Raw genomic sequence first — 115,343 nt, forward strand, 5'->3', positions numbered from 1 at the left:
CCGGAACCGTTGCTGGAATCTGAGTTGTTCGGTCATGCCAAAGGCGCTTTTACCGGTGCGGTGAGCAGCCGTGAGGGGCTTTTTCAGGCGGCGGAAGGCGGTACGCTGTTTTTAGATGAAATCGGCGATATGCCGCTGTCTCTGCAGGTTAAACTGTTACGTGTTCTGCAAGAGCGAAAAGTCCGCCCGCTGGGGAGCAACCGCGATCTGGATATCGACGTGCGGATTATTTCCGCCACGCACCGTGACTTACCAAAGGCGATGGCGAAAAACGAATTCCGCGAGGATCTGTATTATCGGCTCAACGTGGTGAATATGAAGCTGCCTGCGCTACATGAGCGTGCCGAAGATATTCCTCTGCTGGCAAATCATCTGCTGCGTGAATCCGCCAACCGCCACAAGCCTTTTGTGCGAACCTTTTCAACCGATGCGATGAAGCGCTTGATGACGGCAAGCTGGCCGGGTAACGTGCGTCAACTGGTGAATGTCATTGAACAGTGTGTGGCGCTGACCAGCGCGCCAGTCATAAGTGACGCGCTGGTTGAACAGGCGCTGGAAGGTGAAAATACGGCGCTGCCAACCTTTGTTGAAGCGCGCCACCAGTTTGAACTTAACTATCTGCGAAAGTTGTTACAGATCGCAAAAGGTAACGTGACGCAGGCTGCGCGAATGGCCGGGCGTAACCGAACGGAATTTTATAAACTGTTGGGCCGCCATGAATTGGATGCCAACGATTTTAAAGACTAGCGTTGATAGAATTGGCAGCACGCCTGCAGCGTGATGCGGGGTGGGTATGGATTGTCTGCCTGAGTTCTGACATGCTGCTCATTTGCTGATGCTCGGCTTTGGCCGCAACATAGATAACACAAAGGTTCCTCCATGAAGAAAATTGATGCGATTATTAAGCCGTTCAAACTGGACGATGTGCGTGAAGCGTTAGCTGAAGTGGGCATCACAGGGATGACGGTAACGGAAGTTAAAGGCTTTGGTCGTCAGAAAGGTCACACCGAGCTGTATCGCGGCGCAGAATACATGGTCGACTTTCTGCCAAAAGTAAAAATCGAAATTGTCGTGGCGGATGATATCGTCGATACCTGTGTAGAAACTATCACGCAGACCGCGCAGACGGGGAAAATCGGCGACGGTAAAATCTTTGTCTTTGATGTCGCGCGCGTAGTCCGTATTCGTACCGGTGAAGAGGACGAGGAAGCGATTTAATCGTCTCGCCTTACGTTGTTCCTTTTTAGAAGCCAGCCTCATCAGGCTGGCTTCTTCACATTTACTTCTACTCTACTTCTACTTCCCTTTCGGCGCGGTAGGCACCCAGCCTGCCAGCACTTTGTCTGCGGTGTATTCTGCTGCTTCCGCGTCGCTTAACTGGCGGCGCTGATCGTTTTTCTCTGCGCCTTTTCCGCTGGATTTATACTCGAAAAAGCGTGAGTCCTGAGGATGGAACCAGATTTTCTCGCCTTGTTTATCTTTGCCGGACATTTTGTCCCAGCCATAGATGTGGTCGTCCATGCTGGTGTTCAGGAAGACGGTCTGGCCGATAGCGTTAGGGTCGGCATAACGGCCATCTTCAAAGGTGGTCGTTGGATGCCATGGGCGACCCAAACCATAGCTTTTCGCTGGGACGTCTTTCTCTTTAATCACCCGGCTATTGGTAATGACCAGGCCATATTTTTGCTTAATGTCGGTGCTGGGGGCGGTGAGATAGCCGAGAGGCTGATCTTTCACGTCGGTACGGTTACGCGCGACGATGTCGCAATCGTCAAAGAGTGCGGTACCGTTGCCAAAGATGAAATCAACGGTGCCGCTGATACGGCATTGCGAGAAGAAGCTGCGCCCACCTTTCACATATAACGTGTCCTGATAGCCCGTCAGGCTGACATCATGAAACCATGCGCGATCGCTATTTTCAGCAACCAGCAGCGCAACGGCCTGCGAGTCTTTTAGCTTGGTGGGGTCGTCATTGGCTTTGGCCTGATTGGCCGGGTAATCGAAATCATTGCTGATGGTCAGAGAACGGGCGCTGAAATCGGGAGCATCGACCTTCACCGTGTTGCTGCCATAGGTTCCCCATTTGCTGCCATCGGGTTTGAGCGTGCCGGCTGCGGTTGTCGCGGTGATCACGGTGCCGTCACGGCTTTCGCCCTGTAGATGAATGTTAGGGCGTGTAATGGTCAGACGCTCGTGGTAGACGCCATTTTTCACATAGATAACAAACGGTGAGCTGTCTGCCGGTGCGCTGGCGATGGCTTCTGTAATGGTTTTGTAGGCGTTGGCGTCCCCTGCATTGGTGGAAACGAGAGCATTGTAGTCGGCTGCCTGCGCTAACGACCACGGTGAGGAAATTAGCATAGCTAAGGTCAGCGTTTTGCAGAGGTTTGAGGCTTTTATCATGTCCAGAGTCCTGTAATCGGTAAGGGAGGGTTTGTAACGCGCGGCAATGTGGCACCGCGCGGTTCTGTCTTATCGTTTTTCCTGACTGATAACTACTTGTGTTTGCTGACCGTTTTTTCTGCCAGCGACGCTAACGCAGGTTCTTGTCGGATGGCGTCAGCGACAATCTCAGCTACGGCGATAGCGCCTTTTTTCTGAAAATGGGTGGTATCTGGTTTGCTCAGGCTACCCGCCTGATCGCGATAGTAAGGATATTTTTTGGGATCGATCACCAGCCAATACTGTTTCCAATGATCGCTGTTACCTTGGTTCGCTAGAGCGATAGTGGCTGGTTCAATGTCCAGCAACACGACCTTATTATCTGCTGCCGTATCTTTGATGGTCTGGCTGTAATCGCCGACAAAGGCATAACCGTTTTCCGCGTTTTGTTTGGTGAAGTGGCTGTGTACCGCTGGCGTGCCGTTTTTGCCTTCAGCCGTTTTTACTCGGGTGGTTGGGGTAAGCAGAACCGGTGTGAGTTTATGCTGGCGGGCAAAGGTGATGTAACGCTCCAAGGATGTCTGGAATGACATATCGGCTTTTCCCTGTGGCGCCTGTTTTTTCCCTGTCGCATCGTTTGGATAAGTACAGAGGTTAGCGACGTCAGCTGGGCCACGTACCGCTTTTGCACTGTTGCAGTTTTGATCATTATGTCCCATTTGGATAAACAGGAAATCGCCTTCCTTCATCAGTGGCTGCATCTGGCGGAACCAGCCTTCGTAAAAATAGTCGCGTGAACTACGTCCGGCACGTGTGCCATTCACCACTTTGACGCCGCTGTTTTTACTGAACTGCTGTTCAAAAACCTGCCCCCATCCCATACGTGGGAAGCGCATTTTTTCATAGGTTGCCGCAGTTGAGTCGCCGACGATGAAAATGCGGGTTTGTGCTTTCTGGATTGCGTCCAGACTCTGGCGAGCAGAACGATAATCTAACGGTTCATAATCGCCTTTATTATTCAGGCCGACAATCGGATGGAATGCGCTGTCAGTCAAAACGGTATGGCCGGAGTAGCCCGTGTCGTTGTGATAATTTCGGTTATGGTTAATGACGCTGACGATTTTGGTAACGGCTTCCTGTTGGGCGGCAGAGTAGGTCAGGGGATCGAAACGTGTGGGGGCACTGATGCCAACCTGTTTTAGCGCGTCATTAAAACCGGCATGAAAATCGGCGTAGGCTTTTTTCCATTCTGCGGCGTCCATTTTTGGCGATGCCGTATCGTCCGTGAGCTGCTGTGGACCAATGTAGCCTGCGGCTACCGCGATGTCAGAGGTGATGCGGTCAGTCAGCGGGTTGATATTGGCGATATTTTCTTTACCGTCATGCATTGAAGGAGCGACGGCGGACAGGCAGATTGCACGGGAGATATTATTCAACAGGCAATTATTGCCGCCGGACTCAATGGCTAAAAGACGTAACGGCGGTGTCAGACCCGAGATATCAAGATGATATTTTCCTTGCTCATCGGTCTGTGTCTGCCGCTTCTGGCCCTGCTGGTCTCTGATAATGATGGTGGCAGGCAGGTGGATATCCCGTGCGGTGACATTACCCGATAAACCGGTTTTTTCACCCAGCGTTGAACCCGACAGCCATTTCGCGCTCTCTGGCGCGGCGGTCTGGTGTGCAGCGGCGGGGGTTTTAGCATTTACCAGTGTGAAAGGGGCGGAAAGTATCAGAGCTAAAGCCACACTTTCTGAAAAACGTTTTGCCATGGTTAGACATATCCCTTGTTGATTAATCGAAAACAGTTAATGAACCCAAGCGTTGTCAAAGGAAGGTCGCTGTTTTTTATCGTTCTTGTCACGGCCTTTAGAGAAAACGTCGGGGGCTTTATTGTGCACCCAAGCCGATTCAAGGGCGATGCCTAAACGCAGGTCCTTTTTGATGAAATAGCTATTCATTAAAAATGAAATGTTATTTTAATAAGGCGTGTTTTTTTGTGACCCACCTCTTTTTTAGCGGAGCGCTCGTGTGTCAGCACATAAAATTGTGATCGGTAAGGTATTTTTGGGAAGGGGGACGGTCTGAAAAATGAAAAAAGGCCGCAAAAGCGACCTTTGGGTTTGATCCGTTATCAATGAGGGTTAGACAACTTTATGCGGACCAAAACATTCGTAATGTAGCTGCTCAGCCGGGATCCCGATCGCCAGCAACTGCTGTGCGACAAACTGCATGAACACCACAGGGCCACACAGGTAATAGTGCATATCTGGCGTGGTCAATTCATCTTTTAGCGAGGCTAACTGCATCAATCCGCTGTGATGATAATCTTCGCCAGGGCGATCGGCCTGCTGTGGTTCGCGATACCAGATGTGATGCTGGAACTGCGGCAACGATTCTCCCGTTTGCTTGATTTCATCCGCAAACGCATGCGCCGAGCCGTTCTCTGCTGCGTGTAGCCATAACACTTTCGCCTGATGATCCTGTTGTTTTAGCGTATGCAGCATACCCAGCATAGGGGTTTGCCCTACGCCGCCGGAAATCAGGGCTACGGGTGTAGAGGCGGGGATATCAAGGAAGAAATCGCCGTGCGGAGCCGCCAGATGAATGATGTCGCCTTCGCGCGCGGTATCATGCAGATAGCCGGAAACGGTGCCTTGCGCTTCACGTTTAACCGCAATTCGGTAGGATTTCCCATTTGGCGCGTGGGTCAGAGAGTATTGGCGAATCTCCTGATTGGCAAAACTGTCATGTTTGACGTAAACCGCCAGATATTGACCTGCTTGAAAATCAGCAATAGGTTGGCCGTCGGTGGGTTCCAGCGTGAAGCTGGTAATGATGGAACTTTGCGGCTGCTTGTTCACAATGCGGAAAGGTCGCACGCCGCTCCAGCCGCCGTTTTTCGCTTCAGTGCTGCGGTAGATATCGCCTTCGCGCTGGATGAAGACATTCGCCAGCACGCCATAGGCTTTACCCCAGGCGTCCAGCACCTCCTGTCCTGGGCTAAACATTTCATCCAGCGTTGCCAATAAATGATTACCCACGATCTGATACTGATCGGCCTGAATGTTAAAGCTGGCGTGCTTCTGGGCGATACGCTCAACCGCAGGCAGCAGCGCGGCCAGGTTTTCGATATTCGTCGCATAAGCACAAATGGCATTGAACAACGCTTCCCGCTGATCGCCATTGCGCTGGTTGCTCATATTAAAAATATCTTTGAGCTCAGGATTGTGCGTAAACATGCGATCGTAAAAATGTGCGGTCAGTTTCGGGCCGGTTTCCGCCAGCAGAGGAATGGTCGATTTAACAATGGCGATAGTTTGGTTATCCAGCATGGTGACTCCCTATTTATTGGTATGACTTATAAGTTGTATTTTATATGCATCTTATTGGGTTTGTTCGCCGCTGTAAATTACCTTTTTGGTGGTAGGGGTTTTTAGGGAGGGCTAAAGGGAATAACATGAAGAAATAGCAGGTTGAGAATGAAGAAAAATCCGTTTAACACCGTACAGCTCATATTTGCTGAAGCCTTGTGCTGCCTGTAGCTAATCGTTTGCGTAAAAACCTCTGTCAAGACCTATCTTCATTAGGGAAAAACGGTTTACACTATACGCCATTCCCCAAGAGGGTAGCCCAATTCCCAAATGGGCCATCAATTCCCAGTATATTTATGTTAGCTGAGTCAGGAGATCCGGATGTTAAAGCGTGAAATGAACATTGCCGATTATGATGCCGACCTGTGGCAAGCAATGGAGCAAGAAGTGGTGCGTCAGGAAGAGCACATTGAACTGATTGCGTCAGAAAACTACACCAGCCCACGCGTTATGCAGGCTCAAGGGTCTCAGCTGACGAACAAGTATGCTGAAGGTTATCCGGGCAAACGTTACTACGGCGGCTGTGAGTATGTGGACATCGTTGAGCAACTGGCTATCGACCGTGCGAAGGCGTTGTTCGGTGCCGATTATGCCAACGTACAGCCGCACTCTGGCTCTCAGGCTAACTTTGCCGTTTACACCGCGCTGCTGCAGCCGGGCGACACCATTCTGGGGATGAATCTGGCGCACGGTGGTCACCTGACGCACGGTTCTCCGGTTAACCTGTCGGGCAAACTGTATAACGTTATTCCTTACGGTATCGATGAAAGCGGCAAAATTGACTACGACGAAATGGCTGAACTGGCGCGTACGCACAAGCCAAAAATGATCGTCGGCGGTTTCTCTGCTTACTCTGGCGTGGTTGACTGGGCGAAGATGCGTGAAATCGCTGACAGCATCGGCGCTTACCTGTTTGTCGATATGGCGCACGTTGCTGGCCTGATTGCCGCTGATGTTTACCCTAACCCGGTTCCTCATGCTCACATCGTGACCACGACGACGCACAAAACGCTGGCTGGCCCACGCGGTGGCCTGATTCTGGCGAAAGGCGGTGACGAAGAGCTGTACAAAAAGCTGAACTCTGCTGTTTTCCCTGGTGGTCAGGGTGGTCCGTTGATGCACGTTATCGCGGGTAAAGCGGTTGCGCTGAAAGAAGCCATGGAGCCTGAATTTAAGGTTTATCAGCAGCAGGTTGCGAAAAACGCCAAAGCGATGGTTGAAGTCTTCCTGTCACGTGGTTTCAACGTTGTTTCTGGTGGAACCAGCAACCACCTGTTCCTGCTGGATCTGGTTAGCAAAAACCTGACCGGTAAAGAAGCTGATGCTGCGCTGGGTCGTGCGAATATCACCGTAAACAAAAACAGCGTGCCTAACGATCCGAAGAGCCCGTTCGTGACTTCCGGTATCCGTATCGGTACGCCAGCGGCAACCCGTCGCGGCTTTAAAGAAGCGGAAGTGCGTGAACTGGCTGGCTGGATCTGTGATGTGTTGGATAACATCAACGACGAAGCGACCATTGAACGTGTGAAACAGAAAGTTCTGGATATCTGCGCCCGCTTCCCGGTTTACGCATAATTCGGCATTTTCTCTGACATCACTGTCGGAACACTTCCTAAACGCCAGCCTGTGTGCTGGCGTTTTTTATGGCCGCCACCCTTCGGGCTGTTGCTGACGCAACGTTAAACATTTCTCCCGGAAATTTTTTATGGCTGCCGATCGGGTCGATACCGTCATTCACGTTTCATCGCGAATAACGCGTTGCGCCGCCGCATGCTCTCTGACACAGTAATCGGCAAAAAAGAGTAACCAGAAAAAAAGAATCGCCAGCAAAACGCGTGGATGCATTTTCAGTGGAAAATGCTAAACATCGCGTTTGCGACGATTCGTCGGATGGTGAACGGGTGTGTTCGTCATCGAAAGGGAGACATCATGGTTTTGCAATCGACGCGCTGGCTGGCGCTGAGCTATTTCACTTACTTTTTTTGTTATGGCGTTTTCCTGCCGTTTTGGGGCGGGTGGCTGAAAGGCGAGGGGCTGTCCGCCGAGTCGATCGGGATGCTGTTGGGGGCGGGTCTGGTGGCGCGCTTCGTCGGTAGTTTGGTCATCACGCCCAGTGTGAAAGATCCGTCCAAACTGATTACGGTATTACGTGGACTGGCGTTACTGTCACTGGCGCTGGTCGTTGGTTTTTGGCTGGGTAATGCCTGGCTGTGGCTGATGATAGTGATGATTGGGTTTAACCTGTTTTTCGCGCCGCTGGTGCCGCTGACCGATGCATTAGCGGCAACCTGGCAGCGGCAGATCGTGATGGATTATGGCAAGGTGCGGGTTTGGGGGTCGATAGCCTTCGTTATCGCCTCTGCGGCGACGGGGGAACTGGTCGCTATCTGGGGACATCCCGCGATTCTGGCGATTCTCAGTGCGGGGCTGGCTGTCATGCTGTTAGGCATGCTGCTTCGCCCCAGCGTGATGCCGCAAGCCGCAGCGTCGACGACACAGTCTGTTAGCGTGACGCCGTGGAAAACCTTGCTGACTGAGCCTGCGGTATGGCGTTTCCTGCTTTGTGTATCCCTGCTACAGGGCGCGCACGCGGCTTACTATGGTTTCAGCGTTATTTATTGGCAAGATTCGGGCTATTCTGCCTCAATTATCGGCTATCTCTGGTCATTAGGTGTGGTCGCGGAAATTGTCATCTTTACCTTCAGCCAACGTCTGTTTCGGCGCTGGAGCGCCAGACAGCTTCTGCTGCTCTCAGCCGTGTGTGGCGTGGTGCGCTGGGGGCTAATGGGCTCGACGGTGGCTCTGCCGTGGCTGATTGTGATACAGATATTGCACTGTGGCACGTTCACCGTGTGCCACTTGGCCGCGATGCGTTTTATCGCGGCACGTTCTGGTGGTGACATTCTGCGGCTACAGGCGGTGTATTCCGCGCTGGCGATGGGGGGCAGCATCGCGGTGATGACGATGGTATCCGGTTTCCTGTTTGAGCATTTGCAGGGCGGCACGTTCTGGGTGATGGCGCTGCTGGCGGTGCCGGCACTGTTTATCCGGCCTTCTGTCAGCCACCGTGCTGCGGTCGAAAAGGTCTAATAAAGTGGTATCTACTGTCAAGATAACGTAGTGTGGTAAAAATAATGTTACATTATAACGCTTTGAAACGCGGGTGCGGACGGATAACGTTGCTGATGACAGGCTTGGCATTCGTCCAACCCGTTTTCGCTCACCCACACAGTTTTATTGATATGCAGACGACAGTTGAGAGCCAGAACGACCACATCACCGGTTTACGTATGCAGTGGACGATGGATCCTATCACATCGGCCGATTTGCTGTATGACGCAGGAAAGGCGAAAACCGATTCTGAAATCTGGAAAAAGCTGGCGGCGGAAGTCATGGCTAACGTGTGGGGGCAGCACTATTTCACCGATATTTATCGTGATAATCAGCCCGTGAAATATACGCTGTTGCCAACCGAGTATCATCTTTCCCGCAAAGGCAATCAGGCGGTCCTGGAATTTGTACTGCCGTTGGCACATCCACAGCCGCTGGCCGGAAAGCCTTTACTGATTTCGACTTACGATCCTACCTATTTTGTCGATATGTCTTATCAAAATGATAAGGCGGTGAAGCTCGCGCCTGAGCTAGCCTCGCGCTGTAAAACGACACTCGTCACACCAGAACCTAACGCTGAACTGCAATCCTATGCGCTATCGCTGGATAAGAATGATGCGCCGGATGAAGATATGGAACTGGGGAAACAGTTCGCACAGCGGGTGACATTGCAATGTCAGTGAATCTCGGCTCGCTACCGCGCCAGCGCCCGTTGTTGAATCGACTGCGCGATCTGTGGCCGCTGTGGCTCTTTTTGGCGCTGCTGGCCTCGGCGCTGCATTACATCGTGGGGTACTGGCCGCAAATCCTGTTGCAAAGCGCGATCTGGCAGAAATCGCTGCATCAGCAAATGTCGCACCTGTTGCAAATGGTGGAACAGCAGCCGCATCAGGCGGGGTTGAGTCTGATGATATTCAGTCTGGTCTATGGTGTGCTCCACGCCGTTGGGCCAGGGCACGGTAAAGTGGTCATCATGACCTATCTGGCGACGCACCCGTCGAAGCTGAAAAGCAGCCTGAAGTTGACGTTCGCCGCGTCGCTGGTTCAGGGACTGATAGCGGTAGCGCTAGTGACCGTGGTTTTAGGGATCTTACAGTTATCCAGCCGAACGTTGCACAACAGCAGTTTCTGGATGGAAAAAGGAAGCTTCGTGCTGGTCGCGGGGTTGGGGCTCTTGCTCTGTTTCCGCGCATTGAAACAGCTGTACACCGTCCTCGTACAGCAGCCTAAACCTGCGACTATTTTGCGTGTCACCCAGCTTAACGTACCAACGGATAGACGTATGAGGCTTCGTCCGGCGTCTGTGCTTTCCCATTCTTTGCATCAGCACGACGACAACTGCGGCTGTGGGCACCGCCACCTTCCCAGCAATGAGGAGCTTGAGCGTGATAGCAGTTGGCGTACGCGCTTGATGATTGTGCTGGCGATGGGAATGCGCCCCTGTTCAGGCGCTATTCTGGTGTTGCTTTTCTCTAAAGTGATCGGCGTCTATCTGTGGGGCGTCGCCTCTGCGCTGGTGATGGCTGCCGGAACGGCGATCACGATCTCGGCGCTGGCCGTGTTGGTTTTTTACTGCCGTCGCATCGTTGAGCGTTTAGGGGCAAATCGTGCATCGCCCGTATGGCAGCGAGCGACGTTTTCTCTTCTGGCTTTTGCTGGCGGGCTGATTTTGGTTGGCTCCGGTATCCTGCTTTACCTCAGCGCACAGCCCGCGATGATGGGCGGTATTCGGCCATTCTCCGGCTAATTTTACCTTTTATTAACGTCGCGCTAAAAACCCATTGCTTCCGATAATCACGGCAGGATATCATTTCAATAATGATAACTATTATCATTTATAACCATAATCTCAGAAGGGAATAATAATGAAGAAATGGCTGTTCTCAGTCGTTGTTCTGTTGGGGCTGAGTGCGAGCGCTATCGCTATCGCTAGCGCTAACCCGATTGTTATCGAAGACGTTAGTGGCAGGAAGGTAGAAATTAAATCCGAAGTGAAGCGGATTATTTTAGGGGAAGGTCGACAGATTTATCTGCTGGCTGCCTTTGATACTGAAGCACCGTTCCAACGTGTGGTTGGTTGGCGTGACGATCTGCCAAAAGCCGATTACGACGGCTATATGGCTTATGAAAAGAAATACCCGGAAATTAAAAAGCTGCCGACCTTCGGCGGAGCGAAGGATGGTACTTTCAACGTCGAGCAGGCGCTGACGCTGAAACCGGATTTGGTGTTGATGAATCTGGAATCAAAAGCGGCGACGGATGAAGGTAAATTGATTGAGAAACTCAATTCGCTGGGTATTCCGGTGGTGTTTATCGATTTCCGCGAGAAGCCGTTTGAGAACGCGGAGAAAAGCATTCACATCATGGGGCAACTGGTCGGAAAACCACAGCGTGCGGAAGAGATTATTAAATTCCGTCGTGAGCAGATTGAGCTGGTTACCGATCGGTTGAAGAACTATCAGGGCCCACGTCCAAAAGTGATGATCGACCGTGCAGGCGGCTATGATGAAGAGTGCTGCATGTCATTCGGTGATGAGAACTTTGGCCGTATGGTTGAAGCCGCTGGTGGTGACAACATTGCCAAGAACATCATCCCCGGCACGTTTGGTTCGTTGAACCCAGAGCAGATTATCAGTTCCCGCCCGGATGTGGTGGTGGTGACAGGGGCTAACTGGAAAAACTATAACACGGCGAATGGCTGGGTTGGCGTTGGACCAGGTGCCGATCAGAAAGAAGCGCTGCAACGTTTGCAAAAATTGATGGAACGATCAGCCTTCAAAACGTTGCCCGTTGCGACCAATGGTAATGCGCATGCAATCTGGCATCAGTTCTATGACAGCCCATATCAGTTTGTGGCGATTCAGGTACTAGCAAAATGGATGCACCCGGAACTGTTTAAGGATATCGATCCTGATGCGACGTTCCGTACCTTCCATGAGAAGTTCCTGCCGCTGCCGTACCAGCCAGGCTACTGGGTCACGCTGCCAGCGAAGAAATAACACCGTCAGGCCATAATCCCGATAATAAAAAAGCACTGAACCTCATCGTTCAGTGCTTTTTTTATGCCTTTCTCTCTCGTTCAGCTATCTATCGACAGTGGCGCTGAAGAGCAGATTTCACCGCATTTTTTGTTCTGTGAGAGATCAAAGCAAACGTTTCCCTTCCCACTTACCTGATTACAGGATCGTCAGATGTTTTTGACGATCGATTATCTTGTTTTGATAGTTGGTGGTTATTGGTTTGAGATTATTAAATGGTTTTGGCGATCAGTGCTATCAAGCTGTTCGCTTCTGTGACGATAATTGAGCGTGGTAAAGGAATGTCTGATTTTTGTTCAACACGCCATGTAGGCAGGACGATGTTGTTCATTCGACATACCGGAATCAGGAAAAAAAGTGCGGTATAAAAATTCAAAAATGGAGCGGTTATGAATATCACGCAACGCTTGCTGCTGACGTTTTCACTAATGTCGCTAGCACTTATCTCATTAGTTATAGTCACTTTATCATTGTTATCAGGGTTCCAGTCTCGTTTTGAATATGTTCAGGACAATGCGATTCCGAGCATCAAAGATTTAAATAGTCTGGTGGATAAAAGTAATTCGCTGGTGCTTTTTTTGTATCGTCATCAGACCACGGATGACGATCGTAAGCTGCCCGCGATCGAACAGGACATTAATAGAACCATCGAGGAAATAAAGAACCTCAATGAGTACTACCTGATCAATGATGTCTCCAGTGAGGAAGATCGACAACTGACCAACACGGCGATTGACCTGACCAAAAAATTACAGGCGTCACTACCTGTGTTTCTTAATGCGTCAAAGGCAAATCAAAACGAGATCGCGCTTGGCCTGTTGCAGGGAACGGGTGGACCCGGAGAAGCGGTACGTAACCTGCTCGCCAATTACCGTAAACAGTTCGATCTTAATGTTGAAATGGGCGATGCGTTGCGTCAGGTGAATAAGCGGGTCTATGAGCAAACGTGGTTTGGTCTGTTGTCCGGCACGTTACTGATCGTGTTACTGATCGGCTTTTTTGCGGTGAGAACCATTCTGGGTATTAGAAAAAGCTTGAACAATATGAGTCAAACGATGGAAAGCGTCAGCACGCATCTCGACCTGACGATTCAAGCTGACGATCGGCGTAAAGATGAAGTGGGGAATACCGCTCGTGCCTTTAATCGCCTGATGCACCGGGTATCTTCGGCGTTGGCATCAGTGAGTGCGTCATCGCAGTCGGTGAGTAGCGCGGCGACACAGATTGCCGCAGGTAATGAAGATTTGTCATCCCGTACCGAGGAACAGGCTGCTTCGCTAGAACAAACCGCCGCCAGTATGACGGAAATCAGTGAGACAGTGCGCCAGAATGCGGAGAACACGCAACAGGCCAGCCTGCTGGCGGGGAATGCCAGCCGAATTTCCATCAATAGCGCGGATTCCGTTAACACGATGCTGAATACGATGGAACATATTCGTACCAGCTCGGGCAAGATCACCGACATTATTGCGCTTATCGAAGGGATTGCATTTCAGACCAATATTCTTGCCCTGAATGCGGCGGTAGAAGCAGCGCGCGCCGGCGAGCAGGGACGCGGTTTTGCGGTGGTGGCGGGAGAAGTTCGCACGCTGGCACAGCGGTCATCCACGGCGGCGCGTGAAATCAAGGATTTGATTGATGCTTCAAACTCGCTGGTATCGGCAGGTGTTGATCAGGCCAGCGACGTAGGGAAAAATATGTCGGCGATGAAAGACGCGATCCAGCAGGTGACGGATTTGGTGAATGAAATCGCGGCGGCGACCGAGGAACAAAGCCGAGGTATCAGTCAGGTGCATCAGGCCGTTAACCAGATGGACGATGTGACTCAGCAAAACGCCTCATTGGTGGAGGAGGCTTCTGCGGCGTCGCAGTCGCTACAAGAGCAGGCGAGTACGCTGAGTCAGTTGGTGGGGCAGTTCATTGTAGGACAGGTACCCTCTCTGGCGCTGGCTTCCGCTTCTGCACCTGTGCTACCGGGAATATCAACGCCGCGTCTTTCTCCCGTGAGGAAAAAAGGCGTCGTCACTCAGGATGAAACGGACTGGCAGAGTTTCTGATCCCTCAAGCCGCATGCTGTACAGTGAGACGGTATGCGGCTATAAGATCTTGACCAGTGGTGAAAAATCCAGGGGGATGACGATATGGAATCGACTGAGCACAGTGCGGAAAATTTGGGGGATTATGCGTCGTTACTGACGGAGTTCGAACATATGACCGCGTTGCTTACTCAGCTAATGAAAAGTGATTACCGCACGCTCGATCTCTACCTCAATAATTGCCGTCACCTTATTTTGCGATTTACGGCAATTTATAAGCTGCTCGATAAACCAGAGTTCGAACATTATCTGAAGCATTATGACGCACCGTTATACTACAACGTAAACAGTGTTGGTTTGGCGCTGCGTTTGTTTGAAAACATGCTGACGAACATGCGCGATATGCTTGGCTCTGAACGCCTGTCCTGTGTTGAATAACGGCACCGTCAGAGTAAGCGCTGCGAGATCGCTTTGACGCGGTAAATCAAGCGTCGTAGTTCCAGATAAGCTAAGGAAGGAAGACGGTGAGGGAACTCACCGTCTGTTCATTCAACGACGGACTTAGATGGTCGGTTCGCTTACCAATCCGTCGATAATCACCTGCGGAACGCCCTGTGAACAGCGCTCGATACGGCCGCGTACGCCATAGACCGCTGATAAACTTTCTGGGCTAATCACCTCGGCCGGCGCGCCATCAGCAATCAGGTTACCGTTTTGCAGCATCAGTACATGGTCGCCGTGACGCAGCGCGATATTGATGTCATGCACCACCACGACGGTGATGATGTTGCGCTTACGCGTTTCCTTGCGCACCAAATCCATGACGTGGAACTGATAGTTCAAATCCAGCGCGCTAAGCGGTTCGTCCAGCAGGAGAAGCGAAGGTTGGCGGATCAGCGATTGCGCTAATCCGACCAGCTGTTTCTGCCCGCCTGAGAGCTGATCGAGATAGCTCAACGCCAGATGTTCAATGCCAAGCTGACGCAGCAGATTCATGACTTCATCCTGCTTTTCAGCACTGTGCATGCCGCCGGACGCACGCTGTGCGACGATGATCGATTCCAGCACGTGCAGGTGAACGCCTGCGGGAAGGGATTGTGGCAGATAAACGACTTTTTCCGCCCGCTGAGCGAATGGTAACGTCATCAGATTGGTATCATCCAACCACAGTTCGCCTTCGGACGCATTCAGGCCCGCCATGGCGCGCAGCAGCGTGGATTTACCGCTGCCGTTGGGGCCGAGTAGCACGGTAATTTTCCCGCGCGGCAACAGGGGGACGGACAGATCGCGAATCACCTGACGCTTAGGATAACCGGCGCGAAAGTGGGAAAGGCGTAATCCAGAAGCGGTTTGCTGGTTCATACGTTTCCTCTGTGGCGCAGGATAATACTCAGGAAGAAGGGCACGCCAACCAGTGATGTGACGATACCGACCGGGATAATGACGCCGGGGATGAGATTTTTCGAGGCAACGGACGCCATCGACAGCACCAATGCACCGGTTAAGGCACTGGCAGGTAGATAGAAGCGGTGATCTTCACCGAAAACCATACGTGCGATATGTGGAGCAACCAGACCGATAAAGCCGATGGGGCCAACAAATGCGACTGAAATGGCAGATAAAATACTGATGCGCAGTAGCGTCGCTAGACGCAGGCGGCGAACGTTAATGCCAAAACTCACGGCGCGATCTTCACCCAACCGCAGCGCCGTCAGTTTCCATGAACTCATCAGCGAAATGGGCATGATGATGGCCAGAACCAGCAGCAAGATGCCCAGTTTTTCCCACGACGCGCGCGCCAGACTGCCCATCGTCCAGAACACCAGACCTTGCAGCGTGTCTTCGTTGGCGATGAACTGGAGCATGGAAACCAGCGCATTGAAAGTGAATACCAGCGCGATACCGAATAGCACAACGCCGGACGTGGCGACCTGCGTCCAGCGCGTAATTCCATCAAGCAGCAAGGCTGCCAGCAGGGCAAAGATAAAAGCGTTTGCAGAGATAAACCACTGAGCCGGAATGCCGGGGATACCGATGCCGAGGACGATAGCCAGCGCGGCGCCGAATGCGGCGGCGGAAGAAACGCCGAGCGTAAACGGACTGGCCAACGGGTTATTCAGGATGGTTTGCATTTCTGCGCCAGCCAGGCCGAGCGCCAGCCCGACAATAATCGCCATTAGCGCGTAAGGCAGACGAATGTCCCAAACGATCACGCGTGTACCGGCATCGGCGCTGGCCGGATCGGTCAGCGTTTGCCACAGCACATCAAGCGTCAGGCCTGAAGGTCCCATCGTGAAATCCAGCAACAACGAGCCGATGATGATCAACAGCAGTATCGCCATCACACCCACGCGGCGTCGAATGATGCCGCGATAGTTGTCCATAACGGTGTTGGCATCCGCGGCAGTATTGCGGATACCCGGTTCAGTGGTCGTACTCATGAAAAATTACTCACCTTGTTTCCAGGCAAAGATAAAGTCACTGTCAGGCAGCGAGGTAAAATTTTGAATGATATGGTGATACGTGTCATCAGGGTTCAGGCTGGTAAACGCCTGAGGATAAATATCTTTTGCCAGATATTCCATACCGACAATGTTGTAGGGATGGTTGTAGAAATGGTGGTAAACGCCATAGACGTGTTTCGCCTGAACTGCCGGAATCTGGCTAATACCCGTGCGGCTTAGTAGCACATTAGCCTGATTGCGAACGTCTTCTACGCTGGCGCCATAGCCTAACGGCAGTACTTGGCTGTTACCACGCTTAGAGCCCGTCATGATGTAGGCATCAGGTTTCATGCTGATGATTTTTTCCAGAGAGACAAAACCCGTTGCGCCTGGCAGTAAATCTGAACCAATGTTTTTCGCGCCGACTGCTTCAACTAATCCGCCCCAGCCGCTTTTACTGTGCGTGAAGCAGCAGGAATCAGAGTTTCCGGCAATCGGTTCAACAAAGACGCTTGGTTTCGGGGTGATCGTGGCGGTTTTCTGCTGAATGGCATCAAAGTGTTGGCGATAGAAATCGGTATACGCTTTGGCATTGGCTTCGCGGTTCAGCACTTTCCCCAATAGATCGATGCTGGGGGCGGTATCTTTCGCCGGATTCACTTCGTAATCGACAAACAAGACGGGAATATTCAGCGCGCTGAGCTTGTCGATCACACCGCTTTCCTTCAACGCTGGCTTGGCGCGCAACTGGGCAATCATCAGGTCCGGCTGTTTTGACAGCACGCTTTCCAGGTCGACGTTGCCTTTGTCACTAAATCCCATATCCAGAATGCCGACGGACTCAGGCCATTTTCCTTTCAGCATGTCCCAGGTTGCTGTGTCCTGTTTTTTTGCCAGATTGTTCCAGGCAACCAGACGCTGGAAGGGATTATCGCGGTCGAGCAGTGCCATTGCCATAATATCGCGGCCATCCTGCAGAATGATGCGCTGCGGTTCTTGTTTAATGGTGACACTTTTCCCGTCAAGATCGGTGACGGTAAGGGGATATTGGGTGGCGTAGCTGAAAAGTGGGGTGGTGCAGAGGGCGGTCAGAAAGAGCGATCTTACTGATTTTCTTAACATGGTGGCGATCCTAATTCACAATTTATCAGAGCAATGAGTTTGATAATTATTATCGTATAAGGATAAACAATGCGTATACAGGATTCATATGTAAAGAAAAATAACAACTCCGGCTCTTTTTGTTTTTATGTGGGAGCCGGAGTCGGTCGAGATTAGCGCTTCAGCGCGTCGCTCAGTTCTTCACGGATAGTGCCCAGTATGGCTTTCACTACACGTGGATTACCTGCGACCAGATTGCCAGACGCAATATAGTTATGGCCGCCAACGAAGTCCGTTACGATCCCGCCTGCTTCACGAACCAGCAGCTCGCCGCCAGCAAAATCCCACGGCTTCAGACCGATTTCAAAGAAACCGTCAACGCGACCTGCGGCAACATACGCCAGATCCAGTGCGGCAGAACCTGTACGACGGAAATCCGCGCAGTGGGTGAACAGCGCGCCGATGGCATTGATATAGGTTTTGCTATGTTGCTTTAATTTGAAGGGGAAACCTGTTGCCAGTACGGTGCCTTCCAGATCGCGGGCAGTACTGCTGCGCAGACGGTAGCCGTTCAACTGTGCGCCTTGACCACGGGTCGCGGTAAACAGTTCATTACGCATAGGATCGTAAACGACGGCAACTTCGGTACGGCCTTTAATGCGGACCGCGATAGAAACAGCGAAGTGAGGTAAACGTTTGATGAAGTTGGTGGTGCCATCCAGAGGATCGATAACCCATTGTACTGCCGGATCTTCACCTGCCAGCTCGCCACACTCTTCACCAATAATGGTGTGCTGTGGGTAAGATTTGCGGATGACTTCAATGATCAGACGTTCTGCATCCCGATCGACGTTGGTTACAAAATCATTGCTGCCTTTCTGGCTAGCTTCGACGGCGTCTGGCGTTTCATAGTTTTTGGCAATCAAATTACCGGCTTTACGCGCAGCGCGTATAGCGATGTTGAGCATCGGATGCATGGTATCGGTCCACTGGAATGTTAAAGAACGGAAAGCGGCGCAGAGTATAGCAGTAGAAAAGTAAAATATCTATACACGTCATTCTTCAAGCCGCATGTGCGTTGGCTACACTCACTCACCCGAATCACTTACTGGAGTAAGCTCATCGGGGTTCCTTCATTTGCCGCCTTCCTGCAACTCGAATTATTTAGTGTATAAGTTTGTGTTAAGGTATGGCGAGTTCCTTTTCGCACCACTTCCTTCTATCTATCGCACAACAGAGTTCATATGTTAGACAATATTCGCATTGTTCTGGTCGAAACGTCGCACACTGGCAATATGGGGTCAGTGGCCAGAGCGATGAAAACCATGGGGTTAAGCAAACTCTATCTGGTCAACCCGTTGGTTAAGCCTGATTCACAGGCCATTGCGTTGGCGGCAGGCGCCAGCGATGTTATCGGTAATGCCACCATTGTTGATTCGTTCGATCAGGCGCTCGAAGGGTGTGGTCTGGTCGTTGGCACCAGCGCACGTTCCCGAACCTTACCCTGGCCGATGTTGGAACCGCGTGAGTGCGGCGTTCGCAGCGCGCAGGAAGCAGAGCACGCACCAGTGGCGCTGGTGTTCGGGCGTGAGCGCGTGGGGTTGACGAATGATGAACTTCAGAAATGCCATTACCACGTGGCGATTCCCGCAAACCCGGAATACAGTTCGCTCAATCTGGCGATGGCAGTGCAGATCATCGCTTATGAAGTGCGTATCGCGCATTTGGATCGGTTACAGGCCGGACAGCCGCAACATGAAGAATCGCCGTACCCGCTGGTCGACGATCTGGAGCGGTTTTATCAGCATCTTGAACAGACATTACTGCAAACCGGGTTTATCCGACCTGCGCATCAGGGGCAGGTCATGAACAAGCTGCGTCGTCTGTTTACCCGCGCCAGGCCTGAAGCTCAGGAACTTAACATCCTGCGCGGAATACTGAGTTCGGTACAAAAAACACACGACGAATAATACTTGAGTGTTTTGCTCGGTTAAATAGTTGACTAAAACACTCAGGAATGTCAGACTCGCGGTATGTTCTGCCAATACATGTTTTCATAATACATGTTTTACCTACAGGTACCACTATCATGAGACTGACATCCAAAGGCCGTTACGCCGTTACCGCCATGCTCGATGTGGCTCTGCATTCCCAGGAAGGGCCAGTTCCATTGGCGGATATTTCTGAACGCCAAGGTATTTCACTGTCTTATCTGGAGCAGCTGTTTTCACGCCTGCGTAAGAATGGACTGGTTGCCAGCGTTCGTGGCCCGGGCGGCGGTTACCTGCTGGGTAAAAGCGCGAATGAAATCGCCGTTGGTATGGTTATTTCTGCCGTCGATGAATCCGTGGATGCAACACGCTGCCAGGGTCGTGAAGGCTGTCAAGGTGGCGATCGCTGCCTGACACACACGCTGTGGCGCGATCTGAGTGACCGTATTACCGACTTCCTGAATAACATCACGCTGGATGAGCTGGTGAATAATAAGGAAGTGCTGGATGTTGCGGATCGTCAGGATGCGGACATTCGCCGCACCGCCAATGGACGTATTCAGGAAACGATCAACGTTAACCTGCGCGCCTGATACACCTTCAACGTGACGAGTACCTTTACTCGTCACGTTTTGCCTTTCTGATAGCTGCATAATCCTGTCCACATTGCCCAATGTGGGGCTGGTTTAATTCCGACTATCACGATGTTGTGCCAACGATAACATCGTCAGATTTTTGCATTGGCCCGAGAGGTTGCGGGTATAAACAGCCTGTCAATAAAACAAAACGCATTGTACGTTTTGAAGTGATGTACGGAGTTTATGAGCAATGAAGTTACCTATCTATCTCGACTACTCAGCCACCACGCCGGTTGACCCGCGCGTCGCTGAGAAAATGATGCAGTTTTTGACTTTGGACGGTACGTTCGGTAACCCGGCTTCCCGTTCCCACCGTTTTGGCTGGCAGGCGGAAGAGGCGGTAGATATCGCCCGTAATCAAATCGCTGAGCTGGTTGGCGCTGACCCACGTGAGATTGTCTTCACGTCAGGCGCGACCGAAGCCGATAACCTCGCGATTAAAGGCGTTGCCAACTTCTATCAGAAGAAGGGCAAGCACATCATCACCAGCAAGACCGAGCACAAAGCCGTGCTGGATACTTGTCGTCAGCTTGAGCGCGAAGGTTTCGAGGTCACCTATCTGGCTCCGCAGCGTAACGGCATTATCGATCTGGCTGAACTCGAAGCCGCAATGCGTGAGGACACCATTCTGGTTTCCATCATGCATGTTAACAATGAAATCGGTGTTGTGCAGGATATCGAAACGATCGGCGAGATGTGCCGCAGTCGCGGTATCGTGTTCCACGTCGACGCCACGCAGAGCGTAGGCAAGCTGCCTATCGATCTCAACCAGTTAAAAGTGGATCTGATGTCTTTCTCCGGCCATAAAATTTATGGACCGAAAGGGATCGGAGCACTGTATGTTCGTCGTAAACCCCGTATTCGTCTTGAAGCACAGATGCACGGCGGCGGCCATGAACGTGGTATGCGTTCTGGCACCTTGCCTGTGCACCAGATTGTCGGCATGGGTGAAGCCTACCGCATCGCGAAAGAAGAGATGACCGCAGAAATGGATCGCCTGCGCACGCTGCGCGATCGTCTGTGGAACGGTATTAATGATATTGAAGAAGTCTACCTGAATGGTGACATTGAGCAGGGCGCGCCTAACATCCTGAACGTCAGCTTTAACTACGTTGAAGGTGAATCACTGATTATGGCGCTCAAGGATCTGGCGGTATCGTCCGGTTCTGCCTGTACATCGGCCAGTCTGGAGCCCTCCTACGTGCTACGTGCGCTGGGCATGAATGATGAGCTGGCGCATAGCTCGATCCGTTTCTCGCTGGGGCGTTTTACCACCGAAGAAGAGATCGACTACACCATCGAGTTGGTGCGTAAATCCATCGGTCGTCTGCGCGATCTTTCTCCGCTGTGGGAAATGTTCAAGCAGGGCGTGGATATCAGCAGCATCGAATGGGCGCATCATTAATTCACCAGATCGGGGACGACTATCATGGCTTACAGCGAAAAAGTAATTGATCACTATGAAAACCCACGCAACGTGGGTTCATTTGACAACGCCGATCCTTCTATCGGCAGCGGCATGGTCGGCGCGCCAGCGTGCGGCGATGTGATGAAGTTGCAGATAAAAGTCAACAATGAGGGTATCATCGAAGATGCCCGCTTCAAGACGTACGGTTGTGGTTCTGCCATTGCCTCCAGCTCGCTGGTCACAGAGTGGGTAAAAGGCAAATCGCTGAATGAAGCTGAAGCGATTAAGAACACGCAGATTGCCGAAGAACTTGAGCTACCGCCAGTGAAGATTCACTGCTCCATTCTGGCGGAAGACGCTATCAAGGCAGCGATTGCGGATTACAAAAGTAAACGCGACGCGCAGTAATCTCTGCGGCTGAACTCGGCGGGGCACCGTGTCTCTCGGTGCCTGTTCCTGTCGAGATGGCGAACGATCGAGGTAACAGTATGTCGATTTCTCTGAGCGAAAGTGCGGCACAACGCGTGAGCGCTTTCATCGCCAACCGGGGCAAGGGCCTTGGGCTGCGTCTTGGCGTACGGACATCCGGTTGTTCCGGTATGGCGTATGTGCTGGAATTTGTTGATGATTTGAATGACGGTGATACGGTCTTTGAAGACAAAGGCGTCAAAGTCATCGTGGACGGCAAAAGCCTGGTCTATCTTGATGGAACCGAGTTGGATTTCGTCAAAGAAGGGCTGAACGAAGGTTTTAAGTTCAATAACCCGAACAGTTCCGGCGAATGCGGTTGCGGCGAAAGTTTCAACGTCTGACCCCTCTCGGGTAGTCGCGTGCTATCAGTGAATGGTCTGCGCTGCTACCCAGAACTCCCAGAGTACCACTATGGATTACTTTACGTTATTCGGGCTGCCGATTCGCTATGATGTGGATGGCGGCCTGCTTGCATCCCGTTTTCAGGCGTTGCAGCGGCAGTTCCATCCCGATCGTTATGCTGCCAGCCCAGAGCGCGAGCGCATGCTGGCAGTGCAGCAGGCGGCGACGATCAACAATGCCTATCAGGCGCTCAAGCATCCGTTGAAACGCGCGGAGTACATGTTGTCGCTGCACGGCTTTGATGTGAACAACGAACAGCATACGATGAAGGACACAGCATTCCTGATGGAACAGCTGGAACTGCGCGAAGAGTTGGACGCGATCTCACAGCGATCTGATGCGGATGTGGCGTTGAGCGCGTTTGCCGGACGGTTGCAGGCCATGATCGTCAAACGCCGTTCGCACATGCGTGATGAACTCGATAATGAGACGTGGACAGACGCCGCAGATACCGTGCGCAAGCTACGCTTTTTAGACAAGCTCCAGCAACAGGTTGAAGAACTCGAAGAACAATTGCTGGACAGATAACTGGTTAATTCGGCGGGAAACCCGATAGTTGTTGCTATACCGGCTTTTTCGCCAGCCAATTGATGGAAGCTCAATATGGCCTTATTACAAATTAGTGAGCCTGGTCTGAGTGCCGCACCGCACCAGCGCCGTTTGGCTGTCGGTATTGATTTAGGCACCACCCATTCTCTTGTTGCTACGGTGCGCAGCGGTGAAGCCCAAACGCTGGCGGATAGCGACGGACGTGACCTGTTGCCATCGGTTGTCCACTACCGTCGCGATGGCCACAGCGTTGGCTGGCAGGCGCGCGACAATGCTGCTCGCGATCCGGAAAATACCGTCAGTTCAGTCAAACGCCTGATGGGGCGCTCTCTGGATGATATTCAACAGCGCTACCCGCATTTACCGTATCGTTTTCATGCCAGCGATAACGGCCTGCCGCTGATTCAGACACCTGCTGGTAACCTCAATCCTGTACAAGTCTCGGCAGATATTCTGTCCGCACTGGCTGCGCGCGCGGAAGCGGCGTTAGGCGGTGTGCCTGATGGCGTGGTGATTACCGTTCCTGCGTATTTCGATGACGCACAGCGTCAGGGCACCAAAGACGCGGCACGTCTTGCCGGGCTGCACGTCTTGCGTCTGCTCAATGAACCGACCGCCGCCGCGATTGCCTACGGGTTGGATTCCGGTAAAGAGGGCGTGATCGCCATTTACGATCTGGGCGGCGGCACCTTTGATATTTCCATTCTGCGTCTGAGCCGCGGCGTTTTTGAAGTGCTGGCGACAGGCGGTGATTCTGCGCTGGGTGGTGATGATTTCGATCATCTGCTGGCGGAGTGGTTGCGTGAACAGGCGGGGATTCACGATCGTGACGATCGCCAGTTGGATCATGCGCTTCGCGCTGCGGCGGTGAAAGCCAAAATTGCGCTCAGCAGCACCGAGTCAGCGAGCGTGAGTGTTGCTGGCTGGCAGGGTGATATTACCCGTGAGCAGTTTGATTCGCTGATCGCTCCACTGGTGAAACGCACGCTGCTGTCCTGCCGTCGTACGCTGAAAGACGCAGGACTGACGCCGGAAGAGGTGCTGGAAGTGGTGATGGTAGGCGGATCGACACGTGTTCCGCTGGTGCGCGAACAGGTGGGAACGTTTTTTGGTCGCACGCCGCTGACGTCGATCGATCCAGATAAGGTCGTGGCGATGGGTGCGGCGATCCAGGCGGATATTCTGGTGGGCAACAAGCCAGACAGCGACATGCTACTGCTTGATGTCATCCCCTTGTCCTTGGGGCTGGAGACGATGGGCGGATTGGTGGAAAAAATCATTCCGCGCAATACCACGATCCCGGTTGCCCGCGCACAGGAATTCACCACCTTCAAAGACGGCCAGAGCGGCATGATGATCCACGTCTTGCAGGGCGAACGCGAAATGGTAGCGGACTGCCGTTCGCTTGCTCGCTTCTCGTTGCGCGGCTTGCCGCCGCTACCTGCTGGTGGGGCGCATATTCGCGTGACCTTTCAGGTCGATGCGGATGGCCTGCTGAGCGTGACGGCGATGGAGAAATCGACGGGCGTTGAGGCGTCTATTCAGGTGAAGCCATCATACGGTTTGAGCGATACGGAAATTGCCACGATGATCACCGACTCGATGCTGAATGCGAAGGAAGATGTCGGCGCGCGTCGTCTGGCAGAGCAAAAAGTGGAGGCGGCACGCGTGCTGGAAAGTTTGCAAAGCGCGTTGGTGGCTGACGCCGAGTTATTGAGCAATGACGAAAAAGGCGTCATTGTCGCGGCATCCGAACACCTGCATACGATGATGCAGGGCAGCGATCCCGTGGCGATTGAAGCCGCGATTAAAACAGTCGATCAACAAACCCAGGAATTCGCCGCTCGCCGTATGGATGTTTCTATCCGTCGCGCGCTGGCAGGCCATTCTGTGGATGAGGTGTAACATGCCTAAGATAGTTTTTTTACCGCATCAGGATCTGTGTCCTGAAGGGGCGGTTTTGGAAGCGGAACGCGGTGAAAGCATTCTGGAAGTCGCTCTGCGTAACGGTATTGACGTTGAGCATGCCTGCGAGAAATCCTGCGCCTGCACCACCTGCCACTGTATCGTGCGTGAAGGGTTTGACTCGTTGGCGGAAAGCACTGAAGAAGAAGACGACATGCTGGATAAGGCCTGGGGACTGGAACCGGAAAGTCGTCTGGGCTGTCAGGCGCGTATTGCTGGGGACGATCTGGTCGTCGAGATCCCGCGCTATACGATCAACCACGCGCGCGAACATTGATTCGAATAGGGAGAAACCGTTATGGGGTTAAAATGGACAGACAGCCAGGCTATCGGTGAAGCGCTTTACGACCAGTTTCCCGATCTCGATCCGAAAACGGTGCGTTTCACGGATATGCACCAGTGGATCTGCGAACTGGATGAATTTGACGATCGACCGGACGCCTCCAATGAAAAAATTCTGGAAGCGATCCTGTTGGTCTGGTTAGATGAAGCCGACTAACATTATGACGGGCTGCCTTGGGTGGCCCATTTTATTTCGTGCCAAAATTCGTAACATTTTCATGTCATGATGCACGGTTTATGTATCTGCAAATATGAAAAGTACCTGCAAACATGAAAAGTGGCAGGAATATCCATTATCGGAGAAGCACTATGACGAACAATACCATGCTGATTTCACTCTCCACGCAACCTGCTGATGCGCGCTGGGGAGAAAAAGCGACGCTGAGTGTGAATGAGCAGGGTTTTACCATTCATGTTGGAACGACGTCACTGAATGGCAAAGCTGCGCTGGCAACGATCCAGCGTGCCGCCCGTAAAATCGACGGGCAGGGGATTAAACACGTTAAATTAGCCGGTGAAGGCTGGGATCTGGCAAACAGCTGGGCATTTTGGCAAGGGTATCGCGGGCCGAAAGGGCAAAGAACGGTTGAATGGGCGGATCTGAACGACGCCGATAAGAAAGAACTGAACGATCGTCTGAAGATTGTTGACTGGGTGCGTGACACTATCAACCTGCCTGCTGAAGATTTGGGGCCAGAACAACTGGCAACCCGCGCAGTCGATTTATTGTGTGATGTTGCCTGTGATGCCATCAGCTACCGTATCACCAAAGGTGAAGATCTGCGTGAGCAGAATTACGCCGGTCTGCACACGGTCGGTCGCGGTTCTGAACGTCAGCCGGTGCTACTGGCACTGGACTATAACCCAACGGGTAACGCGGATGCGCCAGTGTTCGCCTGTCTGGTGGGCAAAGGTATTACGTTTGATACCGGTGGCTACAGTCTGAAGCCTAGCAGCTCTATGGATTCCATGAAATCGGATATGGGCGGTGCAGCCACTCTGACTGGCGCACTGGCGCTGGCGGCGTCACGCGGTTTGCAACAGCGTGTGAAGTTGTATCTGTGCTGTGCGGACAACATGGTCAGCGGCAATGCGTTCCGACTGGGTGATATCATTCGTTACCGCAACGGCAAGACGGTTGAAGTCATGAACACGGATGCGGAAGGGCGTCTGGTGCTGGCGGATGGCCTGATCGATGCCTCCGAGCAGAATCCGCAGTGGATTATCGACTGCGCAACGCTGACGGGCGCAGCGAAAATGGCGCTGGGTAATGATTATCACGCACTGTTCAGCTTTGATGATGAGTTGGTTGCGGCATTGCAGGAAAGTGCGAAAGAAGAAAACGAGCCGTTCTGGCGCCTGCCACTGGAAGAATTTCACCGTAGCCATCTGCCGTCCAGCTTTGCGGATCTGAACAATATTGCCAGTGGTGCAAACACCGCCGGTGCCAGCACGGCGGCGGCTTTCCTGTCGCACTTTGTGAAAAATTACCAGCAGGGCTGGTTGCACATCGATTGCTCCGCAACATACCGCAAAAGTGCGGTAGAGCAGTGGGCTACAGGCGCGACGGGGCTCGGTGTTCGCACGCTGGCGAATCTCTTGCTGAGCAACGCCAAGTAGTCTGTTCAGGTCTTAAGCGTCGGTTTTTAACGTAATCATGTTGAGGAAAGTATGGAGTTTTCGCCACGTAATAAACTGGAAGAAGTGTTGATTCTGGCCGCAACGGAACCCGCACATCGTCCTGAATTTTTCAGTGAACTGATGGAAGCCACGGTGTTTGTGCTGGGTACTACTGATGACGGAGATGAATCCGGCGAAGTAGTGTTGCATGCGGGCAGTAATGTGAACATCCAACACTGGGAAAAAGACGACGGCTCATCCGCGATTCCTTTCTTCTCTTCTCTGGAAGCATTACAGAGCGTGATTACGGAAGAGGCCTCTTTTCTGGCACTGCCGACGCGTTCGCTGTTTGAAATGACACAGGGCGTCACGCTGTTCCTCAATCCTAAGCTGCCGTACGGCAAAGAGTTTTTGCCGCAGGAAATTGAACATATTCTGTCTGGCGAAGGTAGCGGTTTTGTTCAGCAGCGCGTTGTTGAAGAAGATATGCAGGTGATGCTGAGTCAGCCAGCCGAGATGCCAGCACAGATGATTGATTCCCTGACGCAGCTGTTTACCAAGCATCGTCATGTAAAACGGGCGTTTCTGGCGCAGATTCAGGAACCGGGTGAAGAGCAGCCGCATCTGCTGATCGGCATTGATGCCGATCAGGATGAGGAAACCATCATTCGTGAAGCGGGCAGCGTCGCCAGTGATACCTTACCGGACGAGCGCCCTGTCGATCTGTGTCTGGTGAAAGAGGGCGAACCGGGTATCAGCCACTACATGATTAAACACACTACGCCGTTCTACGAGCGCAAGTGGGGCAGTTTCCTGAGGGAGTTTAAGGCCACCGGCAACGCCTGATACCGGGTATAAGTTTGATACAGGCGACAGCGGATTACGATTTTTCCGCTGTTGCCTGCAACAGTAGTAAATCGATCAACATCACCAGATTCGATTCAAATGAGCTAATCTCGCCGGCTTCCGCCGCATAGTGAACCGCATCATCGTAGAGCCGGAAGTGCAAATCGGCCAACTCGCCTAATGAATTCAATGACGCTCGGGTAAACGCGATCACCTTCATGCCAATGTTTTTGGCGATACGCGCCTTATCCAACACCTGCTCGGTTTCCCCACTGCGGGAAATGGCGATAAACACCTGATATTTTGGCGCGTTATTAAGAAAAATGCCCCGGCTGTCTCCTAGCCCGGAAGAGAACGCATCTTTCCCCAGCACCTGTAGCTTCTTCGCCAAATATTCGGCAAACAGGTGAGAAAACCCCGCACCGTAGAGGAAAAAGTGGCTTTCCTGTCGCAGGATAGCGCTGAAAGTCGCTCTATCCTGATGGCTAATGTAGGCAAACGTGCGCTGGTAGTTGTCGACAAAATGCTGGAAAGCATCGGGAAGTGAAGCGTCATCGGGCGTGACGACGGGCGAGGGGGAAAGCCGCGAATTATCCGTGAGCAGCGTTTTACAGTGATAAATGAATTCACTGTAGCCGCTAAAGCCGATTTTCTGGCACAGCCGCATGATGGTTGCGGTGGAAACATAGGTCTTCTGTGCCAGCTCACGCACCGTGATTTTGCCGATCAGCGACGAATGTTCGGCGATAAAAGCCAGCACGCGGTATTCCGCGCGGGTCAGCACCTGACCGTGCTGCATTAAGGACGCCAGCCGATTATCCACCCACTACCCCTAATTGACGGCAATAAAATACCGAGCAGAGCTAATCACGCACAATCGGAACGTCATCGCGGCTACCCCAATCGCTCCATGAACCGTCGTACAGCGTCACATTCGGGACATTTAACTGCGTCAGCGCCAGCACCACGACAGATGCTGTTACGCCGGAACCACAGCTGGCGACGATGGGACGAGTGAAATCCACGCCGTGCTTATGCAGAATGGTTGCCAGTTCAGCGTTGGATTTCAGCGCACCGTTATGCACTAAATCGGTCCACGGCACGTTCAGGCTACCGGGAATATGACCGCGATGCAGGCCGGGACGCGGTTCGTCCACTTGGGCATGAAAGCGCGGAGCGGGGCGGGCATCGACAATCTGTTCTGATTTATCCCGGCTGATGGAGAGCACGTCGTCGCGTGAGCGAATCGCGCTTTCATCCAGCGTGGCGTGGAACGCGGTTGGCTTTGGCGTCACATCGCCCTGTTCCAATGGTAGGTTCTGTGCTGTCCAGCCCGCCAGCCCACCGCTCAGAATGGAAACGGATGTCGCGCCGAAGGTTTGCAACATCCACCACGCGCGCGGTGCGGAGAAGAGATTGCCTTCATCATAAATCACCAGATGTTGCTGATTATTGATCCCCAGTTCGCCCATCGCCCGCGCGAAGTCTTCGCGAGTTGGCATCATATGCGGCAGATCGGTGCTGTGATCGGATAAGGCTTCAATATCAAAAAAAACCGCGCCAGGCAGATGACCGGCACGGTATTCGGCATGAACATCACGGGTGGTGTTGCCCGGCGGCAGCATGCGGGCGTCAATGAGCGTGATACTGCTGTCATTCAAGTGGCTGGCAAGCCAGTCTGCGGAAACAAACCGCTCATGAGAAACGGGCAAATCAGAAGACGATGCTGACATAGATCCTCCACGTTGGGGCCGACGAATTCGACCCCGAATCTACCATTGATGTGCAATGATAGATGCATTGTCAGCGATTTTCCTCCATCCGACAAGTCGCAGATTATTGGGCGATACCGTCTCTATATGCTTGTTTTAATTGCGGCCAGTAATCCTGATTGGCCTCAATCATCTCATCCAGAATGGCTTTGGCATGCTGCATTGTCGGCACGGTACGGTTCAGGGTAAATGCCTGCAAGGCCTTCTCGTAACTGCCTTCCAGCGTCGCTTCCACAAGCAACTGCTCGGATGCCAACTGCTGTTCCAGCAAGGCACGATGGAACTGCGGGACATTCCCCATCCGCACCGGCTCCGGCCCTTGTGCGGTGATATAAGCAGGCACCTCTACCATCGCGTCATACGGCAGATTGGCGATGGCACCTTTATTCTCGACAATCACCAGATGACGCTGACGCAGGTCGAACGCCAGCGAACAGGCGACATCAACAATAAACGCCCCGTGCACGCCAACGTGGAACGCATCGGGCAGAATACCGGTTTCCTTATAGCTGGCGGCCGCCGCAAACAGCTTCTTCTCACGCCCGTCCATCACTTCATTGGCGCGCGTGTAGTCAGGATCCTGATGCTCCACGATCTGATTCGGCATCAGGTAGTACTGCAAATACGGATTCGGCACGAACTCCGGGAAATGATCCATGACCGGTTTGATGTTGCGCCAGGTTTTCACCCACGATGGATCGGCGTGCTGCGGATCCGTATCAGCGGCATCGGCGGTCAACAGGCCGTAGCGGGCGATGTGCTCGCGCAGTTCCGGCATACGATCGACGCCATCGACCAGCACGCGGGTAAACCAGCCGAAGTGGTTCAGCCCGAAATAGTCCACCGTGATGTCGTGACGATCGACCCCCAGCACGGCCGCAATGTTACGCATCGCGGCAACTGGCATGTCGCAGATATTCAGCACGCGGGCGTTAGGACGCAGGCGGCGCACGCCTTCAGCAACAATGGCGGCGGGGTTGGAGTAATTGACGATCCACGCCTCTTTATGCGCATAGCGTTCAACCAGATCGATCAGCTCAGCCATCGGCAGAATGGTGCGCAGGCCGTAGGCCAGCCCGCCGGGGCCGCAGGTTTCCTGCCCGACGACGCCATGACGTAGCGGGATTTTCTCGTCCTGCTCGCGCATTTTGTACTGCCCGACGCGCATCTGGGCAAAGACAAAATGTGCACCGTTAAATGCCGTTTCTGCGTCGGTTGTGACGGTAAATATGATGCTGTCACTGTGGTCGCGAATCACTTTTTCCACCACTGGCGCGATGATGTCCTGCCGCTGGCCGTCGATGTCATACAAACGAATCTCTGCCAGCGGGAAATCCGCGAGACGTACCATCAGACTCTTTACGATGCCTGGGGTATAGGTGCTGCCGCCACCGGCAATTGTCAGAATGAATGGGGGTTTCGTCATGATCAGTCTCCTGTTAAAGCGCGTTTTCAACTGCTTCGCGTATCGTTTTGACGTGAAGTCCGTAAACCACCTGTACGTTGTTACCCTGCCGGATAACGGCTTTCGCACCGGTGCTCTTAAGCTGTTGTTCATCGACCAGATTCGGGTCGATCAGCGTGACCCGCAGGCGGGTGTAGCAGTTATCCACCACCTCGATATTCGGTTTACCGCCCAGCCCGGCGATGATGGTGGCACCGACAGGTGGAGCATCACCTTTCACCGCGTCCGGTGTTTTTACCTGACCTTCGGTTTTGGCCTGATATTCGGTTCTAGAATAAAGCCGTGTTTCTTCTTCGTCGGTTTCACGCCCCGGTGTTGGCATGTCGAAATACAGAATCAGGAAGCGGAAGACGAAGAAGTAAATCACCGACATCGTCAGTCCGACCGCGATGTACATTGGCCAGTTGGATTTTTCAATGCCCAGCGGAAGGTTATAAAGCAGAAAGTCGATGACGCCGTTGGCGCCAATCGCATGCACGCCCATGATGGAGAACAGCATCATGCCTATGCCGGTCAGTACGGCGTGGACGGCAAATAGCATGGGCGCGACGAACAGGAAGGAGAACTCTAGCGGCTCGGTGACGCCCAGTAAGAAAGAGGTAAAAGCGGCCGGAATCAGGATGGCTTTGGCAGCCAGACGTTTCTCTGGCTTAGCCGTGACATACATCGCCAGCGCCGCGGCAGTCAGACCAAACATTTTACTGATACCGCGCGCATCCCAGACCACGGTTGAACTCAACTGCTTGACGTCCTGACAGGCCATTTCAGCAAAATAGATGTTGCGTGCGCCTTGGTACAGTTTGCCGCATACCTCTGCGGTTCCGCCCAGTTCGGTGTATAGGAACGGGGTATAGACCAGATGATGCAGCCCGGTGGGGATCAGCACGCGTTCCAGAAAACCATAAATGGCGATGCCAACAGGGCCTGCCCCCTTAATCGCGAAGGCCAGCCAGGTAATGCCGTGCTGAGCAAACGGCCACAGCGCGCTCATCGCAAAGCCCAGCGCAATCGCCAGCGGAATAACCAGGATGGCGACGAAGCAGTGGCCGGAATAGATCGCCATGACGCCGTTAAACTGTTTACTGGAATAGCGGTTATACAGGTAGCCTGCGAATCCGCCGATCAGAATGCCGGCGAAAACGCCCATTTCCAGCACCTGAACGCCCAGCACCATACCTTGTCCGGCGGCGCGCATCTCTGCGGCTGGTACGAGCTTGCCCTGTAATTGCAGCGTGATATTCATGGCGTTAATGAAGATGATGAACATCACCAGACCGATCAGCGCGGCGTAGCCCTTATCGCGTTTCGCCAGTCCGATCGGGATCCCAACGGCGAACACCAGCGCCAAATTGGCCAGAATCGCCACGGCAGATTTGGACACCAGTTGACCAAAATCCTGAATCAAAGGGTGATTAAGCAAAGGGACATAGCCCGCTAAATTGCCGTTACCAAATACGTTCCCAAATGCGATGAATAGCCCGACAATCGGGAGGATCAGCACCGGCCCATACAGGGACTTGCCGAAATTTTGCAATGCATTGACCGCTCTTTTCATTATCAGCCCTCTTACTGGCCATTATGGTGGGTACAGCAGCAAGGCTAGCAGCGAATGATAAAGAGATTCCAGTTATCTTGTTGTTTTAAAAACAAATAACCTATAACGTTACAAGTAACCTTCAGAACTGTGATCGCCGATGATTTGTTACATTCAGCGCAGTGGCCGTGGGGGACGAAAACGTGCGATGCCTGAACGTTAATGAAGGGAAAATGAGAGGTAATATTTTTTTAATAAAATGTTATTTCCTTGGTAGGCAACAAAGGTCTCTGCACCTATAATTTGCGCCACTTTCACTGGCCGGGTATACAATTCTTATAATCCGGCTGCAATCTGACAGTTTAGTTAATGAGGTCAATATGACGATAGAACGTACCTTCTCCATCGTAAAACCTAATGCGGTTGCCAAGAATGCGATTGGTTCAATTTACGCACGCTTTGAAAGCGCGGGTTTTACCCTTGTTGCGGCTAAAATGCTGCGTCTGAGCCGTGAGCAGGCGGAAGGTTTCTACGCTGAACATAAAGGCAAGCCGTTCTTTGATGGTCTGGTCGAATTCATGATGTCTGGCCCAATCATGGTGCAGGTGCTGGAAGGTGAAAACGCGGTTCAACGTAACCGTGACATTATGGGTGCCACAAACCCGGCAAATGCACTGGCGGGAACGCTGCGTGCTGATTACGCGGATAGCTTCACCGCGAACGCGGTACACGGTTCTGATTCCATTGAATCCGCTCAGCGTGAAATTGCTTATTTCTTCAGCGACGACGAAATCTGCCCACGCGCCTAATTCCGCCTACCCGGTAATAGCACGCACGATGCGTTTTTGTGCGTGCTAACAGGTGAGCGCCTGTGATGTTGCTTTGTTTCGTCGCGTGAGTGTGCGATGCCAACACAATGACACAGAAAAAAAGCGGTGATGGTAGCTTACCTGTTTTAAACTTTGTACAATGCTGCGCCCTGGATGAGCCTATACTTGTCTGGGGCGTTTCTTTGGTCATGACCATTGAACTCAACCCTCTTTTTTAGCGCCATAACGTGTAACAACGAGGCCAGGATCTACCAATGTCTAAGCAAATCGTGTCTGAAATCATCGTGCCTGAAACAGCCGCATCTACAACTATCGCGTCTACAACTACTACCGTATCCGAGCAAACCGTGTCCGAATTCTCTCCGGCGTCCGCTGATGCCTCCCAATCCGTTAAAACCAGTGCGGAAAAAATTAACCTGCTGGATCTTAACCGTCAGCAAATGCGTGACCTCTTCATATCGATGGGAGAGAAACCGTTCCGCGCCGATCAGGTCATGAAGTGGATTTATCACTACTGCTGTGATGACTTCAATCAGATGACGGATATCAACAAAGTCTTCCGTTCCAAATTGCAGGAAATCGCTGAAATTCGCGCACCCGAAGTGGTGGATGAACAGCGTTCTTCCGACGGCACGATTAAGTGGGCGATTCTGGTGGGCGGCCAGCGGGTCGAAACCGTTTATATTCCAGAAGAAGATCGCGCCACGCTGTGCGTATCGTCTCAGGTCGGTTGCGCGCTGGAGTGCAAATTCTGTTCAACGGCGCAGCAGGGCTTTAACCGTAACCTGCGCGTATCGGAAATTATCGGCCAGGTGTGGCGTGCGGCGAAAATCATCGGCGCTTTTAAAGTCACCGGTCAGCGCCCCATCACCAACGTGGTGATGATGGGTATGGGCGAACCGCTGTTGAACCTGACTAACGTGGTGCCAGCGATGGAAATCATGCTGGATGATTTCGGTTTCGGTCTGTCCAAACGTCGTGTGACGCTGTCCACGTCTGGCGTCGTGCCTGCGTTGGATAAACTGGGCGATATGATTGATGTCGCGCTGGCGATTTCCCTGCATGCGCCGACCGACGACATCCGCAATGAAATCATGCCGATCAACAAAAAGTACAATATCGAGATGTTCCTGAGTGCAGTACGTCGCTATCTGGAAAAATCCAATGCGAATCAGGGACGTGTTACCGTTGAGTATGTGATGTTGGATCATATCAATGATGGTACTGAGCATGCGCATCAACTGGCTGAATGCCTGAAAGATACGCCGTGCAAGATTAACCTGATTCCATGGAACCCGTTCCCGGGCGCGCCGTATGGCCGTAGCTCAAACAGCCGCGTTGACCGTTTCTCCAAGGTACTGATGGAGTATGGTTTCACGACGATCGTACGTAAAACCCGTGGGGATGACATTGATGCTGCCTGTGGCCAGCTGGCTGGTGAAGTCGTGGACAGAACCAAACGCACGCTGAAGAAGAAAATGGCGGGTGAACCTATCGCGGTGAAAGCGGTCTAAGATCGAATGGCGTGGGTTAACGTGGAAGCGTTAACCTAACGTCTGCCGCTGAGATGCTTTGCAGGGCTAACGTGAGCAAATTGCGAAGCGCGCCGCGTTGTTGTCAGGTCTGACTGCCGCTCTGTTCATATTCAGGTAACCTCTCTGGTCTGGCAAGGATGACAAGGTGAGGAAACAGGGATGGTGGCGTCTCTATCACGGAGAATAGTGGTATTACGGGGAGTGTACTGGCTGAGTGGTCTGCTCGCGGTGCTGTTGCTGACGGGGTGTGTATATTCGCCTCAGGGTGCGACAAATCCAGCGATCGCTCAAACCCGTTTGCAGTTGGGGCTGGCGTATCTGGCGCATAATAATCTGGATTCAGCTCGGCAGAATCTTGAAAAGGCGGTGGCGATTGCTCCGCTGGATTATCGAACACAATTGGGGATGGCGCTCTACGAGCAGCGGATAGGTGAAAACCGTCTTGCCGAACAGCGCTATCAGCATGTGTTGAACATGGCGCCGGAAAATGGCAGCGTCATGAATAATTACGGTGCGTTTCTGTGTAGTTTAGGGCAGTATGTAGCGGCGCAGCGACAGTTTAGTGCGGCTGCACAACTTCCTGATTACAGTCAGGTTGCTGATGCGTTGGAAAATGCGGGATACTGCTTTTTCAATGCCGGGCAGAGTGAAAATGCGCGCAATTTATTAAGCCGGGCGCTGAGATATGACCCGACGAAAGGCAGTGCCTTGCTGGCGGAAGCAAACAAACAGTTTGATGCCGGGAAAAATGAGCAAGCGCGGCTGCTGCTTGATGTTTATCAGCATAGTCTTCCGGCCAGTGCCGAAAGCTTATGGTTACAGATTCGTTTCGCCGCGTTGGCGGGCCATGATGGCGATAAAGAACGTTATGGCAACGTGCTGGCGCGAAGTTTTCCACAATCTAAACAGTACCAGCATTTCTTAGCTAATGAATACTGAAGCCACCCAAGATACAACAGAAGCAAAACTACCCGGTGAACGTCTGCGTGAGGCGCGTGAACGCCTTGGATTTACCCAGCAAACTATTGCCGAGCGTTTGTGCCTTAAAATCTCCACCGTTCGTGATATTGAAGACGGTACAACGCCTGCCGATTTAGCGCCGACCTTTTTGCGCGGCTATGTCCGTTCTTATGCCAAGCTGGTTCATTTACCCGAAGATGAGCTGCTTCCCGCTGTGGATAAACAGGCGATACCTAAAACGATCTCTGTCTCGCCAATGCAGAGTTTTTCGCTGAAAAAAAGCCGCAAAAAGCGTGATGGCTGGTTGATGACAATCACCTGGCTGGTCGTGCTGGTTGTTCTGGGGCTGACGGGCGCATGGTGGTGGCAAAACCATCAGGCTCAGCAGGCGGAAATCAACAGCATGGTCGATCACGCCAGTTCGATGCAGGCACAAACGGAAGGGCAGCCCGTTCCGCTGATCGACAACAGCGCACCGCAGGAAACGGTGACACCGAATTCTGCTGCGGCACCAGCTTCTACGCCAGTCGACCTGTCTGCGACTGTCACGGCGACACCTTCAACGCCTTCTTCTGCTTCCTCAACGACGCCGTCAACGGCACCTTCCAGCCAATCGCCTTCACAGGCAAATACTGCACAGCATCAGGCTGCGGGTAATGGGCTGTTAGGCGCTGGGGCAGTCGCCCCCGCTGCGGGTACGGTAGCGGAGAGCAATCCGGTCCCTGCAGCCCATGCATTGGTTATGACTTTCACGGCCGATTGCTGGCTGGAAGTGACGGATGCCAGTGGCAAGAAACTGTTCAGCGGCATGCAACGTAACGGCGGCACGCTGAATCTGGATGGTCAGTCGCCCTATAAACTTAAAATTGGCGCACCTGCTGCGGTACAGATTCAATTTCAAGGCAAGCCGGTTGATTTAAGCCGCTTTGTGCGCAGTAATCAGGTTGCACGCCTGACGCTGACCGCAGAATAACGTGTTGTTCAGGTAAGACTGCAATGTTGGAGATGAAGTAATGCATAACGCTGCACCCATAACCCGTCGAAAATCAAAACGGATTTACGTCGGCAAGGTGCCTGTAGGTGATGGTGCGCCGATTGCGGTGCAATCCATGACCAACACCCGAACCACCGACGTTGAAGCTACCGTCAATCAAATCAGATCGCTGGAACGTGTTGGCGTCGATATTGTTCGCGTCTCCGTGCCAACGATGGACGCGGCGGAAGCCTTTAAGCTTATCAAACAGCAAGTGAATGTCCCGCTCGTCGCCGACATTCACTTTGACTACCGCATCGCGCTGAAAGTCGCGGAATACGGCGTCGACTGTCTGCGCATCAACCCCGGTAATATTGGTAACGAAGAGCGTATTCGCTCGGTTGTCGATTGTGCGCGTTACAACAATATCCCGATCCGTATTGGCGTGAACGGCGGTTCGTTGGAAAAAGATTTGCAGGAAAAATACGGCGAACCAACGCCGGAAGCGCTGTTGGAATCGGCGATGCGCCATGTCGATATCCTCGACCGCCTGAATTTCGATCAGTTTAAAGTCAGCGTTAAAGCCTCGGATGTTTTTCTGGCAGTGCAATCCTATCGCCTGCTGGCAGCGCGTATCGATCAGCCGCTGCACCTTGGTATTACCGAAGCTGGTGGCGCACGTAGCGGCGCGGTGAAATCGGCTATTGGCCTCGGTCTGCTACTGTCCGAAGGCATTGGCGACACGCTGCGTATTTCACTGGCGGCCGATCCGGTTGAGGAAGTGAAAGTCGGTTTCGATATCCTGAAGTCACTGCGCATTCGTTCACGTGGAATCAACTTTATTGCTTGCCCGACCTGTTCCCGTCAGGAATTTGACGTGATCGGGACGGTAAACGCGCTGGAACAACGGTTGGAAGACATTATCACGCCGATGGATGTGTCGATTATCGGTTGCGTGGTGAATGGTCCCGGTGAAGCGCTGGTGTCGACCATTGGCGTCACCGGTGGACATAACAAGAGCGGCTTCTATGAAGACGGCGTGCGGCAGAGAGAGCGCTTCGATAACGAACAGATGATCGATCAGTTAGAAGCCAAGATCCGCGCCAAAGCCTCCATGATGGACGAAAATCAGCGTATTACCGTCAATCTGGTGGATAAATAACCTTGACGGTGTGGCGGTATGCCGCCACCCGCATAATTCACGATTCCTGAACCCGATGGGGACGCCCCGCATTGAAGATGCGACGGCAATCCTTCTATAATCGGGTTTATTTTTTGAAAAACGCATAGAGAACTGACGTGGCAAAAAATATTCAAGCCATCCGTGGCATGAACGATTACCTGCCAGCCGAAACGGCATTGTGGCAGCGTATTGAAAACAGCCTGAAACAGGTGCTCAGCGGCTACGGCTATAATGAAATTCGTTTGCCGATTGTCGAGCAAACGCCGCTGTTTAAGCGCGCTATCGGTGAAGTGACCGATGTCGTCGAAAAAGAGATGTATACCTTTGACGATCGCAATGGCGATAGCCTGACCCTGCGTCCGGAAGGGACGGCAGGCTGCGTCCGCGCCGGTATTGAGCACGGTATTCTCTATAATCAGGAACAGCGCCTGTGGTATGTCGGTCCGATGTTCCGCTACGAGCGTCCGCAGAAAGGGCGCTATCGCCAGTTCCATCAGTTGGGTTGTGAAGTGTTTGGTCTGCAAGGGCCGGATATCGATGCCGAATTGATCCTGATGACGGCTCGCTGGTGGCGGGTGCTGGGCATTGCCGATCATGTGAAGCTGGAACTGAACTCGATCGGTTCATTAGACGCGCGTGCGCGCTATCGCGAAGCGCTGGTTGCGTTCCTCGAACAGCATAAAGATCAGTTGGATGAAGACTGCCTGCGTCGGATGTACACCAACCCGTTGCGCGTTCTGGATACGAAAAATCCGCAGATTCAGGTACTGCTGAACGACGCGCCAGTGCTGACGGACTATCTGGATGACGAATCGCGTGAGCACTTTGAAGCGTTGGGTGAACTTTTAACGCAGTCTGGTATCCCATATACCGTTAATCCGCGTCTGGTTCGTGGTTTGGATTACTATAACCGCACGGTATTTGAATGGGTCACCACCAGTCTGGGCGCGCAGGGCACGGTCTGTGCCGGTGGGCGTTATGATGGTATGGTGGAACAACTGGGCGGGCACGCAACGCCAGCGGTCGGTTTTGCGATGGGTCTGGAGCGTCTGGTTCTGCTGGTGCAATCTGTGAACCCAGATTTCAAAGCTCAACCAGGTGTGGATGTTTATCTGATTTCTTCCGGTGCGGGAACGCAGGTTGCTGCAATGCAGCTGGCGGAGAAATTACGTGATGCGCTACCGCAGTTGAAACTGATGACCAACTACGGCGGCGGCAACTTTAAGAAACAGTTCGCTCGCGCGGATAAATGGGGCGCCCGCGTCGCATTGGTATTAGGCGAAAATGAAGTGGCGGCCGGTCAGGTTGTGGTTAAAAACCTGAGCAATGGCGAGCAGGATACATTGGCACAGGCCGACGTTGCATCGCGGCTGGCAACGTTACTGGATTGAGGAGAGAGACACCGTGGAAGTCTATACCACAGAGAATGAACAGGTTGATGCACTACGTCGTTTCCTCGCGGAGAACGGAAAGGCGTTAGTGGTCGGTGTTGTGCTGGGTGTTGGCGCACTGGTTGGCTGGCGTTTCTGGCAAAACCACCAAAATGATAGCGTGATGGCGGCGTCCGCATCCTATCAGCAGGTGACGGAGCAACTGGCTGAAGGCAAAACCGACGCGATTGCGGCAACAGAGAAATTTACGGCTGAGAATAAAAACGCCTATGGCGCGCTGGCTTCTCTGGAATTGGCTCGTCATTACGTTGATCTGAAAGATTTTGCAAAAGCAGAACAGCAATTGGTACAGGCGCTGTCGCAGACGAAAGATGCCGACCTGCTGGCGGTGGTGAACCTGCGTCTGGCGCGAGTGCAGCTACAGGAAAACAAAGCGGATGACGCGCTGAAAACGCTGGATGCCATCAAGCTGGAAGGCTGGGCGTCACAGGCTGCGGAAGTTCGTGGCGATATTCTGGCGAGCAAAGGGGATAATCAGGCTGCGCGTGATGCCTACAACAAAGGGTTGTCTTCCAATCCATCGCAGGCACAGCAAGCGTTACTGCGCATGAAACTGAATAACCTGTCCAGCTAAGAGGAATTCCATGCAATTGCGTAAAACACTGTTGGTAGGACTGGTTTCTGTTGCCCTGCTGAGCGGATGCTCGCTGTTTAACAGCGAAGAAGATGTCGTCACTATGTCTCCACTGCCGCAGGTGGAAAACCAGTTCACGCCAACCAAGGTGTGGAACAGCTCGGTTGGGAGTGGTATTGGCGAGTTTTACTCCAATCTTCATCCCGCATGGCAGGATAACCGCGTTTTTGCCGCCGATCGTCGTGGTACCGTGAAAGCGATGGATCTGAGTGACGGCAAAGAGATTTGGCGCGCCGATCTGTCTGAGAAGACCAATTTCTTCTCCCGCAATAATCCGGCGCTGCTGTCTGGTGGCGTAACGGTTTCTGGCAACCACGTCTATGTTGGTAGTGAAAAGGCGCAGGTCTATGCGCTGAATGCAGAAGATGGTACGCCAGTATGGCAGACGAAAGTGGCAGGCGAAGCGCTGTCTCGCCCTGTCGTCAGCGATGGTGTGGTGCTGATTCACACCGGCAACGGCATGTTGCAGGCATTGAATGAAGCGGATGGCGCTATCAAATGGAGCGTTAACCTGGATATGCCAACGCTGTCTCTGCGTGGTGAATCTGCCCCGACAACCGCATTTGGTGCGGCGATTGTGGGTGGTGACAACGGTCGTGTAAACGCCGTGATGATCAATCAGGGTCAACTAATCTGGCAACAGCGTATTTCACAGCCGAGTGGCGCGACCGAAATCGATCGTCTGAACGATGTCGATACGACGCCGGTTGTCGCGGGCGAAGTGGTTTACGCGTTGGGTTACAATGGCAACATGACCGCGCTGGATCTGCGTTCCGGTCAGATTCTGTGGAAACGTGAACTGGGCTCAGTGCATGATTTCATCATCGACGGCGACCGCATCTATCTGGTCGATCAGGACGATCGCGTTGTTGCATTGAACACTAACGGTGGCGTGAGCCTGTGGCGTCAAAGCGATCTGCTGCACCGTAACTTAACGGCACCGGCGCTGTATAACGGCTATCTGGTAGTGGGCGATGCCGAAGGTTATCTGCACTGGCTGAATACCGCGGATGGTCGTTTCGTGGCGCAGCAAAAAGTGGATAGCTCTGGCTTCCTCGGCAAGCCTGTGGTTGCCAGCGACAAGCTGTTGATTCAGGCGAAAAACGGTGATGTCTACGCGTTCACCCGCTAGGTAACCCCTGTTTAATTTGGAGCGCAACGCTTTTAGGTGCGTTCCCACTTTTGAATGTGTTACCACAACGGCTCCTGACACTATCAGGGGCCGTTTCGTCTTTTTATCGTCAGCGAGTGTTTCGCTGTAACGTATTGAAATATAAGTAATGAGGTTGTAACAATGATACCTGTCGTCGCGCTGGTCGGGCGCCCGAATGTGGGGAAATCCACGCTATTTAACCGCTTAACGCGCACTCGTGATGCATTGGTGGCGGATTTCCCTGGGCTGACTCGTGACCGCAAGTATGGTCGTGCAGAAGTGGAAGGGCATGAATTTATTATCGTCGATACCGGTGGGATCGACGGTACAGAAGACGGTGTGGAAACGCGTATGGCCGGTCAATCGCTGGTGGCGATTGAAGAAGCGGATATCGTGCTGTTCATGGTCGATGCCCGCGCGGGATTGATGCCTGCGGATGAAGGCATTGCCAAGCATTTGCGCAGCCGCGAAAAAACGACGGTGCTGGTTGCGAACAAAACTGATGGTCTTGACCCGGATATGGTCACGGCAGATTTCTACTCGCTCGGAATGGGGGAAGTGTACCCGATTGCCGCGTCTCACGGTCGCGGCGTCACGTCGTTGCTGGAAACAGTTTTGCTGCCGTTTGTACAAGATGAAATAGAAGAGCCTGTTGAGTTAAGCGAAGAAGAAGAGAACGCAGCTTACTGGGCAGCGTTAGAAGCGGACGAGCAGGCTAGCGAAGAAGAAGCAGAAGACGATTTCAATCCTGAAGATTTGCCAATCAAACTGGCGATTGTCGGGCGTCCGAATGTGGGTAAGTCCACGCTCACTAACCGTATTCTGGGCGAAGAGCGCGTGGTGGTGTTCGACATGCCGGGCACGACGCGTGACAGTATCTACATCCCAATGGTGCGTGACGAACGCGAATACGTTCTGATTGATACCGCTGGGGTACGTAAGCGCGGCAAAGTGACGGAAACGGTAGAAAAATTCTCCGTTATCAAAACGTTGCAGGCGATTGAAGATGCCAACGTGGTGCTGCTGGTTATCGACGCGCGTGAAGGTATTTCCGATCAGGATCTCTCGCTGCTGGGCTTCATCCTCAATAGTGGGCGCTCACTGGTGATCGTGGTGAACAAATGGGATGGCCTGTCGCAGGAAGTGCGTGAGCAGGTGAAAGAGACGCTGGATCTGCGCCTTGGCTTTATCGACTTTGCCCGTATTCACTTCATTTCTGCGTTACATGGCAGCGGTGTGGGTAACCTGTTTGAGTCCGTAACCGAAGCCTATGCGTGCGCCACTCGTCGCGTGAGTACGGCGATGTTGACCCGTATCATGCAAATGGCATCAGACGATCACCAGCCGCCACTGGTGCGCGGTCGTCGCGTGAAGCTGAAATATGCGCACGCCGGTGGCTATAACCCACCGATTGTGGTGATCCACGGGAATCAGGTGAAAGACCTGCCGGATTCTTACAAGCGCTATCTGATGAACTACTATCGTCGTTCGCTGGACGTAATGGGCACGCCGATTCGTATCCAGTTTAAAGAAGGGGAAAACCCTTTTGCAGACAAGCGCAACACGCTGACGCCAAACCAGCTACGCAAGCGTAAGCGTTTGATGTCACACATTAAAAAAGGTAAGTAATTTATTAACGGGGCGAATAGCGATATTCGCCCCGTTTTGTCAGAGACGAAACGAATCGCCGTTAACAAAACCAATAATAATCAAGGAGAGTCATGTCCTGGGAAACCTGGAGTTTTGCATTCAACGTCACGATGCCTAATGTGATTATGTTATTGATTGGTATAGGGTTGCGTAAGATCAATCTGCTGAATGATGCGTTTTGTGATACCGCAATGCGGGTTGTATTCAATCTTTCTCTTCCCTGCTTGCTGTTTTTTAGTGTTGCAGGTAATCACCAGTCTTTTGCAAGCCAGTGGCCGCTGGTGGTGTATGGCACGATAGGGACATTGGCGACATTTTTGCTGCTGGAAATCGCGGCGGTGAAGCTCGTCAAGGATCCAAAGGAACGCGGCATCTTTGTGCAAGGCGGGTTCCGTTCGAATACTGGCGTAATGGGGCTGGCATTTGCGATGAGTGCTTACGGTGATGAAGGCATTGCTGTTGGCTCACTGTATCTGATGGTGACGGTGATTATGTTTAACGCACTGTCTGTCATTACGCTGACGCGCAGCTTGCAGCGACAATCGCCTGAACAGAAGATTCCGGTAAGCCAACTGCTACGGGGCATTGTGACCAATCCGCTGATTATTGGTCTGCTTCTTGGTGCGGCCTACGGGCAAAGCCAACTGCCAATGCCAGGCGTCATCAAGCAGACTGGTGGCTTTATTTCCTCAATGGCGTTGCCGCTGGCGTTATTGTGTGCCGGAGCTAGTCTGGAATGGCGCAGTATGTTTCGTTCGTCCAATGTGGCCGTGCTGTCTTCTGTGGCGAAGATATTCGTTGTGCCTGGGCTGCTCACGCTGGGCGGATGGCTTGTCGGATTTCGCGGTGTCGAGCTGGGGATTATTTTTCTGTTTTCCTCAACGCCAACCGCAGCAGGTAGCTATGCAATGACTCGTGCGATGGGGGGAAACGCCACGCTGGCAGCGAATATTATTGGCTTGACGACGGTTGGCGCGTTTTTCATGATTGCTATTGGGCTGTACGTGCTGCGTTCCCTCGGTGTGATTTAACCTCTGACCATCACGCGTTATTGGTAGCAAAATGGAGGAAAAAAGATGGATGCGCTTTGTCCTGATTGTCACCACGTGATGCTGTGGCAGCCTGATGGTTCATTTTTATGTGAGGTCTGCCGGCAGCATTATCTGCGTAAGGCGGCGTGCCCTGAATGTAACCACTTACTTCAGGAACTGAAAGCCTGTGGCGCGGTGGATTACTTCTGCCAGCAGCACGGGATGATTTCCAAACGGCAGGTCGTGTTCAGCTATACACTTGCCGATTAAGCCTATTGCTACTCCTGTGCGCCGTTACGCCACAGCTCGGTCAGTTCCGGCGGCGCACGGTCTTCAGGGATCAGCAAGATAACATCGGCATACTGATTCTGCTGCGGGTGACGGTAGCTGATGTGGATGCGGTAATAGAACTGGTCGCCGCGCCCCGGGCCGTCTGGTTCACCGGGGTCGCGGGCCTGAGGAAAGGCGTTACGGACCGCGTTACAAATGCGTTCCCGCTCGGATGACGTCACGCTGGCGAGCGCGAAGCGTCGCGACCCCGCCAGTTTGGGGATGAAGGCAAATCCCCCTTCACGCGCCAGCTCAATGATGGCGTCTTCGTTGAGCTCTGGCAGTGTCTTCATAAGAACTCCTGACGAACCTCCACGCCCACGGTTTCCCACGACTGCATGACGATGTCTGCAACGGTGTTGTTAAAACGTTTAGCGGCATGTTGGATCGTATGGCGCGCGAAAATTTCGAAATCCGCATTTTGCGGCAGTGACTTATCGCACAGCGTGTCGTACCAGATGCGGCCTGCTTTTTCCCAGGAATGCCCGCCCAGCGCGATGGCTGTCAGGTAGAATGCCCGGTTGGGAATGCCGGAATTCAAGTGTACGCCGCCGTTATCTTCGCGCGTGTTCACATATTCACTCATATGAGAAGGCTGGGGATCGATCCCTAGCAGTTCATCATCATATGCGGTGCCTGGGTGAGACATCGACCGAAGCCCCATCCCGTGAATACCGTCTGCCAGCAGATCGGCACCGATAAACCAGTCCGCCTGCTCAGCGGTTTGCCCTAAATGGTACTGCTTGACCATAGAACCAAAGACATCGGAAAGTGATTCGTTCAGCGCGCCGGACTGACGAAAATAAATCAGTCCTGCTTCGTGTTCGGTAATGCCGTGAGCGAGTTCATGCGCGACCACATCCAGCGCAATCGTGAAGCGATTAAAGATTTTGCCGTCGCCATCTCCGAATACCATCTGCTGCCCGTTCCAGAAGGCGTTCTGGTAATCCTGACCGTAATGCACGGTGCCCGTCAGCGGCAGTCCTTCGGCGTCCAGTGAATTACGTTGGAAAATCTTCCAGAAGAAATCATAGGTGACACCCAGATAGTTGTAGGCTTCATCGACGGCGATATCACCGTTGCTGGGCTGGCCTTCCGCACGCACCTGCTTGCCGGGCAACTGTTGTTGCTGTTCGGCATCGTGGATGTTGCGATTAGCCTGCCCGGCGGGTAATTTCTCATGGGGTTCCGGGCGTGGATTGTGGCTGACCATTAATGACTGAACGTGCATCAGCGTCTGTTGCGCGCAGTGGCGCTGCTCGTCTGTGCCGTTTGCAATAATGCGATGCAAAATATAAGGGGGAATCACGCTACAAATCGGTCTGGACTTCATACCTCATCTCCTTGAAAACGCTCATCAGGGGTAACACAGACGATCGATAAAGCTCACTGTATTTTTATCCCATCTGCTTCACCGCTAACATGCAGATTGAAGTATGACGGGCATAAATTTTAGTGAGCTAAAAATGAGTATAGTTCAGATGATAGGGGCAAGAATGGGGGATCGCCGTTGTTTTAGGATAAATCCCCATCCTGTGCGTTTTATGCCGATCGCGCGATTTTTATGACTGAGATGAGGGTTTTCGCCGCTTTTTCACAGAACTTGGGTTCGGCACCAGCGTCGTGACCTGACTTTCTACCCAACCGTCCTGCAAACGGGTTTTCAGCGTTTCACCGGGGGTAATTTGCGTGACGTTTTTCAGTACCTTACCGTCGGGGGCGGTGGTGACGTTATAGCCGCGCGCCAGCGTCGCCAGCGGGCTAACGCCTTCCAGCCGTGAACAGGCGATACCCAGCTTCTGCTTGTTCTGATTTAACTGGCGTTCCACTGCACTCTGCATCTGATAGCTCAACTGCTGTAAACGCTGTTGCGCACGATGGATGCGGGTCTGCGGCTGCTGTTGCATTAGGCGCTGTTGTAAGCGTTCACTTCGGCGTAAGGTTTGCCGAAGCTGCTGCTGCATGGCGTCATCCAGCCGTTGGCGCAGTTTAACCAGTTGGGCCTGCTGACGTGCCAGCCGCAGTTGCGGATGTTGTTGCTGCAAGCGGTGGTGTAGACGAGTAAATTCCCGATTGCGCTGGGCAAGGTAATAATCCATCGCCATTTCCAGCCGCTGGCGCTGGGACTGTATCTGGCGCAACAGTTCAAGTTGGTTACGACTCACTAACTCAGCAGCAGCGGACGGTGTGGGTGCTCGCAGGTCACCGACGAAATCAGCGATAGTGATATCGGTCTCATGGCCGACGGCGCTGACGATAGGAATGCGGCTGGCGAAGATAGCGCGGGCGACCCGTTCGTCATTAAAGCTCCACAGATCTTCCAGCGAACCGCCGCCGCGCCCGACGATTAACACGTCACACTCTTCTCTCTGGTTAGCCAGCTCAATAGCGCGAACAATCTGTAGCGGTGCGTCTGCGCCTTGCACCGACGTGGGATACACGATCACTGGCAGCGACGGGTCACGGCGCTGCAATACCTGCAAGATATCGTGCAGGGCGGCACCGCTGGCTGACGTAATCACACCGACCTGTTTGGCGGGAGAGGGGAGTACCTGCTTAAATTGCTGGTCAAACAGCCCTTCGGCGGCGAGTTTCTGCTTGAGCTGTTCAAACTGTTGCTGCAACAGACCGTCACCGGCAGGCTGCATACTTTCCGCCAACAGCTGATAGTCGCCGCGGGGTTCATACAGAGTAATGGTGGCCCGAATCAGCACCTGTTGGCCGTTTTGTGGACGGAATGTCACCCTGCGGTTGCTGGTACGGAACATCGCGCAGCGCACCTGCGCACGTTCATCTTTCAGCGTGAAATACCAATGGCCGGATGAGGGCTGAGAGAGGTTGGATATTTCACCGGAGAGCCAAATCTGGCCCATTTCCATTTCCAACAGTTGTCTAACCGTCTGATTCAGTCGGCTAACGGTAAAAATTGCAGAGGAGGGAAATTGAGACATTGTGAGCCAGATCAAATTTTAAAACAGTCACTTAATTGATCGATACTACCTACCTGAAACAGGTAATCAAGCATTTTAGTAAAATAATGCTGGAGGCAACCGATTACGCTCTGTATAATGCCACGGCAATATTTTATCTATTCTTACATCCACCTTGGTGAGATATTGCCCATGCTACGTATCGCTAAAGAAGCACTGACGTTTGACGACGTCCTCCTGGTTCCCGCTCATTCTACTGTTCTGCCTAATACTGCCGATCTGTCCACGCAGTTGACGAAAAACATTCGCCTGAATATTCCTATGCTGTCCGCAGCGATGGATACCGTTACCGAATCCGGCCTGGCTATTGCGCTGGCGCAGGAAGGCGGTCTGGGCTTTATTCACAAAAATATGTCAATTGAGCGTCAGGCGGAAGAAGTAAGCCGCGTGAAAAAACACGAAAGTGGCGTTGTGGTCGATCCACAGACGGTCACCCCAGAAACGACGCTGCGTGAAATGAAAGAGCTGACCGAGCGCAACGGCTTCGCGGGTTACCCTGTCGTGGCAAAAGACAACGAACTGGTCGGTATCATTACCGGTCGTGACGTGCGTTTTGTTACCGATCTGGAAAAACCGGTTAGTGCGTTCATGACGCCGAAAGAGCGTCTGGTCACCGTCAAAGAAGGCGAAGCGCGTGATGTCGTGCTGCAAAAGATGCACGAAAAACGCGTCGAGAAAGCGCTGGTCGTTGACGACAAATTCCACCTGATCGGCATGATCACGGTAAAAGATTTCCAGAAAGCAGAACGTAAACCAAACGCCTGTAAAGACGAACACGGTCGTCTGCGTGTAGGCGCGGCGGTGGGTGCCGGTGCGGGTAACGAAGAGCGTGTTGATGCGCTCGTTGCCGCAGGCGTTGACGTTCTGCTGATCGATTCCTCACACGGCCATTCCGAAGGCGTATTGCAGCGTATTCGTGAAACACGTGCTAAATACCCGAACCTCGAAATCATCGGCGGTAACGTCGCGACGGGTGCAGGCGCGAAAGCGCTGGTTGAAGCGGGCGTTAGCGCGGTCAAAGTGGGTATCGGCCCTGGCTCCATCTGTACTACCCGTATCGTGACGGGCGTGGGTGTACCGCAGATTACGGCGATCTCCGATGCGGTTGAAGCGCTGGAAGGCACGGGCATTCCGGTCATCGCCGACGGTGGTATCCGCTTCTCCGGCGATATCGCTAAAGCTATTGCAGCAGGCGCGGCCTGTGTCATGGTCGGCTCTATGCTGGCGGGTACGGAAGAATCTCCGGGTGAAATCGAACTGTATCAGGGGCGTTCATTCAAATCTTATCGCGGCATGGGCTCACTGGGCGCGATGTCCAAAGGTTCATCAGACCGTTACTTCCAGACTGATAATGCGGCCGACAAACTGGTGCCGGAAGGTATCGAAGGCCGCGTAGCCTACAAAGGCCGCCTGAAAGAGATCGTTCACCAGCAGATGGGCGGCTTGCGCTCCTGTATGGGGCTGACGGGTTGCGCGACTATCGACGCGCTGCGCACGCAGGCTGAGTTTGTACGCATCAGCGGCGCGGGCATTCAGGAAAGCCACGTTCACGACGTTACCATTACTAAAGAGTCACCAAACTACCGTATGGGTTCATAAGGTAATTTGCGGGCTGATTTAACCCGATAAACCCGGTACTATTGCCTGTCTTTTTAGGGCTATTCGCCGGGTTTACTTATTTTTTAGCTTTTTGGAACATGCTCCTCATGACGCAAAACATTCATCAACACCGCATTCTTATTCTGGATTTCGGCTCGCAGTACACGCAACTGGTTGCACGTCGCGTGCGTGAACTGGGCGTTTACTGTGAACTGTGGGCATGGGATGTCACGGAAGCGCAGATTCGTGGGTTTAATCCGAACGGGATCATCCTGTCCGGCGGCCCGGAAAGCACCACCGAATTTGGTAGCCCGCGCGCGCCAGAATACGTTTTCAACGCTGGCGTACCGGTATTAGGCGTGTGCTACGGCATGCAGACGATGGCGATGCAGTTAGGTGGCCACGTTGAAGGTTCCAACGAGCGTGAGTTTGGTTATGCGCAGGTAGAAGTGAAGACGGATAGCGCGCTGGTGCGTGATATTCAGGATGCGTTGAGCGCGACGGGCGCACCGCTGCTGGATGTCTGGATGAGCCACGGCGACAAAGTGACGGCAATCCCAGAAGGGTTTGAGACCGTTGCGAGTACCGATACTTGTCCGTTTGCCATCATGGCGAACGAAGAAAAACGTTTTTACGGCGTGCAGTTCCACCCGGAAGTGACGCACACCCGGCAGGGCCAGCGCATGTTAGAGCGTTTTGTCCGTGACATTTGCCAGTGTGAAGCACTGTGGACGCCAGCCAAAATTATCGACGATGCGGTAACCCGTATTCGTGAGCAAGTGGGCAACGACCAGGTGATTCTGGGCCTGTCCGGCGGCGTGGATTCTTCTGTGACCGCGATGCTGCTGCACCGTGCGATTGGTGACCGCCTGACCTGCGTGTTTGTCGATAACGGCCTGCTGCGTTTGAACGAAGCCGATCAGGTTCTGGAAATGTTCGGCGATCATTTCGGCCTGAACATTGTTCACGTGGCAGCGGAAGATCGCTTCCTGGGCGAGCTGGCTGGCGAAAACGATCCGGAAGCCAAGCGTAAAATCATCGGTCGTGTGTTTGTTGAAGTCTTCGATGAAGAAGCCAGCAAGCAAACTGACGTGAAATGGCTGGCGCAAGGTACCATCTACCCGGACGTCATCGAATCTGCAGCTTCTGCGACGGGCAAAGCGCACGTGATCAAGTCACACCACAACGTGGGTGGCCTGCCGAAAGAGATGAAGCTGGGTCTGGTTGAGCCGCTGAAAGAGCTGTTCAAAGACGAAGTGCGTAAGATCGGTCTGGAACTGGGTCTGCCGTACAACATGCTGTATCGCCATCCGTTCCCTGGTCCAGGTCTGGGCGTGCGCGTGCTGGGTGAAGTGAAGAAAGAATACTGTGACCTGCTGCGTCGTGCGGATGCGATCTTCATTGAAGAGCTGCACAAAGCCGACCTGTACAATAAAGTGAGTCAGGCATTCACCGTCTTCCTGCCGGTTCGTTCCGTGGGCGTGATGGGCGATGGCCGTAAATACGATTGGGTTGTCTCGCTGCGTGCGGTAGAAACCATCGACTTTATGACCGCGCACTGGGCACACCTGCCATACGATTTCTTGGGCCGCGTATCCAACCGCATCATCAACGAAGTCGACGGCATCTCCCGCGTTGTTTATGACGTATCGGGCAAGCCACCGGCAACGATTGAGTGGGAATAAACTCTAGCAGCGTTTAGTTGCTGAGCAATACTTAAAAACACCAGCCTTTTGAGAGGCTGGTGTTTTTATATAAATAATTTAAATTATGGATGAGAGAAATAAAATTTTTTAGTCGTATTTTTTATTCGATGGGGATTTCTATTTCTATAAAGTCCACGCATGTTTGAGGTCTACTATGATTTTGTCCTGTGTGCCATGGCCCTTCATGTATTGATATATCAGTTAATCCATCAATTTGAATGCAGCGCCAATTTGATGGTGAGTCAGGTGTTATTGGTCCTTGGCTGCTTTCCCCACCAAATTGATAGAATAGTGCTTGATTTCGTCCGTTTTTTGTTCCAAGTACATGAGGGCACATCTCGCGATAATACCCTTGATAAATAGCTTTGATTTGTTTTCTTTCTAATATTGCTTGATATATTAAATCATGATTACTTGGCATTTAATTTCCTCTATATTATATGATTTTGTATTATTTTCATGCTAATTATTTCTTATGTTTTTATTTTTTAGGATGCTAAACATCATGTGTATTAAAGTTGATGCGGTATCTTGAGTATATGATAGGTTTTAAATTTTTTGATGAGCGTCATATTAATTGAAATGATTTTCAAATTTAGAACAAAACTTTGTATTTCTTTAGCTCATTTCCTTCGTTGAAACTAGTGCTAAAAAAAAGATGTCAAGGTTATGCTGCGGGTGAGGGGGAGCGCGCCTTGTCGGGCGTGTGATGAAATCACAGAGAAATACGGTGGTTAGCACGCACGAAACTTTTGTAGCTATTCACATAAGCAGATAGCCAGAATCATAACGCTCGTCTAATGCCTTAAATATGTGACTCATCGTCCGTGGTCTTACTCATCACAAAACGCGATCCTATTCACACAGAAATCAAAATGGTTTTTGATAGGTGGAGGGAAATGGAATGAATCACACTGATTGGCACCCGGCGGATATCATCGCGGGATTGCGGAAGAAAGGGACAACGCTGGCGGCAGTTTCCAGAGCGGCGGGGCTGGCGTCATCCACGCTGGCGAATGCGCTCACCAGACACTGGCCGAAAGGTGAACGGCTGATTGCCGAAGCTATGGGGAAAAGGCCGGAAGAGATTTGGCCGTCGCGTTATTCAGGCGTGAAATAAAGACAGGGAGTAGGGGACATAAACAAGAAAGCGCCATAGCTTACTGGCGCTTTAACATCATTGTGGAATAAAAATAATATCGTAAAGAATATTGTTATTTACAGCCCGGCAAATTTAAATGGCGTAGCTGGCTTAAAGTGTGCTGAAGCCTGACCAGAATAAATAGTGCTCTGGTTTGGCCCTAAATCTAATTTGCTAGCGTTATCTCCACGCGGAGCAAAGTCGATTTTTTTCAAATCAACCCAAAAAATATTGGGGGAGACAGCAGATTCAAAAAAGTATTGTAGCGATTTATGATCTATAACCGTGCGCCAGCGCGTTGAGGAAATATTCGGCATATCTGGCAAGGAATAACCATAGGGAACAGATGCATTACGTATAATACTGAATGCGGTGGCTAAGTCCGCTTTATCTTTTTCTATTTTACTTTTCTCTGCTACTCCTGGAATGAGTTTATTGGGGGCAACATGTTTCACATAGAATGAGGCGCGGACAAAGCGATCGGCGGCGCGGTTCGTTCCCGGCAGCATCACATTGCCACCTATCTGATCCCAATAAGCATTCAGCGTCAACTGCTGATCGAAGGTTGGAGAATTGGTCATCACCTGATAGTCCTTATTATGGTGAATGACCTGCTTGCCATCGATATATTCAATAATTGCACTGTCACCGGATGAATCGGATAAGGAGAGGTGAAGCGTTGCCTTTCTATCCTGATGCGGTAAGTCTTTTGTGACCAGTGTAAATTTTTCCTCTTGCAGCGCCTTCACCGCTTCATCGACGGTAGCAAAATTATCCAGTACATATTGTGCCCATGCAGCGATGCTCAAGCCCGGTTTTTTTGCCGTCGGTGCGGCTTTAGGATATTCAGATTCCGCCAGCCAGAGTACGTTAGCCGCCAACCCTTTTTCATTCACGCCATCGGTTGTGGAGGCCATATTTGGGTTACTGTCGAAAGCAGAGGCAATGACACTGCCGTATTTTGATGTCCACTCCAGAGAATGCGGGCCTGCGGCACCAGAACGCTTTAATTCTCGTGGGAAAATCCAGAGGTTGGTCTCGGTATCCTCGGCCCAGTCCATTGAACGGGCGGTAATTGGGTAATCAGGATTATTGATATCTTTATAAACGAGCCGCGTACAGGCAAGCGAAACCGCTGAGCCTAGCGTTAATGCGACTAATGATAGTGCACATACCGTAGACTTAATATGCTTATTATTTTTTTTCATTTAATTACTCCATTCTCTATTTCCAGAGGTGTGTCGTTAATAGAACTCGCCAATTGATTATAGTCAGCGATTATTTAATGACGTTAAAAATCGTAAAATAGATGTAGGAATGTTGATCGATTATTTAATGAATATGTTTTTTGAATATATTATTTTCATAGTAAGTTCTTTTACACGCCATGATATTGCTTGCCGAGATGAAATTTTTCAGCGTTCGATAAAAATCATATGGATCCCCGAGCGCAATTGGTTTAATGCGGAACATCGGGGGATGTCAGACGCAGCCAGTCAGGCAGTTTCTTCTGTTTTTAATCCATCGAAGTTTTCAAAATGCCAGGTTTCGCTGATGCGGCCTCCCTCAATACGGTGCATATCCATACCAGAGAAACGTACCTGCTGACCGGAGGCTTTCCAGCGGTCGAAATCACCAACGTGTCGGCCGCTCATGGCAATCCGGCAGACCACCAGATCGTTCTCGGCAACCACGGCTTCGATATCGATATGGAAACCTTCAAAAGCCGCATGTGTATGTGCCACGGCGCGTTTGAATCCGGCTGGTGTATTCGGCTGACCGGGGTCAGCAGGGTGATTGACCCAATTGGTCGCTAACAGGCGGTCGAAAGCGGCATGGTCATTAGTGTTGAAGGCCTGATAGAAAGCGGCTGCCAGAGACGCGTTATCGTTCATGTCGTTGTTCCTCAGTGTGTTTAGCATCAAATATTCCGCGGTATGCGGTCTGAATAAAGGAAGAATCTCGCCTGTAGCCCCACACAACGTAAAAATAGGTCAACATTGTACCCATCGCTTTAATCTTACCGCCAACTGGCAGTAAACTGGCGGAATGATTTTTGACCGATTTTCACTGCGGATACTCTCTCCCGCAGGCGTATCGATTCCGTTCCATCTCTTTTCAGTGAGCTATCTGGCCTATGACGTACCTCAAATTCTTGGGGATTGGGTTTATTTGTGTGCTGTTGCTGTCTTTTTGGCAAAGTTGGGCGCAGTCGACGCGCAACGGCGAAACGTTTAGCGGGCAAACCTGGTGGTCTGCCAAACGGGATTCTTCTGGGTTAGCGCCGAACCCGGTGCAATTTCGCCAGACTGCGATCGTGCAGGTTTACGCCGCACCGACGTACGGCTGGCGCGGGCTAGTGGCGGTACATCCGTGGATCATTTTCAAGAAAGCGGGGGAAACCCAGTATCGCCGCTATGAGGTGGTGAGTTGGGGGAGTGATGACGTTGTCCGTCTTAACCGGTCGGTGGCGGATGCGTATTGGTACGGGGCGATGCCGAAGCTGCTGGTGGAGCACCGTGGCGACAAGGCAGAAGCCATGATCCCGCAGATTGAGGCTGCGATTAAAAGCTATCCGTGGCCGAATACCTACCACGCCTGGCCGGGACCAAATAGCAATACGTTTCTCGCACACATTGGCCGCGAAGTACCGGCGCTCAAGCTGGATATGCCGGCTAATGCCATTGGTAAGGATTATCGCCCGATCACGCGCCCTGTGGGGATGTCGCCATCGGGAAGCGGCGTGCAGATCTCGCTGCTGGGCGTGCTGGGTATCACGATGGGCATTGAAGAGGGGATTGAGGCCAACATTCTGGGGCTGAACATGGGGGTGGATATGAATCCGCCCGCGCTGCGTTTGCCCTTTGTTGGCCGTCTCGGCTATGAAAAAACGGGTAGCGAAGAAGGCTGAGGGTAAAGCCTTCTCCTTACGCGCCGCACTGCCGCAGGTGGGTCAGCAGATTAGCGACTTCGGGTTGCAGAATAGCACCGGATTTCACGCCCAGCCAGAGCTGGCGTGAAGCCCACTCGTCGGTGAGATTGATGGCGCGCAATCCGGTACCGAGCACTTCCGGGCGAATTGCGCCCTCCGGCAGGACGCTGATACCCAGTCCCGCTTCGATCATGCGGCAAATACCGTCAAAGCTGCTGACCTGTACGCGCAGGCGCAGCACTCTTCCCAGTTCATCCGAAGCGTCTTTCAGCTGTTTCAGCAAAGAACTACCGCTATTCAGGCCGACGTAATCGTAGCCCAATGTGTCGTTAAAACTCACGTCTGACAGGGCGGAAAGCGGGTGCTGGGGCGGAACGAGTACGACAAGCTTGTCCTTACGGTAAGGGATCTTCTCGACCCCTTGCGATCCGACATTGTCAGCGAAAATACCGATATCGGCATCTCCCATCGCCAGCGCCGTCACCACGGTTTTACTGAGCTTTTCCTCAAGGTTAATACGAATAAGCGGTCTGGCCAGAAGGAAGGACGCCAGATCCTGCGGAAGAAACTGAATAATCGCCGAGGTATTTGCCCACATGTGTACGTGGCCGCGCACGCCAACGGCATAGTCATTCATTTCGCTCGCCATGCGCTCCACGTTGCTCAACACATTGCCGGCGAGATTCACCAGTTCTTTACCGGCTGGCGTTAACGTCAGGCCGCGCGGCATGCGTATGAACAGCGCACAGTCCACGGTACGCTCCAGCTCAGCGATACGTTTACTCAGGGCAGAAAGCGTGATGTGGAATTTTTCTGCGGCTTTGGTCAGGCTGCCGGTCTGGGCAACCTGTAAAAAGATGCGGAGCGACTGGAGGTCAAAATGCGCAGGGTTAATCATAATCGTTCGAGCTTCCTCGGTGGTGTGAAAAACACCTCAGTGACCGGTGTATTGATGCAGAGCAGCGTGTTGCCACCTTTCTTATGGCACGCTGACTCTATCACAGCGTGAGGTTTTCCTGACAGGAAAGGGTCATTGACGATTCAGTGATTATCAAAAGACCCTGTTACTCCTAGGATGTGAAATGTCTGATGTAAGAGGGAGCTTGGAAATGTCATTTATTGATCATATCGATCACCTCGTATTGACCTGCGTTGATCTCGCGGCGACCCGGCATTTTTATGTCGAGGTGCTGCAAATGCGGGAGGAAACGTTTGCAAACGGGCGCGTCGCTTTTCATTTTGGCCACCAGAAAATCAATGTGCACCTGCGCGGAGCCGAGCATGAACCAAAGGCGCATCTGCCTGTGCCGGGGTCGCTCGATCTGTGCTTGATTGCGTCGGTGCCGCTAGAGCAGGTTATCGCGCATCTGGCGCGTTACCGCTGGCCAATTACTGAAGGACCGGTGATGCGTACCGGCGCCACACAGCCAATCCGTTCTATTTATCTGCGCGATCCCGATCTTAACCTCATTGAAATCGCGGAATATTTATCCTAAAGCCATCGTCTGTCTACCAGCCTGAAACGCGGTTCTCCAGATTGTCTTGTTATTTATAGGTCATGCACTTTTATGTTTAGCTTAATGATGTTCAGCGATATTGTGTTGTGTTTGCTTTTGGGCGTCGGGCTGGGATTTTGTGGGGGAATGTTGGGGATTGGCGGAGGGATTATCGCGATTCCGATTCTGGGCGTACTTTTCGGGATGGATCAGCATCTGGCGCAGGGAACGGCGCTGGTGATGATTACGCCTAACGTCCTGATTGGTTTTCTGCGCTATCGCCAGCGTAACCGTATTGATACGCGCATGGCATTGACGATGTGTGCATTCGCGACGGGGTCTGCCTACTTTGCCGCTCACCTTGCCTCCTCGATTGATGTGCACAACCTACAGCGTGCGTTCGCCACTTTCCTGCTGGTGCTGGCCGCGTACTATATGTGGCAGTGGTATAACAAAAAACGCAGTCAAACGCCGGAGAAAGTACTGTCGACCAAATATCTGCCGCTGCTTGGTGTAGCGAGCGGGTTTATGTCGGGTATTTTTACCGTTGGCGGCGGTTTGGTGGTGGTACCCGCGCTGGTCACGCTGTTTGCCTTTGCGCAAACGCAGGCGCAGGGTATGGCGCTGATTTTGGTGGTGCCGGGCGCGCTGGCGGCGCTGCTTTCCTACTCGCAGGCGGGGAACGTTGACTGGAGTATCGGCTTGCCATTGGCATTGGGAGGCATTGTCAGCGTGTCCTGGGGCGTCGCGGTTGCTCATAAACTGCCCGTCGTTTATTTGCGAGGTGCCTTTTGTCTGGTGCTGGTCGGCGTGGGTATCACCATGCTGGTGCTTAAATAACGGAGGGGGACGCCCTATCTATCGCTGCTAATTCCTATTTATTCCTTTAAATAGCGTGGCATTAAGCCTAAAGTTTTCAGCACTTTCTCCGTTGATAGGTAGGAAGTGATGCGGTTAGCGTAAATGATTTCTCCGCTTTCTACCGCTGCTGGAACGGCCCGAGCGAAGCAGGGTCGGCGTCCCCTCTTAAGCCCAATCTGAATAAGGCGTGATGTATGAGTCTCGTGAGCTATCTAGGAAAGCAAACTCTCGGTGTACTGGCGGGTTATAAGCAGGATGGCGTGGTCATCCATATTTGCGGCGTCTATCCCAATGCGGATAACAGCCTGCGCGTTTTTTTCCCACACGGGCATGAGTTTGCCGTTGGCGATCTGGCAACGATCCATCTTGATAACCGCTCCGGGGTTGATGAATTTGATGCCAATATTCAGGTTTATCGTGCCTCTTACAAAGGCCGCGTCGTCGTCAGCGACGGAGATTGGGTGGTGCTGGAGCCGAGAGAGTGTCAGCTTCTGCACGGTTTCACGCCTGTGTTGGATATCCGCGAGCCAGGTTACCAGTTTCCACAAGACAACCGTCCGTCAACGGCAGTACCGCTAACGCCGATGGTCGATTTTCCACCGACGGAAAAGCAGGATTTCACTAATAAGGTCGGCGTACTCATTACTATGGCTGCCGAACAGCCGCATACCACGGTGCTGGCGTTTCTGTCGTCCGTGGATAACGATATCTTCCTGATTACGTTCCCCGAAACCTTTAAATCTCAGCTGCTCAAACGTAATCCACACTGCTTTTTTGCGATGGATGAGCGCAGCCATTATACCTTCGAGCGGGCAATTGAATGGAACTACACCATTATTGAAGGGGAAGCGTTTATTATCGCGCGTGACAATCCGCTCTATGAAAAAGTGCGCCATGAATTCGTCACCAAGAACCCGTGGGAAATCGCCTTTTTCACGCGTCCTGATGTCGAGGTTTACCATATTAAAAGTAAACAACTGGTGTGCCCCGGTAATACGCAGACGCTTAGCTAAAATATAAAAAAACGGGATAGCGCAGTGCTATCCCGTTTATATATAAAGTGCCTCTTAGATTGACAGGTCGATTACCATACGGCCGGTAATTTTCCCGCCTTTCATTTCAGCGAAAATGGCGTTGATGTCTTTCAGCGGGCGAAGCGTCACTTTTGGTTTCACTTTCCCTTCGGCAGCAAACTGGAAGGCTTCTTTCAAATCTTCACGCGTGCCGACCAGCGATCCCAATACCTGAATGCCATCCAGCACCAGACGTGGAATATTCAGATCCATTGATTCCGGTGGCAGGCCGACGGCGACAATACGCCCGCCTGCGCGAACGGCATCGACCGCGGAGTTAAATGCGGCACGCGCAACGGCAGTGACCACTGCAGCGTGCGCGCCGCCCACGTTTTCCTGAATGATCTTGGCGGCATCGTCTTTGGCTGGGTTGATGACCAGATCCGCGCCCATCTCTTTAGCAAAGGCCAGCTGTGCATCGTTAACATCAATTGCGATGACCTTCGCATTAAAGACGTTCTTGGCGTATTGCAGCGCCAGATTGCCCAATCCGCCCAGACCATAGATGGCGATCCACTGTCCCGGCTTGATTTGTGAGACTTTCACCGCTTTATAGGTGGTCACGCCCGCGCAGGTAATGCTGCTGGCCGCGGCAGAATCCAGACCATCCGGCACTTTTACCGCGTAATCGGCAACGACGATGCACTCTTCCGCCATTCCTCCATCGACGGAGTAGCCCGCGTTTTTCACCGAGCGGCACAGGGTTTCGTTACCGCTATTACAATATTCACAGTGACCACAGCCCTGATAGAACCAGGCTACGCTGGCACGATCGCCGGGTTTCAGTGATGTCACACCCGGACCCACCTCTTTGACGATACCGATGCCCTCATGGCCGAGTGTGATGCCGGTAACATCACCAAAATCCCCGTCTTTGACGTGCAGGTCGGTGTGGCATACGCCACAGCATTCCATTTTTAGCAGGGCTTCCCCGTGTTGGAGAGGGCGCAATGTTTTGTCCTGAATCTCAACGGAATGATCCTTCGTTACAATGGCTGCTTTCATTCGTCTTCCTTTTACTGAATGTGTTGTGGGGGTAATGTGTTGTAGAGGTAATGTATTAGGTTCTACCTATGAAAGAGTACACGGTGGCTGGCGAGTGGGGTAAGCGGGAATGATTTAATTTTGTTACAAAATGATAGATGAGTGAGCGAGTCGTTAGCAGAGAAGAAAATGTGATTTTCAGTAATATTTCTGATGATTCAGGGAGAGCGGCGCGTCCGTGCGGCCGTATGATTGAGAGCGGTTATGCGGGGTCCTGAGGTTTTTCTTTCGGCTCCAAAGCCCATTCCACTTTGCCTTTACCGGTGTTTTTGGCCTGATAAAGTGCGATATCCACGCGTTTCATAAAGTGTTCGGTAGGTTCCTGCGGCTGTTTTTTACCGGCCCCAATGCTGACTGAAAGATGGTGCATATTTTTGATAATGATTTTGTTCGCATTTTTGAGTACTTCTCTTGCCAGTTTCTCTGCCCGATCCTGCGTTCCGGCATACAGAATAATCGCGAACTCTTCGCCACCGATTCGGGTTGCGACAACCTCACTGTTATCGAAACGGGAAAGTATGTGACCAAATTTGCTTAATACTTCGTCGCCTTTCGTATGCCCATATTTATCATTAATGACTTTGAAATTGTCGATGTCGATAATAAATAAATAGGGTGTCTTCGCTTCGAGCTTTTTTAATTCGTTAATAAAAAACCGACGATTAGGAAGTTGTGTGAGTTCATCGCTGAATGACTGTATTCTGGCTTCGACATACTTATTATTGATTTGCTGTATCAGGGTATAGACACCAAACCCGACGCCAAACATACCAATAATTCTCAGCATATCCTCAACATAATACCCAACCAGCTTGGGCTGATAGATAAACTCATCCATCAAGTCAAATGTGGCTGAGCATATCCAGACGTGTAGCCCGAGGCGAATGGATAAGGCTGAGGTATGGTTCAGTGAGATTTTACTGGTACAGGACAAGATAAAAAAAAGAAAAACCAGTGCAATCGAGTCGGTATAAGAACCCGGATTATTATGCAGTTGCTCCTGAAAGTCGCGGTGTTTGAAGAATACGAGGTTGAATATAATGACCAACGCAGACAACAACAGGGCGAGCCTTACAGACGAGGAGGCTTTCTTATTTCTATCAATAAAATCGTGGTCATATTCTTTAAAAGGCATTGCGGATCTCCTCTTGCATCACCTTTCAATCCTATCATGAAACCTATTGAATACATTGAGTCGCGTGGTGCCGAGCGGTATACCCCAGAGAATGACGTTGGTTGCGTTGATAGGCAAAAAACAGACGCCCGATTGCTCAGGCGCCTTTACCGATTAAAAATCTGCTTTCAGTACAACGCGATAGCGGGCTTTGCCGTCGCGTACGTGCTGGATAGCATCATTGATTTTCGACATCGGGAACAGTTCCGTCTGCGGCTTCACGTTGGCACGTGAAGCGAGCTTCATCAGAGAACGCAGTTCATGCGGTGAACCTGTAGACGAACCAGAAACGCTGCGGTCGCCCGCGATGAGCGTGAAGGCTGGCACGCTGAACGGCTTCATTACCGCGCCGACGGTATGGAATTTCCCGTTATAGGCGAGCGCGTTGAAGTAGGGTTGCCATTCGAGATCGACGCTCACGGTGTTGATGATGAGATCGAACTGGCCTGCCAGTGCGGTCAATGCCTGCGGATCGCGGCTGTTGACGACTTTATCGGCACCCATCGCCAGCACTTCCTGCTCTTTGGCTGGGTTCGAGCTGAACGCCGTGACTTCACAGCCCATCGCGTGCAGGAGCTTAATCGCGATGTGACCCAGGCCGCCGATACCGATCACGCCGACGCGGCTGGTTGCAGTGACATGGTGCATTAACAGCGGTTTGAAAACGGTGATGCCGCCGCACAGCAACGGACCCGCAGATTCGATATCAATGGAATCAGGAAGCGGGATCGCCCACTGCCAGTTCGCACGGATCTTATTGGCAAAACCGCCTTTATTCAGGATCGTCGGCACGCTGCCTTGCTGACAGTTGGTTTGGCTGCCGCTGATACAGGCATCGCAGTGCCCACAGCTGCGTGCCGTCCAGCCAATACCGACTCGCTGACCAACCTTCAATCCCTTGTTTTTCGCCGCATCACCCAGCGCGTGCACGCGACCAATCACTTCATGCCCGGCAACCAGCGGATAGCTTGACATGCCCCATTCGTTATCGATCATCGAAAGGTCTGAATGGCACACGCCGCAGTAATCAACCACGACTTCGACATCTTCCGCCTGCAGTTCACCCGCATCAAACTCATACAACTCCAGCTCAGCGCCTGCTTCCGGTGCGGCATAACTTTTTATCATCGTCATCACAATCTCCTCAGTATGGGTTTGATTAACCAGTCTAAAGGGTTATAGCGTTTTTCTCTATGTCACAACGTGCCTGTGGTTTTTCATTTTGTGTCGGGCGAGGAGGGGCGGGCGGCGCTTGATTTACGTTATGCACTTACTTATGCTGCAAAGCGTAGTACATGACTCGGGGTGCCCTTCTTTGTGAAGGCTGAGAAATACCCGTACCACCTGATCTGGATAATGCCAGCGTAGGGAAGTCACGGTATGCCCACCGGTTGCCGCCTTCTTCCACGCCGGTTGGGAGACTTATGAACACGCGACCCGCCGACTTTTCTGCCGCTCAGGCAGCAACCTCACTCACTCAATTCCGTTCTGCCGCGCCGCTGGTGCACTGTTTGACCAACGATGTGGTGCAATCTTTTACTGCTAATGTGCTGCTGGCGCTGAATGCGTCGCCTGCGATGGTGGTCGATCCCGAAGAAGCCGCGCAGTTCAGCGCGGTAGCCGATGCGCTGCTGATTAACGTCGGAACGCTGGAGCGCTCGCGTGCCGAGGCGATGCGAGCGGCTGTAAACAGCGCGCATCAGGCGGGGACGCCGTGGGTACTCGATCCGGTTGCCGTAGGCGGTTTGACCTTCCGTACGGCATTTTGTCGAGAACTGCTGGCGTGGAAACCTGCGGCGATTCGCGGCAATGCGTCTGAAATCATGGCGTTGGCGGGCTTAGCCGCACAGGGGCGGGGCGTGGATAGCGCCGATGATTCACTGGCGGCGCTCCCTGCTGCACGCGAGCTGGCGCGACAAGTGGGGACGATTGTTGCGGTGACCGGTGCGGTGGATTATGTCACGGACGGCGAGCGAGATATCGCGATAGCCGGTGGCGATAGCATGATGACACGCGTGGTTGGTACGGGTTGCGCGCTGTCGGCGGTCGTCGCGGGATTCTGTTCTCTGGAGGGGGACCGCGTGTCCCACGTGGCGGCAGCGTGCTATGTCATGGCGCTAGCTGGGCAGCAGGCCGCTTCGGTGTCGCAAGGTACAGGCAGTTTTATCCCCAACTTTCTCGATCGGCTTTATACCCTGCGCGCGGAGGATCTGGCATGAAACGTATCAATGCGTTGACGATTGCGGGCACCGATCCGAGCGGTGGCGCGGGGATTCAGGCGGATTTAAAAGCCTTTTCCGCATTGGGCGCTTACGGCACGTCGGTTATTACCGCGCTGGTGGCGCAAAATACGCGCGGCGTGCAGTCCGTCTACCGAATTGAGCCGGATTTTGTCGCGGCGCAACTGGATTCCGTGTTGAGCGATGTCCGTATCGACAGCGCCAAGATTGGGATGCTGGCACAGACCGATATTGTCGAAACCGTTGCCGAACGCCTGCGTCACTACGCGGTGCCTTTCATTGTGCTGGACACCGTAATGCTGGCGAAAAGCGGCGATCCGCTGCTCGCACCCGAGGCGGTGGAGTCAATCCGCCGTGAGCTGCTGCCGCTGGTTTCCCTGATTACGCCCAACTTGCCCGAGGCCGCGGCGCTGTTGAGGACATCACCCGCCGCCAACGAGCGGGAAATGCGAGAGCAAGGGGAAGCGCTGCTGGCGATGGGCTGTCAGGCGGTGCTGATGAAAGGTGGCCATCTTAGTGAAGCGGAAAGCCCTGACTGGCTGTTCAGTCGACAGGCTGAACCGCAGCGCTTTAGTTCCCCGCGTGTGAATACCCGTCATACGCACGGCACTGGCTGCACATTATCTGCCGCACTGGCGGCGCTGCGACCGCGCCACGATAGTTGGGGAGAGACGGTCAAGGCCGCGAAGGACTATTTACAGCAGGCGTTACAGCAGGCCGACACGCTGGAGGTCGGACATGGCATCGGCCCCGTTCATCACTTCCACCGCTGGTGGTAAAACCATAAGTAAATTGACTTGTACTTTGCGTGACATATTTGCCAGTAATTTCAAACTAAATTAAGCGCATTTCGGCGTGACAGGGCGGGGGCATCCGGTTACTTTGCTGTGAAATCTTGGCGTTAATATGAAATAGGGTGTGGGGATAACATATGGCAGGTTCTGCTCGCAGTGCGATGGCTGCCAAAGCACTTCAGACGATACTCAATATCGGCCTGCTGGTGCTGGCGACTATTCTGGTGATTTTTTTAGTCAAGGAAACGTTCCATCTGGCGAAGGTGCTGTTGATCTCCAACGAGAAAGATTCCTCCTATCAGCTGATAGAAGGCATTGTGATCTATTTCCTGTATTTTGAGTTTATTGCGCTGATCGTGAAGTATTTCCAGTCCGGCTATCACTTCCCGCTGCGCTATTTTATCTACATCGGCATTACGGCTATCATTCGCCTGATTATTGTCGATCACAAAAGCCCGTCGGATACGCTGATGTATTCCGCGGCGATCCTGCTGCTGGTCGTCACGCTGTATCTGGCAAACAGTAATCGCCTGAAACGGGAATAGCCGAAATATGCCGCTATTCCAGCAGCGGGCACTGGGGCGGCAGCCGGCAGCGGATGGCTGCAGGAAGCACTTCGATACGGAAGCGTTTGGCAGTGAGCGGTTCGCCGTCCAGATTAAATGTCATATCGTCCGGTGCGGTAATCTCCAGCCAGGGCAAGGTAGCGGAAATCATGTTCTGGTTTTCGCTGCCGGTAAACCAGGCCTGAAGCATATTGGGCAGCAGCTCTTTTGCCGACAGTACGCTCAGTTCCAGCAGCCCATCGTTAATCAGCGCTTCTGGGCAAAGTTCCTGCCCGCCGCCAGCCTGACGACCGTTCCCCACCGCGATGACCAGCGTATCACCCGCCCAGTGAAAATCTGGCCCGTGAATCTCACAGCGCTCGGCTTGCAGCATGTCCATGCGAAAGAGTGCGTGCAGCACGTAAGAAGCACTCCCCAACGCCGCCTTCATTTTGGCTGGTGTCTCGGTGGTAATACGCGTGGCGAAGCCACCCGTCGCCATGTTGATGAAATAGTGCTCGTCGTTCACTTTGGCGATATCAATGTCAGTGGCACGGCCTTTGATCGCCAACGTTAAGGCGTTGTGCATCTCCATCGGTATCTGACAGCTGGTGGCGAAATCGTTGGCCGTCCCCAGCGGTATAATTCCCAGACACGGGCGCACCGCTTCGGGCTGCACCGCTAAGGCTGCGGCGACTTCGTTGACGGTGCCGTCGCCGCCAGCGGCGATCACGTTATCCGCGCTGAGCTGGATTGCCTCTTCTACATAGCGCTTCGCATCGCCATATTCCCACGTCACGCGGACATGCAGGGTATAGCCATCCTTGCGTAACTCACCAATGGCTTCACGGAGTTCTTCATTGCCCGCGCTCTTTCCATTCAGAATCAGCAGTGTGATTGGATTTTTTTCCATGTCTTATTTCTCAGGCTGCGATGTTGTCGTTCATTCAGAGGCCGTTAATTCAGAAATAGCACAGTGAATACAAACGTGTTGCAGTTAATCATAGTCATTAAATCGGTAGGGAGACATCAGAAGAATCGGTGAATGTGTGAGCTGGGAAAATACGTGGGCGGGAGAAAAAGAAAAGCCAGCTCAAGGGAGATTGAGCTGGCCAAGGAGGTGGTTCCTAGTAGTATCACTACGCTTATTTTTCGTTCTATGTTTTCTCAGCGACGCAATACTAACCACAAGAACGGCGAATTGATGTGATCTATTTCTAATATTCGTTAAAAAACCCTGAGCTTTGTAACGATACTTTCAGGCTGTGAGTGCACTTATTTGTGACGGAGAAAGAACGGCGGTGGGGGGGCATACCGTAAGAAAGCGTTGCCCTGTGAAGGGCAACGCTGGATGGGAAGGCTTACTGACTTATTCGGCGTTAGGATTTCGCGTGGTGGTGCCCGGCAAATTGCGCAGCAGTAGCGCATAATCCAGCGAGACATCGTCCGGCACGGGCAGATAGACAATATGGCCGTTACCCGGTGCTACATCGGCTGGCTGACCTTTGGCATTCTGCATCGATTCGATGGTGAATTGAATATTGCCGTTTGGCGTCATCATCTCCACGCTGTCGCCGCAGGAAAATTTGTTCTTCACCTCGACTTCTGCCAGCCCATCGCGGCGTACGCCGGTGAATTCACCGACAAACTGCTGACGATCGGAAACGGAATAGCCGTAGTCGTAGTTCTGGTAATCCTCATGTACGTGGCGACGCAGGAAGCCTTCGGTGTAGCCACGGTGCGCTAAGCCTTCCAGCGTTTCCAGCAGCGTCGGGTCGAATGGTTTACCCGCGACAGCATCGTCAATAGCGCGGCGATAAACCTGTGCGGTACGGGCACAGTAATAGAATGACTTGGTGCGGCCTTCGATTTTCAGCGAATGCACCTGCATTTGCGTCAGGCGTTCAACGTGCTGGATCGCACGCAGATCGCGGGAGTTCATGATGTAGGTGCCATGCTCGTCTTCAAAGGCGCTCATGTACTCGCCGGGACGCATGTTTTCTTCCAGCATAAAGACTTTGTCGGTCGGCTCGCCGATGCCCAGCGCGGGCTCAACGTTTTTCACCGCGATAGGCTCGTGCTGATGGACGATATTCCCGACCTCGTCCTCTTTGCCTTCCTGAACCTTATATTCCCAGCGGCAGGCGTTAGTGCAGGTGCCCTGGTTCGGGTCGCGCTTGTTGATGTAACCGGACAGCAGGCAGCGGCCAGAGTAGGCCATGCACAGTGCGCCGTGAACGAAAATTTCCAGTTCCATGTCCGGGACGTTCTGGCGGATTTCTGCAATCTCTTCCAGCGACAGCTCGCGGGACAGAATGACGCGCGTCAGCCCCATCTGTTGCCAGAATTTCACCGTCGCCCAGTTGACCGCGTTAGCCTGAACGGAAAGGTGAATATCCATCTGCGGGAAGTTTTCCCGCACCAGCATAATCAAACCCGGATCGGACATGATCAGCGCATCCGGCCCCATTTCGATAACGGGTTGCAGGTCACGCAGGAAGGTTTTCAGTTTGGCATTGTGCGGCGCGATGTTAACGACGACGTAGAATTTCTTTCCCAGTTCATGCGCTTCGTTAATGGCTTGCGCCAGCGTCTGATGGTTGAATTCGTTATTGCGCACGCGCAGGCTGTAGCGGGGCTGACCGGCATAAATCGCGTCCGCGCCATAGGCAAAGGCGTAGCGCATATTTTTCAGCGTACCGGCCGGAGAAAGCAGTTCCGGTTTAAACATGGTATCTCTCGATTCTGATCACAAGTCAGGCTGCTCCACGGCGGGAGCAGTAAAGGCGGAGGATTCTAGCGCTAATAGGGGGAAATTGCAGTAGACGACACACGAAAAGTAGGCCTATTGTTTGACGTAAATCAATTTTTTTGACCTAAATAAAGAATGGCCTGCCATTAATGGAACAGGCCAGATCTCGTGGTATTAACGCGTGGCGATATGGGATTTTCCAACCGTTTCTCGGTTATGGGACTGAGACAAATCGACCAGTGGACCAACCGGTACAATCTGCGTCGGGTTCAGCCAGGCAATACCGTAATAGCCCGCTTTGATGTGGTCGATATTGACCGTCTCCGCGATGCCCGGCCACTGATACAGTTCGCGCAGGTAGTTCGACAGATTTGGGTAGTCGGCAATGCGCTTCAGGTTACATTTGAACGCGCCGTGGTAGGCCACGTCAAAACGCACCAGCGTCACGAACAGACGCCAGTCGGCCTCGGTCAGCGTGTCGCCGAGCATATAGCGATGATTGCCCAGATGATCGTCCAGCTCGTCCAGCGTGGTGAATAGCGTGGTGACGGCGTCGTTATAGTGTTCCTGCGTTTTGGCGAACCCGGTTTTATACACGCCGTTGTTGACGTTGTGGTACACGGTTTCGTTCCAGCTGTCGATCTCAGCGCGCAGATCTGACGGGTAGAAATCGAGGTGGTTGCCAGTCAGGTCGTTAAATTCGCTGTTCAGCATGCGGATGATATCCGCCGATTCGTTGTTCACGATGCGGCCTTCGACCCGATCCCACAGCACAGGCACCGACACCTTTCCGGTATAGTCGGGTACGCTGGCGGTGTACAACTGGTGCAGGTAGTGAATCTCGCCCACATGCTCGCCAGCATCCTGCGGGGTGGCAAACTCCCAGCCGTTATCGGCGATGCGTGGGTTGGCAACGGAAAGCGAGATGATATTCTCCAGCCCTTTCAGCTTGCGGAAAATCAGCGTGCGCGACGCCCACGGGCAGAGATAGGAGACGAAAAGCTGGTAACGACCCGCTTCTGGCACCAGCTCGGTTTGCCGAAATTTGGTTTCTTCACGGTGGAACGCGCCGTTTTTGATCTCTTCCGCCGCGACATCGCCGTTAACCCATTTGCCGTTCACTAAACCTGACATATGCTTTTTCCCTTATCCGTTCTGTTGCAGGTGACCCATCTCCCGCACTGTGTGCGAGGTGATACCCGTTATTATTGTAGGCTTAAAATGGTAGCAGCCTTAGGAAAAGAGAAAATGACAAAATTTTCATTAAGTCGGACAGTATTTTTGACCAGCCTGGGAGTGGGGTGGCTAGCGCTTGGCCGCCAGCAGGCCGTATAGCGCGGAGTCGGACACCTCGCTGTCTACGATCCAACGCTGCTTTAACAGCCCTTCCTGTGTGAAGCCCAACCGTTCCAGCGATCGGGCTGACGCCACATTGCGGGGATCGATTTCGGCTTCCAGTCGGCTTAGCCCCACCGTTTCAAAGGCAAAATCCCGCAGGGCAGAGAGCGCTTCCGCCATATAGCCTTTCCCTTGCGCACTCGCCGCCAGACAGTAGCCGATCTCGGCGCGCTTAGAGTCAATCTCAAGGTTGAACAGCACGCAGGTGCCGATTAGCTCGCCGGTCTCCTTCACCTCCAGACCCAGCTTCATATAGTGCCCGGCGCATAGCGCGCTCCAGTATTCGTCAATCGCGTCATGAGCCTGTTCGATCTGCTGCCAGGGCGGATGGTTCCAAAAACGCATCACGACCGGATCGGACATAAAGACAAACAGCGCAGGTGCATCATCGCGGTAGAGCGGACGCAGCAGCAGGCGAGGTGTTTCGATTTTGGTGGTTTCGGAAAATAGCGCAGTCATTATCGTGAAAGCCTCTCTTCGTGTGGTAACGGGTCGTGTGGAATAGGTCTGTATGAAATGGAAGACGGTTACGCTGACTGATGGCAGGCTTGCAGCGCCGTAATATCACCCGCAGCGATGATATCCAGATGACGTGTAATTTTTTCTATCGGCCAGTCCCACCAGCTTAGCGTTTCCAGTGCATTGATGACGTCTGGCGCAAAACGGGATTTGAGGATTTTTGCCGGATTGCCGCCGACGATCGTGTAAGCCGGCACATCGGCGGTGACCACGGCGCGCGACGCAATGATAGCGCCATTCCCGATGCGGATACCGGGCATGATCAGCGCGTCATAGCCAATCCAGACATCGTTGCCGATATGCGTGTCGCCTTTATAAGGCAGATCCTCTGGCTTTGGCGTCACTTTTTCCCAGCCGTTGCCGAAAATCTGGAACGGATACGTCGACAGCCCAGAAAGCCGATGATTGGCGCCGTTCATGATAAATTTTGCACCACGTGCGATGGCGCAGAACTTACCGATGACTAATTTATCGCCGATAAACGGATAGTGGTAGAGCACGTTTTGCTCGAAGTTTTCCGCGCCATCGGGATCGTCGTAATAGGTGTAATCGCCAATTTCAATATTCGGGTTGGTGACAATATTCTTAATGAAGCACACTTGGGGGAAACCGGCCATAGGATAGCGGTTATCAGGATCGGGTCCGTTCAATAGGGTCTCCATAACATCATAAGCTCCAATAACATCATGGGGCGATTGGTGTTATACCTCATTACAGGGCGCGGCTTCCCAGCGATAGCCGATGCCGTATACCGTGCGGATGAATGAGGTCTCTTCGTCCAGCTGTTCCAGCTTACGACGCAGGTTTTTGATGTGGCTATCGATGGTGCGGTCGGTCACAACGCGATAGTCATCGTAGAGCTTATCCAGCAGCGCCTCGCGAGAAAACACTTTGCCTGGCTCGGTGGAAAGCGTCTTGAGCAGACGAAACTCTGCTGGCGTGAGATCGAGGTTCTGCCCCAGATAGCTGGCCTGAAAGCCGCCTTTATCAATCACTAGCGCGGTTTCGGTTTTCTCGATGGCTTTCACGCCGTCGTTCTGCCAGCCGCAGCGGCGCAGTAGCGTTCTGACGCGCACCACCACTTCGCGCGGGCTAAAGGGTTTACAAATGTAGTCATCAGCGCCAATTTCCAGCCCCAGCAGGCGATCGATCTCTTCGCTACGGGCGGTGACCATGATAATCGGCACGTTGGAAAACTGGCGGATCGTGCGGCAGAGCGTCAGGCCGTCACAGCCCGGCAGCATTAAGTCCAGCAAAATGAGTGAAGGGGAATGCTGCCGCACCCAGTCGACGACATCGTTGCCGTTGGGCAGCCAGTGCGTGGCATAGTCCGCTGCCTGAAGATAATCCACCAGCAGTTGCCCCAATTTGGGTTCATCTTCGACGATCAGAATGGGTGACGCCATAGCGAAATCGGGTGCGGTTGTCATAGCTCTGCTTATTTTCGGTTTCAGGAATAGCAATCAGTCAGGATTATGCAAGGGTAGCTCAATGGTAATCATCACGCCCCCTAATGGCGAATGTTCAGCATACAGCCGTCCGCTATGCGCCTCAACGATATTATTGCAGATAGCCAGCCCCAGCCCGGAGCCTCCGCTGGCGCGGTTGCGCGAACTTTCCGCCCGGTAAAAACGTTCAAAAATCAGCATGAGCTGCTCGTCGGTCACGCCGGGGGCGCTGTCCTGCCAGATAATAGCCCAGCGTTTATGTTGCTGAACTAGCTTAATAGCCAACTGCCCCTGTTCATCGGTGTAGCGCAGGCTATTTTCCAGTAGGTTGTTAAATAGCTGGCTTAAGCGATCCGGGTCGCCAAACACATCAGCCTGAGTCGGTAATTCGGTGGTGAGCGTAATCTGCTTTTTCTGGAAACGTTCATGAAACGCGGCGATAGCAATCTGCAGAATTTGCACGATGTCCACAGACGTTTTGCGGTAGGCCAGTGCGCCGCGATCGGACAGGGTGAGCTGATGCAGATCGTCCACCAGTTTGGTGAGCGTTGTCACCTCAGACTGGAGCGAATGCAGAGAATGCGCATCGGGCTTACGTACGCCGTCCTGCAAAGCTTCCAGTTCGCCACGCAGCACTGCCAGCGGCGTGCGCAATTCGTGAGAGACGTCGGCCATAAACGCGCGGCGAGACTGCTCGTTTTTTTCCAGCGTGCGGGCAAGCTGGTTGAAATCCTGCGCCAGCCTGCCGAGTTCATCGTGCGAACTGGCCGTCACTCGGGTGCTGAAATCACCTGACGCCAAGCTGTGCATGCCGCTGACCAGCCGTTTGACGGGCGCGAGCAGGCCACGGGCGGTCAGCCAGGTGGCGATGATAGCAAGCAGCGTCGAGAGTGCGACAATCAGCCAACTGGTGCGCTGCTGTTGTTGATCGAAGCTGATGTCGGCGTTGCGGGTCAGGCGCTCAACGGGTGAGGCCACAATCCAGCCGACCGTCTGGTTTTGTACCTGAATGGGCTGCGAGGTACCTTCTTTCGGTATCGGTGCCGGGGAACCAAACAGCTTGCGTTTGTTTGCATCCAGCACCCAAAGACGCACTCGCCATCCCTGCATGCTGTTGTCAGTGTCGCTGTTTTGATCCATCGAGTGCAGCATTTTGAACACCAGACGTTCATTGTTGCGTAGGAATGACCAGTCGCCGTGCAACTGATATTGCTCTGCGAGTGCGTCGCGTAGCTGCGTGACCCGCTGTTCGTTGCCGCGCTTAATGTAATCGATAAAGCCGCGCTCGAAGCTGACGCGCACGCCCCAGTGCATGGTAATCAGCACCAGCATACAGGTGGCGAAAATCGCGAGGAACAGTTTGGCGGTGATTCCGAATTTCATAACGACCTCACGATTTACGCGGCAGCGTTGACTGCTTGATGGTGTCTGCCGGGACACGGTTAAAAATCAATGCGGGCAGGGCGATGATGACGATCATGCTGAGGTAGGTGTAAATAAACACCATGTGGGTTTCTCCACTTCCTGCCGCCATGTGCGGTTGAGAAAACATGCCCAGCAGAATACCTGCGATGCTGACGCCGAGGCTGGTGGACAACTGCATGGTCATCGACATCAGGCTATTGCCGCCGCTGGCGAGCGTATCCGGAAGATCCTTCAGCGTTAGCGTGTTCATGGTGGAAAAACGAATGGCGTTCACCATGCCGAGGAAGAACAGCACTATCGGGATCATCCAGATCCATTGCATAAGTGCGACCAGCGCAAACAGCGCGGTGACCAGCGCCAGCAACAGCGTCGAGACAATCAGCACGCAGCGGTAGCCTAAGCGATTGACGATCTGCACGACGATTCGCTTCATTCCCATATTGCCTAGCACCATTGGCACCATCATCAGCCCGGCATGGAACGGCGAAAAGCCCATTCCCAGCTGTAAAAACAGCGGCGTCATAAACGGTAACATACCGCTGCCGATGCGCGCCAATAGCCCGCCTGTCAGGCCGATAGAGAAGGTATGGGTGTCGAACAAACGCAGATTAAACAGAGCTCGTTCGTTACGACGTGCGTGCAGCCAATAGCTCAGCAGTGCGATCAGCCCAACGGTGATTAATGCAAAAATGGCAATCGGCGGAATGCCGAGGCTGCGGTTACCGTCCAGCGCCAGCGTCAGCGTCGCCATACCGACGGCGAGCCAGAGGAAGCCGCTGATGTCAAAGCGTTGCGTCCGCATGGTGTAATTGGGCATCAGGAACCAGGTGGCTAGCGCGCCGATAATGCCAACGGGCAGGTTGATGAGGAAGATCCAGTGCCAACTGGCGTATTCCACCAGAAAGCCGCCGAGTGCGGGCCCCATTAACGGACCGATTTGGCCGGGCAGCGTCACGAAGGTCATCGCTGCCATATACTGATCGCGCGGGACGATTTTCATCACCGTCAGTCGCCCTACCGGCACCATCATCGCTCCGCCGATCCCCTGAATAACGCGCGAGGCCAGCAGCTCATTCAGCGTTTCCGAACGAGCGCACAGCAGCGATCCGAGCGTAAACAGCAGAATCGCGGCGAAAAAGATGTTCTTCACGCCGATACGATCCGCCAGCCAGCCGCTGGCGGGCAGCATCACCGCCACGGTCAGCACATAGGAAACGATCACCGAATGCATATGCAGCGGGCTTTCATTCAGACTCGCGGCCATTGACGGCAGCGCGGTATTCACGATGGTGGTATCCAGCGTCTGCATAAAAAAGCCAAAGGCAACAATCCAGAGCTGCCAGCGGACGGAGGCGGAATTCATTGTTGTTGCCCCTGGCGTAAAAAATTGTACTGAGGCGTAAGCTGGCTCACGGGTGAGTGGCATGGACGCCACGAAAGACAGTGCCGCGCCGGGAGCGCGTCACTGGCGGCCCGTAAAGAGACTGCTTTCGGCGAAGGCACCGCGTAGCGGTACAATTTAGCGCCACAAGCCAGGGTTCCAAGGGCGACGGCAATTGAGCCGCCCTTGGTCGGGCGCGTTCGGGGCGCTACTAGAAAAATGGTGAAGCTTGAGCGCACGAAATCTCCCCTGGAATAGCATGTTATTAGATCTTTACCGTTACTCATGTTCAGCCAGATAGTGACAAATCCTGCTGCTTATCCGAGAGATCATCTCCTCCTCAGCATCATTTACGCCAAGGTGGAGGTACGTTGAGAGTTAAGCGTTCCTATTCTCTGGTTTCGGCGCGTTGAGCCGCCCTTGGTCGGGCGCGTTCGGAACGCTACTAGAAAAACAGAGAACGTTAAGCGCACGAAACTTCCCCTAAAGTAGCATTTTACCAGTGCTCATGTTCAGCTATGACAGTGACACATCCCTCTCCGGCGCTTTGCGCCGAATATTCCTCAGTTTATCGAAAAACAGATACACCACCGGGGTCGTGTACAGCGTAAGGATTTGGCTCATCACCAGCCCGCCGACGATCGTGATGCCGAGTGGCTGTCGCAGTTCTGCACCGTCGCCGCTGGTCAGTACCAGCGGCAGTGCGCCAAACAGCGCGGCTAAGGTGGTCATCATAATCGGGCGGAAACGCAGCAGGCAGGCCTGGAAAATCGCGTCCTGCGCGCTCAGTTTGCCGCTGCGCTGGGCCACCAGCGCGAAATCCACCATCATGATCGCGTTCTTCTTCACGATCCCAATCAGCAGCATGATACCAATCAGCGCCACCAGACTAAACGGCGCGCCGAACCATTCCAGTGCTAACAGCGCTCCCACGCCAGCCGAGGGCAGGGTGGACAGAATCGTCAGAGGATGCACGTAGCTCTCATACAACACGCCCAGCACGATATACACGGTGATAATCGCCGCCAGAATCAGCAACAGCTGGGAAGACTGCGACTGCTGGAACGCCTGTGCCGTACCGGAGAACTGACCACGTACCGCTGACGGCACGCCCAGCGACGTCATGGTTCTTTCTATTGCCGCCGTCGCGCTGGACAGATCGGTGCCTTCCGGCAGGTTGAAAGAGATGGTTGAGGCAGCAGACAACCCCTGATGGTTCACCGACAGCGGTGCGTTGATTGGCTTCCAACTGGCGAAATAAGAGAGCGGGATGGGTTTACCTTCGCTGTTGATCACGAACATCTTGTTCAGTGAACTGACGTCCTGCGTGTAGGCGTCATCCACTTCCATCACCACTTTATATTGGTTTAACGGCTGGTAAATGGTTGAAATCTGACGCTGTCCGAAGGCGTTATTGAGCAGTGCATTGACGGCAGAGACGCTGATGCCGAGCTGCGCCATCGCATCACGATCGTAGGTTAGCGCCATTTCTGCGCCTTTATCCTGCTGATCGGAGTTCACATCGGCCAGTTCAGGCAGTTTGCTGAAAGCCGCACGAATCTTGGGTTCCCAGGTACGCAGTTCGCTCAAATCGTCAGACAGCAGCGTGTACTGATACCCGGCGTTCGCTTCCCGTCCGCCGATGCGAATATCCTGTACTGGCATTAAAAACAGGTTAGCGCCGGGTTCTTTGGCCAGTTTGATGCGCAGACGGCTGATGACCTGCTGTGCCGACACATCGCGCTCGGACAGCGGCTTAAGCGAAATAAACATCGAACCGCTGTTGGTGCGCGATCCGCCGGTAAATCCGTTAACGTTATCCACCGCTGGGTCGCTGCTGACAATGGTCATGAAGTTCTGGAGTTTCACCGTCATGGCCTGAAAAGAAATACTCTGGTCAGCCTGAATAAAGCCCATCAGCCGGCCCGTATCCTGTTCGGGAAAGAAGGTTTTCGGAATGCTGATATATAGCCAGACGTTGAGCGCGATGGTGCCCAGCAGGAGCAGCAACACCCAGCGTGCATGGTTGAGCACCCATTTCAGCGATCGCCCGTAGCCTTGCTGCATCGCCAGCAGGACGCGATTAAAACCTTGCTTGCGCGGCTGGCTGCGTTTGGGGACAGCACGCAGCAGTCGTGCGCACAGCATCGGCGTAAGCGTGAGTGAGATCAGCAGCGAAATCATGATCGCTACCGACAGCGTGACGGCGAACTCGCGGAATAGTCGCCCCGGCAAACCGTCCATCAACAGGAGCGGGATGAACACCGCAACCAGCGACAGACTCATGGATAAGACGGTGAACCCCACTTCGCGCACGCCCTGGAGTGACGCCTGGAGCGGCTTCATACCCGCTTCGATATGGCGGGAAATATTCTCCAGCACCACGATAGCGTCATCCACCACGAAACCGGTGGCAATGGTCAGCGCCATCAGCGACAGGTTGTTCAGGCTAAAGCCGCACAGGTACATTGCCGCGAAGGTGCCGATCAGCGATACCGGCACAGCCAGCGCCGGAATGGCGGTGGCACGGCCGGAACGCAGAAACAGGAAGACGACCAGAATAACCAGCGCGACGGCGATAACCAGCGATTGTTCCACTTCCGCCAGCGATGCACGGATGGTGGGGGAACGATCCTGTGCGACATCCAGCTGTATTTCAGCAGGCAGGCTGGCACGCAGCTCTGGCATGGCGGCGCGGATATTGTCTACCGTGGTAATAATGTTGGCATCCGGCGCGCGACGAATCATCACCAGAATCGCGGGCTTTGCATTCGCCATCCCCGCGTTACGTGAGTTCTGCACTGAATCTTCCACCGTGGCGACATCGCTCAGGCGGACGGCAGCGCCGTTGTTGTAATGGATAATCAGCGGCGCGTAGGCATCGGCGGTTTTTAGCTCATCGTTGGTTTTTATTTGCCAGCTTTTCTGGCTGTTTTCCACATTCCCCAGCGGCTGGCGGACGTTTGCCTGCGCGATAGCCTGCCGTACCTCGTCGAGGGAAATACCCTGATTAAACAGCGCTACCGGATTCAGCGCGACGCGCACGGCGGGGAGGGAACTCCCGCCGATGGAGACATCGCCGACGCCTTCCATCTGCGAAATTTTCTGTGACAGTTGGGTCGAGGCAAAGTCGTACAGCTGCCCCTGACTGTAGGTGTCAGAGGTCAGCGTCAGGATCATGACGGGCGCGTCGGACGGATTGACTTTGCGGTAGGTCGGTCGGCTGGACATACCGGACGGCAGCAGGTTCTGTGCTGCGTTGATGGCCGCCTGCACATCGCGCGCTGCGCCGTTGATATCGCGATCGAGGTTAAACACCAGAATGACGCGCGTGCTGCCGAGCGAGCTAGTTGAGGTCATTTCGCTGACGCCTGCGATCCTGCCGAGTGCCCGTTCCAGCGGCGTCGCGACGGCGGAGGCCATCGTTTCCGGCGAGGCACCGGGCAGCGAAGCGCTGACCGAAATCACCGGGAAATCCACCTGCGGCAGCGGCGACACCGGCAACAGGCGGAAACCCAGTACGCCACAGAGCGCGATGGCCAGCGTCAGCAGCAGGGTGGCGACGGGGCGGTGGATGAACAGGGCGAAGAACTTCACTCGGTTTCTTCCTCCTGACGCGGCGCACGGCGGAAACGCGTCGCCAGACGGTCAAACAGCAGGTAAATCACCGGTGTGGTAAACAGCGTCAGAATCTGGCTCATGATCAGGCCGCCGACCATACAGATCCCCAGCGGCTGGCGCAGTTCCGCGCCGACGCCAGTACTCAGCATGAGCGGTAGCGCACTTAGCAACGCCGCCATGGTCGTCATCAGAATCGGCCGGAAGCGCAGCAGGCAGGCCTGATAAATCGCGTCATACGGTTTCATGCCCTGTTCTCGCTCCGCCGCCAGCGCGAAGTCGATCATCATGATGGCGTTCTTCTTCACGATCCCTATGAGCAAAATAATTCCGATAATAGCGATCACATCCAGCTCATTCCCCGCCATCATCAGCGCCAGCAGCGCACCGACGCCCGCTGTTGGCAGCGTGGACAAGATGGTGATCGGGTGAATAAAGCTTTCGTACAGCACGCCGAGCACAATGTACATTGCGACAATCGCCGCCACGATAAGCCATACGGTGCTGCTCAGCGCCGATTGGAACGCCAGCGTACTGCCCTGAAAACGAGTGGTAATATCCGCAGGCAGGTTCATCTGCTGTTCGGCCTGCGTGATGGCATCCACCGCTTCACCCAGCGCATAACCGTTGGCGACGTTGAAGGAGATCGTCGTCGATGGGAACTGGTCGATATGGTTGATCGCCAGCGGCCCTTGGCGCTCTTCAATGGTGGCAATACTGCTGAGCGGAATGGTGCCACCGTCGCTGCTGATGAGACGCACGTCGTTCAACGCGTCCAGACCGGTGTTGTTCGTCGTATCGTGCTCAAGCACGACGCGGTACTGGCTAGCCTGTGTATAGATGGTGGAAACCAGACGCTGACCGAAGGCGTTGTACAACGCGCTGTCGACCTGCGACATCGTGATGCCCAGACGGCTGGCGCTGTCACGATTCACATTGACGTAGGCGACGGCGGCGCCATCTTGCCAGTCGCTGCTGACATCCTCTAACTGCGGCAGTTTTTTCAGTTCGGTCATCAGTTTCGGCACCCAGGCGCTGAGTTCATCGAGAGACATCGCCTGTAGCGTAAACTGGTACTGCGTGCGGCTAATCTGAGTATCGATAGTGAGATCCTGCACCGGTTGCAGATACAGCTGGATGCCGGGAATCTGTGCGGTCTGCTGTTGCAGGCGGCTGATGATCTCTGGAATGCGTTCGCTGCGTTCACTGAGCGGTTTCAGGTTGATTTGCAGCCTGCCGCTATTCAATGCGGCATTGGTGCCGTCAACGCCGATGAACGAGGACACGCTTTCCACCGCAGGATCTTTCATGATGATGGACGCAACGCGCTGCTGGCGGTCGGCCATATTGCTGAACGAGACGGTTTGCGGCGCCTGCACGGTGCCCTGAATAATGCCGTTATCCTGTATCGGGAAGAAGCCTTTCGGGATCCAGATATAGAGCAGAATCGTCAGCAGCAGCGTACCGAGCGCGACGCTGAGCGTCAGCCACGGATGATTCAATACCTTGCGTAGCCAGACGCCGTAGGCATCAATCAGGCGAGTGAAGAAACGTTCGCTGGCACGGGTAAAACGATTCTGTTTCCGCAGAGACTGATGACTCAGCATGCGGGCGCACATCATTGGTGTTAGCGTGAGCGACACGACGGCGGAAATCAGGATAGATACCGCCAGCGTGACGGCAAATTCGCGGAATAGCCGTCCGACGATATCACCCATAAACAGCAGCGGGATCAGCACGGCGATGAGTGAGAACGTCAGAGAAATAATGGTGAAGCCGATTTCTCCCGCACCCTTCAGCGCGGCGTTAAGCGGTTTTTCCCCTTTTTCGATATAGCGGGCAATGTTTTCAATCACCACTATAGCGTCATCCACCACGAAACCGGTGGCGATGGTGAGCGCCATCAGCGTCAGGTTATTGATGGAAAAACCGAGGAAATACATGGCGGCAAAGGTGCCAACTAGCGATAGCGGTACGGCGATGCTGGGGATCAGCGTAGCGACGGCGTTACGCAAGAACAGGTAAATCACCATTACGACCAGCGCGATAGCCAGCAGCAGCTCGAACTGGACGTCTTTCACCGAGGCGCGAATGCTGGTGGTGCGGTCAGTCAGCGTGGTGACCTCGACAGCGTTCGGCAGGCTGGCTTTTAACGCAGGTAGCATCTTGTTAATGCTGTCCGCGGTTGTGATGACGTTGGCACCCGGCTGGCGCTGAACGTTGATAATGATCGCCTGCTGCCTATTCGCCCAGGCACCAAGATGAATATTCTCGGCGGCCTGCTCGATAGTGGCGACATCCTGAAGCCGCACCGGTGCGCCATTCTTCCACGCGACAATCAGTTTTCGGTAATCATCAACGGTCTTCATCTGGTCGTTGGCGGAGAGCGTGACCGAACGCGTCGGACCATCCAGACTCCCCTTGGCGGAATTCACGTTGGCGGCGGTAATCGCAGTGCGAATCGTTTCACTGGTCAAGCCGTATGCCGCCAGCGCTGGCGCGTTCAGCCTTACCCGCACGGCAGGACGTTGCCCACCGGCTAACGACACCAGACCGACGCCCGCTACCTGCGAGATTTTCTGCGCGATGCGGTTATCCACCATGTCCTGCACCTGCGTCATCGACATGGCGCTGGAGGTGACGGCCAGCGTCATAATTGGCGGATCGGCCGGGTTTACTTTGCTGTAGGTCGGGGGATAGGGCAGATCGTTCGGTAGCAGGTTGCTGGCCGCATTGATGGCGGCCTGCACATCCTGTTCGGCGACGTCCAGCGACAGTTCAAGCTGGAACTGAAGTGTGATGACGGAAGCGCCGCCAGCACTCTGCGTCGACATCTGTTTTAGCCCGGACATCTGACCGAACTGCCGCTCCAGCGGCGCGGTAATCGCCGACGTCACCACGTCGGGGCTGGCACCGGGATACAGGGTAATGACCTGAATCGTTGGGTAATCAACCTCGGGCAGTGCGGAAACCGGCAGCGCCCGATAGCCGATGATACCGGCCAGTAGAATGGCGATCATCAGCAGCGTTGTTGCGACGGGGCGCAGAATAAACAGGCGTGACGGCCCGCCGCCGCTGGCTGGAACGGTATCCTGCATCAGGATTTCTCCCCGGCGATGGCAGGCGTTTTCTCCGTCAGCGCTGAGGGCACGACTTCCACTTTCGCCCCTTCGGTCAGACGGTCGATACCGTCAGTGACCACCTTCACATCGGCGTCCAGTCCGGCGGTTACCACAACCAACTGGCCGTACTGAATACTGGTGGTGACCTGACGCTTACTGACTTCGTTTTTATCATTCAGAATCCACACGAAGCGGCCTTCATTCCCCATTTGCACGGCGGCGGAAGGAGCGACAACGGCGTTTTTCAGCGTATCGACCTTCATGCGGATATTGACGAACTGGTTCGGGAAGAGGGCATCGTCCAGATTGTCAAAACGCGCCTTGAGCTTGATCGTGCCCGTGGTGGCGTCAATCTGGTTGTCCATGCTCAACAGGGTGCCCTGTGAGAGTTTCTTTTGATTGGCGCGATCCCAGGCTTCCACCATGGGGGGCTGGCCGGATTTTTGTGCGTTCAGGATCGTGGAGATTTCTGCTTCCGGTACGGTAAAGACGACATCAATAGGGTAGGTTTGCGTAATCACGACAATACCATTGGTATCGCCGCTGGTGATGTAATTGCCGACATCGACCTGTTTTAAACCGATCCGGCCGCTGATCGGCGCGGTGATCTTGCTGTAATCCAACTGGAGCTGTGCACTGGCTACGGCGCCTTCATCGGCTTTTAGCGTCCCTTCCGCCTGACGAACGGCGGCGGTCTGGGCATCCAGCTCCTGGCGGGAGATCAGGTTGGTTTTCACCAGTTGCTGATAGCGCGCTAAATCCTGTTGGGCATTAGCCAGTACGGCCCGATCTTTTGCCAACTGCCCCTGTGCCTGCGTTAACTCAACCTGAAAAGGCCGTGGGTCGATTTCCGCCAGCAGGTCGCCAGCCTTAACCTGTTGTCCTTCCTGAAAGTGCAATGCCATCAGTTGCCCGTTTACCCGGCTGCGCAGCGTGACGGTATTGGCCGAGGTCACGGTGCCTAAACCGGACAGATAGTAGGGTACGGATGCGGATTGCGTGACTGCCGCCTGAACGGGAGCCAGCGTGCGCATGGCCGCTCGGCGTCCACCGCCATTGCCACTGCTGTTGCTTCCCGAATGTGACGTACGGGCGGCGTGCTGTTCACCCGTGCCGGGGGCAGCAGGCGATGTCTGAGTAAAGTGGCGCCAGATCAGCACGGCAATAGCGATAACGGCGGCAAATATCAGCAGGCCTCGGATACGTTTGGCATTCATAGTGATGGATTACTCTCTCCAGGTTGCGCGGGAAGCACGGTGTACCCGTCATACTTCAAGCTGCACGTGCGTGCGTTGTCACTCTAGCAAGCAGGTATGGGACTAATGGCCTTATTTTACTAGTTTAAACAGGAGATGCCGGATAAAAATGAAGGAAATATGGAAGATATGTCAGGGTTTGTAGGGAAAAAAAATCCGGCAGCGCGAGGCTGCCGGATAAAGATAAGCGAGGAATAACGCAGTGAAGGATTACAGCACCAGACCCGCGATAGCGGCGGAAAGGATGCTCACCAGCGTGGAACCGTAAACCAGTTTCAGACCGAAACGGGAAACCACGTTGCCCTGTTGCTCGTTCAGGCCTTTAATCGCACCGGCAATAATCCCGATGGATGAGAAGTTGGCGAAGGACACCAGGAACACGGACAGAATGCCCACGCTGCGTGGAGACAGTTCGCCTGCCACTTTTTGCAGTTCCAGCATCGCGACAAACTCGTTAGAAACCAGTTTGGTCGCCATGATGCTACCCACCTGCAGAGCTTCGTTAGATGGGATACCCATGATCCAGGCGAACGGGTAGAACGCGTAGCCGAGGACTTCCTGGAAGCTGATGCCAAAAATGGCGCTGAAAATCGCGTTGACCGCGGCAATCAGTGCAATGAAGCCGATCAACATGGCTGCAACGATAACGGCGACTTTAAAGCCCGCCAGAATGTATTCGCCCAGCATTTCAAAGAAGCTCTGATTTTCATGCAGATTACCCAACTGCAATTCCGGCTCTTCACCGACTTTGTAGGGGTTAATCAGCGACAGTACGATGAAGGTACTGAACATGTTCAGAATCAGCGCAGCAACGACGAATTTGGCATCCAGCATCGACATGTATGCACCGACGATAGACATCGATACGGTCGACATGGCGGTCGCGGACATGGTGTACATGCGTTTTTCAGACATCTTGCCCAGAATATCTTTGTAGGCAATGAAGTTTTCGGACTGGCCGAGAATCAGTGAACTGACCGCGTTAAAGGATTCCAGTTTGCCCATGCCGTTCACTTTGGACAGGAGCGTACCAATCGCGCGGATAATGATCGGCAGCACTCTAATGTGTTGCAGGATACCGATCAGCGCGGAAATGAAGACGATAGGGCAGAGCACTTTGAAGAAGAAGGAAATCAGGTTCTTCTCACTATTCACCATGTCACCGAATACGAAGTCCGTCCCTTGGCCTGCAAATCCGAGTAATTTGTCGAATACCGCCGCGAACCCCTTAACGACACCTAACCCAACGTTTGAGTACAGGAAGAAGTAAGCAAGCAGGATTTCGATGACGAGTAGCTGAATAATAAAACGAATACGAATGCTTTTACGATCGCGGCAGACAAGCAGCGCCAGCGCCGTAACAACAACCAGCGCCAGAATAAATTGCGCGATATGGGACAAGGACATGTGTGCTCCAAATATGAGGCAGGCCAAATTTTCCACGTCATTTTATGTAACGCGTGCATTAAAAATGAGAGGAGTAACGCAAAAAAACAATTATACCTTGGGATTTTATCTAAACTAAATGCTACGTCTCGTTATTTGCGCCTTTCTGTTCATTCATTATTCTTATCCCACACAGAAAGTGGCGTTGCCCTGCTTTAGGTTGCAGGTTGGCGAGTATTTTTATGATGTTTTCTGCATGATTCAAAAGGAGAGTGATTATGTCAGTATCAGATACCACACGTGAACTTGGACGTTCTGGGATCGTGGTTCCACCTTTCTCGTTTGGCGGTAATGTTTTTGGCTGGACGGTTGACGAATCGACGTCGTTTAGCCTCCTGGATGCGCTGCTGGCGCATCGACTGAATTTCATTGATACCGCTGATGTGTATTCGCGTTGGGCACCCGGCAATCAGGGCGGTGAATCTGAAACGATTATCGGCAACTGGCTGAAGAAAAGCGGCCAGCGTGACAAGGTCATTCTCGCCACTAAAGTGGGGATGGATTTGGGCGATGGTAAGAAAGGGCTGTCTCCTCGCTATATTCGTCAGGCGGTCGAGGCTTCATTACAGCGTTTGCAAACGGACTATATCGATCTCTATCAGGCACACACGGACGACAAAGATACGCCGCTGGAAGACACGCTGGCCGCGTTTGATGCGCTGATTAAAGAGGGGAAAGTCCGCGCGATTGGCGCGTCTAACTACAGTGCGACACGTCTGGCCGAGGCGCTGAAAATCAGTAAAGCCAACCATCTGGCGCGTTATGAAACGCTGCAACCGGAATACAACTTGTACGATCGGCAGGGCTATGAAGCCGCGCTGGAACCGCTGGTGCGTGAGCAAGGGCTCGGGGTCATTAACTATTATTCGCTGGCGAGCGGGTTCTTGTCAGGCAAGTATCGCCAGCCGAAGGATGCGTCGAAAAGTGCGCGCGGACAGGGCGTGGTGGAGAAATACCTCAACGAGCGCGGCCGCACTATTTTGGAAGCGCTGGATAGCGTGGCGAATGCACATCAGACGACGCCGTCGCAGGTTGCGCTGGCCTGGCTGATTGCCCGCCCGAGTATTACTGCCCCGATTGCCAGTGCGACATCGCTGGAACAGGTAGCGGAACTTGCGAGCGCGACGCGATTATCGTTGCAGGCAGAAGATATTGAGTTGTTGAATCGCGCGAGTCGTTATTAGGACGCGGCTGGCTTCGGTACACTTTTATATTTATGCGTACGTGAAGATGGTTTCGTGCGCCATAATATCGCCATTTTCATGCTACGTCGTAGCACGCGCCCGACATAAGGGGCTACGCCAGCCCCCTATGAACCCCGGCTTTTGGCGGGAATTATGCCGCTACGCGGTCCCATCGGTGTTCATGACCGCTAATCGAGCCACCAGTGACGCGTTCCCGACGCGGCACTGGTTTTCGCGACGTCCTGTCGCTCACTCGGCGGTCAAGCCCACCGCTGCATAATTTTTTACGCCGGATAACGGTATTCGTACATTCACAACATTATTATCGCGCACGAAACTGCTTCAATAGTGGCATAAAAATGCGACTAAGCAGGTCTAAAACCGCTACCGCGCTTCTGCGCCATCATCCTCAAACCAGGCGGCCAGTTCGCGGCGCAGGTTATCTGACTGCGTACCGAAAATAGCCTGTACCTGATGACCGACGATGATCACACCGATAGCCCCCAGTTTTTGCAGGCTGTCGCTGTTGACCAGTCGCAGGCTGTGAACCTCAACCCGCAGGCGGGTGATGCAGGCATCCAGACTGACGATATTTTCTTTGCCGCCAAAGGCGTTCACCAACTGCTGCAAATTCTCTTTATCTAGCGGTGAAGCGATTTCAATCTCGGTAATTTGCTTACCCAACATTGATGCGAACAATTTCCGAAAATTGTGAATCTTGCCCATCGTAGTCACCTCGTCGTTTGTTTATCAGCGTGCATAGGATAATGCCGTTCACCTGACATTACTGTTAGGCGACACACGGTGATGAGGTTTCGTAGGAATACTTATCACCGTGGCCGCCCTGTGCTTAACCGGTAAGCAGGTGTGTTTACTACAGCGTGCGGCGCAAGATCCGGCAGCCGTAGCCTGACAGCGTAATGGATCCTGACAGCGTGCTGCCGGTGGTCATTTCTTCGTAGGCGGCAGGCAGCGTAATGTGCTGCGGCGTCGCCGTGTAGTTCTGTACGAAGATAAACTCGTTTTCCCCGTCATCGCGACGATGAGCGACAATCCCGTAAGGCAGGTCGGTCGGTAGCGCGCGCGGTAGAGCCAGCGCCTGTATCAGCGTGGTGAAGAAATCACGCTGGAAGGCGAGGTCGTTGCGTGAGGCGATGTAATAGGCCTGACCTTTGCCGTAGTCATTAACCGTAACGGCCGGACGTCCGGCATAGAAATCGCTGTCATAGGTCGCCAGCGCTCGCGCGCCCTCAAGGTGAATCAGTTCGCACAGGTGTGTGACCTGATACGGGCCGACCAGACCTTGCTCGTTACCGCTCAGGCCGCTGATGCTGTTGCTTTCATGATCGTACAGCCCGTCGATTTCTTCTGCCCAAACTCCCATGATAGGACGAAGTGGGCCTGGGAAACCGTTCAGATGGCACAGATCGGTTTCGTTGACGACGCCAGACCAGTAAGTGGTGACGAAGCGGCCGCCCTGTTTGACGAAGGCATCGACGCGTTCGGCAAAGCCATCGCGTACCATGTAAAGCATCGGCGCAATCACGAGCTGATAGCCGCTGAGATCGACATCGGCGTTGATGATGTCCACCGTCACGCCCTGTTCCCAGAACGTACGATAATGTTCGGTAACGGTTTTTTCGTAGAACAGCCCGGCGTTGCGCGGCCCTTGAGCGTTATCCATCGCCCAGCGGCTTTCCCAGTCGAAAATGATGGCGACTTTGGCGTCAACCCGGCTACCGGCTACCGGAGCGAGTTTGTTGAGGATATCACCCAGTTCCTGCACTTCACGCCCGACGCGGGTATCAATATGCCCGACATGATCGACGACGGCACCGTGGAATTTCTCGACGGAACCGCGGCTCTTACGCCACTGGAAATATTGCACGGAGTCGGAACCGTGCGCGACGGCCTGAAGCGAAGACAGGATGTGCATACCCGGCTTTTTCAGCTTGCTGATCGGCTGCCAGTTGGTCAGGCTCGGCGTTGACTCCATCAGATAGAAGGGCTTTCCGCCTTTCAGCGTACGCATCAGGTCGTGATACATCGCGGTATAGGCACCCAGCGCGCAGTCATCTTCCGCGTTATGCCACAGCGGATAGCTGTCCCAGGAGATGAAGTCGATCACCTTTGCCAACTGCCAGTAGTCGTAATCATAGAAGTATTCCATGAAGTTCGTCGTGGTTGGCAGTGACGGATTTTCGGCTTTGAGCGGTGCGATTTCTGCGGCACAGAAATCACTGACCTGTGAGGTGTTAAAGCGTTTCCAGTCCAGATTCAGGCCGTGAATCGACACCTCACCGATGGGCGAGGGCGGTTCTAGCTGTGACCAGTCGGTATAGGTGTGGCTCCAGAAGGTGCTCCACCACGCTTTATTCAACGCGTCAATCGTACCGTAGCGGGCTTTCAGCCAGCTTTGGAAGGTGCTGCGACAGGTATCGCAGTGGCACTCGCCGCTGTATTCGTTGGAAATGTGCCAACCGATCACCGCAGGATGATGCGAGTAGCGTTTTGCCAACTGGGTATTCATCTGTTTTACTTTTTCGCGATAATTCGGTGAGCTCAGGCAGTGATTGTGGCGACCACCGTGCAGCGCCCGCACGCGGTTGCTACCCACTCGCAGCACGTCAGGGTATTTCTGCGACAGCCAGGCCGGGCGCGCACCGCTGGGCGTTGCCAGAAAAACGAAGATGCCGTTGGCATACAGCGTGTCGAGGAGGCTGTCCAGCCAGCCAAATTCGTAGCGGCCTTCTTCCGGCTCAAGCCCAGACCAACTGAAAATACCCACGGACATGACGTTGCACTGGGTCTGCTTCATCATTTCAATGTCTTTTTCCAGAACCTCTGGGTTGTCCAGCCATTGGTCAGGATTATAGTCAGCACCGTGCAGCAGAACAGGGACTTTGCTGCTTAGCGGGGGGAATTTGAACATCGTTCTCTCCTAAACGGGTTGTCAACGTGTTGAATTCGGTTTGCGGCTTACTTAAACGCTTTGATGGAAGGCAGGACGTTGCCTTTGCAGTCGAACAGCGCCTGATTTTCTCGCGCGTTGCCTTCCTTCCATTCGTCATTGTTGTATTTCATACCTGCTTTCGTGGCCCAGGTTGCGCCGGGGGTAGGCAGCCAGATGGGCTCCCAATAGAAGATGCCTTTGCCGCGCTGATTGGGGACGTTGATGATGCTTTGCATCAGGTCGTGCAGGTAGTTGGCCTGACCCTGAACGGAGGCTGGATAGCCGCCCGCATCCAACTCTTTTTGCTGGAAGCTGTTTTCCGCGTTATCGCAGTTTTCCAGCGTATAGGCATAGGCGGCTTCGACCACGATGATGTCTTTATTGTAGCGTTTGGTCACGTCGTTCATGTTGTACTGCAACGCGCTGATGGGGCCGTTCCAGTAGGTGTAGAACGAGGCACCGATGACATCGAACGGAACATTGCGTTTGACGATTTCATCGAACCACCAGATAAAGGTGTCGTTTTTGGTGCCTTCTGCCAGATGCAGCATGATTTTGACGTTGTTCGAACCTTGTACGTCCTTAACACCCTGAATACCGGCTTTCAGCAGCGCCGCGAGGCGATCGAACTCGCCGCCACCCTGGCCCCAGCTTTTTCCTTCCGGCCAAAGCATGCCGCCGTTCAGTTCGTTACCGATTTGCACCATATCCGGCATGATGCCCGCTTTCTGGAATTCGCTAATCGTGGCTTTAGTGAAATCATGTACGGCCGTGGTGAGCTTTGCCATGTCTAGGCCAGACCAGGCTTTAGGCTTGTTTTGGTGAGCCGGATCGGTCCAGAAATCGCTGTAGTGGAAATCCAGCAGCACTTTCATGCCGTTCGCTTTGGCGCGTTTAGCCAGCGCCAGCGTGGTGGCCAGATCGTTGTTACCGCCGCCGTAGGCGTTGCCCGCTGCATCTTTCGGATCGTTCCAGATGCGCAGGCGAATATAGTTAATCCCATTCTCTTTCAGAATCAGCATGGCGTCTTTCTGTTTGCCATTCTCGTCATAAAATTTTCCGCCGTGCTTTTCCACCTCATTCAGCATGGAAATATCCGCGCCTTTAATGAAGTCGGCAGGGACGTTCGTCAACTTATTGATCGTCACATTCTCTGCGGCATACAGGGTTTGCGGCAGGGAGAAGGTCAACAGGCCAGTTGCCAGCATGGCGGCCATCAGTACGCGTTTTTTCATTTTCATTTTACGTTCCTGGAATTAGGTACAGATGTTGAATGATTACCCTTTGGTTCCGCCTGACGTCAGGCCGGAGACAAAGTACTTTTGCAATGAAAGATAAAGAATGGCGACCGGCACCGCGATCAGCACGGCTCCCGCGGCATAGGTGGTGTAGCTGGCCCCCATTTTCTGCGCGACCAGGTTGTACAGCCCGATGGGAAGCGTGTACTGATCCGGCGTACGCAGAATGGTGCTGGAGAGAATGAAATCGCCCAGCGGACCGGTAAACGAGAACAGGGCAATCACTGCGATGATCGGTTTGGACAGCGGCATAATGATCTCGATGAAGATGCGGAAATTGCCTGCGCCGTCCATACGCGCGGACTCATCCAGATCCTTCGGAATAGCATCGAGATAGCCTTTCATCAGATAGGTGTTCATCGGGATCATGCCGCCGACGTAAACCAGCACCAGCGCAATATGGCTGTTCACCAGCCCCAGCATCTGTGCCAGCACGAAGATGGCGATCAGCGCGGAGAACTGCGGGATCATCTGCAACAGCAGAAACAGCATCAGCCCGTTCTGGCGGCCGCGAAAGCGGAAGCGAGAGAACGAATACGCGGTGAAACTGACGCTGATGAGCGTCAGAATCATGGTCAGGAAGCTGATTTTCATCGAATTCCAGTACCAGGCGGCGTAGTCAATCTGGCCGTTAAACAGCTCCTCATAGTGAATAAAGGAGAAGTTATCCGGGATGATTGAGGTGTTGAGCAGGCTGCTGCCGGGATTCAACGACGCGCCTACCGTCCAGATCAGCGGATAAATAATGATGATGGCCACTATCGTCAGCAGCAGGTAGGTCAGGCCGAGTTTGATAAAATTCTGGCGTTTAACGCTGTGTTTTTTCATCTGCGCGCTTTCCTAGGCCATGTTGTCTTGTTTAAAGGAATTGGTGGCGCGGAACTGCCACAGCGCGATTCCCACGACAAAGATCGACAGCAGAATGGTGATACTGGCCGCGATCGCATATTGGGAAGAAGACATGGTCAGCTTATAAATCCAGGACACCAGAATATCCGTCCCGCCTGCGTTGGAACCGATGACCGCCGGTCCCCCGTTGTTGAACAGATAGATGATGTTGAAATTATTAAAGTTGAACGTGTACTGCGTGATGATGATCGGCGCAATGGAGTAGAGCACCAGCGGCAGCGTAATAGTGGTCAGCTTGTACCAACTGCTGGCTCCGTCAATCGTCGCGGCTTCGTACAAGTCGTCAGGAATAGCCTGCAGTACGCCAGTCGTCATGGCGAACACAAACGGGAAACCTAACCACGTTTGCATCAGAATCAGCGCGGTCTTGGTCCAGAACGGATCGGTCATCCACGCCTTAGGCTCAATCCCGAGCGCGGCCAGAATGCCGTTATTAATCACGCCAAACGTTTCGTTAAACATCCCCGCGAAGACCAGAATGGTGACAAAGCCCGGTACTGCCCACGGCAGGATCAGGATGGTGCGAATTAGCGGTTTGAAACGCAGTCCTTTTTGGTTCACCAGAATCGCCAGCAGGATGCCCACCGCACACTGGAGCGTGGTCGCAATCAGCGTCCAAATGACCGTCCATTGTAGTACGTCAAAGAACGTTGATCGCCAGAGGTCGAGCCGGAAGATGTTGATAAAGTTCTTCATTCCCACCCAGTCGACCAGCTTGGCAGGCGGCGTGTGGTAGAGGTCGTAATTGGTAAAGGCGATAGAGAAACCGAAAATAATCGGGAACACCACAACAAATACCAGCAGGATAAAGCCGGGCGTGATCATCAGATAAGGGAAGCCTTCGCTCAGCAGCATCTGATATTGCTTCTTCACGCTGTTCAGCGGCAGGCCTTTATCACGTCTGGTGCCGCACACATAGGCATCGCGCAGGCTGCAATAGTAAACGCCGATGCCGAAGGCGGCGACGATCAGACTGATAATGCCTTTTGCCAGCAGAAAAATAGAGTGATCGCGCGGCAGCTCGGTGCCCAGCGTAATCAGCCCCCACGTGCCGTCCCGCAGGAAATCATGGAATACGCTGATAAAGCAGACCATGACGATAAAGAAAAACGCGCCTTTGACGATCTGGCGGTTATAAATCTGCCCAAGGCCGGGGACGAGCGCCAGCAATAGCGCTGTTCTGGCATGGCGACGTCCTCTCTCTTGTGGCGCAAGGCCGCTGGCGTTGACGGTCACATCTACCTCCATTTTCTTAAAAACATGGGTATCCCCATACCCCAAAATTTATTCGGAGAGAAACAAGGGGAGCCCATGTTGACGCACGGTGATGCGGTTGTTTACTGGTTACTGTGGTTGGCTTCGATCTGCATTTTTATGACTTTCACGGCGGATTCCAGCGCTGCTTTGGTGTCCTGTTTGCCCGTCACGCTTAGTTGCAGCGCGCTGTTGGCTGGCGTCCAGACTTCCTGCATTTCCGGTACGCTCGGCATAGGGACGGCATAACCAGACTGGATTGCAACAGCACGGGATTTTTCGTCATCTTTAATCAGCGGATCGTCAACCAGTGCGGCGATCGGTGGGATTTCACCGGTCAACTGGAAGCGAACTTTGGCGTATTCCGGCTGATTGATGAACTCAATGAATTTTTGTGCCAGCTCTTTGTTTTTGGAGTAGGTGGAAATGCTGTAGCCTTTCACACCCAGCAGTGAACGTGGATGCTCGCCGTTTGGCAGCAGCGGCAGTGGCGCCACGCCGTAATTTACGCCAGCGTTCTTGTAGGGTTGGAATGCCCACGGGCCGGTAATCACCGCTGCGGCTTTTTTCTCGGTAAACAGGGAATCGATGGCGTTAGCGCCGGTTTCGCCGACGATGCCCGGTGGGAACAGGCCATCAGCGTAGAATTTCTTGATGTAGTTCACGGTATCGATGGTGGCTTGTTTATCCAGACCGATGTCTTTGACATTCGGTGAACCGTTGCTGTTCTGGCCGAAAATGTAGCCACCCATCCCGGCTATGACGCCATAGGCGTAATAAATCTCGTCAAATTTCGCCAGCAGACCGTAGCGACCTTCGGCTCGTTGCTGCTTGGAGAAGGTAAACAGATCGTCAAATTTTTCCGGCGGCTGTGGCATCAGGTCTTTGTTGTACACCAGCACGGTGGTTTCAACGGCTTTTGGCACGCCATACAGCTTACCGTTATAGGTTTGCGCTTCCAGTGCGGGTTTGGTGAAACTCGACAGGAACGTCTGATCCAGTTTCAGTTCGCTAATCAATCCTTGAACCACGGCGGTGCCAACCTGATCGTGTGGCATCACAATCACATCCGGGCCGATACCTGCCGGGCCGTCCAGACGGAGTTTCTCAATTTGCTGAGCGTAAGGTGTTTCCAGCACTTTGATTTTGACATTATTTTGTTTTTCAAAGGCTTTGATCGCATCGGCGATGCCGTCAGATTTCTTGATATCTTCCCATACCAGAAGCTCTTTGTCGGCCGCCAGCGCTGATTTGCTGAGTACGCCGGTGATACCCAGTGAAATCATAATGACGGTGGTCAGTGTTTTCATTTTCATCATTAGTCCTCAAAGCCCTGGTGGGCCCATCATGGTAAGAAATCGTCGCGTACTGTTCTCTTTTGCCATTTTTGCCGCCTCTATGCGGTGTTGGTGTAACGTTACACTGCACGGCAATACAAAACAGGAAACGAGGCATCTGACGGTACGCGTTTTCTGGTTATCGTCTCTGTATAGCGGTTGGCGCTTTATTGCGCGTTTTCCACAATGTAGGGTAACGGTTACACCAGTTGCGATTACATTAAGCAGAGTGCGCCACGTCTGCCAGCGAAACATGTAAAGGCTGTGATCTCATGCACAAAAGTAACCCCCTGTTTGTGCAAACGGTTACACCATGCTGTTATATTGGGATTATGACCAGCGTGCAGGTCAGCCTGGCCGGATGCGGACGCATCTGGAAGGGCTGCCGAGCCATTTTGAGTCGACGGGTTCCAGGCCATCGCGACTCAACGCTTATATCCTGAAAATCAAAATTATCAAGAGGTTACCGTTATGGCGTCTATCCAGTTGGATAAAGTTAGTAAGCATTTTGGCAAAACGATTACGCTTCACGATGTGAATCTGACGATTGCAGATGGAGAGTTCGCTGTTTTTGTCGGGCCGTCTGGCTGTGGTAAGTCGACGTTGCTGAGAATGATTGCCGGGCTGGAAGATGTCACGGGCGGTGAAATCATGATTGATGATGCTGTGGTAAATGATGTTGCTCCCGCTCACCGCGGTGTAGCCATGGTGTTTCAATCTTATGCGCTCTATCCGCACATGACCGTCGCTGAGAATATGGGTTATGGCCTGCGCGTGAATGGCGTACCGAAAGACCAGATTAAGCACCAGATCGAGATGGTGGCGAAGACGCTGCAACTGTCTCATCTGCTTGAGCGCAAGCCGAAAGAGCTATCCGGCGGTCAGCGCCAGCGTGTGGCGATCGGGCGTGCTATCGTGCGTAACCCGAAAGTGTTCCTGTTTGATGAACCGCTGTCTAATCTGGATGCCGAGCTGCGTGTGGATATGCGGCTACACATTGCCAAGCTGCATCAGGAACTGAAAACGACCATGATCTACGTGACGCACGATCAGGTTGAGGCGATGACGCTGGCGGATAAAATCGTGGTTATGAACTACGGCAAAGTCGAGCAAGTTGGATCGCCGATGGAGCTTTATTATCAACCGGTGAACCAGTTTGTTGCGGGCTTTATCGGCTCGCCAAAAATGAACTTCCTGCCTGCGCAAGTCATCGACTGGACGCCGGATAGCCTGACGGTAAATGTTGCCGAGCAGCTACAGCTTGAGCTGCCGATTCGTACCAGTGAGCTGAGTGCTGGCAGTACGATAACGTTGGGACTACGGCCGGAACACGTTTCACCGGAAGGCGAGGGGATTCGGCTGTCATTCGGCTGTGAGGTCGTCGAACGTTTAGGCAACAGCACCTATCTGTTCGGTCAATGCTGCGGTATTGATAACTTCAAACTGCTGCTGGCAGGCGACAGCGCCTTCAAGCCGTATGAACATATTGAGGTGTTCTTCTCGCCTGATAACTGTCTGGTGTTTAACGCCGATGGTTTGCGCATCAGCGCCTAGTTAAGCGACGACATCGCTGGATCTCAATAGCCAAAATCCCCTACCAAACATAAACAGCGCCCTTATCGGGCGCTCATCCTGTGCACTGATAAAATCATCTTTCTCTCAATATTTCGCTGTTTTGGGCTTCTCTGGCGTAAAAAATTGCGCTGAGGTGGGCGTGACTGCCGGGTGAGCGGCATGGACGCCGCGAAAGGCAGTGCCGCGTCTGGAGCGCGTCACTGGCGGCCCGAATAGCGGTCACGAACGCCGAAGGTATCGCGTAGCGGCGTAATTAGCGCCGAAAAGCCAGTGGTCAAGGCGCTGCGGCGCTTGAGCGCGCCTTGTCGGGCGTGTGGTGAAATCACAGATTAGATAGATAGTTGACACGCACGAAACTTTCGTACTATCACACATAAAGCAGTGAGAATTTTATAGCGGATATTATCCGCAACGGAAAAAGGCTCTCCGAAGAAAGCCTTTTGGGAAATACCCGACGGGAATGATGAGCCCGCCGGGCTGAGGGTTAGTGCGGTATTACCACCAGGCTTCTGCCTGAATACCGAAGTTCATGGTGTTGTCTTTCCTGTTGCTGTTGAATGACTTATTTTCACCATCATTCAGATAGGAAACATAAAAACGCAATTCAGGACGTGACAGCATAGGAATATCGGCAGAAAATGCGTGTGCGATAGTATATTTTTGACCGCTGGATTTGTTCTTATTACCATCCAACGCTGTTTCAGTTGAACGGAATGTTCCCATCTCTAAATATGTTTTCTGATTTTTTGTCCAGGCATATTGGCCACGAGCAACGGCTGACATCAGATCTTTATCTTTGTTGTTAATGGATATTTTATCAGCTTTTCCGTAAGTTAAAACATGGCTGATTGTAATTTGATCGGTTAGAGGGATATCACCTGTTTGGATAATACGATAACCCGTTGCGTTAGTATTATAATTCCACACGTCGTACCATCCCCCCCCTTGTGAGATCATATTCTGGGCGAGGCCTTTATCTGCATATTGTAGAACTAATTTTTGGCTGGCTTTCCAGCTTGAGAAATAATGGCTAAGTTCCGCAGTTGCCATGATGCCATTTTTAGCATCATAAAGTTTGTTTTCTGCGGACAGAATTTCTTTCTGGGCATCGGTTGGATTTGGCATGGCATAGGTTAATCCAAATTCTGTCCATGCACCATTCCATGGTTTCCAGCCCGCATAGCGCGCATCAAGATAGTTAATATTCAGATCTTCTACTTGGTTTTTCCAGGTGGTGATTTTATTATTCCAGGGATCTCTACCGACTTCGATTTCATTCCACTTATTTGTTGCCATGCTTTTACCATCACCACGAATCCAGGCAAAAGAGAAGGCTCCGTCACCTGCCTTGACATTTTCAATCCCTGCACCAGAACCTGATATATTATAATATTTTGTATCAATAATATGGATATCACGTCTCTGGTAATAGCGTTTCCCTGCCCAAACAACAGCATCTGGCATGTTTGGCACAAAGCCTTTTGCCTGAAGATTTAGCTGGCGTAGGCCGAATTCGGCATCGTCATCTTTCGTGGTTTCATTATCGTTAGAGCCGTTCGACATCATGGAAATCATGCTGTCAAAGTAAAACGTTTTCCCATTTTCGTTATACAGCTGCTGCCCTAACTGGATTTCGCCGTAGGTGTCATCTTCGTTACCTAATCGTCCTACTAGGTTTTTATTTGCCGTTTGCTGTTTTCCATCGGTTGATACGCCCACGCCAGAACGGAAGTATCCTGAAAAATCAACGGAATAAGAAGGGGTTGCCAGCATTGCCAAACTCAGCGCAATGGATGTCGTCAGCAGTTTTCTTTTCATAATATACCTTTCGCTTATTCGGGTAAGAATGTGGATGTTCCAAATAACATGACGTGAACGGAGGTAAAACGCTTCCACTCATGGCGAAGGATTATGGGGGAATAAAACGGGGCGTGACATGATTGTTCTCACAAAATACAAAAGAGTTACACCAAAATTTACACTGAATTAACGATGTTACAGGCTGTGCTTTGCATATTTATTAGTCTTATTGTGATGTTATTCGCTAGGTAATGATGTGTAACTGGTTACACATCTTGCCGGTATGCCTCAAATGCAGCATAAAATTTTTTTATAGCAGAATCGGAAACGTTGCATAAAAGATGTGACGCGATGCGGAGTAGGAAACGTTTCTGGAAAAGAGAGAAAGGATCCCTGAGGAAGATAAATCGAAAACAAGGGGGGATTCAGCAGCCTTATTTGCCTGATGCGAATGATACGGCATCAGGCAAGCGGCGTTGATAAGAGGTGACTACTTCTTACGGGCTGGGGGGCTGACAGAATGGCGGCGTACCAGCGTCGGGCTAAACATATTCGTGGTTTCGCTAAGCTGTTTGCCGTGGGATAACGCGATGGCTAATTCTGCCGCCTGAATGGCCATCGCGGAAACCGGATAGTGCACGGTTGTCAGGCGAGGGCGAAGGTAACGGGCGATCAATACGTCATCAAACCCGACCACTGACATATCCTGCGGTACGCTGATGCTGTTGTCGCTTAGGACGGAAAGGGCGCCAGCAGCCATGGAATCGTTGTAGCACACCACCGCCGTCATATTGCCGCCCCGGCTCAGGAGCTCCATCATGGCAGACTCGCCGCCCACTTCGTCCGGCGATGCGCGCGCAATGAGGCGCTCATCCCGTGGGATGCCGTGCTCTTGCAGCGCATCCATATAACCTTGCAGGCGATCGGCGGAGTCGGAAATTTGGTGATTAGAACAGAGGAAACCGATCTTCTGGTGCCCTTCCTGAATTAAATGACGGGTTGCCAGCCAGGAACCATAGCGGTCATCGAGCGCAACACAGCGGCTTTCATAGCCGGGTAAGGTACGGTTGATAAGCACCATATCAGGAATATGGCTCATCAAGGCGGCCAGTTCTTCATCCGACAGCATTTTGGCATGCACGATCAGCCCCGCACAGCGGTGGCGAATCAACTGCTCAATGGCTTTCTTTTCCTGCTCGGCATTGTGATAGCCGTTGCCAATCAGCAGGAAGTTGCCGGTTGCCTGGGCAATTTGTTCGACAGATTTAACCATCGTCCCAAAAAAGGGATCGGATACATCCGCAACGACCAGCCCCATGGTTTCTGCACTCTGGTGCGCGAGTGCTCTGGCATTGGCGTTCGGATGATATTGCAACTCCGCCATGGCCTTGTGTACGGCTTCCCTTGAGGCGGTACTGGCTTTGGGCGAATTATTGATTACGCGCGAAACCGTAGCGACTGATACACCTGATAGACGAGCAACATCCTTTATTGTGGCCATTGGCATTCCTGAACGGTCAAATGCGCTGTGAGGCGAACCGCAGCCTAACGCAGAAGTTAAAAGAAAAAATCGATTACTTATATTTATAAATGTACAGGTTTTTGGGGGATGTTACCTATCCGACCTCCTTTCCTTTTTGATCCAGACCGTACTTATGTGATCGCTATCAACAATCATCGGTCATTTCTCTCTTCCAAAATACCATCCTGAGGTTTAAATTTAGGGTAACCGATTACACTAATATGGTGGCTAAAAGATAGCTGGCTATCGGTGTTCGGCATTATCACAGCTATTTTATCCATGACATATAGTGAAAATGATTACATTCAGAGGTTTTTCTGGCGGCGTTTACTGGCTGGCTGGATGCCTCTTCCAGGCCGCTGACGGGCTGTTAGCGCCATACAATTGGCCGCGTATGGCGACGCCGTGTACCGAATTTGTGTTTTGTATTGAGGAATAGCTTATGCAGTTTGAGCCAACTGAACATCCGCATCGTCGTTTTAACCCGCTGAAGGGCGAGTGGATTCTGGTTTCTCCGCATCGCGCAAAGCGCCCCTGGCAGGGCCAGCAGGATGAACCGGATCGTTCCACGCCGCCGTCTTACGATCCAACCTGTTACCTATGTGCGGGCAACAAACGCATTACTGGCGACATCAATCCGCACTACCAGGGCACCTTTGTTTTTACGAATGACTTTTCGGCACTGATGGAGGATACGCCGGATGCGCCGTCGGGCGACGACGAGCTTTTCCGCGTTCAGCAAGCCCGTGGCGTTAGTCGCGTCATCTGTTTTTCTCCCGATCACAGTAAAAGCCTGCCGCAGCTTTCGCTGCCAGCGTTGAAAGCGGTGATTGATACGTGGAGCGATCAGACCGAGGAACTGGGCAAGCGGTATCCGTGGGTTCAGGTTTTTGAGAATAAAGGAACGATGATGGGGTGCTCGAATCCCCATCCGCACGGACAGGTTTGGGCGAACGATTTTCTGCCGAACGAGGTACAGCGTGAGGACGATCAGCAGCGAGCCTATTTCTCCCGTCACGGTTCGCCGTTGCTGCTGGACTACGTTCGCCGCGAACAGGCTGACGGCTCGCGCATCGTGGTGGAAACGGATCACTGGTTAGCGGTGGTCCCTTATTGGGCGTCGTGGCCGTTTGAAACGCTGGTGTTGCCCAAGTTCGTCGTACAGCGGTTACCGCAGTTGAATGATGTTCAGCGTGACGATCTGGCTCTGCTCCTGAAAAAGCTGACCAGCCGTTATGACAACCTGTTCCAGTGTTCATTCCCCTATTCAATGGGGTGGCACGGTGCGCCATTTAAAGGTGACGACGTGGCGCACTGGCAACTGCATGCCCATTTTTATCCCCCGTTGTTACGTTCTGCCAGCGTACGCAAATTTATGGTCGGCTATGAAATGCTGGCTGAGGCACAGCGTGATCTGACGGCAGAGCAGGCCGCTGAACGTTTACGCAGCGTAAGTGATATCCATTTTCGTGAGCAAATTTGAGGTCATTTTATGAGCCGTATTGATTCTCTACGTCAGTTAACCGAGTCTGTTTTTGTCCGATTATTTGGCTATGCGCCGCATGCCGCTATTCAGGCACCCGGTCGGGTTAACCTGATTGGCGAGCACACCGACTATAACGATGGGTTTGTCTTGCCGTGTGCTATTGATTACCAGACTGTGGTCAGTGCGGCGGTGCGTCAGGACGGCATCGTGCGGGTGGTGGCGGTGGATTTTGACAACCAGCAGGATGAGTTCGATCTTGCTAAAGCAATCGAGCCTCACCCGGAATACACCTGGGCCAACTATATCCGTGGCACGGTGAAATTTTTGCTGGCGCGCGGCCTACCGCTCAGCGGCATGGACATGGTCGTGTCCGGCAACGTGCCTTCTGGTGCAGGGCTAAGCTCATCGGCCTCGCTGGAAGTGGCGATCGGGCAGACGTTCAAAGAGCTGAATAATCTGGACATCAGCCAGTTGGATGTGGCGCTAAACGGACAGCAGGCAGAAAACGATTTTGTCGGCTGTAGCTGCGGCATTATGGATCAGTTTATTTCCGCCCAGGGACGTGCAGGTCAGGCGATGTTGATCGACTGCCGCACTCTGGAAGGGCGTGCCGTGCGTATGCTCGACGGCATTGACGTTCTGATCGTGAATTCCAATGTGCGTCGTGGGCTGGTGGACAGCGAGTACAATACGCGCCGCCAGCAGTGTGAAGCGGCAGCGCGTCACTTTAACGTCAAGGCGCTGCGTGATGTTTCCCTGTCGCAGTTTGAAGCGGGAATCGCGGGTCTGGATCCGGTGGCGGTTCGCCGTGCGCGCCACGTGATTACCGAGAACCGCCGCACGTTGGAAGCGGCCGATGCACTGGCGCGTCAGGATGCGCATCGTTTGTTTACGCTGATGGCGGAATCGCATGTCTCTATGCGGGATGATTTTGAAATTACCGTGCCGCCGATCGATACGTTGGTCGCGTTAATTCAGGATTATGTCGGCGAGCGGGGCGGTGTCCGTATGACTGGCGGCGGTTTTGGTGGCTGTATTGTCGCCCTTATCCCTTCGGCGCTGACTGACGAGGTCAAACAGGTGATTGAACGTGAATATCCGGCGCGTACCGGGCTTCAGCCGTCCATCTATCTGTGTCAGGCATCCGGCGGTGCGGGTCGCTTGAACTAAGTTCTGGCAGGAAATCGCGAGTAAAAAGGGCTTTGATGAAAGCCCTTTTTATATTGCCTGTGTTTTACATGACCTATGTTTAAGGCAGCAGGAACAGCGTTGCCAGCCCAAGGAAGATAAAGAAACCGCCGGTATCGGTGATGGCGGTGATCATGACGCTGGAGCCGACGGCCGGATCGCGGCCGAGTTTCATCATGATAAGCGGGATAGCGACCCCCATTAGCGCCGCGAGCAGTAAATTCAGCAGAATCGCCAGCATCATCACGCCCCCCATAGCGGCACTACCGTAAAGCAGGAAGGTGACCACACCCATAATCGTGCCCCATATCACCCCGTTGACCAGCGCGACGCCGAGTTCTTTGAGCAGCAGGTACGATTTTTTACCGTGTTCTAACTGATGCAGCGCCAGCGCACGAACAATCATGGTGATCGTCTGATTGCCGGTATTTCCGCCGATTCCGGCCACGATCGGCATGAGCGTCGCTAGCGCGACTAAATGAGATAAGGTGTGCTCAAACAGGCCGATGACCCGCGAGGCAATGAGCGCCGTACAGAGATTGACGGCCAGCCATGCCCAACGATTGCGGAAGGATTTATACACGGGAGCATAAACATCTTCGGAGGGCGTTAACCCCCCTGAGCGCCGCAGATTACTGTCGCTTTCCCGGTTCACGACGTCGAGGATATCCTCAATTGTCAGGCGCCCCATGAGTTTTCCTTTGCTATCGACCACGGCGCTGGAAATTAAATCGTAACGTTCAAAAGCCCCGGCGGCTTCTTCAACTTTATCTTCAGGCTGAAACCTCAGCGGCTGATCGTCCATGACGTCATTAACCCGTGTCTGAGGTGCGTGGAGCAGAATACTGGCCAGAGACAGCTCACCGATCAGCGTGTTCTTGCGATCGGTAACGAACAGTTTGTCGGTCGATTCGGGGATGACTTTGCGGTAGCGCAGATAGCGCTGTACGGCTGCAAGCGTGACGTCAGCGCGCACGGTGATGAGTTTGAAATCCATCATGTGCCCGAGGCAGTCTTCATCATAATTGATGGCGGCACGGAGCTGCGCGCGCTGCTTTGGCTCAAGCGAGGTCAGTATTCTGCCCAGCAGGTGGCGAGGAACGAGACGAGAGAGCTGGGCCTGTTCATCAACATCCAAGATCCGAACGGCTCTCAGGATTTCTTTATCCTGCATATCGCCGATCAGGTCGTCGGAAATACTGTCAGAAGCCTCAATCAACACACGGCCGCGTTTTTCTATGGGGATCAACCGCCAGAGCGCCAGACGTTCATCCTGCGGTAAAGACTCCAGTAAATCGGCAAGGTCAGCGGCATGCAGCCCAATGATAAGCTCGCTGATTTCTGCGGTTTGGTCGAGCAGGATGCTTTTTTCACGTAGCCTGATTTTGCTACTTAATACGTCGCTGTCGCTTAACGATGCGCCATCGCGTTCCGTAACGCGCGGCTGCCGGTTGATAATGTCTTCAACCAGTTCCTTGTTTTCCAACAGCAGAAGGGAGATGCGGCGCCGGAGGTCGGTAAGTTTTTTTACACTCGACATAATGTTTTATGCTCGATCTGTTTTTTATCCGTGTTTTATTAAACGTAGCGCAAAATCAGTAGATTAAGAATAGGATTACTGACGAATCGCAGTCTGAAAAGCAGGGCGGATGAGGCGCTGGCATATTTTTTTATAGTGATTTTTATCTAACGAATTATTAAATCGTTTGCTATTTAGTTTTTGGCGGCATATAGTCAGTTCCAGAAACGTAACAAACACCGATGGCAGAGACGATGAACGACAACGCTTACAAACTGGATGGACAGCTGTGCTTCGCACTGTATTCCGCCAATCTGGCGATGAATAAACTGTATCGCCGTTTGCTGTCTGACTTGAACCTGACCTATCCCCAATATCTGGTCATGCTGGTGCTGTGGGAGCGTGATGGCTTGACGGTGTCTGAGCTGGGTGAGCGGCTATATTTGGATTCCGCCACGCTGACGCCACTGCTCAAGCGGTTACAAAGCGCTGGCTTAGTGGTGCGTAACCGTGGAACAGAAGATGAGCGTCAGGTGTTGATCGGGTTGACCGAGGCTGGCCGGGCGCTTCAGCAACAGGCGCGAGCGATTCCTGAAAGCGTATTTTGCGCGACCGAATGCCAGCTCGAACAGTTGCAGACGATCAAAAAAGATTTGGAAACGCTGCGTAAAAGCTTGATCGGGAATCTATAACAGGTGAGCGTTTGCCTGATGTATCGCAATACCGGTTAGACAGCATCGTGTCTTTAACCCTTTATTATTAAGTGATTTATTTTAAGTAACTTATTTTAAGTGTTTATATAGTGAGCGATTTAATTTTTCGCTATTAAATTAAGATATCAGCAGTATCTCACTGCTTTAGGTCATTCCTTAACGATCTGGAGTCACATTATGTCTATTGAAAAAGTATTATACGTTGCTCATGCTCAAGCCACTGGCGGTCGTGATGGTCGCGCGGTGTCTTCCGATAACGCGGTTGATATTAAATTGACGACCCCACGTGAGCTGGGTGGTGCCGGCGGTGAAGGGACGAACCCAGAGCAGCTGTTCGCCGCTGGCTATTCTGCCTGTTTCCTGGGTGCGATGAAGTTTGTCGGTGCGCGTGAGAAAATCGCTGTACCTGCTAATACCACGGTAAACGGCAGCGTGGGTATCGGTGCCATCCCTACCGGGTTTGGTATTGAAGTCGAGCTGAAAATTTCTCTGCCGGGTCTGGATCGTGCTGTGGCTGAAGATCTGGTGCAGAAAGCCCATATCGTTTGCCCATACTCCAATGCAACGCGCGGCAACATCGATGTGACTCTGACGATTGTCTAAGTCCTGCTAGCAAGTACAGTGTCGATCAATGAAAAATTGACTAATGAAAACGGTGGCTGCGAAGATTCGCACTGCCGTTTTTTTATTTGTACGGCCTAGTCAGAATGGACAGTGAGGCAGGCGTGAATAACAGGCACAAGAAAACGAAGCTAATAAGCCTGATGCAGAAAAAACAGAATATAAGGAAAAGTAACCGGTTGGTTAGGCGCTACTCTTTCTGATTGACGAGTACGTTGGCAGGAAGCAGTAATTGTTCAGCACGCTGTTGCTGTTTGTCTTGATGGTGACCAAACGCGGTGATGGTGGAGTAGGCAAAGCGGCCTAAAAGAATAATGAAGCTGATGAGTAAAACGGCACGAGCAATCCGAGAGCCACTTCGTCGTGGACGTATCGATAATCGTCGTTTGTGGGTAAGCGTGGACATTACCAGTTAATCCTCTGTGAAAGCGAACATTCGCTGTTGTTTATTTAGGCACAAGCAGTAGGAGAGGTCAATCTGCCGACGTGAAAAAGATGATGGCTAATGCGGTTTCCGCACGTTCGGTGCAAAGAAAGCGGGGCGAAGGAATAAACGCGAAAAAAGGGAATATAAACGGGCTGAGAACGTGGCCAAAAACCCGCTCAAAAACGGATAAGCGGGTTGTGTGGTACCAGGGAGTTACGCCGTGGTATTGACGTTACGCCCAATCGCCGGGTTTGCTGGCAGAGGTGGTAATGCCTTCAAAATGCCGGAAACGACAGCTTCTTGATTATCGATCGCTTTTTTCACCATAAGTGCGCTGGCCTCACTGCTGGTACGCATAGTACTGAGGTCGCTCGCGAATGATGAAATTTGTGATACATCCATTTTACTCTCCTTAACACTGAGTTGGATCCATATCCGGCATGAAAAGGAAGCGCACCTTTTCGCCGAGACTGCATGATGTTGGCAAAATTCTCGCCAGCCATCATTTTGGTATCGGCCCCATCCCTGTAAACTTTACGTCAACCGGGCCTCATCAGCCAGCCCGGTTGAGCAGTTTTTCGTCACTTTATTGTTCGGGAAACGCTCGAATTACCTGACAACATTTCCATCAATCAGGCTTTTTCTTCCTCAACCATCAGCTTCCAACCGGTGACGTCCTGCCAATATTCCTGTTCTCGTTCCAAATCGAGCTGTACCAGCGTGTTATTGGTAAAGAAGTCGTGCGGGAACGTCAGCGTCCAGTAATTATCATCGGTATGCAGCCGTAAGGATTCCGGCGTTGTCGTCGCCTGACGCTGGTTGTTCAACAGCGTGGCAAGGCGTAAAAGTTGCACCAGTGGCAAATACTGTTTCTTTTTGAACAGGTTCAACCGCGGCAACTCTTCCAACTTGATCGCTTTACGGTGCAGCCGCACGATCATCGACAGCACGAGCTGCTGTTCCTGATTGAAGCCGGGCAGGTTGGTATTTTGCAGAATGTAGGCGGAATGGCGGTGCATGCCGCTGTGGTTAATGCCCAATCCGACCTCATGTAACATGGAAGCCCAGTTTAAGATGGCCTCAAGCTGTGGATGCACCAGATTAGGGTTTTGCTCAGCCCATTGTGCATAAAGCTGCTGCGTGGTTTCCCGCACGCGTCGCGCCTGTTCGCGGTCGATATTGTAATGGGTTGCCAGACTCTGTGCGGTACGGATGCGAATATCCTGATGACGGAAACGGCCTTCCATTTCGTACAGCACGCCTTCGCGCAGTGCACCATCGGACAGGCGTAACTCTTTGATCGCCAGCGCATCGAAAATCCCACAGAGAATAGCCAGGCCGGGCACCAGCACCGACTGGCGATCTTCGGACAGACCCGGCAGGCTCAGCGACTTGAAGTGCTTAAACTGCAAGATCTGTGTGCGTAGCATTTCCAGCCGTTCGGGGGTAATAAGGCCGTCTTTCTCTCCCATCTCCACGAGAATTTCGTGCGTGGCTTTGATCGTTCCAGACGCGCCGAGGGCGAATTTCCACCCGTATATACGGTATTCCCAGGACAGCGTCTCCAGCTTTTGCGCCGCGGCCAGCCGTGCGCGTTTGAAGTTGACTTCGCTAATCTCACCGTTCGGGAAAAATTGCTGTGCAAAGCTGACGCAACCCATACGACGGCTTTCCACCAGCATCGGCTCGAAATCCTCACCGATAACCAGCTCTGTAGAACCGCCGCCGATATCGATGACCAACTTACGGCCTTTTTCCGGCTGCGTGTGCTCCACGCCCATAAAGATCAGACGGGCTTCTTCGTGGCCGGAAATGATTTCTATCGGATAGGGGATGATATCCGCCGCGCGGCGCAAAAAGTCCTGCGCGTTGACCGCCTGACGCAGTGCGTGCGTTCCGACGATGGACACATTCACGGCGGGGAAGCCTTGCAGACGTTCAGCAAACAGTGCCAGACAGCTCAGGCCGCGTTGAATGGCCTCTTCGCTGAGCACATTCTTGTTGTCCAGGCCGTCGGCCAGATGGACACGCTGCTTTAAACGCCCCAATACCTGAAGCGCACCGTTTACCACGCGTGCGATCACCATGTGAAAACTATTGGAACCCAGGTCGATGGCGGCGAATTCTTGCGGCTTCATCTCGGTTTTTTCATTGTTCGTTAACGGCATTATTCAGGCTTATCTCCAGGTTGCTCCAACGCCTTGATGTAGTCGTAAATGGCATTTTGCGCGCGTACTTTACGCTTGTTGCCGCGTGATACATAGCGGTTGCTCGATTCTTTATCAACGATACGGGCTTTCACCGTATCGCTGAACAGGATATCCAGCGTTTCCAGCACGCGGTTCTTCAACGTGGGGTCGAGAATTTCCACTGCGACTTCAATACGATAATCAATGTTGCGTGTCATCCAGTCTGCGGAAGAAAGGTAGACTTTCTTGTCCCCGCCGTTGTTGAAGACATACACCCGATCGTGTTCCAGATAGCGGTCAAGAATACTGATAACCTGAATATTTTCACTGATCCCCGGCAAATTAGGGATCAGTGAGCACATACCGCGCACCAGCAGATTAATTTTCACGCCCGCAGAGGAAGCCTGATACAGCTTTTCTGCCAGCCCTTTATCCACCAGATTATTTACCTTAAGCGTAATGCCTGCATCACGATTCGTCAGCGCGTTCTCGATCTCGGTATCGATCAGTTGGTAGAGCTTGTCGCGGGAGTTTTGCGGCGACACCAGCAAGTGCTCGAAGCTGACCGGACGGTAAGGGTTTTCAATGAAGTTGAAGACGCGACGCACTTCGTTGGTAATACGTTCATCGGCGGTCAGCAGCGAGTAGTCCGTATACAGGCGAGCGGTTTTCTCGTTGAAGTTACCAGTACCGATGTGTGCGTAACGCACGATGTTTTCCCCTTCGCGGCGGGAAATCAGGAACAGTTTGGCGTGAATTTTCAACCCAGGTACCGAGAAAATTACGTGCACGCCGGCTTCTGTCAGGCGCTTGGCCCAATGGATGTTTGCTTCTTCGTCGAAGCGCGCCTGTAGTTCGACCACAACCGTCACTTTCTTACCGTTGTGCGCCGCATGAATCATCGAATTAATAATGCGCGAGTCTTTGGCGACGCGGTAAATATTAATTTTGATGGATAGCACACTGGGGTCGAAAGAGGCTTGCCTCAACAATTCCAGCACATGTTCAAAGGTGTGGTACGGATAATAGAGCAGGATGTCACGTTCGCGGATGGCATCAAACCCGTTGCGGAAATGATTAAATCCGGTATGTCTCAAGCGCGGCAACGGTTTATTGACCAGATTGGCGCGTCCGACGTTCGGGAAAGAGATAAAGTCTTTGAAATTATGGTAACGCCCGCCAGGGATGACGGAATCGTAGGAAGAGATACCCAGTTTATCAAGTAGCATGGCGACCATCGCGTCCGGCATGTCGCGCTGATAAACGAATCTCACCGGCTCGGCGGTTAAGCGCTGCTTCAGGCTGGAAGACATCAGCTCCAGCAGGCTGGATTCCATTTCCGTAACCAGATCGTATTCTGCATCGCGCGTCATCTTCATGGAATACGCGTTCAGTGCATCATAATCAAAGAAGCCCTTGAAGATATCATCCAGACAGTAACGCAGAATGTTATCGATGAGGATCATGGTCTTACGACGGCGTGGTGCTTCCGCTGGCAGATTGACGAAGCGTGGTATTTTATCCGAAGGAATTTCCAGCAGCGCGTAGCTGATCTCATCGCCACGAATAATCTCGACGGCAAGGTAGGTATAGTTATCCTTCAAGAACTCCACCAGATCGGTTTCGTCAAAGATCAGTATTGGCGTGATGTGCGGGCGCAGATATTGCCGGAAGTAATCTCTCAGCCACTCTTGCTGATTAGGGGAAACCTGACGTTCATTGACCAGAAAAATCTGGTTACGCGCCATCTCCAGCAGCAGTTCGTTGTACAGGCTGTCAAAGATTTGATCGGTTTTGAGAACACGAGCCTGAATTTTGCCTAAAAGATGTCGTAAATTGCCGTCCAGACCTTGTTCTTCATTAATCAGAATGCGTCTTTTCAAATCGGCAAAACGGACTTTATAAAATTCATCAAGGTTGCTGGAGTAGATGCCCAGAAAGCGCATGCGTTCGATTAACGGATTACTTTTATCTGCTGCTTCCTGAAGTACTCGTTCATTAAAGGATAACCAACTTAATTCTTTCTCTATGTAGAGTTTGTCCTGACCCATTGTCACTCCGCTCAACTCATGTACTGAAGGTTCATCCAATATTCATACCCTTCCTCTGTGGAGATAGGGTACAACAACATTATGGCGTGTTGATGACGATAAAATCTAATTCATAGACAGACTTACCATTGTCATATTATGGGCGTAAAGGCAACATATGCTACCCGCAATACGTTAGCAACACGACTCTGGCGGCTTCACTCTAACGGCGAGAATAATGGTAAAAACAGGCAACACATCACAGTATCGGGATCGTCGGCGAGCGTGGGTAGATCGTTTGGTTCACCGCATTGTTGCGGGCAGTGGGCTGCTGGTGCTGGCTATGCTGTTGTTAATCTTCTTCTATCTTCTGTATGTGGTGACGCCACTGTTCCTTTCCCCCACGGTTAATGGTCAAAAAACGGTGCAGCGCCAGAGTAGAGAAGCGTCGCTGGCGTTGGGGCTTAGTGACAATGGGCAGATTGGGTTTCGCATCGATAGTCAGGGCTATGGGGAGTTTATCCCGTTCGCAGAAAGCCAACCCATGTCGCGCATCCGGCTGGTTCCTGCGCTGAGTTTACTGGCGCAAAGTCAGGGGGAGCGGCAGACTTATGCCCTGAGCCAACCTGACGGCCGTTTAGTTTTCGTGCAGCCCGTGTTATCGCGTACGGAAAACCGTTCTCCTGTCTGGACTTATCCGCTGGGTGAACAGGCCTATTCGCTTGGATTGCCTGCGCAGCCGTTGCGTCATCTGGCGGTGGCGGCGGTGGACGAAACGCATGCCGTTGTGGCGGCCATCGGGCAGGAAAATGCGTTGATTATTGCCGATATTGATGAAAACGGCGTGCGGCAACGAGCACAGATTACGCTTCCGGCTGGCGCGGTTAGCCAACTGCTGCTGACGCCAGACGGACAGCAGGTCTATTTGCTCAGCGGCAATACATTAACGCTGTGGCAGGTGGGGACGAACGCGCTGACGCTGCGAGAAGAGCGGCAATTACAGTTGTCGGAACCGTTGCATTTGGCGCTGTTGTCCGGCGGGCGATCATTGCTGGTACAGACCGCTGATGGGCAGATTAGTCAATGGTTTGAGGTGCCGGGCGAAAAGGGCGCGACGTTGACGGAGATCCGCCAGTTTCCGCACGTAGCGGGCGAATCGGTGCTGTTGGCAACGGAGGCGCAGCGGCGAGTCTTTGCCACATTGAACGCACAGGGTGAACTGTCACTGTTTGCCAGCAAGCAGTCGCATGCGCTGCTGACGCAGACATTACCGTCTCATGCGCAGGGGCTGGCGTTTTCGCCGCACGGATCTGCCATGCTGGTTGAAACGGCGCAGGGCTGGCATCGCTATCAGGTGGATAATCCGTATCCCGATATCGGCTGGCGCGGGCTGTGGCAAAAATTGTGGTATGAGAATTACCCGGAGCCTGCCTATATCTGGCAATCCACGTCTGCGGATGACAGTTATCAAGCCAAATTCAGCATGATGCCGCTAATGCTGGGCACGATGAAAGCGGCGATTTACGCCATGCTGTTTGCTACGCCGTTGGCGCTGTCCGCCGCGATTTACACCGCCTGCTTTATGTCGCCGACGCTACGACGCTGGATCAAACCCACGCTGGAAATCATGGGCGCGCTGCCGACGGTTGTCGTTGGCTTGATTGCGGCCATCTGGCTGGCGCCGCATTTTGCGACCTATCTGTCTGCGATTCTGGTTATGCCGATTTTATGGATGCTGGCCGTGCTCGGCTGCGGCTGGCTGATTGAATGCCTGCCGACGCGCTGGCGTCTCCGTTTCCCGGCAGGCTGGGACGTACTCTTCCTGATCCCCACGATCCTGCTGACATTTGTGGTCGGCTGTTGGATTGCGCCACGTATGGAAATCTGGGTGTTGGGACAGCCGCTGTACCAGTGGCTGGGCGATGATTTTGTGCAACGCAATACGCTGGTGGCCGGTGTCGCGCTCGGTTTTGCGCTGATTCCGCTGATTTTTTCGCTGGCGGAAGATGCCTTGTTCAGCGTACCGGCTCGTTTAAGTCAGGGATCGCTGGCGCTGGGCGCGACGGCGTGGCAAACCCTGTGGCGCGTCGTGCTGCCGTCCGCCAGTGCCGGGATTTTCGCTGCGCTGATGCTGAGTTTTGGCCGTGCCGTGGGAGAAACCATGATTGTGCTTATGGCGACGGGCAACACGCCGATTATGGATGAAGGTTTGCTTCAGGGGCTGCGTTCGCTGGCGGCGAATATTGCCATTGAAATGCCAGAAGCCGTGACGAACAGCGGCCACTATCGGGTGCTGTTTTTAACGGCATTAGCGCTGTTTGTGTTCACATTCATCGTGAATACGCTGGCTGAAACTATCCGGCAGCGTTTACGTCAACGTTACCGCGATGAAGGAGAAAACGCGTGAAGCGCTGGTTCCGTTCGGGAAGGCCCTGGGTGTGGCTGACCGCCTCGTCAATTTCCATTAGCCTGCTGGCGATGCTGGCAATCATCGTGCTGCTGGCGGGGCAGGGTATGCGTTACTTGTGGCCACAACCTGTCTGGCTGCTGACGCTACAGCCGGAACAGGGTGTGCAGCGCGCGCTGATGGGGGAGATTTATGCCGAACAGACACTTTCACCTCAGCAATTGGAACAGGCTGATTTAACCTCTGCGGCTGGTGATGCTGAAACACGCTATTTGATCAAAATTGGCCAGCGTGAAATTCATGGGCAGAGCTTTCGTTCGTTGCTGTCGCGTGACATTGTCCGTTTTGATAAACCCACCGATATTCTGGTATTGAAGCGAACCAACAATGGCACCGCCTATGGTTATTTGGCTGGCATGCTGGAGGGCGAGCAGCCGCTGGTGGCGACGGATCTCCCGGCGACCTTACAGCATCGCGTCGAGCAGGTGCAGGGGTTGCTCGCAAAGGCGCAGGCCATCCGCATGGGGGAGATGGCGAAGATCAACCAACAGTTTGAGGTGCTGCGGCTGGAAGAGAAAAAGCGTCAGCAGACCAGAACGTTGGATAATCAGGCACTGGCTCGTCTTCAGGCTGAGCGTATCGAACTGCAACGCCGCTTCGATGAACTGTCGCGCCAGTTAACCGCACTCAATCTGGATATTAATCGCGATACCGTACAGCTACGGGATGCGAACGGCAGTATCCATCTTATTCCGCTCAGGGACATTGAACAGGCCTGGTATCCGAATGCGATGGACCTGTGGGCAAAGGTCAGACACTGGGGTAATCAGGCGAAATATATGCTGGCGCGCTACTCGCCGGACAGCAACAGCGCAGGCCACCTTTTCCCTGCCATTTTTGGCACGGTGCTGATGGTCGTGTTGATGTCCATCGTGGTGATGCCGTTGGGCGTGATCGCCGCGGTTTATCTGCATGAATACGCGGGGAAAAACAGCCTAACGCGTTGGGTGCGAATTGCTGTGGTCAATCTGGCTGGGGTGCCTTCGATTGTCTACGGCGTATTTGGGCTAGGTTTTTTTGTGTATCTCATCGGCGGTACGTTGGATCAGCTGTTCTATTCTGAAGCACTGCCAAATCCGACATTTGGTACGCCGGGGCTGCTGTGGGCGTCACTGACGCTGGCACTCCTGACGCTACCGGTGGTCATTGTGGCGACGGAGGAAGGGCTATCACGCATTCCGATGTTGGTACGCCACGGTTCATTGGCGCTAGGTGCCACCAAAGCCGAAACGCTGTGGCACGTTGTGCTGCCGATGGCGGTTCCTGCGATGATGACTGGTTTAATCCTCGCCGTGGCACGTGCCGCAGGGGAAACCGCACCGCTGATGTTGGTCGGCGTGGTGAAGTCGGTGCCGGTTTTACCGGTTGATGACATTTTCCCTTATCTGCATCTTGAGCGAAAATTTATGCATCTGGGATTCCAGATTTACGATTTGGCGTTCCAAAGCCCGGACGTGGAAGCCGCCAGGCCGCTGGTATACATTACTGCGCTGCTGTTGGTGCTGATTGTCGTCGGGCTGAATCTGGCGGCGATTGGAATCCGCCATGTTCTGCGTGAGAAATATCGTTCGTTATCACTCTGAAAGTAGGATGAAGTTATGGGATTTATGACACAAAAGGAGATGGCACCGCTGCCTGATGTTCATCAACTGAGTGATGAACAGACGATGTTAACCGTGGAACATCTGAATCTGTACTATGGCAATAAGCAGGCACTGAACGATATTTCGATTCGTATTCCGAAGAATCAGGTCACAGCGCTGATTGGGCCGTCGGGCTGTGGCAAATCTACGCTGTTACGCTGCTTTAATCGGATGAATGATCTGGTGGACAACTGCCGTACCGAGGGCGATATCTGGCTGAACGGTATGCCAATTAACGACCCGCAGCTAGATGTTGCCGTGTTACGCCGCCGGGTCGGTATGGTTTTCCAACGCCCGAATCCGTTTCCCAAATCGATCTATGAAAACGTCATTTATGGCCTGAGATTACAGGGGTTGCGCGATCGCCGCTTTTTGGATGATGCCGTTGAGCATGCGCTGCGGGCGGCGGCGCTCTGGCATGAGGTAAAGGATCGGCTGAGCGACAACGCGTTGACGCTATCCAGTGGGCAGCAGCAGCGTTTGGTGATCGCACGTGCGATCGCCATTGAGCCGGAAGTGCTGTTGTTAGATGAACCGACCTCCGCGCTCGATCCGATTTCGACGCTGATTGTTGAAGAACTGATGGGAACGCTAAAGCAGCATTTCACGCTGGTATTGGTGACGCATAACATGCAGCAGGCGGCTCGCGTGTCGGATTACACCGCGTTTATCAATCAGGGTAAGTTAATTGAGTACAACCGTACGGACGATCTGTTTACCTCGCCGACGCAGCGCCGCACAGAGGATTATATTACCGGACGCTTTGGGTAAAATTTCATCAGGCCACTGTGTTCAAAGGGCTTAAAAAAATTATGGATACCGTTCATCAATTGTCCGTGCCATTTGAAAAATTGATGATAAAATGCGCGCAAATTTTTTGACTCTGGCAAGTGGCGGGTAAGATGAAATTTAGCACTATGAACGAAGGCGAAATTATTACCGAGCTGTGCCGGAGGATAAAAGACGCCAGAATCCAGCAGCGCTTATCGCAGGTCGATCTCGCCGAGCGAGCAGGACTGGGGATTGCGACGATCAAACGTGCTGAAATGGGCGAATCCATTACGCTCAGCAGCCTGCTTTCCATTCTGCGTGGGTTGAATCGCCTGCATCAGATTGAGGGCGTGCTCTTCGACGCCGAAGTGGAGTCTTTCCACGCACAGATCAGCGGTGAGAAAAAACAGACGCCGCTGCGTATCAGAAAGAAAGCTGCGGCCTTTCCCGCCAAGGCGCTCGCTAAGCATGAAAATGTCAAGAAGCCTGCTAACAGCACTGTGGACTGGTACATCGCGGCAGCTGAAAACAACATTGTCTGGTCATTGCCGGAAAGTGATAAAAAATAAAGGGTTAATGCAAATGCATTAACCCCTGCGCATCACCCCTGATTGTCGCGTTAATCTGCCGAGCATTTAATGCGACAAGGCCAGTTTGATCATTCGCACAGCACGACTTTAATCGCCAATCCCCCGCGAGAGGTTTCACGGTACTTGGCATTCATGTCTTTGCCTGTTTCATACATGGTTTCAATTACTTTATCGAGCGATACGCGTGGTTCACTGGCGCGGCGCATGGCCATTCTTGCTGCGTTGATCGCTTTTACGGAGGCAATGGCGTTACGTTCGATGCACGGCACTTGAACCTGACCCGCGACCGGATCGCACGTCAGCCCCAGATTGTGCTCCATGCCGATTTCCGCTGCGATGCATACCTGCTCTGGGTTGGCACCGAGGAGTTCTGCCAGACCGGCCGCGGCCATTGAGCAGGCCACGCCAACTTCGCCCTGACAGCCCACTTCGGCCCCAGAAATAGACGCATTCATTTTGTAGAGCATACCGATAGCGCCAGCTGCCAGAAAATAGCGCAGGTAAGATTCCGGCGTGACCGGTTGAACGTAGCGATCGTAATAGGCCAGCACGGCAGGAATAATGCCGCACGCGCCGTTAGTTGGTGCAGTGACCACGCGCCCGCCTGCCGCATTTTCTTCCGACACGGCCATGGCGAACATGTTAACCCAGTCCATCGCATCCATCGGATCGTTAGAAAAACGATCGTTGATGAACAGCAGGCGATGCAGCGCTGATGCCCGGCGGGGAACGCGTAACGGGCCGGGCAACACGCCTTCCGTATTCATGCCGCGATGCATACAATCCTGCATGGTTTTCCACACGTCGGCAAAATAGTGCTCAAGTGCTTCCCGGCCATGCATCGCAATCTCGTTTTTCAGGACGATAGCGGATAACGACAGGCAGTGATCGTGACAATGTTGCAGCAGTTTCTGGGCAGAAAAGAACGGGTAGGGCGCGCTTTCCTCTGCCAAATTGGGTTTGCCGAAGTTTTCCTGATCGACGACGAATCCGCCCCCGATGGAGTAATACGTTTTGCTATAGACCCGCTCTTGTCCGCTGTAGGCGCGAATGGTCATGCCGTTTTCATGCAGCGGCAGGTTTTCCGGTTGGAAACGCAGGGAAGTTTCCAGCGGGAAGCTGACCTCATATTGACCGTTGAGTATCGGTAACCGCTGAGTCTCTTTCACCTGCTGAATAAAGGCCGGAATACTATCGATATTAACGCTATCTGGCAGATTACCGGCTAATCCCATAATGATGGCGATATCGGTGTGGTGACCTTTTCCCGTCAGGGAGAGCGAGCCGTAAATATCAACGACGATGGATGTCACCGATGAGATAAGCGCGCGGTTCACCAGATCGTCGGTGAACATCTTGCCCGCTTTCATTGGGCCGACGGTATGAGAACTGGACGGGCCGATACCGATTTTGAAGATATCAAATACGCTGACCATAGCGATTTCCTTAAAAAAAACGCCGGTCGTTAGACAACGTTCCGGCGTTAAATTAGTGTCGGGGGCTTACAGCAGATCGCGCAGGCTGTAAACGATGGCGGAAATAGCGATCAGTCCCATCAGAGTGACGAAGACGTTACTGATGTGGCCGCTGTATTTTTTCATTGCCGGGACTTTCTGAATAGCGTACATCGGCATCAGGAACAGCAGGCATGCGATAATCGGGCCGCCCAATGTTTCGATCATGCCCAGAATGCTTGGGTTCAGCGTCGCAACAATCCAGGTAGTGATCAGCATGAACAGCGCAGTGATGCGGTTCAACTTGGTGCTGGAAATGGTTTTTCCTCTGCTGCGCAGGGTTTTCACGATCATACCATTGAAACCTTCGCCAGCACCCAGATAGTGACCCAGGAACGATTTAGATATTGCGATAGTGGCAATAACCGGTGCCAGATAGCCCATGACTGGGTTGTTAAAATGGTTCGCCAGATAGGACAGAATAGAAATATTCTGCGTTTTCGCTTCCATCAGTTCAGCAGGAGAGAGGCTCAGTACGCAGCTGAAGACGAAGAACATCACGGTCAGCACCATCATAATGTGGCTATAAGACAGGATGCGTGAACATTTTTTCTCTGCGTCATCGCCATATTCTTTCCGCTTGGCAACGGCGAAAGAGGAGATGATCGGGGAGTGGTTGAAGGAGAAAACCATCACCGGAATAGCCAGCCATAATGTCGCCAATAGACCATTGCCCGTTACGCTGGAACTCAAAGAAATGTTTTCAAAAACAGATGTATTCCAGTTCGGAATTAAATAAAGCGCCAGCAACATCAGCACGGCGACGAAAGGATAAACCAGAATACTCATTGCCTTAACGATCATCGCTTCACCGAAGCGAACAATAAACATTAACCCGAGGATTAATATTAATGACAGCACGGCACGCGGCGGAGAAGGTAAATGCAACTGGTGAGTAATAAAGCTATCAACCGTATTGGTGATGGCGACGCTATAAACTAACAGGATCGGATAAATAGCGAAAAAATAAAGCAAAGTGATTAATTTACCCGCACCAACGCCGAAATGTTCTTCAACAACTTCGGTAATATCTTCGCCACCTTTTTTGCCGGATAATACAAAACGGCATAAAGCACGGTGAGAATAATATGTCATCGGAAAAGCAATCAGCGCCATGATAATTAACGGAATTAAACCACCAATACCGGCGTTGATAGGTAAGAATAACACGCCAGCGCCGATGGCCGTGCCATAGAGGCCTAGCATCCAGACGGTATCGCTTTTACGCCATCCTGAAGCCTGTTCTAACACCTGGCTGCTATCTTGAATTGTGCTCATATACTGATTTCTCCTCGGTGAACACATTAATACCCGTCGTGTTGGGGTACAAAAATTACAGTACCGGCAACTTGCCGTTACAGAGTTTAAAAAACGAACAAGACATATTGCTAATTATGTCAACAGGTCAATACTGTTTTGTGGCGGCATTCTATATCGTGGTGGTCAGCGAATAATATTGAGGCGATCACAGAAATGAATTGACGGGGAATATTTTAATAAATTTTCGAGAAAAATAAAATATCAATCCTGATACTTTATTTTAAATATTTTTAACGGCTCGTTATTGATACTTTATTTAATTGCTGAGTGATAAAAATGCACAGTGAATAAAATAAATAGCAGCTGAAATAATAAACGCAATTTTGCTGATGTCACGCGTAATGATGATTTTTCTCTTTTTCGACGCAGCGGTAGCAGATGTGCTTCCTGCGAACGTATCGAATGCGTTGCTATTAATAGATAGTTATTAATAGACGGTTATCCGACAGGCTGTCATCTGCCGGATAACCGTTACCGCGCTGTCAGGCAGTCAGTTTTTCTTCTGCCCACGCCAGACCGCTGTGATATTCCTCTGGTAATAGAGGTGCTAGCGATTGCAGCGTGTGTTGCAGCTGTGCGGCATCCGATGACGATAAATTGAGGTGTCCAACTTTGCGGCCGGGGCGAACCTCTTTCTCATACCAGTGCAGATGTACCAGCGGCAGCGCCAGCCAGTCGATATTTACGTCGGTGCCAATCAGGTTGACCATCACCGAAGGCGTTTCAACGACCGGTACCGGTAGCGGCAGATCCAGAATGGCGCGCAGGTGCAATTCAAACTGGCTGATCGACGCGCCATTTTGCGTCCAGTGGCCGCTATTGTGTACGCGGGGAGCCAGCTCGTTAATGAGCAG

100 protein-coding genes and 1 riboswitch (2 of these 101 only partly in view) are annotated in these 115,343 nt (G+C 52.8%); of the genes, 51 read left to right on the top strand and 49 right to left on the bottom strand.

Annotation, left to right across the window (positions count from 1 at the left end; all coding sequences use genetic code 11):
* Together glrR and glnB are read left to right on the top strand one after the other, a co-directional pair.
* On the top strand, positions 1-747 hold the 3' portion of the coding sequence (gene glrR / locus I2D83_RS06420; protein WP_015841222.1) for a two-component system response regulator GlrR. The gene continues 591 nt to the left of window position 1, outside the view; 747 of the gene's 1,338 nt are visible here — the last part of the coding sequence; the start codon falls outside the window, past its left edge; it ends in the stop codon at positions 745-747.
* Positions 748-879: 132 nt separating this feature from the next.
* Positions 880-1,218: a nitrogen regulatory protein P-II gene (gene glnB / locus I2D83_RS06425; protein WP_015841221.1), complete on the top strand. Its 339-nt coding sequence runs from the start codon at positions 880-882 to the stop codon at positions 1,216-1,218.
* A gap of 78 nt (positions 1,219-1,296) precedes the next feature.
* Here glnB and pemA read toward each other — a convergent pair whose 3' ends face one another.
* From pemA to hmpA, 3 genes are all read right to left on the bottom strand, one after another.
* Positions 1,297-2,403, bottom strand: a complete 1,107-nt coding sequence (pemA, locus tag I2D83_RS06430) for a pectinesterase PemA (protein WP_180779490.1) — start codon at positions 2,401-2,403, stop codon at positions 1,297-1,299.
* Between the two features lie 92 nt (positions 2,404-2,495).
* Entirely contained in the window at positions 2,496-4,154 is a 1,659-nt protein-coding gene (gene paeY, locus I2D83_RS06435; protein ID WP_205947736.1) for a pectin acetylesterase PaeY, read from the bottom strand.
* A gap of 372 nt (positions 4,155-4,526) precedes the next feature.
* A complete protein-coding gene (hmpA, locus tag I2D83_RS06440; RefSeq protein ID WP_205947737.1) occupies positions 4,527-5,717 on the bottom strand; it encodes an NO-inducible flavohemoprotein in 1,191 nt (396 codons plus the stop codon).
* Positions 5,718-6,077: 360 nt separating this feature from the next.
* Between hmpA and glyA the strand changes: the two genes are divergently transcribed.
* The 7 genes from glyA to I2D83_RS06475 all read left to right on the top strand — a co-directional run bounded on the left by glyA (position 6,078) and on the right by I2D83_RS06475 (position 14,379).
* A complete protein-coding gene (gene glyA, locus I2D83_RS06445; RefSeq protein ID WP_010280106.1) occupies positions 6,078-7,331 on the top strand; it encodes a serine hydroxymethyltransferase in 1,254 nt (417 codons plus the stop codon).
* A gap of 354 nt (positions 7,332-7,685) precedes the next feature.
* The gene (locus I2D83_RS06450) at positions 7,686-8,846 is read left to right on the top strand and encodes a 3-phenylpropionate MFS transporter (RefSeq protein ID WP_181848762.1); all 1,161 of its coding nucleotides are present in this window, start codon (positions 7,686-7,688) and stop codon (positions 8,844-8,846) included.
* A gap of 44 nt (positions 8,847-8,890) precedes the next feature.
* On the top strand, positions 8,891-9,550 hold the full coding sequence (locus I2D83_RS06455; protein WP_181848761.1) for a DUF1007 family protein: 660 nt from the start codon (positions 8,891-8,893) through the stop codon (positions 9,548-9,550).
* Positions 9,541-10,614, top strand: a complete 1,074-nt coding sequence (locus tag I2D83_RS06460; protein ID WP_205947738.1) for a nickel/cobalt transporter — start codon at positions 9,541-9,543, stop codon at positions 10,612-10,614. Before I2D83_RS06455 ends, I2D83_RS06460 begins: the two co-directional genes overlap by 10 nt.
* A 118-nt stretch (positions 10,615-10,732) precedes the next feature.
* Positions 10,733-11,866, top strand: a complete 1,134-nt coding sequence (locus I2D83_RS06465) for an ABC transporter substrate-binding protein (protein WP_205947739.1) — start codon at positions 10,733-10,735, stop codon at positions 11,864-11,866.
* A 428-nt stretch (positions 11,867-12,294) separates the two neighbouring features.
* Positions 12,295-13,962, top strand: coding sequence for a methyl-accepting chemotaxis protein (locus I2D83_RS06470; protein ID WP_205947740.1), 1,668 nt, complete (start codon positions 12,295-12,297; stop codon positions 13,960-13,962).
* 84 nt (positions 13,963-14,046) lie between these two features.
* Positions 14,047-14,379 carry a hypothetical protein gene (locus tag I2D83_RS06475; protein ID WP_181829116.1) on the top strand — a complete coding sequence of 111 codons (333 nt, stop codon included), beginning with the start codon at positions 14,047-14,049 and terminating at the stop codon, positions 14,377-14,379.
* 123 nt (positions 14,380-14,502) lie between these two features.
* On the opposite strand, the gene I2D83_RS06480 is transcribed toward I2D83_RS06475, so the two are convergent.
* The 4 genes from I2D83_RS06480 to suhB all read right to left on the bottom strand — a co-directional run bounded on the left by I2D83_RS06480 (position 14,503) and on the right by suhB (position 18,463).
* Entirely contained in the window at positions 14,503-15,303 is an 801-nt protein-coding gene (locus I2D83_RS06480) for an ABC transporter ATP-binding protein (RefSeq protein WP_015841211.1), read from the bottom strand.
* Complete coding sequence (locus tag I2D83_RS06485) at positions 15,300-16,382, bottom strand: FecCD family ABC transporter permease (protein ID WP_181829115.1); 1,083 nt, start codon at positions 16,380-16,382, stop codon at positions 15,300-15,302. Before I2D83_RS06485 ends, I2D83_RS06480 begins: the two co-directional genes overlap by 4 nt.
* A gap of 6 nt (positions 16,383-16,388) precedes the next feature.
* Entirely contained in the window at positions 16,389-17,507 is a 1,119-nt protein-coding gene (locus I2D83_RS06490) for an ABC transporter substrate-binding protein (protein WP_181845612.1), read from the bottom strand.
* 152 nt (positions 17,508-17,659) lie between these two features.
* Positions 17,660-18,463, bottom strand: coding sequence for an inositol-1-monophosphatase (gene suhB / locus I2D83_RS06495; RefSeq protein ID WP_180779501.1), 804 nt, complete (start codon positions 18,461-18,463; stop codon positions 17,660-17,662).
* Positions 18,464-18,730: 267 nt separating this feature from the next.
* Between suhB and trmJ the strand changes: the two genes are divergently transcribed.
* The 11 genes from trmJ to sseB all read left to right on the top strand — a co-directional run bounded on the left by trmJ (position 18,731) and on the right by sseB (position 27,718).
* On the top strand, positions 18,731-19,456 hold the full coding sequence (gene trmJ, locus I2D83_RS06500; protein ID WP_015841207.1) for a tRNA (cytosine(32)/uridine(32)-2'-O)-methyltransferase TrmJ: 726 nt from the start codon (positions 18,731-18,733) through the stop codon (positions 19,454-19,456).
* Positions 19,457-19,575: 119 nt separating this feature from the next.
* The gene (iscR, locus tag I2D83_RS06505) at positions 19,576-20,070 is read left to right on the top strand and encodes a Fe-S cluster assembly transcriptional regulator IscR (RefSeq protein ID WP_015841206.1); all 495 of its coding nucleotides are present in this window, start codon (positions 19,576-19,578) and stop codon (positions 20,068-20,070) included.
* Between the two features lie 235 nt (positions 20,071-20,305).
* The gene (locus I2D83_RS06510; protein ID WP_015841205.1) at positions 20,306-21,520 is read left to right on the top strand and encodes an IscS subfamily cysteine desulfurase; all 1,215 of its coding nucleotides are present in this window, start codon (positions 20,306-20,308) and stop codon (positions 21,518-21,520) included.
* 24 nt (positions 21,521-21,544) lie between these two features.
* The gene (gene iscU, locus I2D83_RS06515; protein ID WP_005970177.1) at positions 21,545-21,931 is read left to right on the top strand and encodes a Fe-S cluster assembly scaffold IscU; all 387 of its coding nucleotides are present in this window, start codon (positions 21,545-21,547) and stop codon (positions 21,929-21,931) included.
* An 80-nt stretch (positions 21,932-22,011) separates the two neighbouring features.
* Complete coding sequence (gene iscA / locus I2D83_RS06520) at positions 22,012-22,335, top strand: iron-sulfur cluster assembly protein IscA (protein WP_180779502.1); 324 nt, start codon at positions 22,012-22,014, stop codon at positions 22,333-22,335.
* Between the two features lie 70 nt (positions 22,336-22,405).
* A complete protein-coding gene (gene hscB / locus I2D83_RS06525; RefSeq protein WP_180779503.1) occupies positions 22,406-22,924 on the top strand; it encodes a co-chaperone HscB in 519 nt (172 codons plus the stop codon).
* A gap of 75 nt (positions 22,925-22,999) precedes the next feature.
* Positions 23,000-24,850 (top strand): Fe-S protein assembly chaperone HscA, encoded by a 1,851-nt coding sequence (gene hscA / locus I2D83_RS06530; protein WP_205947741.1) that lies wholly within the window; start codon positions 23,000-23,002, stop codon positions 24,848-24,850.
* Position 24,851: 1 nt separating this feature from the next.
* A complete protein-coding gene (fdx, locus tag I2D83_RS06535) occupies positions 24,852-25,187 on the top strand; it encodes an ISC system 2Fe-2S type ferredoxin (protein WP_005970171.1) in 336 nt (111 codons plus the stop codon).
* 21 nt (positions 25,188-25,208) lie between these two features.
* A complete protein-coding gene (gene iscX / locus I2D83_RS06540) occupies positions 25,209-25,409 on the top strand; it encodes a Fe-S cluster assembly protein IscX (RefSeq protein ID WP_205947742.1) in 201 nt (66 codons plus the stop codon).
* Positions 25,410-25,561: 152 nt separating this feature from the next.
* Complete coding sequence (gene pepB / locus I2D83_RS06545; RefSeq protein ID WP_181845616.1) at positions 25,562-26,872, top strand: aminopeptidase PepB; 1,311 nt, start codon at positions 25,562-25,564, stop codon at positions 26,870-26,872.
* A 51-nt stretch (positions 26,873-26,923) separates the two neighbouring features.
* The gene (gene sseB, locus I2D83_RS06550; protein ID WP_015841200.1) at positions 26,924-27,718 is read left to right on the top strand and encodes an enhanced serine sensitivity protein SseB; all 795 of its coding nucleotides are present in this window, start codon (positions 26,924-26,926) and stop codon (positions 27,716-27,718) included.
* Positions 27,719-27,752: 34 nt separating this feature from the next.
* Here the strand turns inward: sseB and I2D83_RS06555 are convergent, their stop codons facing one another.
* The 4 genes from I2D83_RS06555 to I2D83_RS06570 form a co-directional block, all read right to left on the bottom strand.
* Positions 27,753-28,541 carry a MurR/RpiR family transcriptional regulator gene (locus I2D83_RS06555; RefSeq protein WP_205947743.1) on the bottom strand — a complete coding sequence of 263 codons (789 nt, stop codon included), beginning with the start codon at positions 28,539-28,541 and terminating at the stop codon, positions 27,753-27,755.
* Between the two features lie 40 nt (positions 28,542-28,581).
* Positions 28,582-29,451, bottom strand: a complete 870-nt coding sequence (gene sseA / locus I2D83_RS06560) for a 3-mercaptopyruvate sulfurtransferase (RefSeq protein ID WP_205947744.1) — start codon at positions 29,449-29,451, stop codon at positions 28,582-28,584.
* 103 nt (positions 29,452-29,554) lie between these two features.
* Complete coding sequence (locus I2D83_RS06565) at positions 29,555-30,916, bottom strand: 6-phospho-alpha-glucosidase (RefSeq protein WP_180779509.1); 1,362 nt, start codon at positions 30,914-30,916, stop codon at positions 29,555-29,557.
* A 13-nt stretch (positions 30,917-30,929) separates the two neighbouring features.
* The gene (locus I2D83_RS06570; protein WP_205947745.1) at positions 30,930-32,510 is read right to left on the bottom strand and encodes a PTS transporter subunit EIIC; all 1,581 of its coding nucleotides are present in this window, start codon (positions 32,508-32,510) and stop codon (positions 30,930-30,932) included.
* Positions 32,511-32,869: 359 nt separating this feature from the next.
* Between I2D83_RS06570 and ndk the strand changes: the two genes are divergently transcribed.
* The 11 genes from ndk (at position 32,870) to I2D83_RS06625 (ending at position 44,159) form a co-directional block, all read left to right on the top strand.
* Positions 32,870-33,298: a nucleoside-diphosphate kinase gene (ndk, locus tag I2D83_RS06575; protein WP_015841195.1), complete on the top strand. Its 429-nt coding sequence runs from the start codon at positions 32,870-32,872 to the stop codon at positions 33,296-33,298.
* A gap of 275 nt (positions 33,299-33,573) precedes the next feature.
* Positions 33,574-34,833, top strand: coding sequence for a dual-specificity RNA methyltransferase RlmN (gene rlmN, locus I2D83_RS06580; protein WP_015841194.1), 1,260 nt, complete (start codon positions 33,574-33,576; stop codon positions 34,831-34,833).
* A gap of 180 nt (positions 34,834-35,013) precedes the next feature.
* Positions 35,014-35,793 carry a type IV pilus biogenesis/stability protein PilW gene (pilW, locus tag I2D83_RS06585; RefSeq protein WP_181845621.1) on the top strand — a complete coding sequence of 260 codons (780 nt, stop codon included), beginning with the start codon at positions 35,014-35,016 and terminating at the stop codon, positions 35,791-35,793.
* Positions 35,783-36,787: a cytoskeleton protein RodZ gene (gene rodZ, locus I2D83_RS06590; protein WP_181848748.1), complete on the top strand. Its 1,005-nt coding sequence runs from the start codon at positions 35,783-35,785 to the stop codon at positions 36,785-36,787. Before pilW ends, rodZ begins: the two co-directional genes overlap by 11 nt.
* A gap of 40 nt (positions 36,788-36,827) precedes the next feature.
* Positions 36,828-37,949 (top strand): flavodoxin-dependent (E)-4-hydroxy-3-methylbut-2-enyl-diphosphate synthase, encoded by a 1,122-nt coding sequence (gene ispG, locus I2D83_RS06595; protein ID WP_015841191.1) that lies wholly within the window; start codon positions 36,828-36,830, stop codon positions 37,947-37,949.
* A 137-nt stretch (positions 37,950-38,086) separates the two neighbouring features.
* A complete protein-coding gene (gene hisS / locus I2D83_RS06600) occupies positions 38,087-39,361 on the top strand; it encodes a histidine--tRNA ligase (RefSeq protein WP_015841190.1) in 1,275 nt (424 codons plus the stop codon).
* Between the two features lie 13 nt (positions 39,362-39,374).
* Positions 39,375-39,995: a YfgM family protein gene (locus I2D83_RS06605; RefSeq protein ID WP_015841189.1), complete on the top strand. Its 621-nt coding sequence runs from the start codon at positions 39,375-39,377 to the stop codon at positions 39,993-39,995.
* Between the two features lie 10 nt (positions 39,996-40,005).
* A complete protein-coding gene (gene bamB / locus I2D83_RS06610; protein WP_181829103.1) occupies positions 40,006-41,187 on the top strand; it encodes an outer membrane protein assembly factor BamB in 1,182 nt (393 codons plus the stop codon).
* Positions 41,188-41,349: 162 nt separating this feature from the next.
* The gene (gene der, locus I2D83_RS06615) at positions 41,350-42,837 is read left to right on the top strand and encodes a ribosome biogenesis GTPase Der (RefSeq protein ID WP_015841187.1); all 1,488 of its coding nucleotides are present in this window, start codon (positions 41,350-41,352) and stop codon (positions 42,835-42,837) included.
* Between the two features lie 92 nt (positions 42,838-42,929).
* Positions 42,930-43,889 carry an AEC family transporter gene (locus I2D83_RS06620; protein ID WP_205947746.1) on the top strand — a complete coding sequence of 320 codons (960 nt, stop codon included), beginning with the start codon at positions 42,930-42,932 and terminating at the stop codon, positions 43,887-43,889.
* Positions 43,890-43,934: 45 nt separating this feature from the next.
* Complete coding sequence (locus I2D83_RS06625; protein ID WP_205947747.1) at positions 43,935-44,159, top strand: zinc ribbon domain-containing protein; 225 nt, start codon at positions 43,935-43,937, stop codon at positions 44,157-44,159.
* Between the two features lie 8 nt (positions 44,160-44,167).
* Here the strand turns inward: I2D83_RS06625 and I2D83_RS06630 are convergent, their stop codons facing one another.
* From I2D83_RS06630 to xseA, 3 genes are all read right to left on the bottom strand, one after another.
* Positions 44,168-44,512 (bottom strand): protealysin inhibitor emfourin, encoded by a 345-nt coding sequence (locus I2D83_RS06630; RefSeq protein ID WP_205947748.1) that lies wholly within the window; start codon positions 44,510-44,512, stop codon positions 44,168-44,170.
* On the bottom strand, positions 44,509-45,552 hold the full coding sequence (locus I2D83_RS06635; RefSeq protein ID WP_015841183.1) for a M4 family metallopeptidase: 1,044 nt from the start codon (positions 45,550-45,552) through the stop codon (positions 44,509-44,511). The genes I2D83_RS06630 and I2D83_RS06635 overlap by 4 nt, the downstream gene beginning before the upstream one ends.
* A gap of 229 nt (positions 45,553-45,781) precedes the next feature.
* Entirely contained in the window at positions 45,782-47,170 is a 1,389-nt protein-coding gene (gene xseA / locus I2D83_RS06640; protein ID WP_205947749.1) for an exodeoxyribonuclease VII large subunit, read from the bottom strand.
* Positions 47,171-47,341: 171 nt separating this feature from the next.
* Here xseA and guaB point away from each other — a divergent pair, with 171 nt between their 5' ends.
* Together guaB and guaA are read left to right on the top strand one after the other, a co-directional pair.
* Positions 47,342-48,808 (top strand): IMP dehydrogenase, encoded by a 1,467-nt coding sequence (gene guaB / locus I2D83_RS06645; RefSeq protein ID WP_015841181.1) that lies wholly within the window; start codon positions 47,342-47,344, stop codon positions 48,806-48,808.
* A gap of 107 nt (positions 48,809-48,915) precedes the next feature.
* Entirely contained in the window at positions 48,916-50,493 is a 1,578-nt protein-coding gene (gene guaA, locus I2D83_RS06650; protein WP_015841180.1) for a glutamine-hydrolyzing GMP synthase, read from the top strand.
* 121 nt (positions 50,494-50,614) lie between these two features.
* On the opposite strand, the gene I2D83_RS06655 is transcribed toward guaA, so the two are convergent.
* On the bottom strand, positions 50,615-50,935 hold the full coding sequence (locus I2D83_RS06655; RefSeq protein ID WP_205947750.1) for a hypothetical protein: 321 nt from the start codon (positions 50,933-50,935) through the stop codon (positions 50,615-50,617).
* 483 nt (positions 50,936-51,418) lie between these two features.
* Between I2D83_RS06655 and I2D83_RS06660 the strand changes: the two genes are divergently transcribed.
* Positions 51,419-51,634, top strand: coding sequence for a helix-turn-helix domain-containing protein (locus tag I2D83_RS06660; protein ID WP_010279992.1), 216 nt, complete (start codon positions 51,419-51,421; stop codon positions 51,632-51,634).
* A 98-nt stretch (positions 51,635-51,732) separates the two neighbouring features.
* On the opposite strand, the gene I2D83_RS06665 is transcribed toward I2D83_RS06660, so the two are convergent.
* Entirely contained in the window at positions 51,733-52,863 is a 1,131-nt protein-coding gene (locus I2D83_RS06665; protein WP_015841169.1) for a linear amide C-N hydrolase, read from the bottom strand.
* Positions 52,864-53,151: 288 nt separating this feature from the next.
* A complete protein-coding gene (locus I2D83_RS06670; RefSeq protein WP_205947751.1) occupies positions 53,152-53,550 on the bottom strand; it encodes an ester cyclase in 399 nt (132 codons plus the stop codon).
* A 242-nt stretch (positions 53,551-53,792) separates the two neighbouring features.
* Here I2D83_RS06670 and I2D83_RS06675 point away from each other — a divergent pair, with 242 nt between their 5' ends.
* The gene (locus I2D83_RS06675; RefSeq protein ID WP_205947752.1) at positions 53,793-54,566 is read left to right on the top strand and encodes a DUF3750 domain-containing protein; all 774 of its coding nucleotides are present in this window, start codon (positions 53,793-53,795) and stop codon (positions 54,564-54,566) included.
* A gap of 16 nt (positions 54,567-54,582) precedes the next feature.
* On the opposite strand, the gene I2D83_RS06680 is transcribed toward I2D83_RS06675, so the two are convergent.
* The gene (locus tag I2D83_RS06680; protein WP_015841166.1) at positions 54,583-55,485 is read right to left on the bottom strand and encodes a LysR family transcriptional regulator; all 903 of its coding nucleotides are present in this window, start codon (positions 55,483-55,485) and stop codon (positions 54,583-54,585) included.
* A gap of 211 nt (positions 55,486-55,696) precedes the next feature.
* Here I2D83_RS06680 and I2D83_RS06685 point away from each other — a divergent pair, with 211 nt between their 5' ends.
* From I2D83_RS06685 to I2D83_RS06695, 3 genes are all read left to right on the top strand, one after another.
* Positions 55,697-56,083, top strand: coding sequence for a VOC family protein (locus tag I2D83_RS06685; RefSeq protein ID WP_205948146.1), 387 nt, complete (start codon positions 55,697-55,699; stop codon positions 56,081-56,083).
* Between the two features lie 72 nt (positions 56,084-56,155).
* On the top strand, positions 56,156-56,923 hold the full coding sequence (locus tag I2D83_RS06690) for a sulfite exporter TauE/SafE family protein (protein ID WP_241007282.1): 768 nt from the start codon (positions 56,156-56,158) through the stop codon (positions 56,921-56,923).
* Positions 56,924-57,138: 215 nt separating this feature from the next.
* The gene (locus I2D83_RS06695) at positions 57,139-57,957 is read left to right on the top strand and encodes a hypothetical protein (RefSeq protein ID WP_205947753.1); all 819 of its coding nucleotides are present in this window, start codon (positions 57,139-57,141) and stop codon (positions 57,955-57,957) included.
* Between the two features lie 54 nt (positions 57,958-58,011).
* Here the strand turns inward: I2D83_RS06695 and adhP are convergent, their stop codons facing one another.
* From adhP to ahr, 3 genes are all read right to left on the bottom strand, one after another.
* Positions 58,012-59,022, bottom strand: coding sequence for an alcohol dehydrogenase AdhP (gene adhP / locus I2D83_RS06700; protein WP_015841162.1), 1,011 nt, complete (start codon positions 59,020-59,022; stop codon positions 58,012-58,014).
* Positions 59,023-59,263: 241 nt separating this feature from the next.
* Positions 59,264-60,196 carry a GGDEF domain-containing protein gene (locus I2D83_RS06705; protein ID WP_015841161.1) on the bottom strand — a complete coding sequence of 311 codons (933 nt, stop codon included), beginning with the start codon at positions 60,194-60,196 and terminating at the stop codon, positions 59,264-59,266.
* 153 nt (positions 60,197-60,349) lie between these two features.
* On the bottom strand, positions 60,350-61,369 hold the full coding sequence (gene ahr / locus I2D83_RS06710) for an NADPH-dependent aldehyde reductase Ahr (protein ID WP_205947754.1): 1,020 nt from the start codon (positions 61,367-61,369) through the stop codon (positions 60,350-60,352).
* Positions 61,370-61,526: 157 nt separating this feature from the next.
* A riboswitch (TPP riboswitch) is annotated at positions 61,527-61,623 on the top strand.
* Between the two features lie 36 nt (positions 61,624-61,659).
* Between ahr and thiM the strand changes: the two genes are divergently transcribed.
* The 3 genes from thiM to psiE all read left to right on the top strand — a co-directional run bounded on the left by thiM (position 61,660) and on the right by psiE (position 63,814).
* Entirely contained in the window at positions 61,660-62,454 is a 795-nt protein-coding gene (thiM, locus tag I2D83_RS06715) for a hydroxyethylthiazole kinase (RefSeq protein ID WP_180779534.1), read from the top strand.
* Complete coding sequence (gene thiD, locus I2D83_RS06720; protein WP_181848632.1) at positions 62,451-63,254, top strand: bifunctional hydroxymethylpyrimidine kinase/phosphomethylpyrimidine kinase; 804 nt, start codon at positions 62,451-62,453, stop codon at positions 63,252-63,254. Before thiM ends, thiD begins: the two co-directional genes overlap by 4 nt.
* A gap of 152 nt (positions 63,255-63,406) precedes the next feature.
* Positions 63,407-63,814 carry a phosphate-starvation-inducible protein PsiE gene (psiE, locus tag I2D83_RS06725; protein WP_015841156.1) on the top strand — a complete coding sequence of 136 codons (408 nt, stop codon included), beginning with the start codon at positions 63,407-63,409 and terminating at the stop codon, positions 63,812-63,814.
* Between the two features lie 13 nt (positions 63,815-63,827).
* Here psiE and yegS read toward each other — a convergent pair whose 3' ends face one another.
* From yegS to I2D83_RS06785, 12 genes are all read right to left on the bottom strand, one after another.
* Positions 63,828-64,727, bottom strand: a complete 900-nt coding sequence (gene yegS, locus I2D83_RS06730) for a lipid kinase YegS (protein WP_181829085.1) — start codon at positions 64,725-64,727, stop codon at positions 63,828-63,830.
* Positions 64,728-65,183: 456 nt separating this feature from the next.
* A complete protein-coding gene (gene trhP / locus I2D83_RS06735) occupies positions 65,184-66,545 on the bottom strand; it encodes a prephenate-dependent tRNA uridine(34) hydroxylase TrhP (RefSeq protein WP_015841154.1) in 1,362 nt (453 codons plus the stop codon).
* Positions 66,546-66,740: 195 nt separating this feature from the next.
* A complete protein-coding gene (locus tag I2D83_RS06740) occupies positions 66,741-67,700 on the bottom strand; it encodes a glutathione S-transferase family protein (protein ID WP_205947755.1) in 960 nt (319 codons plus the stop codon).
* Positions 67,701-67,871: 171 nt separating this feature from the next.
* Positions 67,872-68,423, bottom strand: a complete 552-nt coding sequence (locus I2D83_RS06745) for a GNAT family N-acetyltransferase (RefSeq protein ID WP_205947756.1) — start codon at positions 68,421-68,423, stop codon at positions 67,872-67,874.
* Positions 68,424-68,491: 68 nt separating this feature from the next.
* Positions 68,492-69,145 (bottom strand): Vat family streptogramin A O-acetyltransferase, encoded by a 654-nt coding sequence (locus I2D83_RS06750; protein WP_205947757.1) that lies wholly within the window; start codon positions 69,143-69,145, stop codon positions 68,492-68,494.
* Positions 69,146-69,184: 39 nt separating this feature from the next.
* The gene (baeR, locus tag I2D83_RS06755) at positions 69,185-69,913 is read right to left on the bottom strand and encodes an envelope stress response regulator BaeR (RefSeq protein ID WP_015841150.1); all 729 of its coding nucleotides are present in this window, start codon (positions 69,911-69,913) and stop codon (positions 69,185-69,187) included.
* 33 nt (positions 69,914-69,946) lie between these two features.
* Positions 69,947-71,314: an envelope stress sensor histidine kinase BaeS gene (baeS, locus tag I2D83_RS06760; protein WP_205947758.1), complete on the bottom strand. Its 1,368-nt coding sequence runs from the start codon at positions 71,312-71,314 to the stop codon at positions 69,947-69,949.
* A gap of 7 nt (positions 71,315-71,321) precedes the next feature.
* On the bottom strand, positions 71,322-72,719 hold the full coding sequence (gene mdtD, locus I2D83_RS06765) for an MFS transporter (protein ID WP_181845647.1): 1,398 nt from the start codon (positions 72,717-72,719) through the stop codon (positions 71,322-71,324).
* Positions 72,720-73,253: 534 nt separating this feature from the next.
* Positions 73,254-76,334, bottom strand: coding sequence for a multidrug efflux RND transporter permease subunit MdtC (gene mdtC, locus I2D83_RS06770; protein ID WP_180779766.1), 3,081 nt, complete (start codon positions 76,332-76,334; stop codon positions 73,254-73,256).
* Entirely contained in the window at positions 76,331-79,453 is a 3,123-nt protein-coding gene (locus I2D83_RS06775; RefSeq protein WP_015841145.1) for an MdtB/MuxB family multidrug efflux RND transporter permease subunit, read from the bottom strand. The genes mdtC and I2D83_RS06775 overlap by 4 nt, the downstream gene beginning before the upstream one ends.
* Positions 79,453-80,694, bottom strand: a complete 1,242-nt coding sequence (locus I2D83_RS06780) for an MdtA/MuxA family multidrug efflux RND transporter periplasmic adaptor subunit (RefSeq protein WP_205947759.1) — start codon at positions 80,692-80,694, stop codon at positions 79,453-79,455. Before I2D83_RS06780 ends, I2D83_RS06775 begins: the two co-directional genes overlap by 1 nt.
* A gap of 249 nt (positions 80,695-80,943) precedes the next feature.
* Positions 80,944-82,134, bottom strand: a complete 1,191-nt coding sequence (locus I2D83_RS06785) for a NupC/NupG family nucleoside CNT transporter (RefSeq protein ID WP_155116516.1) — start codon at positions 82,132-82,134, stop codon at positions 80,944-80,946.
* A 263-nt stretch (positions 82,135-82,397) separates the two neighbouring features.
* On the opposite strand from I2D83_RS06785, the gene I2D83_RS06790 reads away from it, so the two are divergent.
* Positions 82,398-83,363, top strand: coding sequence for an aldo/keto reductase (locus I2D83_RS06790; RefSeq protein ID WP_181848627.1), 966 nt, complete (start codon positions 82,398-82,400; stop codon positions 83,361-83,363).
* A 384-nt stretch (positions 83,364-83,747) separates the two neighbouring features.
* Here the strand turns inward: I2D83_RS06790 and I2D83_RS06795 are convergent, their stop codons facing one another.
* The 6 genes from I2D83_RS06795 to I2D83_RS06820 form a co-directional block, all read right to left on the bottom strand.
* A complete protein-coding gene (locus I2D83_RS06795; protein ID WP_180779761.1) occupies positions 83,748-84,089 on the bottom strand; it encodes a PTS sugar transporter subunit IIB in 342 nt (113 codons plus the stop codon).
* 148 nt (positions 84,090-84,237) lie between these two features.
* Positions 84,238-86,295: a beta-galactosidase gene (locus I2D83_RS06800; protein WP_205947760.1), complete on the bottom strand. Its 2,058-nt coding sequence runs from the start codon at positions 86,293-86,295 to the stop codon at positions 84,238-84,240.
* A 47-nt stretch (positions 86,296-86,342) separates the two neighbouring features.
* Positions 86,343-87,557 carry a glycoside hydrolase family 53 protein gene (locus I2D83_RS06805; RefSeq protein ID WP_181829075.1) on the bottom strand — a complete coding sequence of 405 codons (1,215 nt, stop codon included), beginning with the start codon at positions 87,555-87,557 and terminating at the stop codon, positions 86,343-86,345.
* 36 nt (positions 87,558-87,593) lie between these two features.
* Positions 87,594-88,442 carry a sugar ABC transporter permease gene (locus I2D83_RS06810; RefSeq protein WP_180779758.1) on the bottom strand — a complete coding sequence of 283 codons (849 nt, stop codon included), beginning with the start codon at positions 88,440-88,442 and terminating at the stop codon, positions 87,594-87,596.
* 12 nt (positions 88,443-88,454) lie between these two features.
* Positions 88,455-89,771 carry a carbohydrate ABC transporter permease gene (locus I2D83_RS06815; protein ID WP_180779757.1) on the bottom strand — a complete coding sequence of 439 codons (1,317 nt, stop codon included), beginning with the start codon at positions 89,769-89,771 and terminating at the stop codon, positions 88,455-88,457.
* Between the two features lie 89 nt (positions 89,772-89,860).
* Positions 89,861-91,093, bottom strand: a complete 1,233-nt coding sequence (locus I2D83_RS06820) for an extracellular solute-binding protein (RefSeq protein WP_205948148.1) — start codon at positions 91,091-91,093, stop codon at positions 89,861-89,863.
* A gap of 492 nt (positions 91,094-91,585) precedes the next feature.
* Between I2D83_RS06820 and I2D83_RS06825 the strand changes: the two genes are divergently transcribed.
* Positions 91,586-92,668 (top strand): ABC transporter ATP-binding protein, encoded by a 1,083-nt coding sequence (locus tag I2D83_RS06825; RefSeq protein WP_181845653.1) that lies wholly within the window; start codon positions 91,586-91,588, stop codon positions 92,666-92,668.
* Between the two features lie 516 nt (positions 92,669-93,184).
* Here the strand turns inward: I2D83_RS06825 and I2D83_RS06830 are convergent.
* Complete coding sequence (locus I2D83_RS06830; RefSeq protein WP_205947761.1) at positions 93,185-94,507, bottom strand: maltoporin; 1,323 nt, start codon at positions 94,505-94,507, stop codon at positions 93,185-93,187.
* A gap of 472 nt (positions 94,508-94,979) precedes the next feature.
* Complete coding sequence (galR, locus tag I2D83_RS06835; RefSeq protein ID WP_015841133.1) at positions 94,980-95,990, bottom strand: HTH-type transcriptional regulator GalR; 1,011 nt, start codon at positions 95,988-95,990, stop codon at positions 94,980-94,982.
* 463 nt (positions 95,991-96,453) lie between these two features.
* Between galR and galT the strand changes: the two genes are divergently transcribed.
* The gene (galT, locus tag I2D83_RS06840; protein ID WP_181848624.1) at positions 96,454-97,494 is read left to right on the top strand and encodes a galactose-1-phosphate uridylyltransferase; all 1,041 of its coding nucleotides are present in this window, start codon (positions 96,454-96,456) and stop codon (positions 97,492-97,494) included.
* A 9-nt stretch (positions 97,495-97,503) separates the two neighbouring features.
* Positions 97,504-98,667, top strand: a complete 1,164-nt coding sequence (gene galK / locus I2D83_RS06845; protein ID WP_205947762.1) for a galactokinase — start codon at positions 97,504-97,506, stop codon at positions 98,665-98,667.
* A gap of 79 nt (positions 98,668-98,746) precedes the next feature.
* On the opposite strand, the gene mgtE is transcribed toward galK, so the two are convergent.
* Positions 98,747-100,225, bottom strand: a complete 1,479-nt coding sequence (mgtE, locus tag I2D83_RS06850; protein ID WP_205947763.1) for a magnesium transporter — start codon at positions 100,223-100,225, stop codon at positions 98,747-98,749.
* A 221-nt stretch (positions 100,226-100,446) separates the two neighbouring features.
* On the opposite strand from mgtE, the gene I2D83_RS06855 reads away from it, so the two are divergent.
* Both I2D83_RS06855 and I2D83_RS06860 read left to right on the top strand, forming a co-directional pair.
* Positions 100,447-100,896: a MarR family winged helix-turn-helix transcriptional regulator gene (locus I2D83_RS06855; RefSeq protein ID WP_180779751.1), complete on the top strand. Its 450-nt coding sequence runs from the start codon at positions 100,447-100,449 to the stop codon at positions 100,894-100,896.
* Between the two features lie 198 nt (positions 100,897-101,094).
* A complete protein-coding gene (locus I2D83_RS06860; protein ID WP_180779750.1) occupies positions 101,095-101,520 on the top strand; it encodes an organic hydroperoxide resistance protein in 426 nt (141 codons plus the stop codon).
* A 208-nt stretch (positions 101,521-101,728) separates the two neighbouring features.
* On the opposite strand, the gene I2D83_RS06865 is transcribed toward I2D83_RS06860, so the two are convergent.
* The 4 genes from I2D83_RS06865 to ppk1 all read right to left on the bottom strand — a co-directional run bounded on the left by I2D83_RS06865 (position 101,729) and on the right by ppk1 (position 106,205).
* Positions 101,729-101,944, bottom strand: a complete 216-nt coding sequence (locus I2D83_RS06865; RefSeq protein ID WP_010300967.1) for a YfgG family protein — start codon at positions 101,942-101,944, stop codon at positions 101,729-101,731.
* A 234-nt stretch (positions 101,945-102,178) separates the two neighbouring features.
* On the bottom strand, positions 102,179-102,367 hold the full coding sequence (locus tag I2D83_RS06870) for a YjfB family protein (RefSeq protein WP_015841126.1): 189 nt from the start codon (positions 102,365-102,367) through the stop codon (positions 102,179-102,181).
* A 230-nt stretch (positions 102,368-102,597) separates the two neighbouring features.
* Positions 102,598-104,133, bottom strand: a complete 1,536-nt coding sequence (gene ppx, locus I2D83_RS06875) for an exopolyphosphatase (RefSeq protein ID WP_015841125.1) — start codon at positions 104,131-104,133, stop codon at positions 102,598-102,600.
* Positions 104,133-106,205 carry a polyphosphate kinase 1 gene (gene ppk1, locus I2D83_RS06880; RefSeq protein WP_205947764.1) on the bottom strand — a complete coding sequence of 691 codons (2,073 nt, stop codon included), beginning with the start codon at positions 106,203-106,205 and terminating at the stop codon, positions 104,133-104,135. Before ppk1 ends, ppx begins: the two co-directional genes overlap by 1 nt.
* Positions 106,206-106,422: 217 nt before the next feature.
* Between ppk1 and I2D83_RS06885 the strand changes: the two genes are divergently transcribed.
* From I2D83_RS06885 to I2D83_RS06900, 4 genes are all read left to right on the top strand, one after another.
* On the top strand, positions 106,423-108,591 hold the full coding sequence (locus tag I2D83_RS06885) for an ABC transporter permease subunit (RefSeq protein ID WP_205947765.1): 2,169 nt from the start codon (positions 106,423-106,425) through the stop codon (positions 108,589-108,591).
* Positions 108,588-110,234: a phosphate ABC transporter permease PstA gene (gene pstA / locus I2D83_RS06890; RefSeq protein WP_205947766.1), complete on the top strand. Its 1,647-nt coding sequence runs from the start codon at positions 108,588-108,590 to the stop codon at positions 110,232-110,234. Before I2D83_RS06885 ends, pstA begins: the two co-directional genes overlap by 4 nt.
* Positions 110,235-110,249: 15 nt before the next feature.
* Positions 110,250-111,065, top strand: coding sequence for a phosphate ABC transporter ATP-binding protein PstB (gene pstB / locus I2D83_RS06895; RefSeq protein ID WP_205947767.1), 816 nt, complete (start codon positions 110,250-110,252; stop codon positions 111,063-111,065).
* A gap of 131 nt (positions 111,066-111,196) precedes the next feature.
* On the top strand, positions 111,197-111,634 hold the full coding sequence (locus I2D83_RS06900; RefSeq protein ID WP_181848618.1) for a helix-turn-helix domain-containing protein: 438 nt from the start codon (positions 111,197-111,199) through the stop codon (positions 111,632-111,634).
* Positions 111,635-111,723: 89 nt separating this feature from the next.
* Here the strand turns inward: I2D83_RS06900 and I2D83_RS06905 are convergent, their stop codons facing one another.
* The 3 genes from I2D83_RS06905 to purK form a co-directional block, all read right to left on the bottom strand.
* A complete protein-coding gene (locus I2D83_RS06905; RefSeq protein ID WP_015841119.1) occupies positions 111,724-113,091 on the bottom strand; it encodes an L-serine ammonia-lyase in 1,368 nt (455 codons plus the stop codon).
* Between the two features lie 66 nt (positions 113,092-113,157).
* Positions 113,158-114,447, bottom strand: coding sequence for an HAAAP family serine/threonine permease (locus I2D83_RS06910; protein ID WP_180779746.1), 1,290 nt, complete (start codon positions 114,445-114,447; stop codon positions 113,158-113,160).
* 524 nt (positions 114,448-114,971) lie between these two features.
* A protein-coding gene (purK, locus tag I2D83_RS06915) for a 5-(carboxyamino)imidazole ribonucleotide synthase (RefSeq protein WP_015841117.1) crosses the window boundary here: on the bottom strand, positions 114,972-115,343 show its 3' portion. 699 nt of this gene lie beyond the right edge of the window; only the last 372 of its 1,071 coding nucleotides appear in the window; the start codon falls outside the window, past its right edge — the gene reads right to left on this strand; its stop codon occupies positions 114,972-114,974.

This window comes from Pectobacterium aroidearum, assembly GCF_015689195.1.
GTDB classification, from domain to species: Bacteria; Pseudomonadota; Gammaproteobacteria; order Enterobacterales; family Enterobacteriaceae; genus Pectobacterium; species Pectobacterium aroidearum.

Bases quoted from the DNA above. Each gene is read 5' to 3' on its own strand.
- I2D83_RS06635 (WP_015841183.1), bottom strand. From the start codon at position 45,552: ATGAAGTCCAGACCGATTTGTAGCGTGATTCCCCCTTATATTTTGCAT.
- I2D83_RS06745 (WP_205947756.1), bottom strand. From the start codon at position 68,423: ATGACTGCGCTATTTTCCGAAACCACCAAAATCGAAACACCTCGCCTG.
- I2D83_RS06675 (WP_205947752.1), top strand. From the start codon at position 53,793: ATGACGTACCTCAAATTCTTGGGGATTGGGTTTATTTGTGTGCTGTTG.
- I2D83_RS06570 (WP_205947745.1), bottom strand. From the start codon at position 32,510: ATGAAAAGAGCGGTCAATGCATTGCAAAATTTCGGCAAGTCCCTGTAT.
- I2D83_RS06460 (WP_205947738.1), top strand. From the start codon at position 9,541: ATGTCAGTGAATCTCGGCTCGCTACCGCGCCAGCGCCCGTTGTTGAAT.
- rlmN (WP_015841194.1), top strand. From the start codon at position 33,574: ATGTCTAAGCAAATCGTGTCTGAAATCATCGTGCCTGAAACAGCCGCA.
- guaA (WP_015841180.1), top strand. From the start codon at position 48,916: ATGACGCAAAACATTCATCAACACCGCATTCTTATTCTGGATTTCGGC.
- iscA (WP_180779502.1), top strand. From the start codon at position 22,012: ATGTCGATTTCTCTGAGCGAAAGTGCGGCACAACGCGTGAGCGCTTTC.
- mdtD (WP_181845647.1), bottom strand. From the start codon at position 72,719: ATGAATTCCGCCTCCGTCCGCTGGCAGCTCTGGATTGTTGCCTTTGGC.
- I2D83_RS06670 (WP_205947751.1), bottom strand. From the start codon at position 53,550: ATGAACGATAACGCGTCTCTGGCAGCCGCTTTCTATCAGGCCTTCAAC.
- I2D83_RS06630 (WP_205947748.1), bottom strand. From the start codon at position 44,512: ATGAAGACACTGCCAGAGCTCAACGAAGACGCCATCATTGAGCTGGCG.
- adhP (WP_015841162.1), bottom strand. From the start codon at position 59,022: ATGAAAGCAGCCATTGTAACGAAGGATCATTCCGTTGAGATTCAGGAC.
- I2D83_RS06665 (WP_015841169.1), bottom strand. From the start codon at position 52,863: ATGAAAAAAAATAATAAGCATATTAAGTCTACGGTATGTGCACTATCA.
- I2D83_RS06565 (WP_180779509.1), bottom strand. From the start codon at position 30,916: ATGACGAAACCCCCATTCATTCTGACAATTGCCGGTGGCGGCAGCACC.
- fdx (WP_005970171.1), top strand. From the start codon at position 24,852: ATGCCTAAGATAGTTTTTTTACCGCATCAGGATCTGTGTCCTGAAGGG.
- der (WP_015841187.1), top strand. From the start codon at position 41,350: ATGATACCTGTCGTCGCGCTGGTCGGGCGCCCGAATGTGGGGAAATCC.
- I2D83_RS06465 (WP_205947739.1), top strand. From the start codon at position 10,733: ATGAAGAAATGGCTGTTCTCAGTCGTTGTTCTGTTGGGGCTGAGTGCG.
- I2D83_RS06625 (WP_205947747.1), top strand. From the start codon at position 43,935: ATGGATGCGCTTTGTCCTGATTGTCACCACGTGATGCTGTGGCAGCCT.
- guaB (WP_015841181.1), top strand. From the start codon at position 47,342: ATGCTACGTATCGCTAAAGAAGCACTGACGTTTGACGACGTCCTCCTG.
- rodZ (WP_181848748.1), top strand. From the start codon at position 35,783: ATGAATACTGAAGCCACCCAAGATACAACAGAAGCAAAACTACCCGGT.
- trhP (WP_015841154.1), bottom strand. From the start codon at position 66,545: ATGTTTAAACCGGAACTGCTTTCTCCGGCCGGTACGCTGAAAAATATG.
- pepB (WP_181845616.1), top strand. From the start codon at position 25,562: ATGACGAACAATACCATGCTGATTTCACTCTCCACGCAACCTGCTGAT.
- baeR (WP_015841150.1), bottom strand. From the start codon at position 69,913: ATGACAACCGCACCCGATTTCGCTATGGCGTCACCCATTCTGATCGTC.
- baeS (WP_205947758.1), bottom strand. From the start codon at position 71,314: ATGAAATTCGGAATCACCGCCAAACTGTTCCTCGCGATTTTCGCCACC.
- sseA (WP_205947744.1), bottom strand. From the start codon at position 29,451: ATGTCAGCATCGTCTTCTGATTTGCCCGTTTCTCATGAGCGGTTTGTT.
- I2D83_RS06810 (WP_180779758.1), bottom strand. From the start codon at position 88,442: ATGAAAAAACACAGCGTTAAACGCCAGAATTTTATCAAACTCGGCCTG.
- suhB (WP_180779501.1), bottom strand. From the start codon at position 18,463: ATGCATCCGATGCTCAACATCGCTATACGCGCTGCGCGTAAAGCCGGT.
- pemA (WP_180779490.1), bottom strand. From the start codon at position 2,403: ATGATAAAAGCCTCAAACCTCTGCAAAACGCTGACCTTAGCTATGCTA.
- I2D83_RS06485 (WP_181829115.1), bottom strand. From the start codon at position 16,382: ATGAGTACGACCACTGAACCGGGTATCCGCAATACTGCCGCGGATGCC.
- iscX (WP_205947742.1), top strand. From the start codon at position 25,209: ATGGGGTTAAAATGGACAGACAGCCAGGCTATCGGTGAAGCGCTTTAC.
- I2D83_RS06870 (WP_015841126.1), bottom strand. From the start codon at position 102,367: ATGGATGTATCACAAATTTCATCATTCGCGAGCGACCTCAGTACTATG.
- trmJ (WP_015841207.1), top strand. From the start codon at position 18,731: ATGTTAGACAATATTCGCATTGTTCTGGTCGAAACGTCGCACACTGGC.
- I2D83_RS06475 (WP_181829116.1), top strand. From the start codon at position 14,047: ATGGAATCGACTGAGCACAGTGCGGAAAATTTGGGGGATTATGCGTCG.
- I2D83_RS06620 (WP_205947746.1), top strand. From the start codon at position 42,930: ATGTCCTGGGAAACCTGGAGTTTTGCATTCAACGTCACGATGCCTAAT.
- iscU (WP_005970177.1), top strand. From the start codon at position 21,545: ATGGCTTACAGCGAAAAAGTAATTGATCACTATGAAAACCCACGCAAC.
- I2D83_RS06775 (WP_015841145.1), bottom strand. From the start codon at position 79,453: ATGCAGGATACCGTTCCAGCCAGCGGCGGCGGGCCGTCACGCCTGTTT.
- ppx (WP_015841125.1), bottom strand. From the start codon at position 104,133: ATGCCGTTAACGAACAATGAAAAAACCGAGATGAAGCCGCAAGAATTC.
- galK (WP_205947762.1), top strand. From the start codon at position 97,504: ATGAGCCGTATTGATTCTCTACGTCAGTTAACCGAGTCTGTTTTTGTC.
- I2D83_RS06830 (WP_205947761.1), bottom strand. From the start codon at position 94,507: ATGAAAAGAAAACTGCTGACGACATCCATTGCGCTGAGTTTGGCAATG.
- hscB (WP_180779503.1), top strand. From the start codon at position 22,406: ATGGATTACTTTACGTTATTCGGGCTGCCGATTCGCTATGATGTGGAT.
- I2D83_RS06800 (WP_205947760.1), bottom strand. From the start codon at position 86,295: ATGTTCAAATTCCCCCCGCTAAGCAGCAAAGTCCCTGTTCTGCTGCAC.
- I2D83_RS06860 (WP_180779750.1), top strand. From the start codon at position 101,095: ATGTCTATTGAAAAAGTATTATACGTTGCTCATGCTCAAGCCACTGGC.
- hscA (WP_205947741.1), top strand. From the start codon at position 23,000: ATGGCCTTATTACAAATTAGTGAGCCTGGTCTGAGTGCCGCACCGCAC.
- I2D83_RS06480 (WP_015841211.1), bottom strand. From the start codon at position 15,303: ATGAACCAGCAAACCGCTTCTGGATTACGCCTTTCCCACTTTCGCGCC.
- I2D83_RS06690 (WP_241007282.1), top strand. From the start codon at position 56,156: ATGTTTAGCTTAATGATGTTCAGCGATATTGTGTTGTGTTTGCTTTTG.
- thiM (WP_180779534.1), top strand. From the start codon at position 61,660: ATGAACACGCGACCCGCCGACTTTTCTGCCGCTCAGGCAGCAACCTCA.
- I2D83_RS06450 (WP_181848762.1), top strand. From the start codon at position 7,686: ATGGTTTTGCAATCGACGCGCTGGCTGGCGCTGAGCTATTTCACTTAC.
- I2D83_RS06885 (WP_205947765.1), top strand. From the start codon at position 106,423: ATGGTAAAAACAGGCAACACATCACAGTATCGGGATCGTCGGCGAGCG.
- I2D83_RS06910 (WP_180779746.1), bottom strand. From the start codon at position 114,447: ATGAGCACAATTCAAGATAGCAGCCAGGTGTTAGAACAGGCTTCAGGA.
- I2D83_RS06660 (WP_010279992.1), top strand. From the start codon at position 51,419: ATGAATCACACTGATTGGCACCCGGCGGATATCATCGCGGGATTGCGG.
- thiD (WP_181848632.1), top strand. From the start codon at position 62,451: ATGAAACGTATCAATGCGTTGACGATTGCGGGCACCGATCCGAGCGGT.
- glyA (WP_010280106.1), top strand. From the start codon at position 6,078: ATGTTAAAGCGTGAAATGAACATTGCCGATTATGATGCCGACCTGTGG.
- bamB (WP_181829103.1), top strand. From the start codon at position 40,006: ATGCAATTGCGTAAAACACTGTTGGTAGGACTGGTTTCTGTTGCCCTG.
- I2D83_RS06490 (WP_181845612.1), bottom strand. From the start codon at position 17,507: ATGTTAAGAAAATCAGTAAGATCGCTCTTTCTGACCGCCCTCTGCACC.
- I2D83_RS06795 (WP_180779761.1), bottom strand. From the start codon at position 84,089: ATGGGCAAGATTCACAATTTTCGGAAATTGTTCGCATCAATGTTGGGT.
- I2D83_RS06905 (WP_015841119.1), bottom strand. From the start codon at position 113,091: ATGGTCAGCGTATTTGATATCTTCAAAATCGGTATCGGCCCGTCCAGT.
- I2D83_RS06805 (WP_181829075.1), bottom strand. From the start codon at position 87,557: ATGAAAATGAAAAAACGCGTACTGATGGCCGCCATGCTGGCAACTGGC.
- ndk (WP_015841195.1), top strand. From the start codon at position 32,870: ATGACGATAGAACGTACCTTCTCCATCGTAAAACCTAATGCGGTTGCC.
- I2D83_RS06750 (WP_205947757.1), bottom strand. From the start codon at position 69,145: ATGGAGACCCTATTGAACGGACCCGATCCTGATAACCGCTATCCTATG.
- xseA (WP_205947749.1), bottom strand. From the start codon at position 47,170: ATGTCTCAATTTCCCTCCTCTGCAATTTTTACCGTTAGCCGACTGAAT.
- I2D83_RS06815 (WP_180779757.1), bottom strand. From the start codon at position 89,771: ATGGAGGTAGATGTGACCGTCAACGCCAGCGGCCTTGCGCCACAAGAG.
- I2D83_RS06865 (WP_010300967.1), bottom strand. From the start codon at position 101,944: ATGTCCACGCTTACCCACAAACGACGATTATCGATACGTCCACGACGA.
- glnB (WP_015841221.1), top strand. From the start codon at position 880: ATGAAGAAAATTGATGCGATTATTAAGCCGTTCAAACTGGACGATGTG.
- yegS (WP_181829085.1), bottom strand. From the start codon at position 64,727: ATGGAAAAAAATCCAATCACACTGCTGATTCTGAATGGAAAGAGCGCG.
- I2D83_RS06740 (WP_205947755.1), bottom strand. From the start codon at position 67,700: ATGTCAGGTTTAGTGAACGGCAAATGGGTTAACGGCGATGTCGCGGCG.
- pilW (WP_181845621.1), top strand. From the start codon at position 35,014: ATGGTGGCGTCTCTATCACGGAGAATAGTGGTATTACGGGGAGTGTAC.
- I2D83_RS06900 (WP_181848618.1), top strand. From the start codon at position 111,197: ATGAAATTTAGCACTATGAACGAAGGCGAAATTATTACCGAGCTGTGC.
- I2D83_RS06655 (WP_205947750.1), bottom strand. From the start codon at position 50,935: ATGCCAAGTAATCATGATTTAATATATCAAGCAATATTAGAAAGAAAA.
- I2D83_RS06680 (WP_015841166.1), bottom strand. From the start codon at position 55,485: ATGATTAACCCTGCGCATTTTGACCTCCAGTCGCTCCGCATCTTTTTA.
- I2D83_RS06705 (WP_015841161.1), bottom strand. From the start codon at position 60,196: ATGCCTTTTAAAGAATATGACCACGATTTTATTGATAGAAATAAGAAA.
- I2D83_RS06780 (WP_205947759.1), bottom strand. From the start codon at position 80,694: ATGAATGCCAAACGTATCCGAGGCCTGCTGATATTTGCCGCCGTTATC.
- I2D83_RS06790 (WP_181848627.1), top strand. From the start codon at position 82,398: ATGTCAGTATCAGATACCACACGTGAACTTGGACGTTCTGGGATCGTG.
- psiE (WP_015841156.1), top strand. From the start codon at position 63,407: ATGGCAGGTTCTGCTCGCAGTGCGATGGCTGCCAAAGCACTTCAGACG.
- I2D83_RS06685 (WP_205948146.1), top strand. From the start codon at position 55,697: ATGTCATTTATTGATCATATCGATCACCTCGTATTGACCTGCGTTGAT.
- I2D83_RS06510 (WP_015841205.1), top strand. From the start codon at position 20,306: ATGAAGTTACCTATCTATCTCGACTACTCAGCCACCACGCCGGTTGAC.
- galR (WP_015841133.1), bottom strand. From the start codon at position 95,990: ATGGCCACAATAAAGGATGTTGCTCGTCTATCAGGTGTATCAGTCGCT.
- I2D83_RS06855 (WP_180779751.1), top strand. From the start codon at position 100,447: ATGGCAGAGACGATGAACGACAACGCTTACAAACTGGATGGACAGCTG.
- I2D83_RS06695 (WP_205947753.1), top strand. From the start codon at position 57,139: ATGAGTCTCGTGAGCTATCTAGGAAAGCAAACTCTCGGTGTACTGGCG.
- mgtE (WP_205947763.1), bottom strand. From the start codon at position 100,225: ATGTCGAGTGTAAAAAAACTTACCGACCTCCGGCGCCGCATCTCCCTT.
- ahr (WP_205947754.1), bottom strand. From the start codon at position 61,369: ATGACGATGATAAAAAGTTATGCCGCACCGGAAGCAGGCGCTGAGCTG.
- I2D83_RS06825 (WP_181845653.1), top strand. From the start codon at position 91,586: ATGGCGTCTATCCAGTTGGATAAAGTTAGTAAGCATTTTGGCAAAACG.
- ispG (WP_015841191.1), top strand. From the start codon at position 36,828: ATGCATAACGCTGCACCCATAACCCGTCGAAAATCAAAACGGATTTAC.
- I2D83_RS06455 (WP_181848761.1), top strand. From the start codon at position 8,891: ATGTTACATTATAACGCTTTGAAACGCGGGTGCGGACGGATAACGTTG.
- paeY (WP_205947736.1), bottom strand. From the start codon at position 4,154: ATGGCAAAACGTTTTTCAGAAAGTGTGGCTTTAGCTCTGATACTTTCC.
- I2D83_RS06820 (WP_205948148.1), bottom strand. From the start codon at position 91,093: ATGAAAATGAAAACACTGACCACCGTCATTATGATTTCACTGGGTATC.
- I2D83_RS06470 (WP_205947740.1), top strand. From the start codon at position 12,295: ATGAATATCACGCAACGCTTGCTGCTGACGTTTTCACTAATGTCGCTA.
- sseB (WP_015841200.1), top strand. From the start codon at position 26,924: ATGGAGTTTTCGCCACGTAATAAACTGGAAGAAGTGTTGATTCTGGCC.
- ppk1 (WP_205947764.1), bottom strand. From the start codon at position 106,205: ATGGGTCAGGACAAACTCTACATAGAGAAAGAATTAAGTTGGTTATCC.
- iscR (WP_015841206.1), top strand. From the start codon at position 19,576: ATGAGACTGACATCCAAAGGCCGTTACGCCGTTACCGCCATGCTCGAT.
- galT (WP_181848624.1), top strand. From the start codon at position 96,454: ATGCAGTTTGAGCCAACTGAACATCCGCATCGTCGTTTTAACCCGCTG.
- pstB (WP_205947767.1), top strand. From the start codon at position 110,250: ATGGGATTTATGACACAAAAGGAGATGGCACCGCTGCCTGATGTTCAT.
- hmpA (WP_205947737.1), bottom strand. From the start codon at position 5,717: ATGCTGGATAACCAAACTATCGCCATTGTTAAATCGACCATTCCTCTG.